Genomic DNA, 113,780 nt, shown 5'->3' with positions numbered 1-113,780 from the left:
GTCTCGAACCCGGTGGCGACGGCGGTGATCCTTTCGGCGGTGAACTTGCCGGTGGCGATCCTGCTGCTGCGCAGCTTCGCGCTGTCGATCCCCGCCGCGTTGGACGAGGCGGCCTATATGGAGGGCGCGGGCAACTGGCAGGTGTTCCGGCTGGTGATCCTGCCGCTGATGCGCCCCGGCCTTGTCACCGTGGCGATCCTCACCGGCTTTAACGCGTGGAACGAATATCTGATCACTCAGACCTTCCAGCAAAGCCAGTCGAGCTACACCGTCATGCTCGCCTTCCTGTCGATGAACAGCGAGATCGCTTCGGATAAATCGCTGATGATGGCGGGGGCGGTGATCGTCATTGCGCCGCTGCTCATCTTCTTCCTTCTCATGCAACGCCTGTTCGTCGACGGGGTCACCCGCGGCGCCGTCAAGGGATGACCCGCCCCATATGTCGCAGCTGACGCTCTCCGAGATCCGCAAATCCTATGGCGAGACGGAAGTGATCCGCGGCCTCGATCTCGCTGTCGAGGCGGGCGAATTCATCGTCTTCGTCGGCCCTTCGGGCTGCGGCAAGTCCACGCTGCTGCGCACCATCGCCGGGCTTGAGGGCATCGACACCGGCCGCATCGAGATCGCCGGGCGCGACGCCACGCGCCTGCCGCCGGTCGAGCGCAACGTGGCCATGGTGTTTCAGGGCTACGCGCTCTACCCGTATCTGACGGTGGCCGAGAACATCGCCTTCGGGCTGAAGATCCGCAATGTGCCGAAGCCGCAGCGCCGCGCCCGCGCCGAAGAGATCGCCCGCCTGCTGCGGCTCGAACCCTATCTCGACCGCCGCCCCGCCGCACTTTCGGGTGGGCAGCGCCAGCGCGTCGCCATCGGGCGCGCCTTGGCCCGCCGCCCCGAGATCTTCCTCTTTGACGAGCCGCTGTCGAACCTCGACGCGGAACTACGGGTCGAGATGCGCATCGAGATCGCCCGGCTGCACCGCGAGCTTGGCAATACGATGATCTATGTCACCCATGATCAGACCGAGGCGATGACGCTGGCCGACCGCATCGTGGTGCTGAACGGCGGGCGGATCGAGCAGGTGGGCCGTCCGCTCGAGCTTTACAACGATCCGGCCAATGCCTTTGTCGCGGGCTTCATCGGCTCGCCCAAGATCAACCTCGTGGAAGCTGGCCGCCTGCCGCTGCCGCAAGCGGCCGAGGCCGCCGCGCAGATCGGCATCCGCCCCGAACATCTGCGCATCGACCCCGAGGGGCCGATCGAGGCGGAGGTGCTCTTCACCGAGGATCTCGGCAACCTTGGCTTTTCCTATCTCGACGCGGGCGGCACCCGTCTTTGCGTCGAAACCCGTGGCGCGCGCCCCGCACCGGGCGACAGGCTGCGCCTCTCGGCAGAGGCAGCGCAGTGCCTTTACTTCGATGCCCAAGGTCAGCGCCTGCGGCACCCGCAATAACCTCCTCCCAACACCTAACCTCCCAACAGGACCCCTCCCATGACCCGCTCCACCCGTTTTGCCCTTCTGGCCACGACCGTCGCCCTGCTGCCGCTGCAAGCGGCGGCGCGCGAGACCGTCACGCTCTGGTTCTGGGGCGCGTCCCCCGAGTACCGCGAGGCGCTGGAAACCACGCTGGTCCAGCCCTTCCACGACGCGCAGGACACCTATGATCTGGTGATCGAATACAAGAACGACGTCGACAACGATGTGCGCGTTTCGGTCATGGCGGGCGAAGGGCCGGACATCGTCTACACCTCGGGTCCGTCGTGGGTCTCGCCGCTGGCCAAAGCCGGCAAGCTTGCCGACCTCAGCGACTACGCCGAGAAATACGGCTGGAACGACCGTATCGTCACGCCGTCGATGCAGGCCTGCACCCAGCAGGGCGGCCTTTACTGCATGACGCCCTCGCTGGTCTCGGACGGCATGTTCTACAACGCCAAAGTGCTCGAAGAGAACGGTTGGGAGGTTCCCAAGACCGGCGCAGAGCTGGAAGAGATCATGAAGGCCGCGCAGGAAAAGGGCATGTATGCCTCTGCCGTCGGCAACAATGGCTGGCAGCCGATCAACGAGAATTATTCCTCGACCTTCATCAACCAGTTCGTGCCGCCCGCCGAGCTTGAAAAGATGCTCACCGGCGAGGCCAGCTTTGACAGCCCCGAGATGCTGGCGGCGATGGAAGAGCTGAACCGCTACTACAAGGCGGGCTATCTGGGCGGCGATGACTATTTCTCGCTGAACTTCGACAGCTCGATCTCGGCACTGGCCGAAGAGAAGACGCCGTTCTTCTTCGCGCCTTCCTTCGCGTTCCAATGGGCGATGAGCTATTTTACCGGCGACAAGGCCGATGACATCGGTTGGGCCGCCTTCCCGCAGCTGTCGGATGCCGTGGCTTACCCGAACTACTCGGTCGGCGCGGCCTTCGCGCTGTCGGTGAACGCCAACTCGGATGTGATCGACGGCGCGGCAGAGGTGCTCGACATGATCATGTCGAAGCGTTTCGCCGCCGATATCGCCGCGGTCTGGCCGGGCTACTGGTCGATCCCGCTGCAGGACTTCCCCACCGATCCCGAGGCGACCGGCGTGGTGAAAGCCTACTTCGACGCGGCAACCGCCGTGTCGGGCGCCGTGGCCGACGGTCGTTTTGGCTATAAGGTGCAGACCTTCTTCCCCGCCAAGACCACCGATGTGCTGGTCAAGGATGTCGAGGCGATGTGGCTCGACAAAGAGACCCCCGAAGAGGTCGTCGCCACCACTGCCAAGACCTTCGGCCGCGAGCTTAAGCGCGGCCTCGTGCAGCAGATCCCGGCGCAGCAGTAACCCTGCATTTTCGCTCGACAGGAAAGGGCTCCGCCACGGCGGGGCCCTTTTCGCGTCAAGTGGCGGGATCTTCGATCAGCAAAAGCTCGGCGGTGATGCAGATGCGGTTCTCATGCGGGCGCAGCACGCCGCTCATTGGCGTGCCGTCAAACCCCACCGAAGCGGCATTGAGAATGACGCTCTCGCCGGTCAGCCGCCCGGCACGCAGCAGCATCTCGGTGGCGTAACTCTCCAGCGTGCCGGTCTCGAACCGTGTGTTCACCAGACTGCCGATCCCTTCGATCCGCGCCCGCTCCATCCCGCCCGCAAGTTGCGGAAGCAGGCTGTGCGGGTCTTCATTGGGGCGCAGGGTGCACAGCAGGGCCGGGTGCCCGCTGCCTGCCTCACCCACCGCGCGCGGGGCAAAGAGATCAAAGCCGGTTTCGGCGTCCGGCGTCACCTCCAGCGCAGCGCCGGTGATGCCCCAGCCGCTCATCGTCACCGCCTCGGCTAGCACCGACCCCGCCGCCAGAAGATGCCCCATGCGCAGCGGGCCTCCCGCGCCGGACCACAGCCCATGGCAATGCAGGAAAGGCGCGCCGTCCTTCATGCCCAGATGCAGCCCGGCCTCTGCGATCTCGGCGCGCTCCAGCACATAGGTTTTGCTGTACCACGCCGCCCGCCCGTCGCCGGGCGCGGGGGCGGGGATCACATAGGTCAGCCGCTCGAACGCGATGTCCGCAAGCCGCAGATAGCCCGCCGAGAACCCGGCCTCGGCAAAGCCCTGCACCACCGCCCGCTCAAAGCTCTGCCCTGCCGCGAGATGGATCTCCACCGGCTGCGCGCGACAGGGCAGCGCGGCAAAACGCGCCTCGGCGCGCGGGCCGGGATGGCTGAGAAGTTGCAGCGTGCTCATTGTGCCGAGGCCTTCCGGGGCTCAGGCTCGTGCCCAGGCTCGTGCTCGGGCAGATCGCCGCGCGCGAGCAGCTCTTCGCGGATCATCTTCTTGGTGATCTTGCCATAGGCGCTCTTCGGCATCTCGTCCCAGAACACCACATGGCGCGGCAGCTTGTAGCGGGCGATCTTCGGCCCCAGCCAGTCGAGCAGCGCCTCGGGTGCCACGCCCGAACCGCGCGCCACGCAGACCGCGACGCCGATCTCGCCCCACACCGGGTCGGGCATGCCCAGCACGGCGACCTCGGATATCTCGGGGTGCAGCAGGATCTTCTCTTCGATCTCGCGCGGATAGATGTTCGACCCGCCCGAGATATACATGTCCGAGGCGCGGCCGGTCAGATAGACGAAGCCCTCGGCATCCATATGGCCCAGATCGCCGGTGAGGAACCAGCCATTGCGGAAACTCTTGGCGTTGGCCTCGGGGTTGTCGAAATAGCCCGCAAACACTGCAGGGCCGATGACGGCGATCTCGCCGGTCTCGCCCGGTGCGACCTCATTCCCTTCGGCGTCCTGTATTTGCACCTGCATCCCGGTGCGGGCAAAGCCGCAGGATCCGATCCGCATCGCGGCATCGTCCACCGTGTGATGCGCGGGCGGCAGCACGGTGATATTGCCGGTGACCTCGCCGAGCCCGAAATATTGCACCAGCTTCGGCCCCAGCACCTCCAGCGCGCGGACCTGATCGGCGCGATACATGGGCGCGCCTGCGTAGATCATGTAGCGCAGGCTCGAATGATCATGGTCGCGCACCGACGGGTGCTCGACCAGCAGCTTGACGATGGTCGGCACGGTGAAGAGGTTGGTCACCTTCCATTTGGCGACCAGCCCCCAGATCTCATCGGGGTCGAACTTGGTCCCTGCGGGCAGGATGGTCTTCACCCCATGCGCCACCTGCGCGAGCTGGTGGATGCCCGCGCCATGCGATAGCGGCGCCACGACGATCGAGGCATCCTCGGGCCCGGTGCCGGGCATCAGGTCGCACAGGTGGTTGGTGACGACAAACGCCATCTGGCCGTGGGTCAGCACCGCCGCCTTGGGCCGCCCGGTGGTGCCGGAGGTGAAGAAGAACCAGCACGGATCGTCGCGCTGCACCTCCGCCTGCGGCGGGCGCTGGCCGAGGTGGTCGGCGACCAGCGTCTCATAATCCTCGCCCAGACCGTCCCCGATGCCGATGGTAAAGCCAAGGCCTTCGCAGGCCGCCGCATGCTCGGGGAAGGTGGCCTCGCAGAGCATCCCCTTGGCCTGCGAGCTTTGCGCGAGAAAGGCGATATCCTCGGGCGACTGGCGGAAGTTGGCGGGCACCCAGACCGCGCCGATGCGCCAGCAGGCGAACATCGCCTCGAACATCTGGTTGTTGTTGGCCGATTGCACCAGCAGCCGGTCGCCCTTCTTGAGCCCAAATTTGCCCGACAGCGCGGCGGCGAAGGCAGCCGAGCGCGCCTCCATCTCGGCCCATGTCCATGTCTGCGCGCCCCAGACAAAGCCCACGTCCTGCGGGTGCCGCCGGGCGCTTTCAGTGAGGAAATTCGCAAGGTTCATCACACGCGTCGAGACGGGGGGCAGTCCGCCGGAGAGGTCGATGGCGGCGGCGCTCATTTCACCCGCTCCAGAATCGACACGTAGTTGGTCACCGCCGCGCCGCCCATGTTGAACACGCCCGCGATCTCGGCGCCGGGGATCTGCATCTCGCCCGCGTCCCCGGCAAGCTGCATCGCCGCCATCACATGCAGCGACACGCCGGTGGCGCCGATCGGGTGGCCCTTGGACTTCAGCCCGCCCGAGGCGTTGACCGGCAGCTTGCCGTCCTTGGCGGTGATGCCCTCGCGGATCACCCGCCCGCCGTCGCCGCGCTCGGCAAGGCCCATGGCCTCATACTCCAGCATCTCGGCGATGGTGAAACAATCGTGGGTCTCGACCAGCGACAGATCGTCGAGCGTCAGCCCCGAGGTCTCGAAGGCCTGCGCCCACGCGCGGCGGGCACCGGCAAATTCCAGCACGTCGCGGCGCGACAGCGCCATGATCTCGTTGACGTGGCTGCGCGCGCGGAAGGCGATGGCGCGCGTCATCTCTGCCGCCGTGTCCGCATCGGCCAGCACCAGCACCGCCGCCCCGTCCGAGACCAGCGAGCAGTCGGTGCGCCGCAGCGGCCCCGCGACGATCGGGTTCTTGTCCGAGACCGTGTTGCAAAAGGCGGTGCCGAAATCCTTGCGCATATGCGCCAGCGGGTTGGCCATGCCGTTCGAATGGTTCTTGGCGGCGATCATCGCGAGCTCTTCGCTCTTGTCGCCGTAGCGCTGGAAATAGCTGCCCGCGATCTGCCCGAAGAGCCCGGCGAAACCGCCGCTGATGTCCGCCTCTTCCTTGCAATAGCTGGCGCCCAGAAGGATATCGCCGACCTCTGCCGTGGGGGTGGCGGTCATCTTCTCGGCGCCCACCACCAGCGCGATGCGACCGCGACCGGCGGCGATGAAATCCATCGCGCCATGCAGCGCCGCCGAGCCGGTGGCGCAGGCGTTCTCGTAGCGGGTGGCGGGGGTATGGGCGAACCGCGCGTCGCCCATGGCCACCAGCGCGCCCTGAAAATCCTGCTGCGAAAAGCCGTTGTTGAACACGCCGGTGAAGATGCCGTCGACGTCCTCGGGGGTGATCCCGGCGTGCTCCAGCGCCTCGCTCACGGCGGCGGCCATCAGGCTTTCGGTGTCGGGGTGCTCGGATTTGCCAAAGGGCGTGTGGCCCCAACCGACGATCTGTGGGTCTCGCATGTTGTCCTCCTCAAATGCGGGTGCGCGCGGCGTAAAGCTGCGCGAGCGTGCCTTCTATCTCCTGCGCCGCCACCTTCAGCTGCGCCACAAGCTCCTCCCGGCGCGGCTGCTGCATGCGGCTTTCGATGGCTGCCAGCGACAGCGCGCCAGCCAATGCGCCGTCCGGGCGACGCAGCGCGACGCCCATGCCCCATGAGTCGGGGAACACCAGACCGGGGTTCAGCGCGTAGCCCTTGGCCCGTGTCTCGGCGACTCGGGCGCGAATCTGGTCCGGCGGCAGGCCGGGGTAGTCTTCCTCGAGCCGCGCGGCATTGGCGGCCAGCGCCGCCTCGACCTCGGCATCGGGCAGCGAGGCCAGCATCGCCAGCGAGCCCGCGCCGACGCCCAAAGGGTGCAGCCGCCCGGTCATCAGCGCGTAGGTGCGGATCGGATAGGTGCCCTCTTCGCGGTGCAGGCAGAGAGAAGAAAAGCCGCGCCGGATCGACAGGAAGGCGGCGTCCCCGGTCTCTTGCGCCAGCCGCGCGAGGGTTTCGAACGACAGCTCCAGCAGCCCATGCCGATGCGCGGCGAAGGTCCCGAGAATATAGGATTCTTCGCCGAGGAAGTAGCGCCGGCTCTCCTCGTTCTGCTCGACCATGCCGTTGCGGATCAGCGCGAGCATCAGGCGGCGGACGGTGGGCTTGTTGAGCCCCGACTCCGCGACCAGCTCGCCAAGGCTCGCGCCATCGAGCGGGCGACGCCCGACCATGCCGAGCAGCGCCAGCGCCCGGTCGACGCTCTGGCTGCCTGCGAGTGCGCCAGTATCTGCCTTCACCTGTTCCATAATATGGACCTGTTTGGTCCGCCTCCTCCCACGAGACTTCGCAAAGTTGCCCCGCAATATTTTGTTCCTTTCACAATATTGCAAGTTCTTCTTGTCCGTGGCAATGAAACTGTTCCATGATGTGGATCGCAGCGCAGGGCAGGGAGGCCGTGCGGGGCGGGGGCCGGTGCCGGTCCGAACTCTGGGAGGACAGAATGACATTTGCGAAACTGGGCAGCACTGCCCTGGCAACCGTGCTTGCGGGCGCGATGATGGTCGGCGCGGCTGCCGCAGAAACCCTGCGCCTGTCGCACAACACCGGCGACACCACGACCTGGCACAAAGGGTCCGAGAAATTCGGCGAACTGCTCTCCGAGGCGACCGGCGGCGATCTGTCGGTGCGTGTCTTCCCCAATGCGCAGCTTGCCGGTGGCGACCAGATGCGTCAGGCCGAGATGGTCGGCCGCGGCGCGCTCGATCTCGTGGTGACCTCGGCGATCAACGTGACCCCGCTGGTGCCCGAGATGGCGGCCTTCTCGCTGCCCTATCTCTATGCCGATTACGCGCAAGTCGATGCCACCACGCAGGGCGAGCCCGGCGCGAAACTGGCCGAGATCCTCAAGGGCAAGGGCATCATCGTTCTGGCCTGGGGCGAGAACGGCTTCCGCGAGGTGACCAACAACACCCGCCCGATCCACGGCCCCGACGATATGAAGGGCCTCAACATGCGCGTCGCGGGGCCGATGTATATCGACGTGATGAACGCGCTCGGCGCCAACCCGCAGCAGATGCAGTGGGGCGAGACGATGACCGCGCTGCAGCAGGGCGTGGTCGACGGTCAGGAAAACCCGATCGGCGCGGTGATCATCCCGCAGCAGGTCTATGAGGTGCAGAAGTACCTGACCACATGGCATTATTCCTACGACCCGATCTTCATCGGCATCAGCCAGAAGAAATGGGACAGCTATGACGCCGACACGCAGGCCAAGCTGCAGGCCGCCGCGACCGAGGCGATGAGCTACCAGCGCGAGATCAGCCGCGAGGCCACCGCCTCGGGCATCGACTTCCTGCGCGAGAAGGGCATGGAGGTCTATGAGCCGTCGGCCGAGGAACTGGCCGCCTTCAAGGAGGCCACCCAGCCCGCCTTTGACGAATGGGCCGACAAGGTCGGCCCCGAGCTGGTGCAGAGCTTCCAGAGCGCCATCGACGGCGCGAAGTAACCCCCGAAAAACGGCGTGTCCCCGCGGGGACACGTCTTTCGTCCCCAAGACACTCGCCTGCTGATCCAAGGGAGGGGCAATGGCCTTCATCCTGCGCGAGGCCGAGAAGATCATCTGCGCGGTGCTCTTTTTGGCCATGACCTTTCTCGGCTTTGCCAATGTTGTGGTGCGCTACGGCACGCATTACTCGCTGGCCGCCACCGAAGAGTTGCTGACCAACGGCTTTCTGCTGCTGACCATCTTCGGCGCCGCCATCGCCGCGCGCCGCGGCGAGCATCTGGCGGTGGGGCTGGTGCATGACCTGCTGCCGCGCCCGGTGCGGCGGGTGGTCTTTGCGCTCTCGGTTCTGGCCTCGGCGCTGCTGCTGGTGCTCTCGGCGTGGTTTTCCTGGCAGGCGATGACCAACATGATGGGCAACGGCATGCGCTCTTACGGGCTGCAGATCCCCGCGTGGTATTATCAGGCCGCCGTGCCCTTCGGCTTTGCGCTGGTGCTGATCCGCTACCTGCAGCACGCATGGGTGGTTTGGCGCACCGGCGAGGATCACGAGGTCATCCCCGATGTATGACCTGATCCCCGGACTTCCCGCAGGCACCGAGATGGTGATCCTGTTCTTCATCCTGCTGGCGCTGCGCGTACCGGTGGCCTTCTCGCTGGGGCTCTCGGCGATCTACGCCATGTGGCAGATCGGCTTTGGCCTCGAACTGGCGGGCGATCTCATCGCCACCGGCATCACCAAATTCTCGCTGCTGGCCATCCCCTTCTTCATCCTCGCGGGCACGCTGATGGGCTCGCTGGGGATTGCCGAACGGATGATCCGCTTCTTCCGCGTGCTGATCGGCGGCACGCCCGGCGGTATGGGCGTGGTCGGCACCACCGTGTGCCTGTTCTGGGGCGCGGTGAGCGGCTCGGGCCCGGCCTCGGTCGCCGCCATCGGGCCGATGATCATCAAGGGCATGGAAGAAGACGGCTACCCCAAGCCCTATGCGGCGGGCCTCGTCTGCACCGGCGCGGCGCTGTCGATTGTCATCCCGCCGTCGATCGGGCTGGTGATCTACGGGGTGATCGCCGAGACCTCGATCTCGCATCTCTTCCTCGCCGCCATCCTGCCGGGGCTCTTCATGGGGGCGATGATGCTGCTGACGCTGCCCTTCGCCAAGCCGAAGGCCGGGCACGCGGCCTCGCTGGAAAAGCTGAGCCCCATGCCGCATGCCGAGAAATCCTATGGCGCGCGGCTGTGGCTGTCGTTCAAGGAAAGCTTCTGGGGGCTGATGACACCGGTGGTCATTCTGGGCGGCATCTACTCGGGCATCTTCACACCCACCGAGGCCGCTTTGGTCGCCACGGTCTACGCGCTGCTGGTCGGCGGGCTGATCTACCGCACGCTGACTTTGGATGGTCTTTACCATTCGCTGTCGAATGCGGCCGCGTCTTCGGCCACGGTGATGCTCGTCGTCGCCTATGCCAGCCTTTTCGGCTGGGTGGTGACGGTGGAGGATCTGGTCGGCAGCTACTCGGGCGCGCTGCTGGGGCTTTCCGGCAATGAGGGCGTGATCCTGCTGGTGATCATGCTGATCCTGCTGATCGCGGGCATGTTCATGGACGCGGTGACGGTGATGTTCATCTGCCTGCCGATCTTCATGCCGGTGGTGCGCGAATTGGGCTGGGATCCGGTCTGGTTCGGCGTGCTGGTCATGGTCAATCTCGCCATCGGGCTGATCACCCCGCCGGTGGGCATCAACCTTTACGTCGCCGCCAATGTCACCCGCCTGCCGATCGAACGCGTTGCGCGCGGCGCGCTGCCCTTCCTGCTGGTCTGCGGGGTCGGGCTGGCGGTGATCGGACTGGTGCCGCAGCTTTCCCTTGCCCTGCTCGGGCCCGCCAATTGAGGACTATGCCATGACCCAGAAGACAGCCCCCAAGACCGCGATTGTCACCGGCGCCGCGCGCGGCATCGGGCTTGCCACCACCAAGCAGTTCCTCGCCGAGGGCCGCAAAGTGGCGATGATCGACCGCGACGCCGAGGCGCTGATGGAAGAGGTCGGGCAGCTCGAGGGCGTGCTGCCGGTGGTCTGCGACGTCTCGCAGCCCGATCAGGTGGCGGCGATGATCGACGAGGTGGCCACGAAGTTCGGGCGGATCGACGCGCTGGTGAACAACGCCGGGGTCGCCGATTTCGGCCCCATCGAAGACACCACATTCGAGCGTTGGCGCACCGTGATGGCGACCAACCTCGACGGGGTGTTCCTGTGCTCGCAGGCGGCGGTGCCGCATCTGAAGCAGGTGCAGGGCGCCATCGTCAACATCGCCTCGATCTCGGGCCTGCGCGCCTCGACGCTGCGGGTGGCCTATGGCACCTCCAAGGCCGGGGTGATCCAGCTCACCCAGCAACAGGCGGCGGAGCTGGGCGAATACGGCATCCGCGCCAATTGCGTGGCGCCCGGCCCGGTGCGCACGAAACTGGCGATGGCGGTGCATTCGCCCGAGATCATCGCCGCCTATCACGATGCGATCCCGCTGAACCGCTATGGTTCGGAGGATGAGATCGCCTCGGTGATCGTCTTCCTGTGCTCGGACCGGGCGAGCTATGTGACCGGGCAGACCATCGCCTCGGATGGCGGCTTCCAGTCCACAGGGGTGGGGCTGCCGGCGCTGCGCGTCTGAGCGGCGCGGCGCGGGTGGCCGCGCCGGATATGCGTATTTTTGAAGAGAAGAAGCAGGGGGCGCATCTTTGCTACCTCTGTCAGGCGTCTAGGTGCCGGGCCGCGGGTTTTTGCGCAGTATGCCCGTGTGGGTCGGCCGCCGGGCAGGTGGACTTCGGAGCGCGCTTCTCTAAGCTTCGCCCTGCACTCGGTGGGGTTGGAATTTGGGGGGGAGATGGCACGGATCAGGCTTGGCATGGTCGGCGGCGGCAGAGGCGCCTTTATCGGCGAGGTGCATCGCATCGCGGCGCGGCTCGATGGGCAGTATGCACTTCTTGCCGGGGCGCTCTCGTCGACACTGGACGGATCGCGCGAGAGCGGTGCGGCGCTGGGGCTCGACCCGGCGCGCTGCTACGGCAGCTTCGAGGCGATGGCCGAGGACGAGGCGGCGCGCGAGAATGGAATCGAGGCGGTGGCCATCGTCACGCCGAACCACCTGCATGGCGCGGCGGCGGCGGCCTTCCTGCGGCGCGGCATCCATGTCCTTTGCGACAAGCCGCTGACCGCCACGATGGCGCAGGCCGAAGCGCTTGCGCAGGCGGTGCGGCAGAGCGATGCGCTGTTCATCCTGACGCATAATTACACCGCCTATCCGATGATCCGTCAGGCGCGCGAGATGGTCGCGCGCGGCGATCTGGGGGCGCTGCGGGTGGTGCAGGTGGAATATGCGCAGGACTGGCTGGCCGAGGAGAGCGCCAGCAAGCAGGCCGCGTGGCGCACCGACCCCGAGCGCTCGGGCCTTGGCGGTGCGGTGGGCGACATCGGCACCCATGCCCATAACCTTGCGTGTTTCGTGTCGGGCCAGAAGGTTGCGGCGCTGGCGGCGGATCTACAGAGTTTCGTTCCCGGGCGGCGGGTGGATGACAATGGCCATGTGATGCTGCGCTTCGACGGCGGCGCGCGCGGGATGCTTTGGTTCTCGCAGGTGGCGGTGGGCTGCGAGAACGGGCTGCAACTGCGGCTCTATGGCGAGACCGGCGGTCTGGAATGGCGGCAGGAGGATCCGAACCGCCTGTGGTTCACGCGCTTCGGCCAGCCCAAGCAGCTTCTCACCCGCGGCGGCGCCGGGGCGGGGGAGGCGGCCAATGCCGTGAGCCGCATTCCCGGCGGGCATCCTGAGGGCTATCTTGAGGGCTTTGCCAATCTCTACACCGAGGCCGCGGAGGTGATCCGCGCGGCGCAGGAAGGTCGGCGCTCCGAGGCGCTCGGGCTTTTGCCGGGACTTGAGGAAGGGCTCGCGGGCATGCGCTTCATCGCCGCCTGCGTCGAGTCGTCCTTTGCCGACTCGGCGTGGTGCCAGCTGGAGCCGTGAACGGGACTTCGCGGGGCGCTCCGGGGCGCCCTCAGCTCTGCGCCGCCTTTCGGGCGCGGATCAATGTAAAGATGCCCGCGCAGGTGATGATCGCGGCGCCGAGCGCCACATTGGGCCGCAGCGTCTCGCCGAAGACCAGCATGCCGAAGGCGGAGGCGAAGACCAACTGCAGGTAGGCGAAGGGTTGCACCGCCGAGGCTTCGGCCACCTCATAGCATTTGATCAAGGTGAAATGCCCCGCCGCGCCGGTGACACAGAGCGCTGCCATCATCGCCCAGTCGGGGGCGCTCATCGGCTCCCAGAACCACATGCCGATGAGCGTGGCGGTGGCGACGCCCACGGTGCCGGTCCAGAAGAACGAGGTGGCGGCGCTGTCGGTGCGCGCCACGCGGCGGGTCAGCAGCCCGTAAAGGGCAAACATCAGGGCCGCCAGCAGCGGGATGGCGGCGAGCGGCGAGAACACCCCGCCCGAGGGTTGCAGGATGATCAGGATGCCAAGAAAGCCGATGCCGATCGCGCTCCAGCGGCGCCAGCCGACCTTTTCGCCCAGCACCGGGCCCGAGAGCGCCGCGATGAGCAGCGGGTAGCAGGCAAAGACCGCGTGGCTTTCCACGAGGCCGAGATAGACGAAGGCCGAGACCATCACGCAGATCTCGAGCACCAAGAGCACGCCGCGGAAGGCCTGCAGCAGCGGCTGGCCGCTCTTGGCGGCGGCGCGCAGCCCGCCCTTGTGGCGCGCGGCCAGTGTCAGCACGAAAAGCGCGAAGAACCAGTAGCGCACCATCGTTACCATATAGACGTTGGTGGCCTCGGACAGATGCCGCGACAGACCGTCCTGCACCGAGAATATGAAGGTGGTCAGCACCATCAGCCAGATGCCGAGGCGGGTGTTCTGCTGGGCCATTCAGGGCGTCCTTGCGAGAGGCATGTTCGCGACGGTCATATGGCGTTTGCGGCCATGGCCGGGCTGGCGGGTCACCTCGAACCCGGCCTCGGCGAGCGCGCGGCGCACATGGCCTGCGGCGGTATAGGTGGCGGCGCTGCCGCCGGGGGCGGTGTGGCGGGCGACCTCGGCCATCAGATCGGCACCCCAAAGCTCGGGGTTCTTGGCCGGCGAGAAGCCGTCGAGGAACCACGCATCGGCCTGCTGGTCCCATGCGGCAAGGGTCTGCCGCGCGTCGCCCACGACCATCGTGAACTGCAGGTCTGGCAGCGAAAAGGCGCGGGCGTTCTGTTGCCAGAAGGGCGCAAGTTCCGCGGCGATATCCGAAAGCTCGGGAAAGGCGGCCTGCGCGCGCAGCATGTCCTCGGCGGCAAGGGGGAAGGCCTCGAAAGTGGTGAAACGCAGGGTGCCGGGGATACCCTCCGCGCGCCACAGCGCCAGCGTCGCCAGAAGGTTCAGCCCGGTGCCGAAGCCCAGTTCGGCCACATGAAACCCATCCACCAGCCGCGCTGGCAGATCATTGCCCGCGTGGAACGTGTGGCGGGTTTCGGCAAGGCCGTTCTCGAGCGAATAATAGGGATCGTCGAAGCGCGGTGAGACCGGCACGTCTCCGTCCCGCCACTCCGGCGCATCGGCGGGCAGCAGGGGATCGGGCCGGGGGGTGTCGGGCTGGCTCATTCTGCGCACCTGTCCTAGAACTGTGATCCTACATGAAGCGGAGTGGTCGGAATGGCAAGCGGGCAGAATGGCGTGGATGTGACGGTGCGCGGGGCGGGGATTTTCGGCCTGTCGATCGCATGGGCCTGCGTGCAGCGCGGCGCGCGGGTGCGGGTGGTCGATCCCTTCGGCGCAGGCAGCGGATCGAGCGGCGGGCAGGTGGGGGCGCTGGCGCCGCATGTGCCCGAGAACTGGAACCCCAAGAAGGCGTTCCAGCTGGAAAGCCTGCTGATGGCGGCGGGCTTCTGGGCCGCTGTGGAGGAGACCGGCGGCGTCTCGGCGGGTTATGGCCGTCTGGGGCGTTTGCAGCCGCTGGCCGACGACAAGGCGGTGGATCTGGCGCGCGGCCGCGAAGAGACGGCGCGGCAGCTTTGGGGCGATCACGCGGACTGGCGGGTGATCAAGGCAGGCGAGGCGGGGGATTGGGCGCCGGTCTCTCCCACCGGGCTGCTGGTGCATGACACGCTGACCGCGCGGATGAATCCGCGCCGTGCCTGTGCTGCGCTGGTCGCGGCCTTGGCGGTCCGCGGCGTGGAGGTGCAGCCAGAGGCCGAGGACGCCGGGCAGGTGCTTTGGGCTGCGGGCTGGCGCGGGCTCGAGGATCTGTCGCAGGCGCTTGGCAAGCGGGTCGGCACCGGGGTGAAGGGCCAGTCGGTGAGCCTGCGCTTCGATGCGGGCGACGTGCCACAGCTCTTTGCGGGCGGGCTGCATGTGGTGCCGCACAGCGACGGCACGGTGGCTATCGGCTCGACCTCGGAGCGTGAGTTTGACGATCCCACCACCACCGACGCGCAATGCGACGATCTGGTCGCCCGCGCCGCGCTGGCGGTGCCCGCGCTGCATGGCGCCGAGGTGATCGAACGCTGGGCCGGGGTGCGCCCGCGCGCGCGCAGCCGCGCGCCGATGCTGGGCGCTTGGCCGGGGCGCGAGGGTGTGTTCATCGCCAACGGCGGCTTCAAGATCGGCTTCGGCATGGCCCCCAAGGTGGCGCAGGTGATGGCCGATCTGCTGCTCGAAGGGCGCGACGAGATCCCCGAGGGCTTTCGCGTCGAAGATTCTCTCTGACCGTCTTGGCCTTCGCCTGCGCTTCTGCAAGCATGCGCGCGTGATCCGGCATGGCCGCGCCGCAATGCGCCTCGCGCCGCCGGATCGAGACAACAGGAGAGACCCGCGTGACCCACGCAGACGACATGGCCCGCATCGCCGAAACGGCGAAAAGTTGGCGCCGCAGCATCCACGAACAGCCCGAGCTTCTTTACGATCTGCCCATCACCGCCGCCTTCGTCGAAGAAAAGCTGAAGGGTTTTGGCGTCGATGAGATCGTTCCCGGCATCGCCAAGACCGGCATCGTGGCGCTGATCGAAGGGGCCAAGGGCGAGGGCCCGGTGATTGGCCTGCGCGCCGATATGGATGCGCTGCCGATGGACGAAAAGACCAACCTTCCCTACGCCTCGAAGATCCCCGGCATGATGCACGCCTGCGGCCATGACGGGCACACGGCGACGCTGCTCGCCGCCGCGCAATATCTGTGCGAGACGCGCGACTTCGCGGGCACCGTGGCGCTGATCTTCCAGCCGGCCGAAGAGGGTGGCGCGGGCGCACGCACGATGATCGAGGAGGGGCTGCTGGAGCGCTTCGGCATCGAAAGCGTCTATGCGATGCACAACAAGCCGGGCCTGCCGGTGGGTCAGTTCGCCACGCGCCCCGGCCCGCTGATGGCGGCGGGGGACCGCTTTGTGGTGACGGTGACCGGGCGCGGCGGCCATGCCTCGGCGCCCACCATGTCGATCGACCCGGTGGTCGCGGCGGCGCATCTCATCGCCTCGGCGCAGACGCTGGTGTCGCGGTTTTCCGATCCCTTCGATCAGGTGGTTGTCTCGATCACCTACCTCGAGGCCGGCTCGGGCAGGGCGCTCAACGTAATCCCCGACACAGCCACGTTCGGCGGCACGATCCGCACGATGAATTCTGAGACCCGGGCCGAGATCGAGGGCCATCTGCGCCGCCTTCTCAATGCCGGGGCCGAGCAGTTCGGCTGCGAGGCCGAGCTTGACTGGCGTCCGGGCTATCCGGTCACCGCCAACGATGCCGGCAAAGCCGCTGTGGCCGTCGGTGCGGCGGCGGCTGTGGCGGGGGCCGAAAATGTCGATGACAATTGCGACCGGATGATGGGCTCGGAGGATTTCTCCTACATGCTTGAGCAGCGCCCGGGTGCGATCGTCTGGTACGGCAATGGTGACAGCGCCGAGTTGCACAACCCCTCGTATAATTTCAACGACGAAGCGATCCTGCCCGGCATGCGTTATTGGGTCGAGCTGGTCGCCCGCGAGTTGGCCGCATGAGCGAGGTGAGACTTCCGTTTGGCGAGTTGGTCGGTCTGCTGACGCGGATCTTCGAAGGTCAGGGCCTGCCGCCGCGCGTGGCGCAGGTGCTGGCGACCAATTGCGCCACCTGCCAGCGTGACGGCGGGCTGAGCCACGGAGTGTTCCGCATTCCGGGCTATGTCTCGACGCTGCAGAGCGGCTGGGGCAATCCCAGCGCCATGCCGGTGATCGACGAGGACGGCGGCACGCTGATCCGGGTCGATGCGCAGGGCGGCTTTGCGCAGGTGGCGCTGGCCGAGGCGCGCGCGCGTCTGGTGGCGAAAGCGCGGGCCGAGGGCGTCGCGGCGCTGGCGATCCGCAACTCGCAGCACTTCAGCGCGCTCTGGCCGGACGTGGAGCCCTTCGCCGAAGAGGGGCTGGTGGCGCTGAGCGTGGTGAATTCCATGGCCGTGGTGGTGCCGCCGGGCGGCAAGACGCCGGTCTTCGGCACCAACCCGATGGCCTTTGCCGCGCCGCGCGCGGGGCAGGCGCCCTATGTCTGGGATCAGGCGGCGAGCGCTCTGGCGCATGGCGACGTGCAGATCGCCGCGCGCGAGGGGCATGAGCTGAGGCCCGGCACCGGCGTCGATGCCGAGGGCCAGCCGACCAATGATCCGAATGTCATCCTGAACGGTGGCGCGCTGCTGCCCTTCGGCGGGCACAAGGGCGCGTCGATTGCCATGACCATCGAGATCCTCGCCGCCGCCTTCACCGGCGGGGCCTTCTCGACCGAGGTGGACTGGTCGCAGCACGAAGGGGCGAAGATCCCGCTCACCGGTCAGTTCCTGCTGGTGATGGACCCCGAGCACGGCGGCAGCCACGGCTTTGCGACCCGTGTCGCCGCGCTGTCTGATACGGTGCGGGCGGCGGGGCAGGAGCGCCTGCCGGGCGACCGCCGCGCAGTGGTGCGCGCTGAGGCCGAGCAAAAGGGCGTCGCGCTGACCGAGGCCGATATGGAGATGCTGCAGAGCTATCTCTAATCCGCGAAAGGCTGCCGGGGATACGTTGTCACCGGCAGCGTGAACGCAGCGCGGAGTTCAGCGCTTTTTCTTCATCGCGTCCATCAGCGCCGCGCCAAGCGCGCCCTGACCACCGCCAGAGCCGCCTTTTGGTCCGCTGCTCATCGGCCCGCGGGGACCTTTGCCGGGGCCGCCCTTGCCGCGCGGTGCGCCGCCGCGCCCTTTGTCGGGCTGGGCGCGCCGGTCCTGCGCCGCCTCGCGACCGCTGCCATCCTTGCGCATCGAAAGCCCGATGCGCTTGCGCGGCACGTCCACCTCGGTGACGCGGACCTTCACCACGTCGCCCGCCTTCACCACCTCATGCGGATCCTTCACGAAGCGGTCGGCCAGCTGGCTCACATGCACCAGACCGTCCTGATGCACGCCGATGTCGACGAAGGCCCCAAAGGCCGCGACGTTGGTCACCGTCCCCTCGAGCATCATGCCGGGGCGCAGGTCGGTGATCTCTTCCACGCCATCGGTGAAACTGGCGGTGACAAAGTCGGGTCGCGGATCGCGACCGGGCTTTTCCAACTCCGAGAGAATGTCGCGCACCGTGGGCAGGCCGAAGGCGCCGTCGACGAACTCTTCGGCGCGCAGCCCCTTGAGCGCCTGCGGCTGGCCCATGATCTGGCGGATGTCGCGCCCGCAGGCGGCGACGATCTTGCGCGCCACGCCGTAGGCCTCGGGGTGCACCGAGGAGGCATCCAGCGGCTCGGCCCCGTCGCGGATACGCAGGAAGCCCGCGCATTGCTCGAAGGCTTTCGGCCCCAGCCCCGCCACCTTCAGCAGCGCCTTGCGCGAGGGGAAGGCCCCGGTGCTGTCGCGGTGGCTGACGATGGATTGCGCCAGCGACGGGCCAAGGCCCGCCACATGCGCCAAGAGCGGCGCAGAGGCGGTGTTGAGATCGACGCCCACGGCGTTCACCGCGTCCTCGACCACCGCCTCGAGCGTCTGCGCCAGTTTGCGCTGGTCGACGTCGTGCTGGTACTGGCCGACACCGATGCTCTGTGGGGTGATCTTCACCAGTTCGGCCAGCGGATCCTGCAGACGACGGGCGATGGACACCGCGCCGCGCAGCGAGACGTCGAGATCGGGGAATTCCTTGGCGGCCGTTTCCGAGGCCGAATAGACCGAGGCCCCGGCTTCGGAGACCACAACCTTGGTCGGCTTCGTCACGCTCGCGGGCAGCAGCTTCAGCACGTCGCCCACAAGCCGTTCGGTCTCGCGGCTGGCGGTGCCATTGCCGATGGCGATGAGCTCGATCTTATGGCGCGCAATCAACTCCATCAGCGTGGCGGTGGCGCCGCGCGTGTCGTTCTTGGGCTGGAACGGGTAGATCGTCGCCGTGTCGAGCACCTTGCCGGTGGCATCCACTACGGCGCATTTCACCCCGGTGCGGATGCCGGGATCGAGGCCCAGCGTCGCCTTGGACCCGGCGGGCGCGGCCAGCAGCAGGTCCTTGAGGTTGCGGGCAAAGACCGCGATGGCCTCTTCATGCGCGCGGCGGCGCAGCTCGGTCATCAGGTCCACATACATCGACAGGCTCAGCTTCACCCGCCACGTCCAATCGGCCACGCCGCGCAGCCATTTGTCGCCAGCGCCGTCGCCGCGGATGCCGATGGCCGCAGCCACGATGTCCTCGCCGCGGCGGGTCGAGACCTCGGGGTCGGGGGCGATATCGACGGTGACCACCTCTTCCTTCGAGGCGCGCAGGATCGCCAGCGCGCGGTGCGAGGGAATATCGGACCATTTCTCGCGGTGGTCGAAATAGTCCGAAAACTTGGCGCCTTCCTGCTCCTTGCCCGGGGCGAGTTTGGCGGTGATGAAGGCCTCGGCGCGCATGAACTCGCGCAGGGTGCCGAGCAGCGGCGCGTTCTCGGTCAGCTCTTCGCCAAGGATGTCGCGTGCACCGTCGAGCGCGGCCTTCACGTCGGCGACATTCTCGCCGAGGTAGCCCTCGGCCAGCTTGGCCGGATCGGCGTTGCGGTTCTCTTCGATGGCGCGCAGCAGCGGCTCGAGCCCGTTTTCGCGGGCGATCATCGCGCGGGTGCGGCGCTTGGGCTTATAGGGCAGGTAGATGTCTTCGAGCGCGGCCTTGGTCTCGGCGCCCGCGATGGATTTCTCCAGCGCGTCCGTCAGCTTGCCCTGTTCCTTGATCGAGTCGTGGATGGCGCGGCGGCGCGCTTCCATCTCGCGCAGATAGGTGAGCCGTTCCGACAGGTTGCGCAGCTGCGTGTCGTCGAGCCCGCCGGTGACTTCCTTGCGGTAGCGCGCCACGAAGGGCACCGTGGCGCCGCCGTCGAGCAGTTCGACCGCCGCCGTCACCTGCTTCGGGCTGGCCTGAATTTCACGCGCGATGGTGCTGGCGATGCGGGTCTGGGTGTCCACGGGGGAGGCCTCCTTGGGGTCTTTCGGCGGGGTCTTTCGGGAAGGCCGGTGTAGCCTTGCCACGCCGCTGCGCCAAGAGGCGCGTTGCGCGGCGGCTGATCCTTGCGCGAGGCCTACCCGTAAAGGCTAGGCTACGGGGCAGCGCGTCTACGGTGTTTGCGGTCGCTACGCGCCCTCAGGGGCTCAACACCCGCACGCCATCCATCTGCGAAATTTGCCAGACATCTTCGTCGTATAGCTCGGTGAGCATATCCACATAGGCCGCGTCCCAGCCGGGCATGTCGAGCTCTTCTTCCATCGCCTCGGGCAGCGCGTATTTTTCCAAGAAGGCCGCCATCACCCGGCGCTTCTGTGCCTCGCTCACCTGCGGGTTCTCACGCAGGAAGCCGCGGAACCGCTGCATCGCTTCGGGGCTGACAAGCTCGGAGAAGAGATCGAAGCTGCCGATGATCTTGCGCTCTGCCTCGATCCCCGCGGCCTCGCGCAGGATTTGCCCCCAGAGCAGCGGTGTATCCTCGTTGCACCACAGCAGCAGCGGCACGTCCGGCAGCGCCTGCCGGATCCGGGCGATAAGGTCGGACCAGCGCAGTTGCATCGGATCGGCCCCGGCCAGAAAGCTTTCGGGGGTCTCATGCGGCGTCGCGCGCAGCATCGCCGGGATCCACGTGGCGAAATCGCGCAGGCCAACGAGGATTTGCAGATCATCGCCGTCGAAAAGCTTGGCCACCGCCTGCAGGCGCCGCTCGACCTTGCGGTAAATCTCGCCGCCTTCGAGCGCCAGTTTGGGCACCGACAAAAGCGTCTCGTGGCTGAGGATCACCCGTTTCACCTGCGCCGGATCCTCGCTCAGGATCGCGTCGAGCATCACCTCGCGCGCCTCGGGCGCCGGAGTGCCCGCGCCAAGCTGGCTCACCACTTCCGAGAGCAACATGCGATAGCGCGAGGGGCCGGGAATGGAGATGCCCTCGCGGTGAAAATCGTCGGCGTTGCGCAGAAGTCCCTTGAGCAGCCGGTCCTCGTCCGTGCAATGGACGCCGATGTGAAGAATGACCTGCATGGCCCTGTGGTTCCGCCTGCTCTTTCGATTGCCTTTAGGGCGCACTATAAGCGCTTTGCGCCCGAGCGAAACCGCGCGCGAACCAGAAGGATCCACGAAGGAGCCGCCATGAGCCTTGCCGACAACAGCGCCCCCCGCCGCTTTCGCGCGCGCTGGCCGAGCCCGTGGTCGCTGGGGGCGGCGCTGATCGCGTCTGTGGTGGTGGCGCCGATCCTCGCGGTGCTCTGGATCGCGCTCTTTCCCAGCGAGAACATCTGGCCGCATCTCGTGTCGACGACGCTGCCGCGCTATTTCGGCAATACGCTGAAACTGATGGCTGGGGTTGGTCTGCTGGCCGGGGCTGCCGGATCCGGGGCCGCATGGCTGATCGCGCGCTACGAGTTCCCCGGGCGGCGCTGGCTCGAATGGCTGCTGCTGCTGCCATTGGCAATTCCGGCCTATGTGGGCGCTTATGCGCTGGTGGATTTTCTGGAATACGCCGGGCCGGTGCAGACCGGGCTGCGGCAGATCTTCGGCTGGCAGACTTCGCGCGACTATTGGTTCCCCGAGATCCGTTCGATGGGCGCGGCGATCCTCGTGCTCTCGGCGGCGCTTTACCCCTATGTCTACCTGCTCGCACGTAACGCCTTTCGCGAGCAGCCGGGCAGCGCCGACGAGGTGGCGCGCTCGCTGGGGCAGGGCGCCTTTGCCCGGTTCTGGCGGGTGGGCCTGCCGCTGGCGAGGCCAGCGATCGCCGCGGGCATGGCGATCGCGATGATGGAAGCGGTGAATGATTTCGGCACGGTCGATTACTTCTCGGTGCAGACGCTGACCACCGGCATCTTCAGCGTCTGGCTGCAGAGCAACAACGCGGGCGGCGCGGCACAGATCGCCGGGACCGTGCTGGCGCTGGTGATCTTGCTGGTGCTGCTGGAGAAGGGCTCGCGCCGGAAGATGCGGTTCTTCAACCTCTCGTCGCGTCACCGCCCGGTACCGCGCACGCGGCTCGCGGGGGGATGGGCATGGGGTGCCGCGCTGGCCTGCGCCATTCCCTTTGCCATGGGCTTTGTGCTGCCGGCATGGGTGATCCTCGGGCACGCGCTCGACAACGCGGGCGCTTGGTCGGACCCGGATCTCTGGCGTGCCGGAGCGAACACGCTCAGCGTTGGCGGCATCGCAGCAGTTCTGACCGTGTTGGGCGGGGTGTTTCTGGTCTATGGCGTGCGCCTGTCGGGGCGGCAACTGCCGCGGCTGCTGCTGCCGGTCTCGACCATCGGCTACGCGGCACCCGGGGCGGTGCTGGGCGTCGGCATTCTGATCCCGCTGGCGGCGGTGGATCATATGGTTGCCGACGGCGTCGAGGCGCTCACCGGCGTGGACATCGGCCTCGTGCTGACCGGTTCGGCCTTCGCGCTGGTGCTCTCTTACTTCGTGCGCTTCTTCGCCATCGCCCAAGGCGCGGCGGATGCCGCAATGGGCCGAGTCTCGCCCAACCTAGCCCGCGCGGCGCGCTCGCTGGGGCGCACACAAGGCCAGACCCTGCGCGAGGTCTACGTGCCGTTGATGCGCGGTTCGGTCGCCTCGGCGCTGCTGCTGGTCTTCGTCGATTGTGTGAAAGAGCTTCCCGCAACGCTGCTCCTGCGCCCGTTCAACTACGAGACGCTGGCAACCCGCGTGCATGATCAGGCGTCGCTGGAGAACCTCGGAGGCGCCGCCCCCGCCGCAGTGCTGGTGATCGGCGTCGGTCTGGCGGCGGTCGGGCTTCTGGCAAAGGCAAATCGGTGAAATCCCCCTTGCACCCGGTGGCCAAGCTGGCATATCCCTGCGCCCACGGTGCCCCTATAGCTCAGCTGGTAGAGCAACTGATTTGTAATCAGTAGGTCCGCGGTTCGAGTCCGTGTGGGGGCACCAGTTCAACCTTCATGCATTGGTTTCACAGCATTTTATCGCGGTTTTGTCCCACGGGTTTTGAGCGTGGGACACTTTGAGCTCATACCGATCGAGTTCACTCATGCTGAACAAGCGATCAGGTAAGTCCGGGTCCGGGCGTGCGGCAGCCGCGAGGCGGGCCAGCGTCAGTCGACCTCTGAGCGCAGGTAGCCGCTGCTCGCCCTGCTGCCCTGCTCAGGCAGGAATGCGCAAAAGCGGAAAAGACTATGTGAGGCTCTGAAGCCGCGTTTAAAGACGCAGCACGTCTCCTGCAGGCGGCTAAGTCCCGGTAGTCATAGTCGGCTCGGCATTCTCGACGAAGGATGGAAGGATGACCTTCGTTGCCGCAAGTTGGAACACCAAGAAATCGTACAGAAGGTAGACTAGATCGCACCTACATCATTGCCAAGAAATGGTGCCGATAACACGATCGGCACCATCACGGCAAAGCAAGTCACCAGTGGAAAGCGGAGCTAGCGATCACAAAATGAAATCGCTCCTGTCTAAATCAGCGAGTGAAACGCCAATGAGGGTCAAAGTGTTACCCTCAAGGTCATCGAGCACCGCATTCTCCCCCACCTGAGTTAGATGGTTCTTAGTGATATCCTTGTAGTTTCTGATCCACGTGGTTCCACTTAGATCAATATCCTCGTGCCTTGAGTAAGCATTAAAGTCGTGAACAGTATCACGCCCCTTAGAGAAGATGAAAATATCTCCCTTCTTGCCGCCAACTAGCGTGTCGTCCCCAGGGCCTCCATCTATGCGATCCGAGCCGCCACCCCCAGAAAGAGTATCATTATTTTTTTTTCCAAATATTTCATCATTATCCTTGTCGCCAAAAACTACATCCTCGCCGTCCCCCCCAAATATAGTATCATTACCTTTGCCGCCAAAAATTGCGTCTTTACCCTGGCCGCCAAAGATTTCATCCGCGCCATTCCTTCCATTGATGAAGTCCTTCTTCCCTCGGCCGAAGATTTTGTCGTCCCCTCCATATCCGTTGATGTCGTTCTCTTCGTTGTTTCCGATGAGAATCTCATCATAATCACCCTTGTCCCCATAAAATTCAAAGACATCACTCGGGGCTGCATACATGCGAGAAATAAATCCAGGGCGATAGCTATCGACATCAAGCACATCAACTGAAATTTTTGATTGATAGATGGCCTTGATGTTTTCTAGATACATACTCATGTTGTGCTCATGCGGGCCAAGAAAATTGTCCAAAAGAGACGACCCGTCGTCGACAGGTATAATAACTCGTTCTCCGGCCTTGTGAAATTTCCACAAGTAAGCCAAATTCTCATGTTCGGCGGGAAGCAATTCTTCAAGGCTAGATGCGGCAATGTCTCCAATCCAAGGTACAATATCCTGGCTGTGCTCGATGTGTAAAATCCTCGGGTCGGCGTCCTCCCCTGTCGGTGAGCCCGGGGAGGCAAATGTTACCGCGCGCGTATTTTCGTCTTTAAATTCCTCCATGAACATCTGGGCCAAAATTCCTCCCAGGCTGTGGCCAGTGACGATTATGTTTGACCCTCGTTCCTCAGAGAAGGAACGTAGTCCATCAAGTAAAGGATCAAATGCAGGCCAGTAATAATCTTCCACTTGGGGCCCCCAGCCGAATGCCGCGTCAACGGAGTCATCGGTACCTCGAAACGCGATAAAAATGGTGTGCTGACCATCTATCATTGCTTCCCCAATATGCGCTACGCCGGCGCCGTTTATTGCGCTGAATACTCCGTTAATCATGCTGTACGATGAATCGTCAGCATATACAGGAATTCCTAGTTCATTGGCGTGAACTGGGAGCCATTTACCCTCGAGACGGCCTTCTTGAAATGTGCTTTCATATGCCATTTTTGACAATTCGGCAAGCTCAAGAACAAAGTTCTGAATGCGGGTTCGCTCCGGACCGAAAATATCTCCCTCAAATTCTACTTTCTCAAATCCCCTTACAACGTCGATCTCGCCAGTTACTTCGTTTTTGAAGAGGCTTATTTTTCCGCTCTGTACTATAGAGTAGTCTGAGCGATTTCCGCTTAGAAAGAATGTGTCGAAGTCGTCAAGAGACCCGTCTGAGGCCTTGTTTCCACCTATAAGGATGTCTTTTTTTCCCCCGCCGCCGTCGATATAGTCATTTCCGTCGCCGCCCCGAATTGTATCATTCCTGCCTTCTCCGTGAATGGTATCCCCCTGGCTTCCGCCAGTCAGGTTGTCCGCGAAGTCCGTTCCTAAAATATCCGCCGAATTGGACAAAAGATAGGGGAATGGCATGTCTATAATCGATTCCTGATCGGAAAAGTCCCCTTGGGTCAAGTCATCTCTGGTGGCGGGATTTAGAAAGGTCAACTTCAGTGATAGACCTGTATCGGGGTCACGGTAGCGAAGCGCTTCTACGTTGGACTTTACTTCTCGAAACCATGTCTCTACCGCATCCAGGAACGTCGATATTGCCTGCTCCGCGGCTTCCCAGTTCGGATACAAGTCATCCACGATGTAGTCTGACACATCAGGCGCTGTGGGGAAATCTCCGTCAATAAAAATTGGGAATCTACGCCACACAAGGTCCCCCCCTCCCTTGGAGTATCCAGAAATTGTTGTCTTTGTCGGCTGAGGAAAGTCATCGCTATTCATCCCTTGTCCGGGTACATATGTAACTCCCTCGAATTCTTCGCCATCATATGAGTGCAAGAAGTTTACAGACAGAAGGGGCAATGTATCGGCTGGCCCTACCATCCTTAAAAAAAAGAGATCCTCTATAGCGAGTAGCTCTGGCATGCGAACCCCGGACAAACTACCGCTGAAATCCCACTTAATCGTATTGTTCATGTTGCTTTCGTGCTCCACTTAAATATCTTTAATCATAGGAAAATGTTATAGTACAATTTACCTTCCAGTACGGCTAAAATCTCAAATTCTTCTATCACGTGGTTTTGCTTCATTTTTAGCGCGCAAAGATGCTACCGTGAAACTTATATCCGATGCGCTACCCACGTGTCGTGGATTTTTATACTATGCGAACCACCTCCGAATTTCCGAGGTGGCTTAAGTGCTCCATGACATGCTGGGTGGACTTCAATGTATCCTCGCAGCATCAAGCTCTTCAATATAGACCTTTTGTACTCACTACTGCCGTCCAGGCTGGTTTTCAGCTTGCACCGAAAATTCCGAAAGACAACGCAAGATTCTTGCGGGACAGGGCTATCCGTAGGAAATCTCTCGACAGTGGCTACTTAATTCGCGTCGCTCACCACGAGGTTGATTGGGTCGTAAGCCCCAGCCAAGCTCGACAGACGCCTTCGCGAAGCCTACAACGCCTTTTCGTGGGCAGGTTCGTCCGCATTGCCTAGTTTCGCGACGTGTGCGGCGAATGCCGGCTTACTCCGCTCCAAGCTGTCATTCGTCACGCTTTATATGACGGTCCGTTGGGGGCAGCTCGGCTCCCTCCTATCAAGCCTTCGGTACAAGACAGACATGCGGCGGCACCGGCGAACGGCAGGAAGGTTCGCCGAGCGAACGCTCCATTTTCTTGACGTAAAAGTCCCCTTCTCCCGACGAGGTATCTCGAGGCAAAGGGCAAAATAGGGCTTACATCGGACGAGCGGGCCTGCCCAGGGCGCGGAGGCTGGCGGGGACCTCGTTCTCTGCATTTATGCCGATGCTTTAAATGCGCGATTCTCCACAGAGCGCCTTCATTTACCTGTGGGCGATCCAGCTGTCGGGAATTATGGGCAGATTTGGGTCACCATAGCTTTAGGCCGCCCACCATCTGCATCGCTTCGCGCGCCAACCGGCGCCGTTCAGCGCTCTTTGTGTAAATCGATGACGTGGTAGGTTCAGTGTGGCTGAGGATCGACATGATCTGCAGCTCCGAGCAGCCCAATTCCCCCAGCAGTCCACCCAGAGCCTTGCGCAGACCGTGCGATGAGCGGGCCGTGAGCCCGGCTTCCGAGGTCCATCTCTGCACGGTGTTCCCGAGCACCTCTGGGCTGCGGAAGGAGCGGCCGTGCTTGCTCAGTAGATACGTCTTTCCCTGCACGGTCATGCCGCGCGTGGCGGCGAGCAGCTGTGGCGCCATGGGAAGGCTGGCCGGCGCGCTGCCCTTCTTTCCTGGTTGCGAGTCAAGCCAGGAGACCCCGTCGCGCTGCACCTCGTGCCTGCGGCCGAGCAAATAGAGATCACCCCGGTGAGCCAGCCCCTTTGAAGTGGTCCACCCACGAAGCCTGAAATCCGGTAGGATTTCGGCGAACAGGAGGACTACGGAATGGCTGGAAAGCGTGAGAAGCCGGAAGACATTGTCACCAAGCTGCGTCAGGTCGAGGTGTTGCATGGCCAGGGCCTGTCGATGGCCGATGCGGTGCGGCAGATCGGGATATCGCAGCATACCTTTTACCGGTGGCGGAAGCAGTATGGTGGGATGAACCGGGCACAGTTGTCGCGGCTGAAGGAACTCGAGAAGGAGAACCTGAGGCTGCGGCGGGCGGTATCTGACCTGACGCTCGAGAAGCTGATCCTGACCGAGGCTGCCCAGGGAAACTTCTAAGCCCTTCGCGCCGCCGCGAATGCGTGGAGCATGTGCGCCAGACACTCGGCATCTCCGAACGCCGGGCCTGCCGGGTGCTCGGCCAACACCGCTCCACGCAGCGCAAGCCGCCCCAGGGCCGGGAAGACGAGGCGCGGCTGACCGCCGACGTCATCGAACTGGCCCGGGAATATGGCCGCTACGGTTACCGCCGGGTCGCCGTGCTGCTGCGGCGTGCCGGCTGGCAGGTGAACCACAAGCGGGTGGCGCGCATTTGGCGGCGCGAAGGGCTCAAGGTCCCACACAAGCAGAAGAAGCGCGGCAGGCTCTGGCTGAACGATGGCTCTTGCGTGCGGCTGAAGCCCGAGCACCCCAACCACGTCTGGTCCTACGACTTCGTGCAGGACCGGACCAGTGACGGCCGGACCTACCGGACGCTCAACATCCTCGATGAATATACGCGGGAGGCGTTAATGATCCGTGTCGACAGGCGACTGAACTCCACCGATGTCCTGGACGCCCTGACCGATCTCTTCATCCAGCGCGGCCCGCCGCGGTTCATCCGGTCCGACAACGGCCCGGAGTTCATCGCGCAGAAGGTGCGCGACTGGATCGAGCTGGTGGGGGCGAAGACCGCGTACATCGAGCCGGGGTCACCCTGGGAGAACGGTTATTGCGAGAGCTTCAACAGCAGGTTCAGGGACGAACTCCTCAATGGCGAGGTCTTCTACTCGTTGAGGGAGGCGCAAATCCTCATCGAACAATGGCGAAAGCACTACAACACCGCTCGGCCGCATAGCGCTCTTGGATATCGGACACCGGCACCGGAGACCTTCATCCCCATAGATCGAAGGTCGACCATGCATTAGCATTTAACCCGGACCACTCGATGGGGTCAGCTCAGGCGTTCTCCTATCGGGTGCGCCACCCTAGCGCTGATCGGAGTCGCGCGGGTTGTCGGGTCTGTTCCGCCGCCGTTGGTTTGTTCGCCCTCCCAAACGCGGCGGGCGCGCTCCTAGCATCGCCCATTCAGCCCTTATTAAGACTTTTCCCGCAGCCTTGAGGTGCAATCACAGGAGGTCAACATGCCGGAGGAAGTTCGACTGAGCGAAGTGCTGCTCGATTACATGATGCGTTATGGACTGACGGATAAAGCGCGTGAGTATTTGCGACAGAGGGCCGAGGAGGAGATCGGTTCGCCGGTTGGCGCGATAGAGGGACACCAGAGCAGGTGAGGGGGCTCAGCGCCAGCGTTTGCAGTAGCCCTCGGTGATCATGATCTTGCTCAAGCTTCTACCGTCTGCAAGGGAGCATTCGCCAATTTCCCTATCGTGACTCTTACGCCCGATCAGGGTGCACCTGAGCGATCGATTGGATGCGAGCTCTTTCATTTTCGCACTGGCCCGTTCGCCTTGAGGCGTACCCAGTTCGGCGCAGTCGAGCGACTCGAAGCGGATTGGAACGCCTTGGACCTCAATGGTGTCGCCGTCGCGTATATGAGTTGTTGTCCCAGACAATTCGGTAGCGCCCTTTGCGCCACCATGTCGATGTACTCGCACGGTGGAGGGGGGTACCTCATCAGGAAACATGTCCGATGCCTTAGTGTACGCGAAGATGGCTACGGCGATGCATGCGCTGAGGGCGAGCTCGGTGTTTGCGCTCAGTCCTCTCCGAAGCAAGCGTCTTCGAGTGGAACGCCTGTTCCTCCAAGGTGGCTGGGAAACCAACCATGGGTTTGCCCTTCGCCGCCTACGTCTTTCCATGCGATGTATTATGCCGTAAAGGGGTAGGCCTACAGCCAAAGCGACCGCTGTAAATATCGCAGCAAGTAGTGCAATCTCTGGGAGGGATAGTAGCCAATTTTTTAGGGTGCTTGCGGTGATAAAGAGCCAATCAAACATGTGAACTCACTAAACAATATAGGTCTCTGAACGTATGAAGTATAAATCAGGACGATAATCGCGAGTAGTGCAATTAAATGGTATTTGATTGTAGGGATAAGAGCAACGCCGCCAAGGGTCGCATGATGCCATCATAGCCTGTGTAGAACTGCGGCATGCAACAGATGAGCGCTTGGGCCCACCATGGCCGGCACGCTCGAGGAGCGTGGGACACTTTCTCTGTAACCCATTGATTTTATGTTTGCCGGATCGAACCGCATTTGGGACAGCCAGTCGCTGATTTTATTGAGAAATTTAATGTTCCTGTCGGCCCGTGTGGGGGCACCACTTTTCCTGCATAAGCGTTTGAAAAGACAGGAAGGTTGAGCTGACCCCATCGAGTGGTCCGGGTTAAATGCTAATGCATGGTCGGCCTTCGGTCTATGGGGATGAATGTCTCCGGTGCCGGTGTCCGATATCCAAGAGCGCTATGCGGCCGAGCGGTGTTGTAGTGCTTTCGCCATTGTTCGATGAGGATTTGCGCCTCCCTCAACGAGTAGAAGACCTCGCCATTGAGGAGTTCGTCCCTGAACCTGCTGTTGAAGCTCTCGCAATAACCGTTCTCCCAGGGTGACCCCGGCTCGATGTACGCGGTCTTCGCCCCCACCAGCTCGATCCAGTCGCGCACCTTCTGCGCGATGAACTCCGGGCCGTTGTCGGACCGGATGAACCGCGGCGGGCCGCGCTGGATGAAGAGATCGGTCAGGGCGTCCAGGACATCGGTGGAGTTCAGTCGCCTGTCGACACGGATCATTAACGCCTCCCGCGTATATTCATCGAGGATGTTGAGCGTCCGGTAGGTCCGGCCGTCACTGGTCCGGTCCTGCACGAAGTCGTAGGACCAGACGTGGTTGGGGTGCTCGGGCTTCAGCCGCACGCAAGAGCCATCGTTCAGCCAGAGCCTGCCGCGCTTCTTCTGCTTGTGTGGGACCTTGAGCCCTTCGCGCCGCCAAATGCGCGCCACCCGCTTGTGGTTCACCTGCCAGCCGGCACGCCGCAGCAGCACGGCGACCCGGCGGTAGCCGTAGCGGCCATACTCCCGGGCCAGATCGATGACGTCGGCGGTCAGCCGCGCCTCGTCTTCCCGGCCCTGTGGTGGCTTGCGCTGCGTGGAGCGGTGTTGGCCGAGCACCCGGCAGGCCCGGCGTTCGGAGATGCCGAGTGTCTCGCACACATGCTCCACGCATTCGCGGCGGCGCGAAGGGCTTAGAAGTTTCCCTGGGCAGCCTCGGTCAGGATCAGCTTCTCGAGCGTCAGGTCAGATACCGCCCGCCGCAGCCTCAGGTTCTCCTTCTCGAGTTCCTTCAGCCGCGACAACTGTGCCCGGTTCATCCCACCATACTGCTTCCGCCACCGGTAAAAGGTATGCTGCGATATCCCGATCTGCCGCACCGCATCGGCCATCGACAGGCCCTGGCCATGCAACACCTCGACCTGACGCAGCTTGGTGACAATGTCTTCCGGCTTCTCACGCTTTCCAGCCATTCCGTAGTCCTCCTGTTCGCCGAAATCCTATCGGATTTCAGGCTTCGTGGGTGGACCACTTCAAAGGGGCTGGCTCAGGGAAGAGATGGTGCTTCAGCGGAGAAAGCCAACGCCCACGTTCGCCATCGCCTCGTAGCCGCGCTTTGCGGGCCTCGAAGACGGACATGGTATATTGCTCGAAGGTCGGATCAACCCGGTGGATTTCTTCCACCACGATTTCGCGCTCGCGCTTCCTTTCATAGATTGGATCCTTACCCGACGCCAGCACCGCGGCCCATCGATCGCGCGCTTTACGAGCCTCCGAGAGAGGGGTTTCGTCCAGAGTGCCGAGCCCCATCTCGCGCCGGCGACCTTGGATGGAGTAGCGCCAAATCCACTTTGCCGCAGTAGCGGTCTTCTCCAGACGCAACCCACCCCCGTCCTCGTGTTTACCCGGACCCAACCGCTTTACGGCCAGCGCCGAGATTTTGTTCTTCGCCCGAGACATAAGGACTCCCCCACAACAACGCCAGCACACAGCCCCCCAAGCAGCCCCCCAAACGATCTCGCAAACAGGAGCAACCCGACACAACTGAGTGTTACATTCAAGGGGGTGAAAAGAGAGTTAAAACAAGTAACTAACGCAGCGGCAGGCAACTCGATGCAACACATTAGCGCGTCAGTGTGGGGGCACCATTAAGCACCTAGAATTTATGCGAAATTTCTATGCCTAGTTCCGAAGTATCATGCGGTTCAAGGTTCTCTGAACCGACCTTCCAGCACCGTAAGCTCTGCGACATGGAGGGCGGTATCGCGTGTTGGGCTAAAACGCTCGACAGCGGCTCAACTCCAGCCCATGGAGACGACGCTGCAGGCGTCGAAGCGAAATGGCAGCACGTCCGTTCGCCGCCGCCGTCGTCACGTGACACACAGCATCTCTTGCAGCGGAGTCGCGCGGGCGATACCAAGTAGAAAGTTTCCCGAGTAGAAATTCATTCTTGATCCTGCTGCGTGATAGCTGCGTTGGCTTGCTTGCTATTCTACATCGGCGGGGTCATCGCTGCGCCTCTCCATTCGGGATCTGCTTAGCGAGACGCGGCTGTGCGTGACCAAACTCTATTGACGGCTCCAAGGCGGCATTGACCTACCGATCCGCAGTGGATGATCCTGGTCGCTTCACATCCTCGAAAAAAGTTGGGCCGTGGGTCGGTTTGACGCCGTCTCGCAACCAGTCTGGCGAGCGCGACATCTCAGGCGGTATCACCAAGGCGGGCGACGTCAACCTGTGCCGCGCGCTGTGCCAGGCGCCACCGTCATGATGCATCGCGGACGAGCAACATGGCTGCAAACTTGGCCGGCGAAGCTCGCGCGCCACCGCGGCGCCAAGCGCGCAATGGTTGCGCTGGCCCGACGTATCGCCGTGATCCTTCATCGGATGTGGAGAGATGACACCGACTTCCGTTTTGACAGGCCGGTGCTTCATGCCGGTAGACGACACAGGTTACAGATTGCTGCTTGCCTGATCGCGAGCCTTCGAGGTCCCCACGGGACGCGGGGTTCCGGTGATGCGGTGCTCAGGACTGATACCGACCTTGTCGAGCACGCCAATGAGATGGGCACACCAGAATTGCATTGAACCAGCATCATGTTGGCGGCCACCGCGCCGACCACGGACCGAAGCATGCACCCGGGTCGATCTCAAAAGAAGGCCGCCGAACAGGGAAACCAATCAACAGCTATAAGGACAAAACCGCGGTTAGGCGGGGCGTTCGACGTGCGCGAAAACTCTTGACTGGGCCGCCCCCGTTGCCGAAGTCCTCAGCCTAAGCCATGCGGTCGAATATCCGCAAGCAAGGTGCATGCATTGGGCGTACAAACGCCTGATTAGCTATCACCAAGGAAGCGTAGGCCTCTTGAACATTCATGCAGGCTTCCTTGTAAAGTCGGGCGAGAAAAATTTGCTCTGAAATTGGGCTGGCTCAGTCCGTCCGGGGAGGGGGGGAACCTCGGCCATCACCCTATTTGTGCAACAGAGTCAATCCGGCCCCAACGCGACCAGCCAAGGTATGACGATGGCTCCCCCCTCGGAAACGAACGAAAAGGCTCAAGCGGTGCGTCCGGGGCTTGCATTTGAGGGGCCCTTGAGCGCTTACGAAAAGTGACAGACGCCCGCACAAAGGCGCCTTGTGTGAGGCCTGGGATGCCGGGGGCTCTTTCGCTCAAAAATTCGTTGCCAGAGCCCGCGGCTGAGGGCAGCATGACTCTCAGCGGGGCTCGCATTGGAACTCCGAGGGGAATTAATCCCTCTCCGGCGACCCCGGGGCTGCTTTGAAGGCTGACGGGCCTCACATTGCGCATACCTTTCGTTGCGGTCACCTGGCCGCTACGCCGCGGCTCAATTGCGATGGGGCTCAGCGGGAGAGTAGGGCGCATCGCGAGGCGTTGTGGCGATTTGTATTGAATTTTTTGAGGTCTGGTAAATGCGATTGACTGTAAGAGATAGACCGGTGAGTTGGCCTCGGATACGCCACCGCGCTTCGGTGGAAACACGGCGTGTATTCAAGAAGTTGAGACGGTTCGGCGAGCCGGCCGGTGAGCGGCGCATGTTGCTGATCCTTGGATGTCAGCGCTCCGGGACCACCATGTTGAGCGAGGTGCTGTCGCAGGATCCGCGAAGCGATGTGTTCCCGGAAAAGAGCGCGCTGAGCGATCCGCAGGATACGCATGGATTGCGCCTGCGTCCGCTTGAGGATGTGAAGGCGCGGTTGGAGAGGAACACGGCCGATCTGATCGTCCTGAAGCCTCTTGTCGAAAGCCAAAATGCCAAAGCGATGCTGGATGGTTTTCCACAGTGCCGGGCGGTTTGGATGTTTCGCGACTATCGCGATGTGGTGCGCTCGAACCTCCGGATGTTTGGCGAGGATAACGGGCGCCGGGACCTCTCGGCGCTTCTGAACGACCGAAGTGACTGGCGTGGGGAGAACCTCTCCGACGAGACGCTTCGGCGGGTGCGTGAGGCTGTCGAAGAGCCGACCGAAGCCGATGCCGCCGCGCTGTTCTGGTATGCGCGCAATACGCTCTTCTTCCAGCAGGCGCTTGAGGAAGACCCGCGGGTGCTTTTGGTCCCTTACGAGATTTTCGTGCAAAATCCCAAGGCGGAAACGGATGCCATCCGACGGTTCGCGGGTGATCAATCTCTAGCGACCGCCGATCGCTATCACGTCTCGTCGAAGTCTGTCGGAGCCGGGCGCGACGTCGCTATCGCCCCTGGGGTGGCGGCGTTGTGCGACGAGATGCTCGCTCGGCTCAATCAAGCGTGGGACACTCAATCGGCGCGTAGTGTGGTTCACTGACCCGAGCGCGGGGTCGGGGTTGGCGCGGAAAATCCACCTTCCTTGGGGGCTTTCGCGGCAGGGGGCAGCTCTGTCGCCTTCCGAGCAAAAGGCCGCGCCGGGGGGACCGGCGCGGCCAGGTGTCGCAAAGCGGTACGGAAGGGTTACGCCGCCTTGCGATCGTGTTGACCTTCTTCGATCTCTTCGACGATTTTCGAGACGAAGGCTTTCAGGTCGTCTGGTTTGCGGCTGGTGATGATGCCTTTGTCGCAGGCCACTTCTTCGTCGACCCAAGAGCCACCCGCGTTGATCACATCGGTCTTGATCGACGCATAGGAGGTGACTTCGCGGCCTTTCACGATGCCGGCTTCGACCAGAACCCAGGGGGCATGGCAGACGGCTGCGATGACCTTGCCCTCGTTGTGGAAGTCTTTCACGAGGTTGATGACACCCGGCTCCACCCGCAGCAGGTCGGGGTTGATCTGGCCGCCCGGGATCACCAGCGCGTCGTAGTCATGCGAATTGACGTCGGCGATCTTGGCGTCGGCCTCGGCCTCGCGGCCCCAGTCGGTGCCTTCCCAGCCCTTGATGGGTTTGCCGTCGAGCGTGGCCACATGGACCTCGGCGCCTTTCACGCGCAACTGGTCGCGCGGGAATTCCAGTTCCGACTGCTCGAATCCATTGGTGGCGATAATCAGGATCTTTGCGGTGCTGATGGCGGTCATGAGGGTCTCCTTCCATCTGTCTTGCAATTAAGGCGCCGTCTTGGGCGCGTCTGGATATGCAACGGGAAGGGCCCGCCCGCTGTTCCGACTTTTCCGGACACGGGTTTTTGAAGGCGGCGGCGGAACCGGAGGCGGGGGATCGCCTTCGGCGGGCGTATTTGAGGAACAATGAAAGGGCGGTCAGGCTCGGGTGCTGCGGGTCCAGGGCTCGGCGCCTTTCACGTCAACGAAGACGCGGTAGATCGAGCTTGTCGCGGTGATGTACATGCGCTGGCCGTCGGGCCCGCCGAAGCAGAGATTGGCGACCACCTCGGGCACGAGGATCTTGCCCAGCAGCGTGCCGTCCGGCGCGAAGCAATGCACCCCGTCACCCGCCGAGGACCAGAGGTTGCCCTCGATGTCGCAGCGCATGCCGTCGGGCAGGCCGCAGTCGAGCGTGGCGAAAGCGCCGAGCGGCGTCAGCGCAGCGCCTTCCACCGCGTATTTGCGGATCACCGAGGGCACGCTGTCGTCATGGCTCGAGCCGCTTTCGGCCACGTAGAGGAGGCTCTCATCCGGCGAGAAGCAAAGGCCATTGGGTTGCGCGAAGTCCGAGATCACCGGCACCGGCGCGCCGCCCTCGGGCGGGATGCGGAAGACATGGCGGGCGGCTTGTTCGGGCTCTGCGCGGTTGCCCTCGAAGTTCGAAATGATGCCGTAGGTCGGGTCGGTGAACCACACGGCACCATCAGAACTGACCACCACGTCATTGGGCGAGTTGAGACGTTTGCCCGCGTGCGCGGAAGCCAGCACGGTGAGCGATCCGTCGTGCTCGGTGCGCACCACGTCGCGCGTGCCATGGCGGCAGCCCACGAGCCGCCCCAAAGGATCGCGGGTGTTGCCATTGTTGAACTGGCTCTGCGCGCGGAAGGTGCTGAGCCCGCCGCTGGGCCCTTCGGTCCACTGGTACAGCGTCTGGGACGGGATCTCGGAGAAGATCAGCGCGTTTCGGTCGCCGAACCACACCGGCCCTTCGGTCCATGTGAAACCGGTGCAGAGCCGTTCGAGCTTGCCCATCGGATGGACGAGGCGGCGAAAGCGCGCGTCATGGATTTCCAGATGCTCGGGGTTGCGGATCATCGCTGAACCCTCCTCGTGCTGGCGGCAATCACGATGCCGATGATGATGAGACCGGTCAGCACCATGCGCACCCCGGCGCCCGCGCCGTAGGAGTTGAGCATGGAGACGACGAGGAACATGAAGAGCGAGGCGCCCCAGACGCCCGGCACATTGGAAAAGCCCCCGGCGATGGAGGTGCCGCCGATGACCACCACGGCGATCGACATCAGCAGGTACTCGGCCCCCATGTTGAGCGCCGCGCCGCCCGAGAAACTGGCCAGCAGGTAGCCCGCGATGGCGGCAAAGACGGTGACGGCCACATAGGTTGCGGCGCGGACCGCCTCGACCGGCACCCCGGCGAGCCGCGCGGCGCGCAGGTTCTGCCCCGAGGCCAGCAGCCAGCGGCCCCAGACCGAGCGTTCGAGCAGCAGCCAGATCAGCAGCGACAGGCCCAGTCCCACCAGAGCTACGTTGGGAATGCCCATGGTGCGTCCGGTCGCGAAGTCGGCGAGCCCGGCAGGAGGCTTGATCCGCAGCCCGCGGTTCGACCAGATCGCCAGCGACTGATAGACAAGCGAGGCGGCCAGCGTGGCAATAATCGGCGGCAGCCGCAGCAGGTAGATCAGCGCGAAATTGGCCAGACCTGTGCCGAAGCCGACGAGGATCGCCACGCCAAGCCCCATCCACGCCGTGCCCGGATCCGAGCCCATGGCCTTTAGCGCCAGCGTGCCCGAAAGCGTCATCGTGGCCGGGATCGACAGGTCCACATTGCCCGGCCCCAGCGTGATCACCAGCATCTGCCCGAGGCCGACGATGGCGGCGAAGGCCCCGAAGCTGAGCGCGGCATAGGCCAGTTCTCCGGCGCCGCGCCCCTCGGTCAGCACGACGGTCAGCGCGAAGGCGGCGGCGGCGGCGACCCAGGACCAGACCCAGGGTTTCGAGATGAGTTTCATGCGCGCCTCCTCATGCCTGCGCGTCGCGGCGGGTGAAGAGCAGCCGCGCCGTCAGGACAAGGATCAGGATCGCCCCCTGCGCGCCGATCTGCCAATCGGGCGAGAGCCGCAGGAAGCTCAGGAAAGACGCGGCGAGGGTCAGGGTGAGCGCGCCGATGACCGCGCCCACCGGGCTGACCTTGCCGCCGGTGAACTCGCCGCCGCCGAGGATCACCCCGGCAATGGACAGCAAGGTGTAGCGCAGCGCGATATTGGCATCGGCCGAGGTGGTGAGACCCACCAGCGCCATGCCCGCGAAGACCCCGAAAAGCCCGGCGAGGCCATAGGCCAGCGCCTTCAGACGGACCACCGGCCAGCCTGCGCGCTGCACCGAGCGGGCGTTGCCGCCGACCCCGCGCAGCACCGTACCGATGCCCGAGCGGATCACCAGCAGGTGGGTCACCACCGCGATGATCACCGAGGCGCAGACCGCCATGGGAATGTAGGGCGGCTTGACGGTCATCAACGTGCGCAGCCAGCCGGGGCTCGCGCCGCCGGGCGAGGGGAGGATGAACAGAGCCAGCCCGCCCCAGACGAAGGACATGCCCAAAGTCACCACGATGGCGGGCAGGTCAAGCGCGTGGATCACCGCGCCAAGCGCGGCATAGCTCAGCACGAGCGCCAGCAGGATCAGCACGCCCAGCATGGGGCTGTCATTGAGGAAGGTCGCGGTGACGCAGGCCACCAGCGACACGAAGGCACCAAGCGACAGGTCGATGTCGTTGACCATGATGATCATCATCTGCGCGATGGTCGCCAGCGCGATGGGCACCGCGAGGTTGAAGAGCAGGTTGAGCCCAAAATAGCTCATCGCCCGCGGCTGCATGTAGAAGGTCGCCGCCAGCAGCACTGCCAGCGAGACCACGGGCAAGAGGATCCGGTATTTCGCAAAGAGCTTCACGTCACGCCCCTTCCATCTCGAAAGAGGCCTCGAGGATGCGCTCCTCGGTGATCTCGTCACCGGTCAGTTCGGCAGAGATCTCGCCGTTGCGGAACACGAAGACGCGGTCGCATTGGCAGACCTCCTCGGTCTCGGTCGAATACCAAAGGAAGGTGCGGCCCTTGGCGGCCTCGGCGCGGATCATGGCGTAGACGTCCTGTTTGGTGCCCACGTCGACGCCGCGCATGGGATCGTCCATCACCACTACCGGGGCGGAGGAGGCGAGCGCGCGGGCGAAGAGCACCTTCTGCTGGTTGCCGCCCGAGAGCGACAGAATGGGGTTGGTCACATCATCGGTGCGGATGCCGATGCGCTTTTTCCACTCGGCGATGATCTCGGCCTCGCGGGGGCGGTCGACCATGCCGCGTTTGGCGATCTGCGGCAGGATCGAGATCGAGGCGTTGCGCAGGATCGACCAGAGCGGCAGCACGCCATCCCGGCCCCGATCCCCGGCGACAAAGACCATCCCCGCCCCGCGCGGGCTGCGCCACGAGGAGGTGGCCCCAAGATAGAGCCGCGCCAGCGCCTCGGCCTGCCCATGGCCCGCGAGCCCCGAAAGGCCGACGATCTCTCCTTCGCGCGCGCAGAGCCCTTCGGGCGTGTGCACGACTTCCGCGCCCTGCACCCGACCCGCCTGCGCGGCGGTGCCCTCGGCAGCCACATGGCCCATGGCATCGACCAGTCCCTGACGGGTGAAGCCCCCGGCGGGCTTCTCGGCGACGACCTTGCCGTCCTTCATCACGAGGATGCGGGTCGCGACCTCGAAAATCTCGCCCAGCATGTGAGAGATGAAGATCACCGCGCCGCCTTGCGCGCAGAAGGTCTTGATGTGCGCGAGCAACTGTTCGGCGATGCCCGCATCCAGCGACGAGGTGGGCTCGTCGAGGATGACCAGCCGCGCCTCGGTGCCGCGCGGGGCAAAACCGATGGCGATCTCGACCATCTGCCGCTCGGCGATGGTCAGCGTGTCGACCGGCGCGTCGGCGTCGATGCCATGGCCGGGAAACACCTGATCCAGCGCGGCGCGGATCTCGGCGCGCGCAGGGGGGCGCCAGTTCAGCCCCCGAAGCGCGGAATGCGAAATGCGCAGGTTCTCTGCCGCCGTCAGGTTCGGGCAGAGCGAAAGTTCCTGAAACACCGAGCGCACCCCGGCGGTCAGCGCGTTGGGCGCGCTGGAGGCGGGAAAGGTGACGGTGCCCGAGGAGGGCGCGAGCCCGCCATTGACCACGTTGACGAGCGTGGATTTCCCGGCGCCATTGTGGCCGACAAGGCCAAGGCAGTCTCCCGGAGAGATGGACAGGCTCACGCCGTCGAGCGCCCTGACCGGACCGAAATGCTTGGCGGCATCGGTCAGGGCGACGATCGGCGCAGCCGCTTGGGCTGCGGTACTCATGATGGCTTACATGGCCTCTTCGATAACAGCCTTGGCGTCGTCGAGCGTGTAGACCGTGTTGGCCACCGAACCTTCGGGCGTGGTCTCGAGAGCGTCGTCGAGCGTGTCCTGCGTCACCTTCAGGAAGGGCACGGTCAGATCCTTGGGCACCTCGGCGCCGTCCAGCACCTGCTGCGCCACCCAGAAGGCCAGCGAGGCCACGCCCGGCGCGATCGACAGCGACATGGTCTCATAGCCGTTGGCATCGCGCTGCTCGGCCCACCACTGCATCTCGTCCTGACGATTGCCAAGCACGATCAATGGCGTGTCGCGGCCCGCGGCCTTGAACGCCTGCGCCGCGCCGTAACCGTCGCCGCCCTGCGTCACCACGCCCACGACATCGGGCAGCGAGGGCAGCACGCCCGCCACGGCCTTTTGCGCAACGTCCTGTGCCCAGTCGCCATGCACCGAGCCGACGATCTCGAACTGGCTGTTCTCGCTGACGCCTTCCTCGATGCCCGCATGGATCTCGTCATCCACGAAAACCCCGGCAAGGCCGCGGATCTCCAGCAGGTTGCCGCCCTCGGGCAGACGCTGCGCGAGATACTCGACCTGCTCCTTGCCCATCGCCTTGAAGTCCACCGCGATGCGCCACGCGCAGGGCGCGGTGACGATACCGTCAAAGCTGACCACGGTAACGCCTGCGTTGCAGGCCTCTTCCACGGCGCCGTTCAGCGCGGTCGGCGAGGCGGCGTTGAGGATGATCGCGTCATAGCCCTGCAGGATCATGTTCTGGATCTGCGCGGCCTGTTCGGTCGCTTGGTTCTCGGAGGTGGTATAGGCGTCCGCCGCGGCGACAACTCCCTCCTCGACCGCCTTCGAGCCGACCTCCTGAAAGGTCTGCAGCATCGCCTGACGCCACGAATTGCCCGCGTAATTGTTCGACAGCGCGATGCGCTTGCCGGACGTGTCGGCCATTGCGCCGCCTACCACCATGGCAAGCCCCGCCGCGCCGAGCAGCATCCGGGTTCCGAATTGGAACTTGGTCATTCTCCCTCCCATCGCCCTTTGCGGGCGCTCACTGGTCGCCCGTCCTCCACGGGCACGCCCATGCTGCCCCTGCGGCAGCTGCCCGTAAAGTGAGCAGCCCGCAGATCGCTTGCGGAAAGCCGCAAGAACTCTGCGGGAAAAGGTGTTTTCTTCTGCGGCGTAACGCGCCATCTTGCGGAGACGCGCAAGAGGAGGCGCGTGGGGAGGCATCATGAATTCACCGCAAGCGGCTCGTGCAGCGCAAGGCAGGTCTGCGCCCGTAGCGCAGGCCGCCGCTGGGCTTGGCAGACAGACCGTGTTCGACGCGATCAGCGCGCGGCTGTCCGAAGAGGTCGAGATAAGCGCCGCGCTTGCGGCGATCGCGCCGCTCATCGCCGAGGTGATCCCCTTCACCCATGCCGACATCTGCCTGCACGACAGCCCCGGCTGGGTGGTCAGCTATGAGGCGGGGATCGAGACCCGCTGGTCGCACCGCCGTACGAGGGTGCATTACTCGCCGGTGCGCGATCTGCTGCAGGGCCGTTGCGAGATGATGATCAGCGCCAATGCCATGGAGGACCCGCGCTATACATTCCCCGGCGCCTGTTGCGAGCCGATCCTCAACCATCGCCTGCGCGCGCGTATCAATGTGCCGCTACGGGTCATGGGGAAGGTGACCGGCACGCTCAACATCTCGCATGAGACCGAAGGCTTTTACGACAAGGCAGATGCCGCGCGGCTTCAGCACCTCGGCAATCTGCTCGCGCCGTGGTTCCACGCGCTGCATGCGGCGCGCAAGGCGCGGCAGGCGGCGCATTTCCGTGCCGCCGCGCAGGACGAGGCAGAGGGGCTGCGGCAGGGGGCGCTGGAACTGACCCAGACGCTTGAGCAGGAGCGCCAGCGCATCGGCATGGATCTGCATGACCAGACGCTCGCCGACCTGACGCGGATCCTGCGGGATCTGACCGGGGACGCTCCGCTGGACCGCGATCTGCTTGCCGAGCGGGTCACCGACACGATCGACGATCTGCGCGCGCTCATCGACACCGCCGTGCCGACGCTGCTCGATCTTTTCGGCTACGCCCATGCGGTGCGCGTCCATCTGGAGCGCGCGGTGGGGGCCGAGCCGGTGGAAGTGGACGTCGAGGATGAGACCGATGGCGCGCCGGACCGGCTTGGCTCGACCGCGCGCACCGCGCTCTTTCGCATCACACAAGAGGCGATCAACAACGCCGCGCGCCATTCGGGCGCGCGCCGCATCCTCGTCTCGGTGAGTTCCGAACCCGCCCGGCGCCTGCGCGTCACGATCAGCGACGACGGCAGGGGCATCGGCCCCGAGGTCGGCCGCCGGTCCGGGCTCTCTCATTTGCGTACCCGCGCCCAGCTGATTGGCGCCGATCTTGAAATTGTGGCCGATCGCGGCACCCGCGTGACCGTCACCCTTCCGGAGAACGAAGAATGAAAGTCTTGCTTGTCGAGGACGACCAGTTTCACGCCTCCTATCTGCAGGACGCGCTTGCCGAGGCTCTGCCCGAGGTGACCGAGATGCTGCATGCCTCCGACGGTGCCGCTGGCGAGGCCGAGGCCCGTGATGGCCGGATCGAGGCGGTGGTGATGGATCTGCAGATGGACGGGCGGAACGGCATCGAAGCCGCCCGCGCGATCTGGGCCGAGCGCCCCGGCACGCGCATCCTGTTCTGGTCCAATTATTCCGACGAGGCCTATCTGCGGGGCATCTCGCGCATCGTGCCCGAGGACAGCGCCTATGGCTACGTGCTGAAGACCGCCACCCGCGAGCGTCTGAAGCTGGCGCTGCGCGCGGTGCTGATGGAGGGGCAGATCATGGTCGACCGCGAGGTGCATCGGCTGCAGCGTCGCACCGCCTCGCCGCGCAATGCGCTGGATGAAAGCGAATATGCGGTGCTGCTCGATCTTGCGCTTGGGTTGCAGGACAAGCTGATCGCCGAGCGTCGCGGCATGTCTCTGCGCACCGTCCAGAACCGGCTGCTGTCGCTTTACGACAAGCTTGGGGTCGAGGGCGAGGATATGGGCCCGGCGCTGAACAAGCGGGTCAAGGCGCTGTCCCGCGCCTTCACCACCCGTACGCTCAACGTCGAGACGCTGGAGAGCGCGCAGCGCGAGTACGAGCGCTGGCTCGCCGGTCGCGCGAGGGCAGTGCACTAGCCGCGGTCTGGCTCGGGGTCCTGATAGACGGGCAGGGCCGTAATTGTGACCATAGGGCGGCGGCGAAGGCGGGCGGAGGTCTGAGGCAGGCATGGTCGTTTGAAGGACGGAAACAGTTCTTCAGCACATTTTACCTTCGGGTTTCGCGCTCAGGCACAGTGCCCATCGAAACCCCGATATTGTCTCCGCTCCGTCCAAGTCCTGCCCCATTCCGGGACGATACCGATATCAGACGAGCGATTGTGAGGGTATGGGTATGGATCGACTGACCGAAATGGAGGCCTTTGCCATGGTCGTGGACCAAGGAGGGTTCACAGACGCGGCAAAGAAGATGGGGATCTCGAAGTCGGCCGTTTCGAAACATGTCTCCTCGCTGGAGGCCCGGCTGGGGGCGCGCCTGCTCAACCGCACGACGCGCCGCGTCTCGCCGACCGAGATCGGGCTTGCCTATTACGACCGCGCCCGCCGTGTGCTGAACGACGCAGGCGAAGCCGACGCGCTGGTCACCTCCATGCAATCGGCGCCTTCGGGACTGCTGCGCATCTCGGTCGCGACGGATTTCGGGGTGAACCATCTGAGCCCGGTTCTGGGCGAGTTCCTTGCCGAATTTCCCGACATCACCGTCAACATGGTGCTCAACAACCGCTACGTCGAATTGATCTCGGAAGGCTTCGACATGGCTGTGCGCATCGGCGAGTTGGAAGACAGTACGCTGCGCGCCCGCAAGCTCACCGATACCACCAAGCGGATGATCGCCTCGCCGTCGTACTTCCAGAAGTTCGGGCGTCCGATGCGGATCGACGATCTCAACGAGCACAAGCTGCTGCATTATTCCAACCAGTCGTCGGGCAACGTCTGGAAGGTGACCGCGCCGTCGGGCGAAAAGCGTCAGGTGCGCACCGCTGGCTGGCTTTCGGTCAACGACGGGCAGTCGCTGCTCAACGCCTGTATCGCGGGTCTCGGGATCGCCTATCTGCCGTCGTATCTTTACGCCGATGCGATGAAGCAGGGGCTTGTCGAAGATGCGATCCCGGATCTGCCGGTCGAGACGCAGGGCATCTATGCGGTTTATCCGCCGGGCCGTTTCACCCAACCGAAGGTCCGCGCCTTCATCGACTTCCTCGTCCATGCCTTCGCCGACAAAGGCCCGCAGGACTGGTAAACGTTTTTCCTCAGGCTGTTCGATCCAAGCCAACCTGCACCCCGGCGCGACCGGGGTGTTTTTTTGTCTGGGGGCAGGGTGCCTTCTAGATGGCGGCTGCGACGGCGCCTGCGCCGCTCGCGGGCTGAGACAATCCAGTAAAGAGCATCATGCTGCGGGAAACAATCCGGTCAGCGCAGTCTGCCGCGCTGGCCCCGGTATAGACCGCCGGGCGCAGACCGTGGCTGTAGATGCCGTAGAACGCCTCGACGGCATCGTCGATTTCCGCGTCGCTGCGGTGCGCAAAGCGGGGCTCATCGCGCAGCGCCTGCCAAAGCGGCGCAAGCGCCTGCCGCAGTTGCAGGCGATTCTCGGCTTCGGTCTCTGCGGGCCATTGCCAGAAATAAGCCTGCATCACGGCCATCAGTTGCGGGTCGGACAGGTCATCTTCGGCGAAGACGGTCACGATGTGGCGCAGCTTTTCCTCGAACGTCGCATATTCGTGCAATGAGCCCGAGAGCGTGTCGATCTGCGCCGCGTTGTTGTCGCGGATCAGCGCATAGAGCAGCCCGGCCTTGGAATGGAAGTAGACGTGAATCATCCCGTGGGTGACACCGGCGGCGCGGGCGATCTCGGTAACCGAGACATTGTGGTAACCGTGCTTATCAAAAAGGCGCCGGGCGGCGGAAATCAGCCGGGCGCGGGTGGCGGCACTCTTTTCCTCTTTGCTGCGATGGCGGGGAGATTTCTGGGTCATGTCACTGAGATTAAGGCACATTTGCGGAAAGTCCATGACATTGTCAGTAACAGTGTAATTAACAATGTTGAAAAACTGTCTTCTGGACTACATAAGCCGCGGCGGGGCACTACCCAGTAAGGTCTTTGGAGAGTCGGAATGGACAAGTTTGCCGAGTTGCGTGCGTTCACACATGTGATGGATCACGGCGGGTTCACCGCTGCGGCAGAAGCACTCGGAATGTCGAAAGCGGCGGTCTCAAAGAATGTTGCTGCGCTGGAACGACGGCTTGGTCTGAAGCTCTTTGAACGCACCACCCGGCAGGTCCGCCCGACCACCGAAGGCAATCACTACTACCGCTGGACCCGGCAGCTGCTGGCCGAGGCCGACTGGGCCGACACCTGTGCGCGCGCGCTGGCAGAGCCGCAGGAGGCCGCGCTGCGGATCGCCGCGCCGGCGGAACTGGTCGAGCATATGATCCTGCCGCGGCTCGGTCGCTTTCTGGCGTCGCATCCCGATGGGTCGGTGGTGTTCGAACCCGCCGGGACCGAGGGCTGCGATATGTCCATCTCGACCGAGGCAGGCGATGTGATGGACGGGCGCCCGCTGGCGGTGAGCACCCATGTGGTGGTGGCCTCCTCGCTCTATCTCGCGACGCAGGGCCGCCCCAACAGCGCCAGCGATCTGGCCTCGCATCGGTTGCTGCATCTGCCTTCGGAGCAAGAGAGCGTGATCTGGACGCTGACCGATCGGCGCGGCGCGGACACGCCGGTGACCACCGAACGGCGGATCGAGCTTTCCGACACCCGCACCGTGCTCGAAGCCTGCCTTGCCGGTCTGGGCATCGCTTGCCTGCCGGATTTCGTGGTGGCGCGGGATCTGGGGGTAGGGCGCCTGACCCGCGTGCTGCCCGACTACGACACCGAGCGGCGCGTGGTCGTCTCTCGCACCGAAGTGGGCGGCCCGGCGCGCGAGCTTGCGATGCAGTTCGAGGCCTATCTCGACACGGTGCTGCGCGAGCAGGGCGCTCCGATCTCGGGCCGCGTTGGCGATCTGGTCCCCTGAGGCATCAAAGCTAAGCTCGGTCGGCGGTCACTCCACCGCTGGCAGCAGCACGACCTCGACACGGCGGTTCTCTTCGCGGCCTTGCTCGACAAGATTGCTTGCCACAGGCGCGAGATAGCCCGCGCCATCGGCCTCCATCTGTGCTGCCGGGATATCGTGGCGCTGCCGCAGATAGCTGCGCGCGGCGTTGGCTCGCTTGCGCGAGATCGCCACATTGGCCTCGGCCGAGCCTGTCGCATCGGTGTGCCCCACGAAAAGCACGCGCCGCGCGGGATCCTCGCGCAGGAAGCTGGCCAGCCGGTCGAGCGAGTCAATCGGTCCCTCTCCAAGCTCATCTGCCCCGGAAGCGAAGGCGAGATCGCGCAGGATGGCATGGCCGTTCTCTTCCAGCGTATCGATCAGGTCGCGCTCGGCGCTGGCAACCACGGGCTCGGCGTTGGCGTCTTCGCTGCTTTCAGCCTCGGCGGCTCCGGGCACTGCAGGCGCGACAGTTGTGGGCGTATTTGGCGTGACGCGGATCACCTGCAGGAAACCCGCCGCGGGGCTGCGGCTGGCAAGAACGGTGAGGACCTCTCCGCCGGGTCCGCGCGCCGCAAGGAAACGGTAGGCGGTGAGGTCGACATACATCGCCGGCGCGCGCATCACCTCGGTGGCGAAGCGGAAGTCAAAGCCGCCGCAGCTGCGCGCTTCGCAGTCGAGCAAGATGTCCCAGCCGGCATCGACGAACTGCGCGCGCAGCGGGTCGATGATCTGCAAGACCGTCAGCCCCGAGGCGTCGAGCCGCCACGCCTGCCGCTGCACGCGGCCCTCAACGGCGGCGGTGGGCAGCCCCTCCATCTCGGTCCAGGGCGCGATCGGCACGGCGTAGCTGCCGGGATCGGTGATGCGCTCTTCCGCCAGCCGGGCGGTCGCGGGCAGCGAAAGGTCGAGCGCCGCAACTGGCGCTGCAAAGAGAAGCGACAGCGCGAGGGCAGGGAGGAGGCGTTTAGCGCGCCTGCGTGTGGTAGTCGTCATTCGGCCGCATATCGGTGGCGCTGGCCACCCGGTTGGTCATGTTGAAAAAGCCCGCCACATTGGCAATGTCCCAGATGTCGCGCTCAGAGAACCCCGCGTCGCGCAGGGCTTCGCGGTCATATTCGGCGATCTCGGCGCTGGCCTTGGTCATCTTCTCGGCAAAGCTCAGCATGGCGCGCTGGCGGTGCGGCAGGTCGGCGACGCGCCAGTTCATCACCAGCATCTCGCCAAGTTGCGGATCCCCCGACAAGTCGCGCACGGCGGCGCCATGGGCGGTCAGGCAGTAGAAGCAGCGGTTGATCGACGAGACCACCACGGCAATCATCTCGCGTTCCAGCTTGGACAGACCCGAGTCCGCCAGCATCAACTCGTTGTAGAGCCCGGTGAAGGCGTCGAGCTTGGCGATGTCGAAAGCATGCGCTTTCAGGACATTGGGCACCATCCCGAGCTTGTCCTCGCAGACGTCGAAATACTTCTGGGTGCGCTCTGGAAGCGGGTCGACCATCGGCAGATCGAGGGCGGTGGGTCTGTCCTTGGTCATGCGCTCAGGTCCCGGGTTTGATGCGGTAGTGGTACTGTCCCACAAGCACCATCCCGAGGGAAGCATAGAGGCCATTGGCCGCATCGTTGTCGCGCAGGCAGACCACCGACATCCATTTCGCGCCCCGGTCCTCGGCCCAGATCGCGGCGCGGCGCATCATGGCCTTGCCCACACCCTTGCCACGGTGCGCGCCCAGAACCTCCAGCGCGTGCACCATGGCGATGCCGTCGTGGATGCCGCAATAGCCCGCCCCGGCAGGCTTGTCGGAGACGCGCCCGAAGAGCGCCGTTTTGGGGCATTCGGCGCGCTCCATCACCCCCACGCGCGCCGGGCCGATGCCGCCCTTGGCCCAGATCTCGCGCATCACCGCCAGCGGCTCCCAGAGCGAGAAGGCGCTCATCCGGTGCGGCGGCGTCTGCGTCAGCCGGGCAATCGGGCAGGCCCAGAGGTTGACCTCGTCGATCAGTTCATAGCCGCGCGAGTCGAGCGCCACGTCCAGCGCCGTCTCTCCGGCGCGGATCATGAAGAGCGGCTGCTGCTGCATCATCCGCTGCGCCTGTTCGGCGGCCTGCAAATCGTCGGGGCTCCAGCCATCCTCGGCGGTGATGCACGACACCCGCTTGCCGCCGCCCGCGCCCTGTCGCAGCAGCCACGGACCCGCGGCCACCTTTGAGGCGGCGGGCCAAGTGGTGTCGATCGTGGCGTAGAGGCTTGGCAGGTCTGGCGTCATCTTGGCACTCTGCCGGCGGCGCGGCCGGTACGGGTTACATCCTTGCCATCATCTATGGCGGCTGTGGCGGGCGAGGGCAATCGGCCCGGTCAGCTTGCGGGAAAGAGCGCGGCGAGGCGCGTCATTGCCGCATCGACGCGCGCGCCTTCAGAGCCACGGATGACGATGTTCGCGCCGTAGATCCCATCTTTCTGGAATGGGTAGGATCCGATCGACAGGTCAGGGAAATCCGCCGCGAGCTGCGCCAGCGGTCCGGCGATCTCGCCTTCGCCGCGTTCGATCCGCAGGGATTGCGACAGCAGCGGCGCGCCGCCGGTCAGCTTCGGCAGCACCGAGGCCACCATCGCCTCGAACACCGACGGCACACCGGCCATCACATGCACATTGCCAAGGGTGAAGCCGGGCGCGATGGAGACCGGGTTGTCGATCAGCGTCGCGCCCTCGGGGATGCGTGCCATACGCTGGCGCGCCTCGTTGAACTCGCGTCCCGACCGCTCGTAATGCGCGGCCAACAGATCATAAGCGTCCTGACGCACGCCGATCGACGCGCCAAAGGCACCCGCCACCGCGTCGGCGGTGATGTCGTCATGGGTCGGGCCGATCCCGCCCGAGGTGAAGAGGTGATCATGGCCGTCTTTGAGCGTGGTCACCGCTGCGACGATGGCATCATGATCGTCCGCCACCATCCGCGCCTCGCGCAGGTCGATGCCGTGCTTCGTCAGTTCCTGCGCCAGATAGTGCATGTTCGAATCGCGCGTGCGACCGGCGAGGATTTCATCTCCGATGACCAGCATGGCGGCGGTGGGATTGGGCATGGTCCGGGCTCCTCGCAGGGCTTTGGGGGTAGGGCGCGCTGAGCGCGGCTTGCCCTTGGTATAGGCCCCGGCGCGTAGCTTTCAAACCCCTGCAGTCAAAGGGAATGCCGGCTGTCGTGACTATAAACAGGGCTGCTGGAGGCGAGGTTTGCTCGCGCTATGCGTGCGCAGCTTGCTGTCACAGGCAGCCGCATGCCTAAAATGCAGGCTGTGACGCAACGTCTGCCGGTGAGAAATCACTGGACAGTCACCAATTCTTCATGTGTTGTGTTCACGACACGACATTCCGGTCGACCCACTGGCGCAAGGCGCTCAGCAGATCGACCAGCATGATGGCGCTTTGGGAGGAGTAGCCATCTGCAACGATCCGGTCGCCCCTTCGGGAGGGTTTGGGGCGGCCGGATACCCCTTCAGATAAGCATCGTTCATCAGCGCGGAACCAGCGCATAGCAATTTTTGTATTGCTCAGGTCATTCCATGGCGCGCTCGGCGCATTTGCTCAATCAATGAGCAAATGTTTCGGGTCGCGCTTTCAAGCTGAAGCATTTCGTATCTCCGACAGCCGCCAAGCCCCTCCCAATGCTCACCTTTTGAGCAGAGCCACGGCGCGCCTGTTGCTATGACGCCACGGCAAGACAGGTCTGCAAAGCTGACCATTGTGCGGCGCTGCAGCATTGGCTAACTTCAAGACACGACGCAGCGATGCGTCATCGGGTTTCCTGGGGCTCTCTCCTCCTCCCTGAGCTCCGGAAATTGGCGGCGATCCCTCTCCTCCTCCCTGGGATCGCCGCTGTTCCCCTTACCCTTCCGAGCAGCGGCACACGGCCTGAAACACCCAGCGAGATATCTCTCGCCATGGGCCTTTGCTGTTTCTGGCAATGCCAATTTTGGTAAGGCCAAGTCGCGCGCATCACTCGCCTTTCCCACGTCTATTCGTTTTTCGAATTTTCGGCGGCTGAGTTATCATAGTCAGATATATTCTCAGGCCTCCGCATCTGACCTAGGGTCTCTCTCGAAACAACCAGAGGGACCGACATGGGCGCGCTTGATGGCATCCGAGTACTGAGCTTCAACCACTTCCTGTCCGGCCCGGCGGCCGCGCAGCACCTTGGCGACATCGGTGCCGATGTGATCACTGTCGAGCCGCTGAATGGCGCCTTCCAGCGCAATTGGGCGGTGGCCAACCGCTTTGTCGACGACACGTCGGTCAACCATATCACTACCGGCCGCAACAAGCGGTCCATCGCCGTGGACCTCAAGTCGCCCGAGGGCATCGCGGCGGTGAAGCGGCTGATCGAGACCGCCGACGTGGTGATGGAGAACTTCCGCCCCGGTACGCTCGACAAGCTGGGCCTGTCGGAGGCCGAGATGCGCAAGGTGAACCCGCGCATCATCTACGCCACCACCACCGGCTACGGCGCCGACGGCCCCTATGCCAAGCGCCCGGGGCAGGACGTGCTGCTGCAGGCCATGGCCGGGCTCGCCGCGCACACCGGCAGCATGGAAAGCGGCCCTGTCGCTGTCGGCTCGGTGCCGATTGACCACCATGCCGCCGCGCTGACGGTCGCAGGCATCGTTGCGGCGCTCTTCGAGCGCGAGCGCACCGGCACCGCCCGCCGCGTCGAGGTGAACATGCTGCAGGCCGCGATGGATCTGCAGGGCGAGTCGATCACCGCATGGATGAACGGCGCGGATCGCGCCGGGCCGCGCGGCTCGGACGGTATGGCCACATGGTTCAGCCCCGCGCCCTACGGCATCTACGCCACCAAAGATGGCCACGTGATGATCTCCATGTCGACGCCGCCGCAGCTTTCGGGCGCGCTCGGCCTGCCGCAACTGGCAGAGCTCTCCGCCGATGAAGGCTTTTCCAAGCGCGGCGAGATCTCCCGCATGGTGACCGAAGGCATGGCGGCGCTGAGCACCGAAGAGGCGGTTGCCAAGCTGACCGAGGCCGGGGTCTGGCACGAGGTCGTTCAGGATTACGACGGGCTCAAGAGCAACCCGCAGGTGCAGCACCTCAAGGCCTTCACCGAGGTCGAAAGCGGCAAGGGCACGCCCATGGTCATGCTCTCGCATCCGGTGCGCTACGACGGCGAGACCCCGCCCGTGCGCCGCGCGCCCCCGGCGCTTGGCGGGCAAACCCGCGAGGTGCTGGCCGAGGCAGGTCTCTCCGAAGACGAGATCGAGGCGCTGATCGCTTCGGGCGCCGTGGTCGAAACCGACAAGATGCGCAGCTGAGCCGCGCCACCCTCCCAAGCAAGATACCCAGCAGGACAAGACAGATGGATTTCACGATCTCCGACGAGATGAAGATGATCACCGACGCGGTGGGCCGTTTCGTGCGCGAAAAGGTGCAGCCGCTCGAGCAGGAGACGGAAGAGGCCGCGCAGATCCCGCCCGAGAAGCTGGCGGCGGTAAAGGCCGAGGCGCAGGAGCTGGGCCTTTACGCGATGAACATGTCCGAAGAGGTCGGCGGCGCGGGCCTTGGCGTGATGGACATGTGCCTTGTCGAAGAGCAGCTCGGCCAGACCTCCGACGCGCTGATCCGGCGCATCTTCGGGCAGGTCTACCCGATGCTCGAAGCCTTCGAGGGTGATCTGCGCGACAAATACCTCTATCCCACGGTAAAGGGCGAGAAGATCTGCGCCATGGCGATCACCGAGCCGGGCGCCGGCTCGGACGCGGCGGCGATCAAGACCAACGCCTATCTCGACGGCGATGAATGGGTGCTGAACGGCACCAAGCACTTCATCTCTGACGGCGATATCGCCGATTACGTGATCGTCATGGCGGTCACCGACGCCGAGAAACGCGCCCGCGGCGGCATCAGCCTGCTGATCGTCGACAAAGGCACCCCCGGCTTCACCGTGGCGCGGAACCAGAAGATGATGGGCCACCGCGGCTACGGCCACGCCGAGCTGAACTTCGACGATGTGCGCATCCCCAAGGGCAATGTGCTGGGCGAGGTCGGCAACGGCTTCAAGGTGATGATGGCCAATGTCGGCGGCATCCGCCTCGGCCACATCGGCGCGCGTGCGGTGGGCATGGCCAGCCGTGTGCTCGAGATGATGCGCGAGCATGCCGCCACCCGCCAGCAGTTCGGCCAGCCGATCGGCGATTTCCAGATGGTGCAGCAGATGATCGCCGACAGCGCCATGGAGATTTTCGCCACCCGTATGATGGTGCTCAACACCGCATGGGAAGTCGATCAGGGCCTCGACCCGCGCGACAAAGTGTCGATGGTCAAGGTGCAGGCTTCGGAAATGCTCGGCCGCGTCGCCGACCGCGGCATTCAGGTCTTTGGCGGCTACGGCTTCACCAAGGAGCTGCCGCTCGAGCGCATCTACCGCGATGCCCGCGTCACCCGCATCTACGACGGCACCTCCGAAGTGCACCGCATGCTGATCGCCCGCTCGGTGATCAAGCGCGGCCTGACGCTCTGAGTCGCCCGCCTTCATTGTTCCCCAAATACGCCGGGGGTCCGGGGGCTGGCCCCCGGCTCGGCGCAACAGACGAGACAGCGATGACACAGGATCTTCCCGAAACCGGGGCCGCCATCACCTTCCGCAAGACGATGACCGTGGCCGAGCAGGGCTTTTTCACCGGCATCACCGGCAATATGACCAAGACCCACGTCGACCGGGCCCATGCGAAGAGCGCGGGCCTTGCCGATATGTCGGTCTTTGAGCTGGCCGCCTCCGGCCTGCTGACCACTGCGCTTGGCCGCCTTGCAGGCCCGGCATGGCGCATCGGCGACTTCTCGGTCTCCTTCTCCCGCGCGTTCCCGGTGGGCAGCTCGCTTGCCGCCACCGCCACCGTGACCGAGGCCTCGCCCGAGGCCATCGCCTGCAGCCTGTCGGTTCTGGTCGAGGGTGACGAGGTGATCACCGGCAGCGCGCGCATGGTGCCGCTGGAGGCCTGAGCATGTATGACATCCGCAATATCGACGAGCTGGAGGTGGGCGACCGCGTCACCGTCTCCAAGACCGTCACCGAGGCCGATGGCGCCATGTATATCGCCGCCACCGGCGATTTCGGCCCGGTGCATGTGGACGAGGGCTATGCCTCGACCACCCGCTTCGGCGAACGGCTGGCGCCGGGCATTCTGGTGGCGGGCATCTGCACCTCAGTGTTGACCGCCGAGCTGGTGGGCACCGTGGGCGTGTCGATCCGCGACAGCTTTTGGTTCACCGGCGCGGTGCGCTACGGCGACACGATCACCTTCGACATCTGGATCTCCGGCAAGGACGAAGAGAACCGCACCGTCGACTGGCAGGCCAGCGCGAAAAACGAAGAGGGCGTCGAGGTACTGAAAGTCGACGCCACGCTGAAATTTCCGAGAAAGAGAGTAATCGCATGACCCTGACCGGTAAGGATCTTCGCGGCATCACCGTTGCCACCGTGCTGCCCTTCGACGAGGCGGGCGCGATCGACTGGGACGGCTATTCCGCCGTGCTCGACCATTGCGCCAAGTCCGAGACCACCGATTGCGTCTTCGTCAACGGCCACGCGGGCGAGGCCACCGCGCTCACCGACGCCGAGAAGGTCGAGGTGATCAAGCGCACCCGTGACCAGATCCACAAGGACCAGCCGCTGCTTGCGGGCATCGTGCCGACCGGCATCCCCGACGCGCTGCGTCAGGCCGAGATGCTGCGCGAGGCGGGTGCCGATGTGGCGGTGATCTTCCCGCCCGAGGCGCTTGGCGGCGGCAATGCCAACACGTCGGCGGCGGTGAAGATGTATGAGCTTCTGGCGCGCGAGATCCAGATGCCTTTGTCGCACTTCCAGTTCCCCATCGGCTCGGGCTTTGGCCTCGCGACCCCGGTGCTGGCCGAGATCGCGCAGATCCCCGAGGTCATCGCGATCAAGGAAGGCTCGGCGACGCTGCTGGCCTATGACGAGAACCGCCGCGCGGTGAAGGCCGCAGGCCCCGACACGGCGATCCTGCCGTCGAACTTCCACTGGTTCTTTGCGCAGGTCGCTCTGGGGGGGGACGGTATCCTCTCGGGCCTCGCCAGCCTCGTGCCCGGCTTGCTGGCCGATCTGTGGCAGGCGTCGGAAGAGATGGATCTGGCCAAGATGCGCGCTGCCAACGACCGGCTCTATCCGGTGGTGCGGGCGATCTACGGCCCCGCGCCGGTGATCGACATGCACACCCGCATGAAGGACGGGCTGCAGATGCTCGGCGTGATCAAGAACGCCGCGCCGCGTCTGCCGCTGCTGCCGCAGTCCGAGGCCGTGCGCGAGGGCGTGCGCAAGGCGCTGATCGCCGCCGAGGTGCTGTGATGAGTGCGGCGGCGCATGGCGGTCTCTACGCGGCGACGATCTGCCCGATGACCGAGGAGGGCGCGCTCGACCGCGCCAGCCTCGAGCGGCACTTCCAGACCGTGCTGTCCGATCCGGGGCAGGCGGGTCTGCTGCTCAACGGCCATGCGGGCGAGGGCATCCACATGACCCGCGCCGAGCAGGCCGAGGTGGTGCGCATCGCGCGCGAGGTGGCGGGCAAGCGCCGCATCCTCGCCGCGGTCAGCGCCGAGACCACCGCCACCGCCGCCGCCGATGCGCAGGCCGCGCTGCGCGCCGGGGCCGATGCGATCATGGTCTTCGCGCCGTTCTCTTGGGCGCTGGGGGCCGATCCGCGCGCCATCGTCGCGCATCACCGCGGCATCGCCGAGGCGACTGGCGCGCCGGTCTACCTGTTTCAGGGCTCGGTGGGCTCGTTCAAGCTGGCCTACACGCCGGACGTGCTGCGCCAGCTGCTCGAGATCGACAGCGTGGTGGGCATCAAGGAAGGCAGCTGGGAGACCAAAGCCTATGAGGTGACCCGCCGCATCGCCCGCGAGATGCGCGCCGATGTGGCCGTCATGGCCTCGGGCGACGAGCATCTCTTTCCCTGTTTCATGCTGGGCAGCGATGGCTCGGCGGTCAGCCTCGCGGCGCTGGTGCCGGAACTGATCACCGGGCTCGACGCCCATGTCCGCGCGGGCGAGATCGACGAGGCGCGGATGATCCACGAGGCGCTCTTTGGGCTGGCCAAGCTGGTTTATGCCGCGCCCGGCCATCTGGCCGCCGCGCGCCTCAAGGCTTGCCTTGCCGAACTGGGACGCATCGACAGCCCGGCCTGCCGTGCCCCCACGCCGCGCATCGAGCCTACGGAGCTTGCCGCGCTGATGACCGCCCTTCGTCCCTGTCTGGAGCTGATCCTGTGACCCAACTGCAAACCCATATCGTCTTTGTCGACATCGACCCCGAGGATGAGGCCGCCTTTGACGAGTGGTACGAAAAGACCCATCTGCCCGACATTCTTGCCTGTCCCGGCTGGCTGGACGCGCGCCGTGAGAAATGCATCGAGGGCGGGCCGCGCCATGTGGCGATCTACACGATCACCGGACCCGAGGCCTATGAAACGCCTGAATTCAATGCTATCAAAGGCTTCGGGCCGTTCACCGACAAGGTGCGCAACTTTCACCGCATCCGTCTGACGCAAAGCTGAGGCGGCCCGAATGGGACTGGGAAAGCCGGGACTGGCAAAGCCAGCACAAGGGAAACCGGCAAAGGCAAAGCAAGGACAGGGGTATCCCATCGGCGACATGCTGAACCTTCGTCAGCTCGAAATTCTCCGCGCCGTGGTGCAATATCGTACCACCGTCGGCGCCGCGGAGCGCCTCGGCATGTCCCAGCCCTCTATCTCGAACACCATCCGGCACATCGAAACCGTGCTGGGCTTTCCGCTCTTTGAGCGGGTCAGCAACCGCCTTTCGCCCACCGAAGAGGCGCTGATCCTGCTTGAGGAGTCCGAGCCGCTGTTTTTGCTACGCGACGCGGTGAACCAGCGCGCGGCGGATCTGCGGATGGGGCGGATCGGGCGCATCCGCATCGCCTCTACCGCCGAACTGAGCGAAGGCGTGCTGCCGCGGGTGATCGCCGATTATGCCCGTGACTACCCGCGCATTCAGGTCTCGCTCGAGACCCGGTTGCTCGATAGCGTGCTGCAGGTGGTCGAGAACGGGGTGGCCGACGTGGCCTTCATGCTCTCGCCCTACGAGCGGCAGGCGCTGACTTACGAAAAGGTCGACGAGTTGCGCGCAGTGGTGCTCTGCGACGAAAGCGATCCGCTGGCGAAGCTCGACGCGGTGAGCCCCAAAGATCTGGCCGAGCGCCCGATGGTCGGCCCGCAGGTGGCCAACCGCATCGGGCTCATGCTGGCCGACAGTTTCCGCGCGCAGGGGCTCGACTATCGTCCGACGATCGAGACCCGCTTCATGAACGCCGCCGCCCGTGTTGTCCGCGAGGGCTGGGGCGTGGCGCTGATCGACGAGCTGTCGGCCTATAGCGCCATGCGGCCCGGTCTGGTGGTCCGCCCCTATGCCGCTGAGCTGAGCTTTGGTCTTTCGGCGGCCATGCTGAAGACCAAGACCCCCTCGCGCCAGACCCAGCGCTTCATCAAGGCGTTCCGCGAGCGTGTGGCGCTGCGGCTTGCCGAGGTCAGGGCGGAAAGCCAGCGCCCGGCTCAGGTCTGAGCCGGGCTGGGCCTCCGACCTTAGCCGCGCATCTGGCGTAGCAGCGCGGCGCCTCCTTCTGCAATCAGATTGGTCTCATTGGTGGCGACGATATGGCTCGCCCCCAACTCCAGCGCGTGGCTCTTCAGCAGTGCCTGCGGCAGCCCCATCACACCAAAAGCGCAACCGTTGCCCGTTGCTGCCGCTGCGATCCTTGCGAAGGCTGCGGCCACATCCGGGTGATCCAGCTGACCGCGCCGCCCGATGCCGTCGGCCAGATCGTTGCTGCCGATCATCAGCATGTCGATGCCGGGCACGGCGGCGATGTCTTCGACCGCAGCCAGCGCTGCAGCGCTTTCGATCATTGCGATGACTTTGATCCCTTTTTCGGCCTTCTCGGTCAGCTCCGCCGCGGGCACCACACGATAGTCCAGCGCGGGCAGGGGGCCGGGCAGGGCGCGCGTGCCACGCGGTGCAAATCGGCAGGCCTCGGCGATGCGGCAGGCGTCCGAGGCGCTGTCCACATGCGGCACGATCACGCCGCTTGCGCCGCAGTCCAGCACCCGCGCGATATCCGGCGAGCCGGGGCCGGTGACGCGCCCGAACACTGGCAGACCCGCCGCGATGCCCGCCGCCGCGGCCTGCCCAAGCTCGCTCATGCCAAGCGGGCCGTGCTCCATGTCGATCACCGCAAAATCGAATCCCGCGCCGCGGGCCAGAAGAACCGCCTCGGCGCGGCCCAGAAGACAGAAGGCGAGGCCGAACTTCGGGGTTGCCATGTTTTCATCCTGCATCATATTTGATCTGAAACTCATATTTAGACCGATTTTTGATCTGCGCATTTTTGTGTCATCTGGAGGCTAGATCGAATTTCTGCGGAATATTAGAAAAAGCGGCGCGTTAAATACTTCCTATCACGATATTTATAGTCCGATAGCTTCCGTGCCGTCCGCTTGGCGGTAACCTCCTATGAAAACCGGCGACGGTGACGCTGGGTCCGCCCTTGGATACCCGCGGCACCACCGAGACAAAAGGAGGTGCGTCCATGCACGATCGGACGACCAGCAACGGCGGAACGGCAGGCGCGCAGCAAAGCGCGCCGACCCCGAACCTGATCAGATTTCTGCAATTTTGCCTGACCCTGCTGCGCCGGTTGGTCGATGGGGTGGCGCTGCTGCTGCTGGCCTATATGGCCTGCGCCATCGCCGCACAGATCATCGGCCGCTACTTCTTCAACTACTCGATCGCCTGGAGCGAGGAGACCGCGACCTTCGCGCAGGTCTGGCTGACGCTGCTCGGGGCCGGGATCGCCATGCGCTACAACCAACACGTCGGGGTCGACGTGCTGATCCGCAAGGCGCCGCTGCCGGTGCAGCGCCTGTGCAATGGCGCGAGCCTGCTGCTGGGGCTGTGGTTCCTTGGCGTGGTTGTCGTGGGCTCGCTGTCGATGCTGGCCATCGGCTTTGTGGTGAAATCCCCGGCGCTGCGCATTCCCATGGCGATCCCCTACATGGCGCTGCCGGTGGGCTTTGGCTACTTCCTGATCGAATTTGCCGTGACCTCGCTGCCCAAGGTGCTGCACCCGGGCCGTGCTGATCAGACCGCCGAACAGGCGCAGGACGCGGAGGCGGCGGCATGATCTGGGCAGGCGGCGGCTTCCTCGTACTTCTCATCTCGGGCACGCCCATCGTTCTGGCGCTCGGCATCGCGGCCCTGCTGGCGATCGAGCTGACCACCACCGCGCCGATCTCGATCGTGGCGCAGCGGGTCTACGGCGGCATCAGTTCATTCACCCTCATGGCGATCCCCTTCTTCGTGGCCTCGGGGCTGCTGATGGAGGCGGGCGGCATCGCGCGGCGCTTCGTCAACCTCGCCAGTGCGCTGGTGGGATGGATCACCGGCTCGCTCTACATGGTGTCGATCGTGACCGGCACCGGCCTCGCGGCGATCTCGGGCTCTGGCTCGGCGGACACCGCTGCGATCAGCGCGGTGATGACGCCGGAGATGCGCAAGCGGCGCTATGACATCGACCTTGCCTCGGCGGTGATCGCGGCCTCGGGCTCGCTCGCCTCGATCATCCCGCCGTCCATCGTGATGATCGTCATCGCCATCACGGCCAACCAGTCGATCGGGGCCATGTTCCTTGGCGGCATCGTGCCGGGCCTGCTGGTGATGATCGGGCTGATGGTCGGTTGCTGGCTTTACGCCAAGCGCGGCGGAGATGCCTACCGCGATCAGGAAGCGTTCACCTTCAAGCGCCTGCGCGCCGGGTTCATCGACGCGGCCCCCGGCCTGCTGGTGCCCATCGTGATCATCGGCGGCATCGTCGGCGGCATCTTTACCGCCACCGAGGCGGCCTGCGTGGCGCTCTTCACCACGCTGATCGTCACCATGTTCATCTACCGCGAGCTGAAGCCGCGCGATCTGCCGCGCATCTTCCTCAAGGCGATCAGTCTTTCGGCGACGGTGCTGATCATCATCTCCACCGCTTCGGTCTTTACGTGGATCATCGCGACGCAGGGCTTCCCGGCGATGCTCAAGGACTGGCTGACCGGGGTGACCGACAACCCAATCGTCTTTCTGCTGATCGTGAACCTGCTGCTGCTCGTTGTCGGCATGTTCATGGAGAGCATTTCGGCGGTGCTGATCCTGCTGCCGATCCTGCTCCCCATGGCGCAAAGCTACGGCATCAACCCGGTGCAGTTCGGGGTGATTACCGCGCTGAACCTCTCGATCGGGCTGATCACGCCGCCCTATGGCATCTGCCTTTACGTCGCCTCCACCGTTGCGGGACGGCGCATCGAGCAGGTCTCGCGCAAGGTCTGGCTGCCGCTTGGCTGCATGCTCATGGCGCTGCTGCTGGTCACTTTCGTGCCCGCCGTCTCCCTCTGGCTTCCCTCGGTCCTGCTGTGACCGAGGGGCGCTGCCCTACCACCACTCACCGACCAAAAAAGAAAGAGAAAACAGCAATGTCCAACAAGGTTCTCACCACAATCGCGGCACTGGCCGCATTCGCCGCGGCGCCTGCCTTTGCCGCCGATTACACCTTCAAGGTCGCCCACACCAACGCCGCGGGCGAGGTGCAGGACATGGGCCTGCAGAAGATGAAGGAACTGCTGGAAGAAAAGACCGACGGCGCCGCCACGCTGGAGATCTATGCCGGTGGCCAGCTTGGCGACGAGCAGCAGACCGTCGAGGGCGTCATGCTCGGCTCGCTCGACATGGGCATGACCTCGAACGCCATGCTGTCGAACTACGTCGAGGACTATAAGGTTTTCGATCTGCCGTTCCTCTTCCCCTCGATCCCCGCGCTTGGCGAGAAGGTCGATGCGAACTGGGACATGATGGAAACCTCGGCCAACGGCTCGGGCTTCCAGCTGCTCGCCGTCTTCTCTTCGGGCATCCGCCACCTGATGACCTCCAAGCCGATTGAGAGCATGGATGACCTCGCTGGCATGAAGATCCGCACCATGCAGAACCCGGTGCACGTCGAGGCCTTCCGCGCCTACGGCGCCAACCCCACGCCGATGTCCTATTCGGAGCTTTACGGCGCGCTGCAGTCGGGTGTGGTTGATGGGGCCGAAGGGGCCTCCACCGGCTATGATGGCATGAAGTTCTATGAAGTCGCACCCGATTTTGCGCTGGTCGGCTGGCTCAACATGACCGCGCCGGTCACCATGAAGAAAGACGCTTTCGACGCGCTTCCCGAGAACATCCAGACCGCGCTGATGGACGCCGGTTCGGAAGCCGCCACGTGGCAGCGCCAGTATGTCGTCGACCAAGAGCAGCCGCTGCTCGACAGCTTCAAAGAGCACGGGGTGACCATCACCAAGCCGGACACCGCGCCCTTCATCGAAGCGTCGCAGCCGCTTTACGAAAGCCAGCTTACCACCGAAGGTCAGAAGGCGCTGTTCGAAGCGCTGACCAAGTAAGCAGGCCCCTCGGGCCCGCGGCGTCTCCCTCCCTATCCGCCGCGGGCCCGATCCGAATTTGAGGAAAGACCGAAGCATGCTCGATACCGCCATCCGCAACGCCGAGATCGTCACTGCCGCCGACCGCATCAAAGCGGAGATCGGCATAAGGGACGGGCGCATCGTCACCATCGCCGAAGACGTCGGCCCCGCGCGCGAAGAGATCGACGCCGCGGGGCTTCTGGCGCTTCCGGGCGGGATCGACGCGCATGTGCATCTCGAGCAGCATCAGGGTGGCGGCGTGGTCATGGCTGACGGCTTTGAGAGCGGGACGCGCTCGGCGGCGGCGGGGGGCAACACCACCGTCATGCCCTTTGCCCTGCAGCAGAAGGGCCAGTCACTGCGCGAGGCGGTGCAGGCCTATCACGAGGCTGCCGAGGGCAAATGCTACGTCGACACCTCGTTCCATTTGATCATCACCGATCCGACGCCGCAGGTGCTGGGGCAGGAACTGCCGGCGCTGGTCAAGGCGGGCTATACCTCGTTCAAGGTCTTCATGACCTACGACGACATGGTGCTGAACGACGCGCAGCTGCTGGATGTCTTTGATGTGGCGCGGCGCGAGAAGGCCATGGTCATGGTCCATGCCGAGGGCTACGACGCGATCCGCTACATGGCCAAGCGGCTGGAGGAGGCAGGCAAGACCGCGCCCTATTACCACGCCGAAAGCCGTCCGCAGTCGGTCGAGCGCGAGGCCACCCATCGCGCGATCAGCCACGCCGAACTGACCGATGTGCCGATCACCATCGTCCACGTCTCTGGCCGCGATCCGATGGAGCAGATCCAATGGGCCAAGCGGCGCGGCATGAACATCTGGGCCGAGACCTGCCCGCAGTACATCACGCTCACCGCTGACGACCTCAAAGGGCTCAACATGGATTTCGAGGGGGCGAAATACGTCTGCTCGCCGCCGCCCCGCGACACCGACAGCCAAAAGGCGATCTGGGAAGGGCTGCGCGACGGCACCTTCGATATCTTCTCGTCCGATCATTGCCCGTTCCGCTTCGAGGATGACAAGGGCAAGGACGTAGAGGGCGCGCGCACCTCGTTCCGCTGGGTGCCCAACGGCATTCCCGGCATCGAGACGCGGCTGCCGATCCTCTTCTCCGAGGGGGTTTCGAAGGGCCGCATCCCGATCGAGCGTTTCGTGGCGCTGACCGCGACAAACCCTGCCAAGCTCTTTGGTCTTTACCCGCTCAAGGGCACCATCGCGGTGGGTGCGGACGCCGACATCACCCTGTGGGATCCGGCGCGCGAAGTGACCATCTCGCAGTCGCTGATGCACCATGACTGCGACTACACGCCCTTCGAAGGGCTCGAAGTGACGGGCTGGCCGGTGCGCACCATCCTGCGCGGCAAGACGATCTTTGAAGAGGGCGAGGTGACCGGCGCGCGCGACGCGGGCGTCTACCTCGAGCGCGGCACAAGCCAAGCCTTCGGTGCATGACGGGGTAGGGGTTGGCGTGGATCGCCCCCTTCTTCGTGCCTGTAGGTCTGGCACGGCTGAATGCCGCTCAAAGAGTACACCCATAGGCTGAATGCCGCCTGTGATCATGGCAAGAGGGCGAGAAAGCGTGCCTCTTGCGACACGGGCTGACGGTTTCCTTTTGAAACACGTATAGGGTGAATCTCGCGCCGGGCTTACTCTGCTCTCATGCCCCCCCCGGCGGGGCCTCAAAGACTTTTCGAATAATTTGAAATTGGAGCAGAGATCATGAAATTCGCAAGCACCGCGCTGCTGGCCGCACTGGCTGCCGCTCCCGCATTTGCAGGCAGCCTCGAGCCCGCGCCCGTCTACACCCCCGTTGCCGTTCCCGTGCCGGTGCCCATGACCCGCGATTGGACCGGCGGCTCTGTCGGCATTCAGCTTGGCTATGGTGCGTTTGACACAAGCAATGCCGACGACGATTACGAGGAAACCGGCGATTACGGGCTCAAGGCCTACTACGATTACGATCTGGGGTCGTGGGTGGTTGGCGGCGGTGTCCAGTATGACTGGATCGGCGCCGAATTTGGTGAGGCCGGAGAGCTGACCGGCATTCTGCGCGTCGGCGCCCGTGCAGGCTATGATGCTGGCAATACGATGATCTATGGCACCGGGGGCTATGCCCGTGCCTATCACGACGGCGGAGACCTGAAGGTGGGGGATTCCGACGGGTATTTCGTCGGTTTCGGGTCCGAGACCTTCCTGTCGGACACGTGGACCATCGGCGCAGAGATCGTCTACAGCGAGTTTGAAGACTTCGACAAAACGGACCTCAAGCTCGACACGACACAGCTGAATATCTCGCTGAACTACCGCTACTGATGCGCAAGAGCCCGGGCGACACCGCCCGGGCCAATTCCCTGCATCAAGAGGTGAAAGCGGTCAGCCTTCGGGGGCGATCCGCGAGACGAGGTCTTCCATCATCGCCGCGTTCTGCATCCGCAGGATCGCTTCGGCGGTGGTGGCATCCTGTCTGCGCAGTGCGTCGATCAGCAGTTGCATCTCTTCGGCCATGACCCGTCGCCGCCCGGTGCCGTAGCCATAGCCGCGGCGAAAGGCAAAGATCGTGTCCCAACCGCGCAGGAAGACCCGCAGCGCCTCGCGATTGCCGCCAAACTCCACCAACCGAGCGTTGAAGCGGCGGTTGGTGTCGATCGCCTCTATGTCCTCACCAGCCTCGAGATGCGCGCGATATTCGGCGGCCAGCGCCTCAAGCTCGCGGATCCGCTCCAAGGTGAGGGCCATCATGCCGCGCCGCACGGCGAAGATCCGCAGCTCGGTATTCAGCTCGAAAAGATCGGTGATATAGGCGCGGTCAAGCTGGCGCACGGTGGCGCCGCGATTGGGCTCGATCTCGACCAGCCCTTCGCCCTCGAGCTTGCGCAGCGCCTCGCGCAGCGGCATGGTCGAGAACCCCAGCCGCTTGGCCAGTTCCGCGGTCTTCAGCCGTTCGCCAGGAGCGATGCGCCCCGAAAGAATATCCTCGCGGATCAGGCGGGTGGCCTGATCCACGGAGTTCTGTGCGGTGTCGAGGGCAAGCGCTTCGTTGGGCATGGCGTGACCTTCTGTCAGGGCCTCTTGCGGATCAAGCTGATATGCTCGGCATCGATCAGCAACGTGCCGTCATCGCGCATCAGCCGCACCGCTTCGGTGATAATTCCGGCAGGGCGCGAGCCGCTCTCGCGTTTGGCGGTGAAATCCATCTCCACGTAGACCGTGTCGCCGGCCACGATGGGATGCTTGAAGCGTACGTCGTTCCAGCCAAGCGAGGCGATGGATGTCTCCTCATAAAGCTTGAGCTCGGTCTTCAGCCCTTCCATCAGCGCAAGACCATAGAGCCCATGCGCGATGATGCCGGGGAAGCCAGCTTCTCTGGCATAGGCCTCGTCGGTGTGCAGCGGGTGGTGGTCGCGCGTCAGGCGGCAGAAATCGGCGATATCCGCCACGGTGATCTCATGCGTGCCGGTGGTATAGGTCCGGCCGATCTCAACGTCTTCGTAGAAGAGGTTCATGCGTAAGCCTTCTGCACTTGCCGCGCGATGATCATGCGCTGGATCTGGTTGGTGCCCTCATAGATCTGGCTGAGCCGCACGTCGCGGAACAGGCGCTCGACCCGGAACTCGCGCGAGTAGCCGTTGCCGCCGTGGATCTGCAGCGCGTTCGAGATGTGCACCTGCGCCATGTCGGTGGTGAAGAGCTTGGCCTGCGCCGCTTCCAGCGCAATCGGCTTGCCCGCGTCATAGAGTTTCGCGGCATTGTGGATTAGCAGTCGGGCGGCGGCGATGTCCTTGGCCATGTCGGCGATCATGAACTGCACCGCCTGATGCTCGAAGATCGGCTTGCCGAACTGCTTGCGGTCACCGGCGTAGGCGATGGCATCCTCCATCGCCGCCTGCGCCATGCCAAGCGCCATGGACGACATCATCAGGCGCGAGAAATTAAAGTTCTCCATCGCCATCTTGAAGGCGCCATGCTCCGGCCCGATCAGATTTGTGACCGGCACGCGCACGTCGTCGAAACTGACCATGCATTCGGCGAGCCCGTGCATCCCGAGCAGTTCCTCGGATTTGCCGCGGATCACGCCGGGGCGGTCGGTTTCCACCAGAATGCACGAAATGCCCCGATGCCCGGCGTCGGGATCGGTCTTGGCAAAGACCATGATCACATCGGCGACCTGCCCGAAAGTGACCCACGCCTTGGTGCCTTTGATGACATATTCATCACCGTCGCGTCGAGCGGTGGTCTTCATCGCCGCCACATCCGAGCCGTGGTCGGGTTCGGTCACCGCGGTGGCCGGAATCACCTTGCCCTCGAGGATGCCGGGAATCAGCGCCTTGTGCTGCTCCGAGCCGTGGTGGTCGAGAAACAGCGCCGCTTCGACCGGGATCGCGAAGGCATTGCCGACCGCACCCGCGCCGCGCGCGATCTCTTCCATGACGATGCAGGCGGCCATGGCATCAAGCCCGACGCCGCCCGCTTCTTCGCGCAGGGCGACGCCGAAAAGCCCTTGCTCGGCCAGCGCTTCGTAGATCGGGCGGGGAAATTCGTCGTCGCGGTCGATGGCGGCAGCGGCGGGGGCGACCACGTCATCCGAGAGGCGGCGCGCGGTCTCGCGCACCATGCGCTGCTCTTCAGTATAGAACTGATCCAATGTGATCTCCGTTCGTGAATTTGAGATTTGATCTGATCATCAGCTACACAGCCGGATGCCGCCCGGTCAAGCCGAGGCTTTCCCGGCGTGGAAGGCATCGGTAGGGCTGCGATCAAAAAAGTAGACGATCACGTCCTTCGGGCTCGCCCCATAGGCACTCGCCACCGCCTCGGTGATCGCTTGGGCGGCGGTCTCCTTGGCCTCCTGGGGCCGCGGGAAGGCATGTACTTTTATGAAGATGCGGAAGTTTTCAGCATTTTTGCCATATTTTCCAGCATGTCCGTAGGAATAGTGAGGTGCTGAAAAATAATAGCAGGTGACGATTTCCGGCTTGATCCCGAAGGCCTGGCAGAGACCATCAGTCATGTCTTTCGTCGCAACCTCCCGTATTTCCTCGGTCGCGTCGCGGTCGATGATTTCGATGAAGGGCATGGTCAGTCTCCTTGGGGAAGCGGCGCCGAGGGGCGCGGTGTTGGCTCTGTGAGTTGACTCATTATCTGATCAGATCGAACGTGGCTGCAAGAGGTTTGGATCGGCGACCCGCTGCCGAGCCAAGGAAGTCGGAAAGGACCGCAATGACCTTCAAGGGCAGCTACACCGTCTGCGTCACACCGTTCGACTCGCAGGGCCGCGTCGATCTCGATGCGCTGCGCTCTTATGTCGACTGGCAGATCGAGGAAGGCGTGCACGGGCTCATCCCGCTGGGCAGCACCGGCGAGTTTCTGTCGCTCACCCGCGAAGAGCGTACCGCGGTCGCCGAGGCAGTGATCCAGCAGGCCGCGGGCCGGGTGCCGGTGCTGATCGGCACCGCCGCCGAATGGACCGACGAGGCGGTGTCGCTGAGTCGCGAGGCCGAACTGCTGGGCGCTGATGGCGTAATGCTGGTGCCACCCTATTACTCCTCGCCCACCGACGAGGAACTGGTTGTGCATTTCACCCGCGTCGCCGAGGCGCTGTCGATCCCGGTGATGCTCTACAACAACCCGTTCACCGCGAATGTCGATCTCAGCGCGGCGCTGGTCGGGCGGCTGTCGGAAGTCGACAACATCTCTTACATCAAGGACACGTCGAAGAACGTGCACCGGGTGACCGAGCTTCTGGAGGCCTGCAATGGCCGGATGACGGTGTTTGCCGGGTATTATCCTTGGGAAAGCTATCTGGCAGGCGCCGAGGGCTACAGCTCGGTGATGTCCAACATCGCACCGAAGCTTTCGGCGCAGACCTTCGAGCGGACGGTCGACGGCTCCGGAGAGGGCCGCGATCTCTATGTAAAAAGCCTGCCGCTGATCAACGCATTGGCAGGTGACCTCTATGTCTCGGCCACCAAGGCCGCGATGCAGATGATCGGCCGCCCCATGGGCGACCCGCGCCCGCCGCGCCTGCCTCTGCCGCAGGCCAAGCGCGCCGAGCTGGAAACCATCATGACCGATCTGGGGCTGCTGGCGGAGGCCTGATCCCGGCCCCGTGCCGGGGGAAAATTTCCGCCCCAACAGAGAGAAACCCATCAGGGAATAAACAGATGAAACTCACCAATCTTGCCCTCTGCGTCGCGCTTGGCGCAACGCTCGTCTCCGCCCCGGCCTTCGCGCAGGAGATCACCCTCAAGGCCAGCCACAACGCCAACGCCGACGAGCCCTATGGCGTCGGCATGCGCAAGATGGCCGAGATCCTCGAAGAGAAGTCGGGCGGCAAGGCGACCATCGAGGTCTATGACAACGCCACCCTCGGCGACGAGATGGAAAGCATCCAAGGCACCCAGATGGGCACCGTGGACATCGCCGTGACCGCCAACTCGACGCTGGCGAACTTCGTGCCCGACCTGTCGGTTTTCTCGCTGCCGTTCCTGTTTGACGATGCCGAGCAGATGGACCGCGCCCTGAGCGATCCCGAAGTGCTGGACGCCATTGGCTCGGCGCTGGACGCGCAGGGCTTCCACCTGCTGTCGGTCTTCTCGGCGGGCACCCGTCACATCATGACCAAAAAGCCGATCGAGTCGCTCGACGACATGGCAGGCCTGAAGATCCGCACCATGCAGAACCCGGCTCACGTGGACACGTTCAACGCCTTCGGTGCCAATGCCACCCCGATCGCCTACACCGAGCTTTACGGTGCCATCGAGACCGGCGTGGTCGACGGTGCGGAAGCGGCCAACACCAACTTCTACTCGCAGAAGTTCTATGAGGTCGCACCCGATTGGGCCGTGGTTGGCTGGCTGGAACTGGTCGCGCCGGTGATCATGGGCAAGGCTGCCTATGAGGCGCTGGACGCAGACACCCAAAAAGCCCTCGACGAAGCGGGCCTCGCAGCCGGCAAGGCCGAGCGCGCTGCCTATCTCGCCTCCGACAACGCCCGCTTCGGTGATCTCGAGAAAGTCGGCGTGAACATCACCCACCCCGACGTCGACGCCTTCCGCGAAGCGGCCGCTCCGGTGCAGCAAAAGTACCTCGAAAGCGACGCCCAGAAGAAGATCTTCGATCTGGTGAAATCGGTCGAGTAAGCTCCCCGAGCTCGACCCAACTGCCCGGCCACGTCCTTCCCGTGGCCGGGCCTCTCCTCTGACTGCCGCAAGAAAGCCCGCCCATGTTCGCAATTCTCGAACGCCTCTGCCTCGCCCTGCGCCGTGTCGTCTCGGGCGTGGTGATCCTGCTCTTCACGGTGATGATGATCTCGGTGCTGGTGCAGGTCGGCGGGCGCTATGTCTTCAACTACTCGATCGCGCAGGCCACCGAGATCGCCACCTTCAGCCAGATCTGGCTGGTGCTGATGGGGGCGGGCGTAGCCGTAGCCAAGGGCCAGCACGTGGCCATCGACATGCTGCCCGCGCAGCTGCCGCTGCCGATGGCGCGCGTGGCGCTGATCGCCATCGCACTGGTCATCACCGCCTTTCTGGCGGCGCTCGCATGGGGCAGCCTGCCGCTGCTGAAGATGGGCAGCTTCCAAAGCTCGCCGGCGCTGCGCATGCCGATGAAATACGTCTATCTCTGCCTGCCGTTCGGCGCGGGCTACATGGTGCTGGAACTGCTGCTTTCGGTCATCCAGCGTTGGGACAATCCCTTCCCGCCGCCCGAACCCGACGCCGAGGAGGCGCTCTGATGATCGTGATCGCTGCCGCCTTCGTTTTCCTTCTCGCCCTCGGTGTTCCGGTGGTCTTTGTGCTGGGCGCCTCTGCCGTGCTGGCGCTGGTCACCACCACCGATGTGCCCGTCGCCATCGTCAGCCAGCGCGTTTTTGCGGGGCTCAACTCCTTCACCCTGATGGCCATTCCCTTCTTCGTCTTTGCCGGGGTGATCATGGACGCGGGCGGCATCTCGCGCCGCATCGTGGATTTCGCCTCTGCGCTGATCGGCTGGGTGGTCGGCAGCCTCTATCAGGTGAGTTGCGTCGCCGCCGCCGGTCTTGCAGCGATCTCGGGGTCTGGCTCGGCGGACACCGCCGCGATCTCGGCGATCATGCAGCCGCAGCTGCGCCGCCGGGGCTATGACGTCGACTTCGGCGCGGCGCTGATCGCCTGCGCCGGATCCATCGCGCAGGTCATCCCGCCGAGCCTGACCATGGTGATCCTCGCCGTGGTGTCCAACGTGTCGATCGGCGCGCTCTTTGTGTCGGGCGTTCTGCCGGGGCTGATGTGCATCGTGATGCTGATGCTCATCGCTTACTTCCAAGCCAAGAAGGGCGGCGAGACCTACCGTGACGCCGAGCCTTTCACCATGGCGCGCCTAGGCCGCACCGGCTGGGCCGCGCTGCCCGCCGCCGGGATGCCGGTGCTGATCCTCGGCGGCATCCTCGGGGGTATCTTCACCCCGACCGAGGCTGCCGCGGTTTCCGGCTTCTACGGTCTGCTCGTCGGTGCCTTCGTCTATCGCGACCTGAAGCTCTCGGCGCTGCCGGGGCTGATCCTGCGCACCGCTTCTCTTTCTGCCGCAGTCATGCTGATCATCGGCACCGCCAGCGTCTTCTCGTGGCTCATCGCCAATGCCAATGTGCCGCAGATCCTCGGCGATTGGATTGCCAGCGTGTCCAGCAGCCAAGTGATCTTCCTGATCATCGCTAACCTGCTGTTCCTCTTTGTGGGCATGTTCCTCGAGACCATCGCGGCGATCCTGATTATCGTGCCGGTGCTCTCGCCGATCGCGGCGCAGATGGGCGTCGACCCGCTGCACTTCTCACTGTTGGTGATCCTCAACTGCGCCATCGGCACGGTGACGCCGCCCTACGGCGTGTCGCTCTTCGTGTCGTCCAGCGTCGCGGGCCGCACGGTGCTGCAGGTGTCGCGCCGCCTTGGCTGGCCGCTCGCCGGGCTCTTTGCCATGCTGATCGCGGTGACCTTCATTCCCGACCTGTCGCTGTTCCTGCCGCGGCTCTTCGGGCTCATCGACTGACTTCTTTCAAGGACCATCCCATGACCAAACTCAAAGTCACCATCGCGGGCATCGAATTCGACGCGCGCTTCGAGGAAGAGGCGGCGCCCAAGACCGTCGCCGCCTTCCGCGCGCAGATGCCCTATACCAGCAAGGTGGTGCACGTGCGTTGGAGCGGCGAGGGCGTGTGGATCCCGCTCGGCGAGACCGATTTCGGCGTCGAATATGAAAACCACACCAGCTATCCGGCACCGGGGCAGTTCATCCTCTATCCGGGCGGTATTTCGGAGACCGAGATCCTGCTGGCCTACGGCGGCGTGCATTTCGCCTCGAAGATGGGGCAGCTTGCGGGCAACCATTTCATCACCCTGACCTCGAACCTCGACAAGCTGGCCGAGATCGGCCCCAAGGTTCTGTGGGACGGGGCGCAGGACATCCACTTCGAGGAAGTCTGAGGCATCCATGACCCAAACCCCGATCAGCTATGGCGCGCGGCTGCGCCAACTGGCCGCCGAGCGCGGCGATGCCGAAGCGGTGTGCTTTCTGCCCGCGCGCGGAGAGGCGCAATCGCTGAGCTGGTCGGGGCTCAATGCCATGGCCGACGGGTTCGCCCGCGCGCTGATCGCGCGCGGCGTGGGGCAGGGCGATGTGGTCGCTTTCGCCCTTGGGAACATCCCCGCCCATCTGGCGCTGGCCGTCGCGGTCTGGCGGGTGGGTGCGACGACCATGGTGCTCGACCCCGGCATCCGGCCCGAGACCGCCGCCGCCATGAAAGTGCGTAGCGGTGCGGCGTTGGTGATCGGGCAGCCCGAGGGGCTGGGGGATATCTCGCTGGCCGACTTCGAGGCGCTGGCGGCAAGCCTGCCCGCCACGCCGGTCGAGGACCGTATCCCGCTGCCGGGCAAGATCGTGCTTTCGGGCGGCTCCACCGGCCTGCCCAAGATGATGTGCGACGACCGCCCCTTCACCCGCGTGCCCGGCGCAAGCTGGGGACGGGTGGCGCCGCGTCTGGGGTTCCGCTGCGATCAGACGCAGTTGGTCTGCGGGGCCATGTCCCACAACGCGCCCTTCACATGGGCGCAGAACGGCCTTTTCGAGGGCAACCGGCTGGTGCTCATGGAACGCTTCGACGCGGTTCGCGCCCTGCAGGCCATCGACGCCCATGAGGTGGGCTTTGCCATGCTGGTGCCGACGATGATGGTGCGCATGTATGACCGGCTGGAGGACAGCGGCGCGACCCTTGCCAGCCTGCACGCGCTCTATCACACCGGTGCGCCCTGCGCGGGCTGGCTCAAACAGGCGTGGATCGAGGTTCTGGGGCCGGAGCGCGTGACAGAGATGTACGGCTCGGGCGAGAACACCGGCCAGACCACCATCACCGGTGCCGAATGGCTGACCCATCAGGGCTCGGTCGGGCGCGGCTTCGAAACGGAAATCCGGATCTATGGCGCGGATGGGCAGCTGCAGCCTGTGGGCGCGCCGGGCGAGATCTTTATGCGCCCCGATGACCTGTCGGGACGCAGCCATTACACCGGCCCGGACGCCCCGGCCCCCGAACGCGACGCCGATGGCTTTCAGAGCATCGGCGATGTCGGCTGGCTGGATGAGGAGGGCTATCTCTACCTCGGCGGGCGGCGCGATGATGTGATCAACACCGGCGGCGTGAAGGTCCACCCCGAGACCGTCGAGGCCGTGCTGCTGCGCGCGCCTCAGGTGGGCGACGCGGTGGTCTTTGGCGTGGACGACCGGGAGTGGGGCCAGAAGGTTCTCGCCTGTGTCGTGCCGAAGGAGGGCAGCGTCCTCGACGAGGCGGCGCTGCGCGCTTTCTGCCACCAGCACCTCGGCCCGCAGGAAGTGCCGAAACGCTTCCACATCTGCGAGGTGCTACCCCGCGACGGCTTTGGCAAGATCCGCCGCAAGGCGCTGCGGGCTGAATACGCCGCCGCCTGAGACAGTGGCAGGCCCGTTTTCCCGGTTCCCCTGCGCCGTGCCGCGGGGTAGAGCGGTATGGATTTCGCCGGGATGTGGAGACGCCTCCCGGCGCCCATGACCTTGGACCGACGCATGAAACTCATCATCGATACCGACCCCGGCGTCGACGACGCCCTTGCCATCCTCTACGCCGCCGCGCAGCCGCAGATCGACCTGCTGGGGCTGACCACCGTCTTTGGCAATGTCACCGTCGCGCAGGCGACGCGCAATGCGCTCTATCTTGTCGAGCGCGCCGGGCTCGACATCCCGGTGGCCGAAGGCGCGGCCAAGGCGCTGGAATTGCCGCCTGCGACGCCGAGCCATCACGTGCACGGCCCCGAAGGCTTTGGCAGCCTGCCCGAGATGACGCCCAAGGGCGCAAAGCTGGACGAGACCGCGGCAGAGTTCCTCGTGCGTATGGCGCGCGAGCATAAGGGCGAGCTTGTGCTCTGCCCGATCGGCCCGATCACCAATATCGCCGACGCGATCCGCCTCGATCCCGAGTTTGCCCGGAACGTAAAGCGCATCGTCTTCATGGGCGGCGCGCTGGATGCGCCCGGCAATATCTCGCCCCACGCCGAGGCCAACACCTATCACGACCCGCATGCGCTCGACATCGTGCTGCAGAGCGGGGCGAACATCTGCATGGTCGGGCTCGATGTGACGATGCAGGTGCTGCTGCGGGCCGAGGACTTCGCCGAACTGGAACGGCGCGATCCCGAGCATGGTGCCTTCCTGCGCGAGATGAGCCATTTCTATCTGGATTTCTACCGCTCGGTCGGCGTCGAAGGCTGCGGGCTGCATGATCCGCTGGCGGTCATGGCCTGCATCATGCCGCAGATCGTCGGCATCGAACGCGCGCCGCTGCAGGTGACGCTGGACGGCCCCGAGATCGGCAACACGCTGCGCTGCACTGGGCGGCCCGAGGTCGAAATCGCGCTGTCCTGCGATCCGGTCGAGGTGAAGCGGCTGTTCATGGAGACCTTCGGCGGCTGACGCCTAAGGATCAGCGCTGCGACGCAAACGCCCGCCGAATTGAACCGGCGGGCGTTTCGTTTTTTGCTTTGTGGTGGCTCAGGACTGCGGGATGCCCTTGCTCGGCCCAAGGCGCTTTTGCGCGGCGATGCGGAAGGGGGCGTTGGGCCCGCCAAAGCCCTTGTAGCCCGGTCCGCGCTGCACGATCTCGAAGAACATGCCGCCCGCGAAGGCACGGCTGTAGACCTGGAAGAACTCGGCCTCGCCCTCACGGTCATAGAGGATGTTGCCCGCCCGCAGACGCTCGAGCAGCCCGTCGGGCATATCGAAGCGCGCTGCCAGATCGTCGTAATAGTTGCCGGGGATCGGCAGCGGCTGGAAGCCCAGCTTTTGCATCTGCGCGACCGAGGCGAAGATGTCGTCGGTCGAAAGCGCGATATGCTGCACCGAAGCCCCGAAGGTGGAGGCAAGGAAACGCCCGGCCAAGGTGCGATGGGTTTCGGCGCCATTGAGCGTGATCTTCAGCCGTCCTGCGGCGCTTTCCACCACCTGACTGCGCACCAGACCATCGGGGTCGATGACATCGACCATGGGGGATTTTTCCATGTCGAAGAGCGTGCTGTAGAACAAAGTCCAACTCAGCATGTCCTCGTAAGACATGGTCTGCGCGAGGTGATCCACATGGGTCAGGCCCGCGCCGGGCGCCTTGGCCTCGCCGGTGGCTTCGAACTCCACGTCCCAGACCTCGCCGAGGCCGCTGGTGCCGTCGATGAAATGCATCACCGAACCGCCCAGCCCGCGGATCGCCGGGATCGCCAGCTCACCCGGCCCGGTCGGCTGCGAGAAGGTCGGCGAGCCGAGCGCGGTGGCGCGCTCTACCGTGTCATGGGCCGAGGACACCTGCAGGCCGATGTCGCAGACCGACAGGCCGCGCGTGTTCCAGACATGCGCCGCATGGCCTTCCGTTTCCGAGTTCACCACGATCCGCACGTCGCCCTGTTGCCAGAGCGTGATCGCCTTGTTGCGGTGCTTGGCGGCGTTGCGGAAACCCAAGGTGCGCAGCATGTCGGTTAACGTCTCGACCTCGCCGTCGCGGGCGGCAAATTCGACAAAGCTCACATCCTCGGCGCGCACGCGCGGCGGGATGGCGGGCATGTCGATCTTGGTCTCGGGCTCGGCGCGGCGCACATCGTCCATCAGCGCGATGAGCGAGCGATAGCCGTCCTGCGCCGTGGCGCGGGCGTTGCTGCCGCGGAACTGGTCGTTGAAGATCTCGAGACTGATCGGTCCCTTGTAGCCCGCCGCCATCACCGCCTGCATGAAGCGTTTAACTTCCAGATCGCCCTCGCCGGGCATGTTGCGGAAGTGGCGCGACCAATAGAGAAGGTCCATCTCGATCGCCGGCGCATCGGCCAGCTGCACGAAGAAGATCTTCTCGCCGGGGATCGCGCGGATCGATTCCGGGTCAAGCTTGCGGCCCAGCGTGTGGAAACTGTCGAGGATGATGCCGACGTTGGAATGGTCGGCCTGCCGCACGATCTCCCATGCGTCGCGGTGATCGTTGATGTGGCGGCCCCACGCCAGCGCCTCATAGCCGAGACGGATGCCGCGCTCCTTGGCGATCTCGCCAAGCTCGGCAAGATCATTCGCCGCGCGCTGGATGCCGCCCAGCGAGCGCGGGTGCACGGAAGAGCAGATCAGGATCAGGTCGGTGCCCAGTTCCTGCATCACGTCGAACTTGCGCTTGGCACGGTCGAAGGCTTTCGAGCGCAGCGGCTCGGGCAGGCACTCGAAGTCGCGGAAGGGCTGGAACAGCGGGATCTCCAGCCCGTGGTCGCGGATCATCCGGCCGACCTCGCGGGCGCCGCCGTCATGGGCGATGAAATCCTGCTCGAAGATTTCCACCCCGTCGAACCCGGCGGCGGCGATGGCCTCGAGCTTCTCGGGCAGGGTGCCCGAGATCGAGACGGTGGCGATCGCGGTCTTCATGGGGCGTCCCTCCTTAATAGCCGAGCACGCGCGGCAGCCAGATCACCGTTTCGGGCACGAAGGTCAGGATGAACAAGACCAGCACCTCGACAAAGAAGAACGGCATGATCGAGCGGATAAGACGCGCCATGCCCACATTGGCGACCCCTTCGGCAACGAAGAGACACAATCCGAGCGGCGGGGTGATCAGGCCGATCATCAGGTTGAAGATGACCAGAATGCCGAAGTGGGTCGGATCGACGCCCATCGACACGGCGATCGGGTGCAGGATCGGCACCAGCACCAGCATCGCTGCGATGCCTTCGAGGAACAGGCCCACGAAGAGGAAGAGCACGATCACCGCCAGCAGGAAGGTGGTCTTGCTGTCGACATTGGTCAGCACCCAGTCGGTCAGCATGTTCGGCACGCGGTTGTAGGTGAGCAGCCAGTTGGCAGCCGAAACGGCGGCGATGATGATCAGGATCACCGCGCTGTCGCGCATGGCGCCCGAGAAGATCCGGGGCAGGGCCGAGAGGCGGATGTTGCGGTAGACGAAAAGGCCGAGGATCAGCGCGTAGCCCACGGCAAAGCTCGCGGCCTCGGTCGGGGTCACGATGCCCAGCAGGATCGAGCCCACCACCAGCACCGGCATCAAGAGCGGCAGGATGCCCTGCAGCAGCGCCTGTCCATTCGACGGCCCGCCCAGATCTCCGGTCTGGTCGCCCTTGTCGACCTTCACGGTCAGCATGACGTAGGCCGACAGGAACACCGCCAGCAGGATGCCGGGGATCACGCCCGCGAGGAACAGCGCCGGAACCGACACGCCCGACACGATCAGCGCATAGATGATCACCGGGATCGACGGCGGGATGATCGGGCCGATCACCGAAGAGGCGGCGGTCAGCGCGGCGGCGAAGCTGCGGTCATAGCCGTGCTTTTCCATCTCGGGGATGAACACCCGGCCAATCGCCGAGGTGTCGGCCACAGCCGAGCCAGAAAGGCCCGCGAAAATCACCGAGGCCCAGATGTTCACCAGTGCAAGACCGGCGCGCATGCGGCCCACCAGCACGTTGGCAAAAGCGATGATACGGCCAGTGATGCCGCTTTCGTTCATCAGCTCGCCCGCCAGAACGAACAGCGGAATGGCCAGCAGCGGGAAGGAGTTGAGACCCTTGTAGATCTCGGTCGGCACGATGCGGAGCGTGTAGGGCGCTTCGCCGGTGGCCATGAAATAAAGCAGCGCCGCGATGATCGCGATGGCGATAGGGGCACCGGCCAGCAGGCCGCCGATCAGGATGAGATAGACCATTGGCTCAGACCTCCGTGCGGCCGGTCAGCCGCTGGATCAGTTTCAGGGTGGCCGCGATGGCGAGGATCGCCCCGCCGAACGCAACGGCATATTGGTAAGGGCCGACCTTGCCGAGCCAGACCAGCGCGTCGATGCCGGTGCTTTGCGCCAGCGCGTCCGCGGTCGCTTTCAGCCCAGAGGAGTCGACGCCTCCGCGGCGCAGCGCAAAGACGTGGCCCGCATAGGCCAGCCCAATGCCCGCGGCGATGCCCATGACATCGGCAGCGGTAAACACCCAATGGCGCACGCGCTTCGGCAGCATGTCGGAAATCACGGTGAAGCGGATGTGGCTGTCGCTCAGATAGGCCAGCGCAAGGCCGAACATCACGCCGTAGATCGTCAGGTAGATCGGCAGCTCCTCGCCCCACGGGACGGAGCGGCCAACGGCGTAGCGCCGGATCGAGTTGACGAAAATGATGAGAAAGACCAGCGCCATGCTGAGGCCGGCGCCGAAGGCAAAAACCCATCGGGCGGCACGGGTGAGACGATCCATCGTGGCTCCTCCGAAGACAAGGCCCGAGCGGACGGGCCAAAAGGCGGACCTGCGGGGCAGGCCGTAAAGAAAAGCCGGGCCGCATTCATGCGGCCCGGCCAATGGGGTCGCAGATTACTGCGAGACTTCCGAGACGGCGGTCTGCAGACGGTCGATCCACTCGGCATCGTCGCCCAGTTCGCCGCGGAGGTATTCGACGACCGCAGGTTGCGCCTTTTCTGCAAAGGCTGCAATCTCGTCGGCGGTCGGCGCGTAGACTTCCATGCCTTCTTCCTGCACGGCACCGACGCCCTGCGCGGTGTTCCACTGCTGGATGGCGCGGCCCATGTTGCCGGCGATGCGCGCGGCCTTGGCGACCACTTCCTGCTGCGCCGGCTCGAGCATGTCGTAGAACTCGTCCGAGATCACGATGAAGTCGGCGGCGTAAACGTGACCGTCGAGGGTCATGTATTTCTGCAGCTTGTGCAGGCCGTTGTTGTAGATCACGCCAACCGGATTTTCCTGACCGTCGACCACGCCGGTCGACAGCGCGTTCGGCAGTTCGGTCCATGCGATCGGGGTCGGCTCACCGCCAAGACCCTTCACCATCTCCACGTAAAGCGGGATCGGCTGCACGCGGAACTTCAGACCTTCCATATCCGCGGGCGATTTGATCTCGCGGGTGTTGTTGGTGAAGTTGCGGAAGCCGGTCTCGCCGTAGGCCAGCGTGCGCAGGCCGGTCTCTTCGAGGCAGTGCTGCGCCAGCGCGTCGCCAAACTCGCCGTCCAGCACGTCCCATGCGACGGTGGCCGAGGAGAAGGTGTAGGGGATGTCCAGCACCGAAGCGGCCGGGCAGACCTTGGACATGGCGCCGGAAACCAGCGCGACCTGGGTCAGGTTGTCCTGCACCTGCGCGACCAGCTCGTCTTCGTTGCCGAGCGCACCCGCCGGGAACAGCTCGACGGTCATGTCCGACTCGCCCTCGACGATGTTCTTGAAGATCTGCGCCGCGGCGCCTTTCTTCGAGCCGGTCCACTCGTCCGGATCCACGTGCGCGACGCGCAGGGTCTGAGCGCCTGCGGTGGTTGCGGCGAGGCTGCCGCAGAGTGCAGTGACGGCAAGCAGAGACTTGGTGATAGAACGCATGAATTCCTCCCTCAGCGTTTCGTGTTGCCCGCGTCTTGCGCGGGCTGGTCGAAGGCGTCGAACGTCGCCTTCATGCGAACCGGATCGGCGGGCCGACCGGTAAAGAGTTCGAAGGCGCGCACCGCTTGGAACACCGCCATGCCCGAGCCGGGCAGGACGCGGCAGCCCTTGGCGCGCGCGGTCGCAATGAGCTGGGTCTCGAGCGGAAAATACACGATATCCGCGACCCACAGATCGGCTTCGATAAGGTCTTCGTCGATTGCCATGCCCGGCAGTTTGGCCATGCCCATGGGCGTGCAGTTGACCACACCGTTCGGACGGCCTTCGGCAAAGAGCGCGGCGATATCGCTGACCGCCTGCGTCTTGGTGCCGGGGCGGTTGCTGGCGACCAGCTTGGCAAGCCCTTCGGCCCGCGCCGGATCGGTGTCGAAGATCGACAGCGTCTCGACGCCGCAATCGGCCAGCGCATGGGCCACGGCCACACCTGCGCCACCTGCACCAAGCAGCAATGCGTGGCGCGTATCGGCGCCATCGAGGCCCCGGCGGAAGCTTTCGGCAAAGCCCCACATGTCGGTGTTGTGGCCGGTCCGCTTGCCGTTCTCGAAGACGACGGTGTTCACCGCGCCCACGGCGCGGGCGTTCTCCGACAACTCGTCGAGCAGGTCGATCACGTCGATCTTATAGGGATAGGTGATGTTCAGCCCGTCAAAGCCCGCGGCCTCGGCGGCAGAGACCATCTGCGCCAGCGTCATGTCCTTGCGCTGCGGCGCGTCCATGTCGAGCTTTTTATAGGTGGTGAAAAGACCTTGTGCGCGCGCTTCTTGCATCTGCATCAGCGGGGTGCGCGACAGCGCGATGCCCTGACCGATCAGGCCGGCAAGCAAACTGTCTTCTCTTGTTTGCGCGTTCTCCAAAGCGGCCTCCCCCCAACTTCGCGTGTCTGACAAGTTGTCGCAGCATTGTACTCAGCAGTTAAATTGTCAAGTGAATTGAACCGGCGGGTTAAAAATGTAGGATAGCGTTCAAGAGGACGTGAGGAGGACGCATGGGGAGGCCTGCGGAAAATCGAGCAAAGTCACGGGGCTGGAAACAGAATCCCGAAGCGGTGAAGGCCGATATCCTGCGCGTGGCGCGCAGCGAGTTCGCCCGCCGTGGGCTTACGGGGACACGAATCGAGGACATCGCCGCGCAGACGACGACCTCGAAGCGGATGATCTTCTACTATTTCGGGGACAAGGAATCGCTCTACGAGGCGGTGCTGGAAGAGTGCTATGCCGAGGTGCGCGGCGGCGAGGCAGAGCTTGATCTCGAAGGGCTGCCACCGGATGCGGCGCTGAAGGCGCTCTTGGAGTTCACCTTCGACCACCACCGCCGCAATCCCGAGTTCATTCGCCTCGTGATGATCGAGAACATTCACGAAGCGCGCCACATGAAGAAGATGCAGGCGCTGGCAGCAAAGAACGAACGGGCGATTGGCGTGGTCGAGAAGATCTGCCGCGCGGGCAGCGCGGCGGGGCTGTTCCTCCCGGACATCTCGCCGGTGGCGCTGCACTGGCAAATCAGCGCGATGAGCTTCTTCAACGTGGCGAACCAGGCGACTTTCTCGACCAACTTCGGTCCGGCGCTCTTCACCGACGAGGGGCAAGCGCTGCTGCGCCGCTCGGCGGTGCGCGGCATTCTGGCGGCGGTGCTGAAGGATCCCGCGCGGATCGACAGCCTATGTCCCGCGACGCCGGGTGGCTCGGAAAGCGCGGGCTGACCTCAGGCCGGCGCAGGCGCCACCAGCCGTGCCGCGTCGAGGATCGAGAACACTGGCCGCCCGGTGACGCGGCGGATCGCGTCCGCGTAGGGCGGCAGGTTTCCGCATTCCAGAACGATGGCCGCGATTTCCGGCGCGCGGCTGACCAGCGCCTCTGCCGCGGCGCAGACCTCGCTCTGCATCTGCGTCCGGTCGAAGCTGGCGTTCTGGCGGGCCTTCGCGGCAAGGAAGGTCCGGGCGAAAAGGGCGCTGTCCTGAAGGCCCCCGATCCGCACTTCATCGGGCGCGGCGCCAGCGGCGCGGATCGTCTCCGGCCCCAGCGCGGCGGCGGAGGCGGTCAGCACGCCGATGGGGCGCCCGCCGGTCATCTGCCGCGCCATCGGCAGCAGGCACAGCCCCGAGAGCACCACGGGCACGGGCAGGGCAGCGGCGATCTCACGCTGCACCGAGATCAGGAAGCCGCAGGTGGAGGTGATCAGGCAGGCGCCTTCCGCGGCCAACTCTTCGGCAGCCTCTCGGAAGGCATCCACCAGCTGCGGTGCCGGGCGTCCGTTGCGGACGATATCCGGGCTGCCCGCGCCCGGAACCACGCGCACGCGGGCGGGCAGATGGTAGCTGCCGGGATTGCCCGCGTCCCCAAGGATGCGCGGGAACTGCGTGTCGAGGCTGAGGATGCCGATGAAGGGCGTCATGCGCGAAGCCTGTCGGTTGGTCGGGGGCCGGCGCACCGGCCCCCGTGGGATCATTGCGCGGCCTGTACCGTCTCTGGCAGCCATGTGGCAAGGCCGGGGAAGGCCACCAGCACGCCGACCATCAGCACCATGATCAGGAACATCGGCAGCGCGGTGCGGGCGATGTAGCTCATGTCGTGGCGGGTCATCCCCTGCAGCACGAAGAGGTTGAAGCCCACCGGCGGGGTGACCTGCGCCATCTCGACCACCACCACGATGAAGATGCCGAACCAGATCAGGTCGATCCCTGCGGCGCGGATCATCGGCTCGATGATCGCCATGGTGAGCACCACCGCCGAGATCCCGTCAAGGAACATGCCGATGATGATGTAGAACACCGTCAGCGCCGCGATCAGTGCCACCGGCGAGAGATCCCACGCCGCGATCACTCCGGCCAGCGCGCGCGGCACGCCGGTAAAGCCCATGGCCAGCGTCAGGAAGCTCGCGCCCATCAGGATCAGAGCGATCATCGCCGAGGTGCGGGTGGCGCCAAAGAGGCTCTCGCGGAACGCCTGCCAGCTGAGCGAGCCCTGCAGCAGCGCCAGCACCAGCGCGCCGATCACCCCGAAGGCCGCGGCCTCGGTCGCCGTGGCGATGCCAAGGTACATGGAGCCGATGACGACCATGATCAGCGCGATCACCGGGATCAGCAGGGTCGAGGCGCGGAGTTTCTCGCCGAACGACATGGCGGGCTCGGGATCGGGTGCCTGATCGCGGCGGACCACTGACCAGATCGCGATATAGGCCATGAACATGGTCGCCAGCACCAGTCCCGGAAAGACGCCCGCCATGAAGAGGCCGGTGACGCTCTGCTTCACTGTCACGCCATAGACGATCAGCGTCAGCGAGGGCGGGATCATCAGACCCAGCGTCGCGGCACCCGCCAGCGTGCCGACGATCATGAACTCGGGATAGCCGCGCTTGCGCAGCTCGGGGATCGACATCTTGCCGACCGTTGTCAGCGTGGCCGCAGAGGAGCCCGAGACCGCCGCGAAGACCGTGCAGCCCACCACGTTGGAGTGCAGCAAGCCCCCCGGAAAGCGCGAAAGCCACGGCGCGAGCCCCTTGAACATATCCTCGGAAAGCCTCGTGCGGTAAAGGATTTCCCCCATCCAGATGAACAGCGGCAGCGAGGTCAGCGTCCAGCTCGAGGCCGAGGTCCAGACGGTTATGCTCATCGAACTGCCCGGGTTGCGCGGGGTGAAGCCGATCATCCCCATATAGGCGACCCCCATCAGCGCCAGCCCGACCCAGAGGCCCGAGCCCAGCAGGAAGAACAGCACGAAGAGGAAGACACCGATCTTGAGCCCCACCGCGTCGCGGTCGAAGCCGGTCATCAGGTGGACAGCGGCATAGAGCACCAGCGCGCAGGCCGCGAAAAGGATCAGCCGCGCTTTGACCGAGCCGAGCGCGTCGCGCAGAAGCGGCTCGCGCGGGTCGTCGACGCCCATGCTGGGGGTGAAGAGAAGGCCGATCAGACTGTCGATCACCGCAACGGCCAGCAGCACCGCGCCCACCGCCATGACGATCTGCGGGATCCACAGCGGCGTGCCATCCTGCCCTTGGCTGACGTCGTTGATCTTGTGGCTGAGGATCGGCGTCTGAACCGCGTACCACGCAAAGAAGAGCGCCACCACGGCGGCGGCGGTATAGCACCAGATCTCGATGCCGCGCCGCCAAGCGCCGCCGCGTTCGACCAGCATGCCGACGCGGATATGCTCGTTGCGGCGGAAGGTGTCGGCCAGCGCGAGGAAAGAGGCCGCGGCCATGGCGTAGCCCGCGTAATTGGCCCCGCCGGGCAGCAGGATGCCGAGCCAGCGGGTGACCATCTGCGCCACGACAAGGCAGAGGATGGCGATCAGCGCCAGCGCGGCGCCATAACCTGACGTGGTATAAATCCCGTCCAAGATGCGGCGCATGGGCTGCCCTCCTGTGGTCTCTTGGTCTTTTTCTAGGGTCTCTTGAGAGGTCATATCGGGGCCCGCAACACCGGCACCACACCGCGGGTGCGGATGGCGCAGGGGCGCCCCGGCAAGACCGGGACGCCCCGTATCAGCGTTGCCTTGTCCTTACTCGGCGTCGTAGGCGTCGATGATCGCGGCACCGTTCTCGCCGGCGTTCTCTTTCCACTCGGCGGTCATGGTCTTGCCGATCTCCTGCAGCTTGGTGGTGATCGCCTCGGCGGGCGGGTTCACGTCCATGCCGTTGTCGGCCAGCGTCTTGACGAAACCGCCTGCCAGTTCGGCTGCCTTCTCGGCGCCGCGGGTCTGGGCGGCTTCGGCCTCGTCCATCACGCAGGTCCGGGCTTCGTCCGACAGACCGTCAAGCGCGTCTTTGTTGGCAAAGACCGTGTTGCGCGGCAGCCAAGCCTTCACGTCGTAGAAGTTGGTCATGTCCTCCCAGACGCTTTCGTCCACGCCGGTGGCGCCCGAAGAGATCATCGCCGAGACGACGCCGGTGGCCAGTGCCTGCTTGAGATCGGCGGCTTCAACCTGCGTCGGCACCATGCCCGCCAGTTCAGCGACTTCCGCGGTGATCGAGTTGTAGGCGCGGAACTTCACGCCTTCCATCTCTTCGGGCGTGGTGACGGGCTTGGAGAAATACAGCCCCTGCGGCGGCCACGGCACCGAGTAGAGCGGCACGATGTTCTGCGCTTCGAGCACCTTGGCAAGCGTCGGCTCTGCGGCGGCGCGCAGCTTTTCGGACGCCTCGAAGGAGGTGGCGAGGAAGGGGATCGAGTCGTAGGCGAAAACCGGGTCTTCGTTGGCATGGGCCGACAGAAGGCGCTCGCCGATCTGGGCTTCGCCCAGTTGCACGGCGCGCTTGATCTCGTCACCCTTGAACAGCGAGCCGCCCGCGTGGATCACGATCTCCAACTCGCCGCCGGTGCACTCTTTGACGGCGTCGGCGAACATCTGGGCGTTCTCGGTGTGGTAGTTGCTGGCCGGGTAGGCCATCGGCATGTCCCAGGTCTCGGCCGAGGCGGCGCCTGCGAGCGCGGTGGTCAGCGTCAGGAACGCGGCTGCGGTGAACTTCATGGTGTACCTCTCTGTGGTTGCATTGGTTTTTATTGTTCTGTCCCGCCATCAATGTTGATCGGCGAGTCATTTGCAACGAGGTTTGCAGAAGTTTTTCGCCATTGGAACGCCGCATCGGGAGTTGCCGCATCGTTCCTATGCAAATGCTGCGCGCGGGCGGGTGCCTGTCAAAACCCGGCGAAACGGGTAAAAGCGCGCAAAGCCGTGACAGGCCAGAACGCAAGGAGAGCCGCCCATGTCGCCCATGTCCACACATCCCGCCATTTTCGAAGGGCTCACCACGCCGGCGCTGATCCTTGACGAGGCGAAGATGCTGCGCAATCTCGCGCGGCTTTCGCAGCACGCGGCGGATCTGGGCGTTACCCTGCGCCCGCATATGAAGACCGCGAAATCGCTGGAGGTGGCCGAGCGGATGAGCGGCGGCACTCCGGGGCCGATCACCGTCTCGACGCTGGCAGAGGCCGAGGTTTTTGCCGCCGCCGGGTACAATGACATTCTCTATGCGGTTGGGATCGCGCCCGGAAAGCTGCCGCGCGTGCAGGCGCTGCGCGGGCGCGGCTGTGATCTGGTGGTGATCCTCGACAGCGTCGGGCAGGCGCGGGCAGTGGCCGAGGCGGGCATCCCGGCGCTGATCGAGATCGACAGCGACGGCCATCGCGGCGGGCTCTCGGCGGAAGACCCGAGCCTGCTCGAGATTGCGCGCATTCTGACGGGTGCAGACGCGCTGCGCGGCGTGGTGACCCACGCGGGCGAAAGCTATGGCGTGTCGGGCGCAGAAGCGCATGCCGAATTTGCCGAACGCGAGCGCGCCGCCACCGTGGCGGCTGCAGAGGCGCTGCGCGCGGCGGGGATGGCTTGCCCGGTGGTCAGCGTCGGCTCGACGCCCACCGCCCACGCGGCACAAGACCTCACCGGGGTCACCGAACTGCGCGCCGGGGTCTATATGTTCTTCGATCTGGTGATGGCGGGCATCGGCGTGTGCACGACCGAGGATGTCGCGCTGTCGGTTCTGGCGTCGGTGATCGGCCATCAGCCCGACAAGGGCTGGGTGCTGATCGACGCGGGCTGGATGGCAATGTCACGCGATCGCGGCACGGCGGCGCAGGCGGTGGATCAGGGCTATGGCATTGTGTGCGACGCCGAGGGGCGGGTGATCCCCGATCTGATCGTCACCGCGGCCAATCAGGAACACGGCATCATCGCGCGTCGCGACGGCGCCGCCGGCCCCATGCCCGATCTGCCGGTGGGCACGCTGCTGCGCATCCTGCCCAACCATGCCTGTGCCACGGCGGCGCAGCACGGCGGCTATTCGGTGATCCCCGCGCGCCCTGGTCCGCTGCAAAGCTGGGCGCGCTTCGGCGGCTGGTAAGCAGGTCCGAGCGCCATTGGTCGAATGAAAAAGGCCCCCGCCGTGGCGGGGGCCTTGTCGTGCAAAGCGGGGTGAGGGGTCAGTCGCTCAGCACGCCTTCTTCGTCCCGGCGGCGGTGCATCTTGGCGCGCACCACGCGGCCCACGATCAGCGGCATGATGAAGCCGAGGATCGCGATGGCCCAGAGTGCGATCGACAGCGGACTGTCGATCAGGGTGAACCAATCGCCGTTGTCGATGGTGATCGCGCGGCGCAGGTTGTTCTCCATCGTGTTGCCAAGCAGCGTGCCGAGGATGATCGGCACCAGCGGCACGTCGAGCTTGCGCAGCACCCAGCCCATCACGCCAAAGCCGATCATGATCAGCAGATCGAAGCTCGAGCCCGAGATGCCGTAGATGCCGACAAAGCTGACCATGGCGACGATCGGCATCAGGATGCGCGGCGGCACCATCAGCACGCGGGTGAAGATGCCCACCATCGGGATGTTCAGCGCCAGCAGCATGATGTTGGCGATGAAGAGCGCGGCGATCAGGCCCCAGACCACATCGGGGTTCTGGGCAAAGAGCAGCGGGCCGGGGGTGATGTTGAGCGACAGCAGCACCGCCAGCAGAACCGCCGTGGTGCCCGAGCCCGGCACACCCAGCGCCAACATCGGCACCAGCGCGCCACCGGCGGCGGCGTTGTTGCCCGCCTCGGGGGCGGCCACGCCGCGCGGATCCCCGGTGCCGAAAGTGCCTTCCTTGTCCACCAGCCGCTTTTCCATCGAGTACGAGATGAACGAGCCCAGCGAAGCCCCCGCGCCGGGCAGAACGCCCGCGATGAAGCCCAGCACCGAGGTGCGCAGCATGGTGGGGGTGCATTTCTTGATCATCGACATCGGCGGGGTGAGGCGGCCCAGCTTCAGCTGGTTCGAGGACGCATCAGCGCTGCCGTGGCGATGCTCGAGGAAGATGAAGACTTCCGACAGAGCGAAGAGGCCAACGATAGCCACGAGGAAATCGAGACCGTCATAGAGGTGCACTTCGCCGAAGGTGAAGCGCGGCACGCCGGTCTGGGTGTCGACGCCGATCATCGCAAGGCCAAGGCCGAGCATGGCGGCGAAGGCCGATTTCGCCTGATTGGTCGACGACACGCCGCCAAGCGTGGCGAAGGCCAGCGCGAAGAGGGCGAAATATTCCGCCGGTCCGAACAGCAGCGCGATCTTCACCAGTTGTGGCGCGAGGAAGATCAGGCCCCATGTGGCTAAGAACGCACCGACGAAGGAAGCGATGCCCGACAGCGAGAGCGCCTCGCCGGCCATGCCCTTCTTGGCCATCGGGTGGCCGTCGAGCACGGTCATCATCGCCGGTTCGTCACCGGGAATGCCAAGCAGGATCGAACTGATCCGCCCGCCGTACATGGCGCCGTAATAGACCGAGGTCAGTAGGATCAGCGAGGGCGTCGGGCCAAGCCCGAGGGTGAAGGCGAGCGGGATCAGGATGGCGACGCCGTTCGACGGGCCAAGGCCCGGCAGCGCGCCCATGATGGTGCCCAGAAAGCAGCCCAGCAGCGCGAGGCCGAGGTTCTGCAGGGTGAAGGCAACGGCAAAACCGTCGCCGAGACTTGCGAATACGTCCATTTCGGCCCTCTCCTCAGAAGCCCAGCGGGCCGCGGGCGAGCGACAGCCCCAGCGCCAGATGGAAGACAACGTAGATGCCGACAGAGGTCAGCACGCCGATCAGCAGCGACTGCAGCGGCGCGCTGCCAAGGCGCCACGTCAGATAGGCGGCGGCAACGGCGGTGGCGATGACGAACCCTGCGATCGGCAGGAACTCGGCGTAGAGGATCATCACCACGACAGCGGCGAGAATCTCGACCAGACGGGGCAGGGCGGGCCACTGCGGTTCGGCGTCCGGTTTCAGCGCGATGAAGATGGACGAGATGCCGAGGATGGTGGCGATGATCAGCGGGAAGGCCTTGGGGCCGACTTCGTCAGAGAGGAAGCTCTCCTCGATCTGCAGCGCCGCCCAGGCAAAGAAGATGGCGAGCGCCAGGCCGAAGAGGCCGAAGATGCGGTCACTCATGGGATCCCCCTTGGTTTGCGTGAAAGGATATTAGGAGGCGGCGGGCCCTCTGGGAGGAAAGGGCCCGCCGCGCCGAGCGTGGGATCAGGTCACTTAATGATGCCGATCTCGCGCGAGATGTTCTGGATCTCGCTCACGCTGTCCGAGACGAACTGCTCGAACTCTTCGCCCTGCAGGTCGAGCGGGGCGAGGCCATTGGCCGACATGATCTCTTTCCACTCGTCGGAGGCATAGAGATCACCGATCTTCGAAACCCAAGCGTTGTAGGCTTCGTCGCTCATGCCCTCGGGGGCGTAGAAGCCGCGCCAGTTGGCACCGATGGCGTCGACACCCTGTTCCTTGGCGGTCGGGAAATCGGCGAAGTCGCCTTCCAGACGCTCGGGCGCGAGCACGGCGATGACCTTGATGTCGCCGGAGTCGACAAAGCCTTTGGCTTCGGATGCGTCACCGGTGAAGGCCTGCACCGAGCCTGCGAGCAGCTGGGTCACCGCCTCGCCGCCGCCGTCGAAGGCCACGTATTTCACCTTGCGCACGTCTTCGATGCCATAGGCGGATGCGGCGATCAGCACCTTCAGGTGGTCCCAGCCGCCAACGGCCGAGCCGCCCGCCACAGAGACCGACCGCGGGTCTGCCTTGATCATGTCGAGCAGTTGCGGAAGCGTCTCGATCTCGCTGTCAGCGGACACCGCAAGCACGCCGTAGTCCGCGCCGATCGACGCCAGCCAGCGCACCTGATCGGTGGTGTTGCCCGGATAGGCGCCTTGCGCCAGACGGGTCGCGGTGGCCGAGCTGGCCGCAACGATCAGATCGTTGTCGTCGCCGCGCTTGTTGACCACTTCGGCGAAGGCCACGCCGCCGCCGCCGCCTGCGAGGTTGACTACCTGCATGGTCTTCGAGATCAGCCCGAGATCCTGCATGGATTTGCCGACCTGACGGCAGGTGAAGTCCCAGCCACCGCCGGGGTTCGCCGGTGCGATGCACTCGGGGTTCTCGGGGGTATAGTCCTGCGCCTGAGCGGCAAGGGCGGAAACACCCAGAACGGTCGCGGCAATGAGGCCGCGGGTTGCATTGATAAACATGGTATCCTCCTCATGGTCGGCGCCGCGCATACCGAACGCGACCCCGTCAGTTCCCCGCAGAACCCGACTGCGCTTTGCAGCCTCCCCGGTTGCGGGTTAAGACGTGTCTCTAAGCCACGAAGCTGTCGCGAACCTGTCAGAGACCTGTTAGCGCGCCGGAACGCTTCGTCAGCGAAGAGGAGTACCAGTGCCATGCGTGTTCTGATGGTCGAGGATGCTAGCGATCTTGCCGAGGGGGTCAGTACGCGGCTCGCGCAGTCCGGCATCGTGTGCGACGTGGCCGATTGCCTTGAAGCGGCTGAAGATTTCCGCGCCGTGCAGAGCTATGACGCGATGGTGCTCGACATCAATCTGCCCGACGGATCGGGGCTGCGGTTGCTGCGCGACATGCGCGCCGCGGGCGACCGCACGCCGGTGCTGATGCTGACCGCGTTGGTCTCGGTGGACGACCGGGTGAGCGCGCTCGACCTTGGCGCGGACGACTATCTTGGCAAACCTTTCGACCAGCGCGAGCTTGAGGCGCGGCTGCGTGCCTTGGTTCGGCGCGAAGCGGACCAGAAGGGATCCGAGATCGTGCTTGGCCCGCTGGCCTTTTCCCCGGCAGGGCAGAGCGCCACGCTGGAGGGCAAGCGGCTCGATCTGACCGGACGCGAGGCCGCGCTGCTTGGCGTGCTGCTCCGGCATCAGGGAAATTATCTCGGGAAGAGCCGCCTTTACGATTCCCTCTATGGGTTCGGCGATGCCGACGTCGGGGTGAATGCGATCGAGCTTTACATCGCCCGTCTGCGCAAAAAGCTCGCGGGCAGCGGTGTCGGCATCGTCACGCAGCGCGGCGTAGGCTACCGGATCGGCCTCGATGGCTGAGGGCACGGCGCGGCTGCCGTCCAGCCTGTCGGCGCGGGTGCTGGGCGCGGTGGTGCTGATCCTGCTGGTCGGCGGCCTGCTGGTGGCCGCCTCGACGCTTTACAACGGGCGGCTGGCGGCGCGGCAATCCTACGACCGGATCTTGCTGGGCGCGGCGCAGGACATCGCCGCCTCGATCCGCATTCAGAGCGGCACGCCTTTGGTCGACCTGCCGGTCTCGGCCTTTGAATTGCTGGCGCAAGCGCCCGAGGACCGCATCCACTACTCGGTGCGCGGTCCGGGGGAGGAGCTGATCACCGGACTCGACGAGACGCTGATTGCGCCGCAGGGCCGGCGTAGCGGGGGCGGGGCACCCGAGTTCTTCGATGCCCGGCTGAATGGTGAGGAGGCGCGTTTCGTCCGTCTCACCCGGCGCTTTGCCGAGCGCGATTTTTCCGGCGGCATCTCGGTCACCGTGGGCCAGACCCTGCGCGCGCGGCAGGCGATGGCGCTTGACCTGACGCTCGACGCTTTGCTGCCTATGCTGCTGGCCGGGCTGGCGCTTTTGGTGATGTCTTGGGTGGTGACCCGCTCGGCGATGCGCCCGCTGGAGGCGCTGTCCGAGGATCTGCTGCAGCGCGATCCCTATGATCTGACCCCGGTGCCCACCGACCGGCTGCCGCGGGAACTGACGGTGATGCTGGACTCGATGAACCGCTTCATGGGACGGCTCGACCGGCAGATGGAGGGGATGCGCAACCTGATCTCGGACGCGGCGCATCAGCTTCGCACGCCGGTGGCGGCGATCCGTGTGCAGGCCGAATCGATACAGGATCTGGAGGATGAAGCCGCGCGGCAGCGGGCGCTGGCGCGGCTGCTGACCCGCACGCGGTCGCTGGGCGCATTGCTCGATCAGCTTCTGTCCCGCGCGCTGGTCATTCACCGCACCGAAAGCGCGCCGCGCACGCCGCTCGATCTGCGCGAGGTGGCGCTGGACCTGATGGAGCGTTCCGACCACGCGCTGCTCGCGCCGGGGGCGGACCTGCGGCTGGAGATCGGCGAAGAGCCGGTGATGGTGCGCGCCGATGCGTTTTCGGTGGGAGAGGCGGCCAAGAACCTTCTGGCCAATGCGCTCAAGCACGGCACCCCGCCCATCGCCGTTGGTGCTGAACTGCGCGGGGCCGAGGCCGCGCTTTGGGTGCAGGACAGCGGCGCCGGGCCCACCCCCGAGGTGGCCGCCCGGCTTGGCCAGCGTTTCGAGCGCAGCAGCAGTTCCCGCGAGGACAGCGCCGGGCTGGGGCTGGCGATCGTCAGCGCCGTGGCTGCGGCCTTTGGCGGGCGGATTGCGCTCGAGCATCCAGAGAACGGCTTTCGCATCTCTCTGCTGCTCCCGGCAGAGCCGCCCAGCGAGGAGGACGCCCCGTGATCGATTTGCTGTCTCGCGTCGCTCTGGCGCTGATCACGCTGGTGGCGCCCCTTGTCGTGCCACTGGCCGCCGCCGCACAGGAGCGGATCGACGTCATCGGCAGTGCCCCCACCGAGCTTGTCCTGCGCTCGACCACCGATCTGTCGATCATCCGCCCGGTGATCGAGCGCTTTACCGCGCGCAATCCGGATCTGTCGGTGCGCTATGAGCAATGGGGCTCGAACAATCTATTCGACAACAGCCGCGCGGCCTGCGAAGGAGCGGCCCCGGCGGCTGACGCCGTGTTTTCCTCGGGCGCCCATCAGATGACATGGCTGGTCAACGCCGCCTGCGCGCATCGCTACCAGTCGCCGCGCACGGATGCGCTGCCCGCCTCGCGCCGCTGGCGCGACGAGCTTTGGGGCATCACCGAAGAGCCCGCGGTGATCATCTACAACACCGGCGCCATTCGCGGATCAGATGTGCCGCGCAGCCGTTTCGAATTGCTCGACCTGATGCGCAACCGGCCCGACCTGCTGCGTGGAAAGATCGCCACCTATGACATCGAGGCCTCAGGGCTTGGTTATCTCTTTGCCCATGCCGACAGCCTTGAGGCGACCACGTTCGGCGCGATGCTCGAAGCCTTCTCTCGCGTCGGTGCCATCGCCACCTGCTGTTCGGCGGCAATCATCGACGGCGTGGCAAAAGGGCGGTATCTCATCGCTTACAATGTGCTGGGGTCCTATGCCGCCGCCGCCGCGCGCGACGGCGAAGGGGGCAGGGTGGGGGTGATCCTGCCCGAGGACTACACGCTGATCGTCTCGCGCAGTTACATGATCCCCAAGAATGCACCGCATGTGGAAGGCGGCGAGCGGCTGCTCGAGTTTTTGCTGACCACCGAGGCGCAGGCGATGCTGTCGGAGCTTGGGCTGATCACCCCGAGCGACCCGGATGAGACCAGCCTGCTTCCCAGCGCCCGGCGCCTGATCGCGCTGGCACCGCCGCTCTTGCTGGCATTGGACGGCAGCACGCGGGCACGGCTGTTTTCGCTGTGGGACGAAGCCTTTGCGCCCGACACCGAGGGGCCGGGATTTGGCCCCTGAGGGGCTTGGGCGCCGGACCGCATAGCCCCCTCCATATATATATTTTCTGCCCACCTATTCAGCGTAGCCGTGTTTGAGCTGTGCATTCTTGCACCAAGAAAGTGCAAAACTGCCCTTGCGTCCACTTGTCGCGGGTGGAATTAACGAAACAGTCCATTTGAGTCGCGCGTTGCCCAGGGGAGGAGGGGGCAAGGCGAAATTTCCGGCTCGAATGGTATTCCAACCCTCTGAACGGGAAAGAAAATGACACAATCCTCCTCCCTGTCACGGCCACTGGTGTGGCTGATGATCCTGCTGGGCGCGCTGGTTGCGCTCGCGGGTCTCGGACTGGCTGGCGGCGGCGTGATGCTCATCGCGCGCGGCGGCAGCTGGTATTACCTTCTCATGGGCCTTGCCCTGCTCGTCTCGGGCATCCAGATCGCGCGCGGCGCTCCTGCGGGCGCGGTGATCTACACCGTCGCATTCGTGCTCACGGTGATCTGGGCCTTCTGGGAAGCCGGTCTCGATTTCTGGGCTCTGCACGCCCGGATCTTCACCTTCCTCTGCGCCTTCGTCGCGATCATCGCGCTGCACCCGCTGACACTGAAGCGCGCGGGCCGCAAACCGATGACCGGCACATGGCTTGGCGTCGCCGCGGTGGCCCTGATTGCCGTGCTTGGCATGGGCTGGGGCATGTTCCAGCCGCACGGCCAGCTGAACAGCAAGGTTGCCGCTGGCGAGACGCCCGCGCCTGCCGATGCCGCGCAGGATTGGTCCAGCTATGGTGCCAACGGGGACGAGAACCGCTTTGCCGCGCTCGACCAGATCACCCCGGAGAACGTGAGCGAGCTTGAGGTCGCATGGACGTTCCAAACCGGTGACACGCCGGTCAGCCCCGGTGGCGGTGGCGCCGAAGATCAGGGCACCCCGCTGCAGGTGGGCGATGATCTGTTCTTCTGCACGCCGAACAACACGGTGATTTCGATCGATGCCACCTCGGGCACCGAGAACTGGCGCCACGACTTCCCGACCGAGACCCGCACTTGGGTGCGCTGCCGCGGTCTGGCCTATTTCGACGCCGCAGCCCCGCTGCCGCAGCCGACGTTGCCGAACGCGACCCCGGTCACCCCGGTGGACCTGTCTGATGACGCCGCCTGCCAGCGCCGCATCTTCATGAACACCATCGACGCAGTGCTCGTGGCGCTCGACGCCGAAACCGGCGAACTCTGCGCGGACTTTGGCGATGCCGGCATGGTCGACCTCAAGGAAGGCCTCGGCGCGGCGCAATCGCCGCTCTATTCGCTGACCTCGCCGCCGACGCTCGCGGGCTCGACCGTCGTCGTGGGGGGGCGCGTGGCCGACAACGTGGCGCTCGACATGCCGGGCGGCGTGATGCGCGGCTTTGATGTGATCACTGGCGAGATGAAATGGGCCTTCGATCCGGGCAACCCCGAGGATCGCGACGCCCCTGCGGACGGCAATGCCTACACCCGTTCGACCCCGAACGTCTGGGCGCCGATGACCTATGACGCGGCCTCCAACACCGTGTTCATGCCGGTCGGCAACGCCGCCATCGACCTCTGGGGCGTGGACCGCACCCCGGAAGACGAGAAATACGGCGCCTCGATCCTCGCGCTCGACGCCACCACCGGCGACGAGAAGTGGGTCTATCAGACGGTGCACCACGACCTGTGGGACTTTGACGTGCCGATGCAGCCGACGCTGATCGACTTCAAAGGCACGCCCGCGCTGGTCTTCGGCACCAAGGCGGGGCAGATCTTCGTGCTGGACCGGGTCACCGGCGAGCCGCTGACCGATGTCGAGGAAGTCCCGGTGAAACCCGCGACCATTCCCGGCGAGAAATACGCGCTGACCCAGCCGAAATCGGTGGGCATGCCGCAGATCGGTGCACCGCATCTGACCGAGGCCGACATGTGGGGCGCGACCCCCTTCGATCAGCTGATGTGCCGGGTGATCTTCAAAGGCTACCGCTATGAGGGCCTGTTCACCGCGCCGGACACCGATTACTCGCTGTCATTCCCCGGCTCGCTTGGTGGCATGAACTGGGGTGGTCTGTCGTATGACCCGACGGCCAACACCGTCTTCGTCAACGACATGCGTCTCGGCCTCTGGGTGCACATGATGGAGCAAGACCCCGAGGCGGCCGCCTCGAACGGCTCCGAAGCGGTCAACACCGTGATGGGCGGCGTGCCGCTCAAGGGCACACCCTATTCGGTGAACAAGAACCGCTTCCTGTCGCCGCTTGGCATCCCCTGCCAGGAGCCGCCGTTCGGCACGCTCACCGCGATCGACATGGACACCCAGCAGGTCGCATGGGAAGCGCCGCTCGGCACCGTTCAGGACACCGTGCTCTTTGGCATGAAGATGCATCTGCCGATGCCCGTGGGCATGCCCACCATCGGCGGCTCGCTGAGCACCCAAGGCGGGCTCGTGTTCTTCGCTGCGACCCAGGACTACTACCTGCGCGCCTTCGACAGCGCGACCGGCAAGGAGGTCTGGAAGGCCCGCATGCCCGTCGGCTCGCAGGGCACGCCGATCTCCTACGTCAGCCAGAAGGACGGGCGGCAGTACATCGTGATCTCGGCTGGCGGTGCCCGTCAGTCCCCGGATCGCGGCGACTATCTGATCGCCTACGCGCTGCCGCAGGGCTGATCTGCCTCAAAACCTGAACACGCGCCGGCCGGGGAGCCTCCTCGGCCGGCGTTTTCTTTTGCGGCAGGTTTTCTTGTGGCGGATCAGCGTGCCACCACCACCTCGCAGCCCCATCCGGCGCAAGCTTCGGCCAAGCTCGGCTCGAGCGACCTGTCGGTGACGAACATATCGATCTCGGACAGCGAGGCGATCCGCGCCGGGGCGCTGCGCTTGAATTTCGAGTGGTCCGCAACAAGGAAGGTCCGCCGCGACTGGCGCAGGATGGCGCGGCTCACGCCGACCTCCTGAATGTCGAAATCGAGGATGTCGCCCTCCAGATCCAGCGCCGAGCAGCCAATCACCGCAAGATCGAACTTGAACTGCCGGATGCTCTCGGTCGCCAGTGTGCCGATGAGCCCGCCATCGGTGCGGCGCAGGCTGCCGCCGGTGAGCAGCACGTCGCAATCGGGATTGGCGGCGAGGATCGTGGCGACGTTCATATTGTTGGTGACCACCATCAGCCCCTTGTGGTGCAACAGCTCGCGCGCCACCGCCTCGGTGCTGGTGCCGATGTTGAGAAACAGCGAGATGCCATGCGGGATGCGCTCGGCGCAGGCGCGGGCGATGCCGGTCTTGCCCTCCATATTGAGATGGCGCCGCTCCTCGTAGCCGATGTTCATCGTGCCCGAGGGCAGCACCGCGCCGCCATGCACGCGCTCGAGCCGCCCGGCGTCAGCCAGTTCGGTAAGGTCGCGGCGGATGGTCTGCAGCGTCACGCCGAAATGCTGCGCCAGCCCCTCGACGGTGACCTTGCCGTCGCGGCGGGCGATCTCGAGAATCTCGGGGTGGCGGAAGGATTGGGACATGCGTGTTCGGTTTCTTTCGCTTTGCGCGGATTGGCCCCATAGAAACGCGCAAACGCAGAGGTTTTCCAGCATAATTTATGCTGCACATGCAAAGGTGGGAGAAAAACTTCCATGAAAACATGGTGTCTTGCGGGTAAATCTAGAGTGCGCCGCAATCCGAACGAAAACGAAAACATTTGACTTGCGTCAATGCGCGCTCCGGGTTTAGCCTGCCGCCAACCAGCAGGAGACTCTCGTGACCGACGGCCAAAGCACATCCCCCAGCGATCTTTTCGTGATCGGCGGCGGCATCAACGGCTGCGGCATTGCGCGCGACGCTGCGGGGCGGGGCGCCTCGGTGGTGCTGGCGGAAATGGGCGATCTGGCGTCGGCCACCTCGTCCTCGTCGACCAAGCTGTTCCACGGCGGCCTGCGCTATCTTGAATATCTCGAGGTGCGGCTTGTCCGCGAGGCGCTGATCGAGCGCGAGGTGCTGCTGCGCGCCATGCCCCACATCAGCTGGCCCATGCGTTTCGTGCTGCCCTACCACCCCGACATGCGCTTCGAGAGCGAGACGCCGATCTCGAAGATGCTGAGCAAGGTCATGCCTTGGATGAAGGGGCGGCGCCCGGCGTGGCTGATCCGCATGGGTCTGTTCATGTACGACAACCTCGGCGGGCGAAAGATCCTGCCGGGCACCTCCACGTTGTCGCTCAAGGGCACGAAAGAGGGCGCACCACTGCAAGAGCGGTTCGAGCGCGCCTATGAGTACTCCGATTGCTGGGTCGAGGATTCCCGTCTGGTGGCGCTCAATGCCCGCGACGCCGAAGCGCGCGGCGCCAAGATCATGACCCGCACCAAGGTCACCCACGCGCAGCGCGAGGGCGATCTGTGGCGGGTCGAGACCGAAGACACCGAGACCGGCAAGACCGCCACGCATTATGCCAAGATGCTGATCAATGCGGGCGGGCCGTGGGTCGGCGACATCATCCATGACAAGATCGACCTGCCGTCGCGCGAAGGCGTGCGGCTGGTGCGCGGCAGCCATATCGTCACGCGCAAGCTCTATGATCATGACAAGTGCTATTTCTTTCAGGGCACCGACGGGCGGATCATCTTCGCCATCCCCTATGAACGCGATTTCACTCTGATCGGCACCACCGACTCCGAGCACAAGGACCCGGCGCAGCGCCCGGTCTGCACGCCGGAAGAGCGCGACTACCTGATCGACTTCGCCAACCGCTATTTCGCCAAGTCGATCTCGAAGGACGATGTGGTCTGGACCTATTCCGGCGTGCGCCCGCTCTATGACGACGGCGCCTCAAGTGCCACGGCGGCGACCCGCGACTATACGCTGAAGGTCGACGCCAAGGACGGCGCCCCGGTGCTCAACGTCTTCGGCGGCAAAATCACCACTTACCGCCGCCTGGCCGAAAGCGCGCTGGAAAAGATCGGCGAACATATCTCGCTGAGCAAGGGCGCATGGACCGCTGGCGTTCCGCTCGCAGGGGGCGATTTCCCGGTCGACGGCGTAGCGGCGCTGGTGCAAGGATTGCGCGGCAAATATCCATTCCTCAGTGACACTTGGGCGCTGCGTCTCGTGCGCGCCTATGGCACCGAGGCGGAGACCCTGCTGGGAGAGGCAAAAGGCGCGGAGGATCTTGGGAGGGATTTCGGCGCGACGCTCACAAAGGCGGAAGTGATCTGGCTGATGCGGCATGAGTTTGCCCGCACGGCCGAAGATGTGGTGTGGCGACGCACCAAGCTCGGGCTGCGCCTGAGCGAGGAGGAGATCTCGGCACTGGACGGCTGGATGACATCCCGCCGCGAAAGGGCCGACGCCGCCGAATAGCACGGCGGAGACATACGGCGCGGGGAGGAGGACCTTATGTCGCTGGAATTGAAGGGCGTTTCAAAGAACGTCGAGGGGCAGGTGCATATTGCCCCGACGGATCTGACGCTCGAGAACGGCACGATGAACGTGCTGCTTGGCCCGACGCTCTCGGGCAAGACGACGCTGATGCGATTGATGGCGGGGCTGGATGCGCCGACCACCGGGCGCATCTTCTGGGAGGGCAAGGACGTCACCGGGATGCGGGTTCAGGACCGCAAGGTGGCGATGGTCTACCAGCAGTTCATCAACTACCCGTCGATGACCGTCTACGACAACATCGCCTCGCCGATGAAGCTGATGGGCGTGGGCAAGGCCGAGATCGACCGGCGCGTGCGCGAAAGCGCCGAGCTGATGAAGCTGACGCCGATGCTGACGCGCAAGCCGCTGGAGCTTTCGGGCGGGCAGCAGCAGCGCTGCGCACTGGCGCGGGCGCTGGTAAAGAACGCGGGTCTGGTGCTGCTCGACGAGCCGCTGGCCAACCTCGATTATAAATTGCGCGAAGAGTTGAGGGTGGAAATTCCAAAGATTTTCGAGGCTTCCGGCTCGATCTTCGTCTACGCGACCACCGAACCCGAAGAGGCGCTGCTGCTCGGCGGCAATACTGCCACGCTGTGGGAAGGGCGCGTCACCCAGTTCGGCCCGACCCCCGAGGTCTACCGCCAGCCTGCCGATGCCACCACGGCACGCGTTTTCAGCGACCCGCCGATGAACTTCCTGCAGATCTCCAAGACCGGCGATCGGCTGATGTTCGGCGATGGCCAGAGCGCGCCCGCCGCTGGCAAACTTTCCGAGCTGCCCGACGGGCGCTACACCGCCGGGTTCCGTCCCAACCATCTGGAGATCCTGCAGCACGCGCCCGACGCCCTGCGCTTTACCACCACACTGCAGGTGACCGAGCTGACCGGGTCCGAGACCTTCGTGCATCTCGACCATCATGGCGCGCGCTGGGTGGGGCTGGTGCACGGCGTGCACGATCTGGACCTCGGCGCGCCGCTCGATGTCTGGCTCGACCCGCGCCACGTTTACGTCTTTGGCGAGGAGGGCGAGCTTGTCGCCCCCGCCGCCTACGCGCTGGCTGCCTGAGGAGGGACGGGAATGGCAAAAATCACGCTCGACAACCTCGCGCACAGCTACCTGCCGAACCCCGGCTCGGAGGCGGATTTTGCGCTGAAGGAGATGACCCACGATTGGGACGACGGCGGCGCCTATGCGCTTCTAGGATCCTCGGGCTGCGGCAAGTCCACGCTGCTCAACATCATCTCGGGTCTGCTGACACCGTCGCAGGGCAGGGTGCTGTTCGACGGTCAGGACATGACTCACGCCCCCACCGCAGAGCGCAACATCGCGCAGGTGTTCCAGTTTCCCGTCGTCTACGACACGATGACCGTGCGCGACAATCTCGCCTTCCCGCTGCGCAACCGTGGCCGCGATGAGAGCTATGTCGCCGAGCGCGTGCAGGAAATCGCCCGGATGATCGGTATGGAGGACCAGCTGCGCCGCAAGTGCAGCGGGCTCACCGCCGACGCCAAGCAGAAGATCAGCCTCGGGCGCGGCATGGTGCGCAAGGACGTCAACGCGCTGCTCTTCGACGAGCCGCTGACGGTGATCGACCCGCATATGAAGTGGGAATTGCGCACCCAGCTCAAGAAGCTGCACCGCGATTTCGGCCACACGATGATCTACGTCACCCATGACCAGACCGAGGCGCTGACCTTCGCCGACAAGGTGGTGGTGATGTACGACGGGCGCGTGGTGCAGATCGGCACGCCCGAGGAACTCTTCGAGCGGCCCGAGCACACCTTTGTCGGCTATTTCATCGGCTCGCCGGGGATGAATGTCATCCCGGCCAAGGTCGAGGGCAGCCGCGCCTATATCAACGGCTCGGATTTCGACCTCGGCGCGGGCTATCGCGCGATGGACGGCAAGGTCGAGATCGGCGTGCGCCCCGAATTCGCGCGGCTCAGCCAGACCGAGGGGCTGCCGGTCAAGGTGCGCCGGGTCGAGGATGCGGGCCGCCACAAGATCATCCGCGCCGAGTTTTTCGGCCATGACATCAACATCATCGCCGGCGAGGACGAGCGCGTCAGCCCCGACATGAACCGGGTCAGCTTTGATCCCGCGCATGTCAACGTCTACCGCGACGACTGGCGCGTGGCACCGCAGGGGGAGGCGGCCTGATGACCAAGACCTTCAACAACAAGGCGTGGCTGCTGGTGCTTCCGGTGCTGCTGCTGGTCGCCTTCTCGGCGGTGATCCCGCTGATGACCGTGGTGAACTATTCGGTGCAGGACACCTTCGGCAACAACCAGTTCTTCTGGGCCGGGCTCGAATGGTTCGAAGAGATGCTGCATTCCGAACGCATGTGGAATGCGCTCGGGCGGCAGCTGATGTTCTCGGGCATCATTCTCGCCATCGAGGTGCCTTTGGGCATTTTCGTCGCGCTCAACATGCCGAAGTCCGGCTTCTGGGCGTCCTTCTGCCTCGTGCTCATGTCGCTGCCGCTGCTGATCCCCTGGAACGTGGTCGGCACCATCTGGCAGGTCTTCGGCCGCGTCGATATCGGCCTTCTGGGCCGGACGCTGGAAAGCCTCGGGATCGACTACAACTACACGCAAAGCCCGCTGGCGGCATGGATCACCATCGTCGTCATGGACGTCTGGCACTGGACCTCCCTGGTGGCGCTGCTGGCTTACGCTGGTCTGAAATCCATCCCCGACGCCTATTATCAGGCGGCGAAGATCGATCAGGCCAGCCGCTGGAAGGTGTTCCGCTACATCGAGCTTCCGAAGATGGCAGGGGTGCTGATGATTGCCATCCTACTGCGCTTCATGGACAGTTTCATGATCTATACCGAGCCCTTCGTGGTCACCGGCGGCGGTCCGGGCAATGCCACCACGCTGCTGTCGATCGATCTGGTGAAAATGGCGCTGGGGCAGTTCGACCTTGGTCCCGCGGCGGCCTTCTCGATCATGTATTTCCTCGTGATCCTGCTGATTTCATGGGTGTTCTACACCGTGATGACCAACCTCGACAAAAAGGGGATGTGAGATGAGCCGACCTCTGACACAGGCCTCGACCCGCCCGGAATCAAGGCGAAGCCGCCGGGCGAGCGCCTGCCCGTCTCGGTGGGCTGGCGCTTGGACACCCGCGCACCCCAGTTCGATCTCGCTCGGACTTGGCTGGCATAAATCGCTGGGCTCGACTGTTGCAGCTCCAGCCCACGGGCAGGCGCTCGCCCGGCTCCCCTCTCATCTTCTTGAAGGGAGCCCCGCATGAGCGACGCAACCCTCACCCCCGCCGCCAGCCGCGCGCGCAGCCTGCCGCGCGTGAAGGGCAGCACCATCGTCATGGCGCTCTATCTGCTGTTCCTGCTGCTGCCGATCTACTGGCTGCTGAACATGAGCCTGAAGACCAACACCGAGATCCTCGGCGACTTCACGCTCTGGCCGCGCGATCTGACCTTCGCCAATTACGCCACGATCCTCACCGATCCGAGCTGGTACACCGGCTACATCAACTCGCTGATCTATGTGGTTATGAACACGGTGATCTCGCTCACCGTGGCGCTGCCGGCGGCCTATGCGTTCTCGCGCTATCACTTTATAGGCGACAAGCACCTGTTCTTCTGGCTGCTCACCAACCGGATGGCGCCGCCTGCGGTCTTTGCGCTGCCGTTCTTCCAACTCTACAGCTCGATTGGCCTGTTCGATACGCATATCGCCGTGGCGCTGGCGCATTGCCTCTTTAACGTGCCGCTGGCGGTCTGGATCCTCGAAGGCTTCATGCGCGGCGTGCCCAAGGAGATCGACGAGACTGCCTATATCGACGGCTACAGCTTTGGCGCCTTCTTCGTGAAGATCTTCATGCCGCTGATCTCGTCGGGCATCGGCGTCGCCGCCTTCTTCTGCTTCATGTTCTCCTGGGTCGAGCTGCTGCTCTCGCGCACGCTGACCACGGTGGACGCGAAACCCATCGCCGCCACCATGACCCGCACCGTTTCGGCCTCGGGTCTCGACTGGGGCGTGCTCGCGGCGGCGGGGGTGCTCACCATCATTCCGGGCGCGCTGGTGATCTGGTTCGTCCGCAACTACATCGCCAAGGGCTTTGCCCTGGGCCGCGTCTGAGAGGAGAGCGCAATGGACTGGATGGCATGGACATGGCCCACCGCGGCCTTCTTTCTGACCATCGCGGCGCTGCTGGTGATCTTCACCGTGCTGGCGATCCGCTTCCCCGAGACGCCGCGGCACGGCGTTCTGGGCATCGAGACCACGCGCGGCGATCGGCTCTTCATCACGCTGCTCGGCTCGGCCTTCATCAATCTCGCCTGGCTCGGCCTAGTCGGCCAGGCGCAGCCGGCGGCGCTTGTCCTGTGCCTAATCTATGCAACCGCGGTCTTCCGCTGGGTCTAAAGCCCGCTTTCGCCACGCTCACCGCCGAGTCTTCTGTCGGATAATGGAAATCTTTGGTATGAATAGTTCGGATTGCTTCGACAATATACTGAATTCAAAGAATTTTCATTTCCGGAAAGGGAAGTTCATGAAGAGATTCATTTACCATTCGGCTGCCGCAATGTTGTCGCGGGCCCCGATTTCCATGCAGACCAAATTCAAGGAAGCTGCCGAGCTGATGTACTGGAAGAAGATTCTACAGAAATCCAACGGCACCTTCTACAACGGCCATTTCGAGCGCAATTTCACCAGCCTCTTCGGGCTGGATCGCAGCTATTACGACGGCAAGCGTATGCTCGATATCGGCTGCGGCCCGCTCGGCAGCCTGGAATGGGCAGAAGGCGCGGCGCGGCGGGTGGGCCTTGACCCGCTTGCGGACAAGTATCTCGAGCTCAACCGGGGCACGCACAAGATGGAGTATGTCGCCGGCGGCTCCGAAAAGCTGCCCTTCGCGGAGTCCAGTTTCGACGTGGTCTCGATCTTCAATGCGCTCGATCACGTCGAAATGCTCGATGAAAGCATCTCCGAGAGCCAGCGTGTGCTGTCACCGGGTGGTGATTTGCTGATGATTGTCGAAATTAATCACGAACCTACGGTGACCGAGCCGCATCTGCTCGATGAAAACATATTGAGCAAATTCGACGCCTGCACCGTGGAGACAAGCCAGGTCTTTGCAATCCGGGACGATCACAACGTCTACAAAAGCATCGAAGAGGCCAACCCCCGCCTGAGCGCCGGGGATCCGGCGATCATATGCGCAAGATTGCGACGAAAATACTGACACCGACCCGCCAGGGCCGGTGTCGCGCTATCCCTTTCTGTGCCCGCACCGAGGGGCAGAAAGGGTTTGTACCAAAGGGAGGAAACCATGAACCTTAAGACAACGACAGCCATGGCGCTTGCGCTTGGCCTGCTGAGCGGGCCGGCCTTTGCCGACATGGAGGCGGCCACAGCCTTCCTCGATGCGGAGATCGGCGATCTGTCGGCGATCTCGCGTGAGGATCAGGAAGCCGAAATGCAGTGGTTCGTCGACGCGGCCCAGCCGTTCCAGGGCATGGAGATCAAGGTGGTCTCGGAGACGATCACCACGCATGAATACGAAAGCCAGGTGCTTGCCCCGGCCTTCGAGAAGATCACCGGCATCAAGATCACCCATGACCTCATCGGCGAGGGCGACGTGGTCGAGAAGCTGCAGACGCAGATGCAGTCGGGCGAGAACATCTATGACGCCTATGTCAACGACAGCGACCTGATCGGCACCCATTGGCGCTATCAGCAGGTGCGCAACCTCACCGACTGGATGGAGAACGAGGGCGCCGAGGTGACCAGCCCGACGCTCGATCTTGAGGATTTCATCGGCACCCAGTTCACCACCGCGCCGGACGGCAAGCTCTACCAACTGCCCGACCAGCAGTTCGCCAACCTCTATTGGTTCCGCTACGACTGGTTCACCGATCCCGTGATCATGGCCGAGTTCGAAGAGAAATACGGCTACGAGCTGGGTGTGCCGGTCAACTGGTCAGCCTATGAGGACATCGCCGAGTTCTTCACCGGCCGGAACATCGACGGGCAGGACATCTTCGGCTCGATGGATTACGGCAAGAAGGACCCCTCGCTTGGCTGGCGCTACACCGATGCGTGGATGTCGATGGCCGGCATGGGCGACAAGGGCGAGCCGAACGGCCTGCCGGTCGACGAATGGGGCATCCGGGTGAACGAGAACTCGCAGCCCGTGGGCGCCTGCATGTCGCGCGGCGGCGCGGCCAACAGCCCGGCGGCGGTCTATGCCGTCGACAAGGCGATCGAGTGGCTCAACAAATACTCGCCGCCCTCAGCCATGGGCATGACCTTCTCCGAGGCCGGCCCGGTTCCGGCGCAGGGCAACATCGCACAGCAGATGTTCATGTACACCACTTTCGTCGCGTCGCTGGTCGAGCCCGGCCTGCCGGTGATGAACGAGGATGGCACGCCCAAGTGGCGCCTCGCCCCGTCGCCGCATGGCGTCTACTGGGAAGACGGCATGAAGGTCGGCTATCAGGACGTGGGCTCGTGGACGTTGATGAAGTCCACCCCCGAGGACCGCGCCAAGGCCGCATGGCTCTATGCGCAGTTCGTCACCTCCAAGACCGTGGACGCGAAGAAGAGCCACGTTGGCCTGACCTTCATCCGCGAAAGCTCGATCCAGGACGAGAGCTTCACCGAGCGCGCGCCGAAGCTGGGCGGCCTCGTCGAGTTCTACCGCTCGCCGGACCGCGTGCGCTGGTCGCCTACGGGCACCAACGTGCCGGACTACCCCAAGCTGGCGCAGCTGTGGTGGCAGAACATCGGCGACGCGATGTCGGGCGCGAAGCCCGCACAGGAAGCCCTCGACAGCCTCTGCTCTGACATGGAGCGGGTGATGGAGCGCCTCGAGCGCGCCGGCATTCAGGGAGATCTGGGCCCGGTGATGAACGAGGAGAAAGATGCCGAAGAGTGGCTCTCGATGGAAGGCTCGCCGAAGCCGAAGATCGAGAACGAGCGTGAGGAGCCCAAGACGGTTTCTTACGACGAACTCGTCGCCTCGTGGCAGTGACCTAGATGTGAAGGGGGCGGGGCCTATGCCCGCCCCCTTCTTCTCGTCTTCGCCATGGCGCCGCGGCGCCATCGCCGATACGAGTTGGGTAAGAGACTGATTTGGATTGATAGAAGTCTGACGTGATGCGCCGTTTTTCAGCACAATCGCAGCAGGAGCCGAGCGAGCGCCGGCCCGTGGGATGGCGCCGCAACATTCGGGCTGAGCGCTTTATGCCAGCCAAACCCGGAGAGCCTTCGAACGGCGCGCACGGGTGGCAAAGCGCCATCCCGCCGGGACGGGACGGCGCTCGCCCGGCGGCTTCGCCTTGATTCCGGGCGGATCGCAACAGCACGCAATATCCGACAGGATAAGACAAACAAAAGGCCAGCAGACCCCATGACCCTCATCCTCGCCATCGACCAAGGCACCACCTCGACCCGCGCGATCCTCTTTGACGACAAGCTGCAGGTCACCGCCTCGGCGCAGGAGGAGTTCCCGCAGCATTTCCCGCAAAGCGGCTGGGTCGAACATGATCCGCTCGATCTGTGGTCCACCACCGCCGCCACCTGCCGCGCGGTGGTCGAGAAAGCGGGCGTCGGCGCGGATGACATCGCGGCCATCGGCATCACCAACCAGCGCGAGACCACGCTGGTGTGGGAGAAGGACACCGGCAAGCCGATCCACAACGCCATCGTCTGGCAGGATCGCCGCACCTCCGAGATGTGCCGCAAGCTGCGCGACGAGGGTTTCGAAGAGACGGTCACCGAAAAGACCGGCCTGCTGCTCGACCCCTATTTCTCGGCGACCAAACTGGCGTGGATCCTCGACCGGGTGGAGGGCGCGCGCGAACGGGCAGAGAAGGGCGAGCTGCTCTTTGGTACGGTCGACAGCTGGCTGGTGTGGAAACTGACCGGCGGCGCGGTGCATGCCACCGACGCCACCAATGCCGCCCGCACCATGCTCTACAACATCCGCGAGGGCCGCTGGTCCGAGGCGATCTGCAAGCGGCTGAACATTCCCACCAAGATGCTGCCCGAGGTGCGCGATTGCGACGCGAACTTCGGCGAGTGCCGCGCCGATCTCTTCGGGCGCCCGATCCCGATCCTCGGTATCGCGGGCGATCAGCAGGCGGCGACGATCGGGCAGGCGTGCTTTCAGCCCGGCATGGTCAAATCCACCTATGGCACCGGCTGTTTTGCCTTGCTCAACACCGGCGACACGCCCGTGGTCTCGCAAAACCGGCTGCTGACCACCATCGCCTATCGCATCGGCGGCAAGACCACCTATGCGCTCGAAGGCTCGATCTTCGTGGCAGGCGCGGTGATCCAATGGCTGCGCGACGGGCTGCAGGTGATCCGCCATGCCGCCGAAAGCCAGCCCTTGGCCGAAGCGGCAGACCCGGCGCAAGAGCTTGTGCTGGTGCCCGCCTTCACTGGCCTTGGCGCGCCCTATTGGAATGCCGACTGCCGGGGGGCGATCTATGGGCTCACCCGCAACTCCGGCCCCGCCGAGTTCGCCCGCGCCGCGCTGGAAAGCGTCGGTTATCAGACCCGCGACCTGATCGAGGCGATGAAGGCCGACTGGAGCGCGGCGCATGGCGATGTGGAGATGGCGGCGCTGCGCGTCGACGGCGGGCTCAGCGCGTCAGACTGGGGGATGCAGTATCTGTCGGATATTCTCGACGCGCCGGTCGAACGGCCCACGGTGCTTGAGACCACGGCCATGGGCGCCGCGTGGCTGGCCGGGCAAAAGGCGGGGCTGATGCCGGGTATGGAAGCCTTTGCGGAGGCATGGGCGCGCGAGGCGCGGTTCGAGCCGCAGATGGAGGCGGCGCTGCGCGAGCGCAAATACGCCGCATGGCGACGCGCGGTCGCGGCGACCATGGATTTCGGCGCACCGGGCGAGGGGACCGCGCCCGCCGAATAAGTCCGCCGACCAGTTCTGGTGTCCCGCCCCGGAGGCATTCTCTGGGGCGACTTTATGTTGCGTAATTGTAACATACCGTGGCGCCACCGCAGCGCCACGATTGAGGCTCTGCAAGGAACGTGGTTCTTCGCAGGGGCCAGCTAGCCGCGAGCAGTCCCCCTAAAATCCGCAACATCTCAACGCGTAGAGAGGATCGCTCATGGCATCCGCACGTGCGCGGCTGGCCTCTGGCACAGCCGTCTTTCTTCTGTCCGCCGTCCCGCTGACCCCGGTGCTGGCGCAGGATTTCACCCTCGGCGACGAGGCCGAGTATGAGCTCGGCACAATCGTTCTGACCGCCGAAGAACAGATCAAACAGGCCTTGGGCACCTCGACCATCACCGAGGAAGACCTGCAGAAGCAGCCGGTCGTCAACGATGTGGCCGAGATCATCCGCAAGATGCCCGGCGTCAACCTCAGCGGCACCTCGCCGTCGGGCCAGCGCGGCAACCAGCGGCAGGTCGACATCCGCGGCATGGGCCCTGAGAACGTGCTGATCCTGATCGACGGCAAGCCGGTGCTGTCGCGCACCTCGGTCAAGCAGGGCCGCTCGGGCGAGCGCGACACCCGCGGCGACACCAACTGGGTGCCCGCCGAAATGGTCGAAAGCATCGAGGTCATCCGCGGCCCGGCAGCGGCCCGCTATGGTTCGGGCGCGGCGGGCGGCGTGGTGAACATCATCACCAAGCAACCCGACGAAGATCTGCTGCAGCTCAGCACCTTCTTCGATGTGCCCGAAAGCAGCAGCGAGGGCATGACCCAGCGCTACAACGTGCTCTGGGCAAAGCGTCTGACCGACACACTCGGCCTGCGCTTCTCGGGCAGCTACAACAAGACCGATGGCGACGACACCGACATCAACGAGGCCGAAGCCGAGTGCTCGACGGATGAGGATACCGGCGAGGAAAGCTGTTATTCCGACTCCGGCAACGAGGGGGTGATCAACAAGGACGCCTCGCTGCGTCTCAGCTGGGAGCCCAGCGATATTAACCGTTTCGATGTCGATCTGGGCTGGTCGCGTCAGGGCAACATCTATGCGGGCGACACGCTGCTCGGCAATGGCATCGGCAACGACTCGCGCGAGGACGTGAACGAACTGGCCGAGGATGGCTCCGAGACCAACTCCATGGAGCGCTACACCTTCGGCGTCACTCACAACGGCAGCTACGGCTGGGGTGAGACGATGAGCTATCTGCAGTTCGAGCGCACGATCAACGAGCGCCTCTCCGAAGGCGGCGCGGGCGGCAGCGAAGGCGCGATCAACTCGCAGAGCGACTGGGACATCGTGACCCTGAACGCCCTCTCGGCGAAACATGAAAGCTACCTCAACCACAGCACGCTGGGCCGCCCGTCGGCGCTGACGCTGGGCGCCGAGGCGCGCTATGAGATGCTGGACCTCAGCGGTTACAACTCGTTCGCCACGGTGGAATCCGACGACTTCGATCCGGCCAGCGGCGATGAGCTCACCGAGCAGGCGACGCTTGGCCTCTACCTCGAAGACAACATCGAGTGGACCGACAAGCTGACGCTGACCCCCTCGGTCCGCCTCGATTACGCCGACACCTTTGGCTACAACTGGTCGGGCGGGCTCAATGCCTCCTACGCGATCAACTCCGCTTGGACGATCAAAGGCGGCGTGGCCAAAGCGTTCAAATCGCCGACGCTCTACCAGCTGGCCGACAACTACGTCTATGTGACCTCGGGCAATGGCTGCCCCTATCCCTATTACCGCGACGGGCCGTGCTACGTGCTGTCGAACCCGGACCTGAAGCCCGAGACCTCGATCAACAAGGAAATCGGCATTCAGTACACCGGCATGAACGGTATGAACGCCACGCTGACCTATTTCCACAACGACTACCGCGACAAGATCCAGTCGGGCACCGAACAGGTCGGCACGGCCTCGGTCTATCAGCGCGGCGCGTGGCGGGATGGGCGCCTGTACCAGTGGGAGAACATTCCCCAGTCGCGGGTGCAGGGTCTGGAGGGCAGCTTTGCCACCCCGATCGGCGAGGACTTCAACCTTCGCGTCAACGGCACCTATATGATCGAGTCGGTCCAGCAGCTCGAGCTTGAGGGTGGCGGCTCGGTCGAAGTGCCGCTGTCGCTGGTTCCCGAGTACACGATCAACGCCGCCTTGGACTGGCAGGCGAACGAGCGCATGACCGTGACGCCCTCGCTGACCCACTACGGCAAGATCGAGGCCACGAGCTACAGCGCCACCACGGGCTATGAAGAGGATGACACCGAGGACCGCGATCCCTACACGCTGGTCAATCTCGGCATGTCCTATCAGTTCGACAACGGCTTTAACCTGAAGGCCGGGGTGACCAACCTCTTCAACACCGAGATCCTGCGCTCGGGCGACGGGGCCAACACCTACAACGAGCCGGGGCGGGCCTATTACTTCGGCCTGACCAAGACGTTCTGAGGGCGTTTGCCACGGTCAAACCCGCTGCATGAAAAGGGCGGGCCGGATTTCCGGCCCGCCCTCCTTTTTGGGGACATACGTCTGGAACGTTCAGCGATCAGTGCGTCGCGTCAGCGCCGCGTACTGCGGCCACATCGCTGGCGCTTACCGCACCCGCGTCGTTGCCCCATGCCTTGCGCAGCCATGTCGCCAGCTCGGCCACTTCGCCATCCGACATTCGGTCGGCATAGCCCTGCATGCGCAGCGTCATCGGACGCTTGGCCGTGCCCGGCACCTCGGCACCATTCAGGATCACCGAGATCAGCGGCTTGGTTTCCGAGCCCGTCACCAGATGGTTGTCCTGCAGTTCCGGGAAGATGCCCGGAGCGCCCTTGCCGGTGGCAAAGTGGCAGCCGATGCAGTTGTCGGTGTAGAGACGCGCGCCCAGCGGCATTTCGGGATCCGCCGAGATCAGCATCTCTGCGGTTTCGCGGCCCGCATCGTCCGCTTCCGGATCCGGGGTCACGATCGGGCCTGCATCAGCGACAGTCTCGGGGGTCTCGACTTCTGCACCATCCATCCCCTTGAGGAAGGCGGCCATGGCGAGGTTGTCCTCATCGGTCAGATACTGCAGCGAGTGCTCGACCACGAGGCCCATCTCGCCGTTGGCGGCGGAATGCGCGTTGCGGCCGGTGGCAAGATAGTCCGCCAGCTCGCCCACGCTCCACGCCTGCGGAGCAGAGCCTTCGCCGCGCAGCGCCGGCGCGTTCCAGCCGTCGATGACGCCGCCGGTGAGGAAGCCGTCCTCATCCGCCGTCACACCGTCCTGCGCCATGAAGGGGGTGCGGGGGCTGTGGCACGCGGCGCAGTGGCCGGGGCCTTCGACGAGATACTGACCTCGGTCCTGCAGTTCGGACGCGCCCACCGGGTTGAACCCGGCGTCATGGGTCAGCGCCAGCCAGTTCCACGCGCGGATGCCGAAGCGCAGGTTGAAGGGGAACTTCAGCTGCGTTTCCTGCACCTCTTTCGACACCGGCTCGACCTCTGCCATGAGGTAGTCATAAAGGGCACGAATGTCCTCTTCCTTCATCAGGCGATAGTTCTCATAGGGCATCGCCGGATAAAGAAGGGTGCCGCCCTTGGCGATGCCGTCGACCATGGCCGCGCGGAAGTCGTCATAGGACCACTCGCCGATGCCGGTCTCGGCGTCGGGGGTGATGTTGGTCGACCAGATGGTGCCCATGGGCGAGGCGATGGCGCGGCCACCGGCAAGCGGCGCGCCACCCTCGGCGGTGTGGCAGGCCACACAGTCCGAGGCATGCATCACATATTCGCCCTGACCGGGCTCGGGCTCCCAGTTGGCAGCCAGTTCCTCAGCCGGTGCGCTACGCTGCACGGGCACGAAGATGAAGGCGAGCAGGCAGACGATGCCCAGAACCACGAGGCCGCCGACAATGCGGAGAAAGGTCTTCATTTACGTTCTCCTCAGACCAGCGGACGGGGGTTCGAGAGGTACTGCGTACGGATCGCATGCACCGTGTGATAGGCCAGACCGCCCACAAGCCCGGTCGGGTTGTACTGGGTGTTCTGCACGAAGTTGCCCGCGCCCATGGCGAAGACGTTGTGCGCCTTGAAGGTCTGGGAGTAGCGGTTGACCGCGCCTTCCTGCGCGTTCTCGGCCATGATGTGACCACCGGTGTTGTGCGTCGTCTGATAGGGACGCACGTCGTATTGCGCACCGATGTCCTTGAACCCGGCCTGCATGATGTCCGGGTTCATCGAAGCGGCCAGCGGCTCCATCTTCGACTTCATGAACTGGTTCATCTTCAGGTCGTTGTCCTGCCAGTTGAACGTCATGCGCATCAGCGGACGGCCGTGGCGGTCGGTGTAGGTGGGATCGAGGTCGAGGTGGTTGTTCGCATAGGCCATATGCGAGCCATGCGAGCCGATCGACATGGCGTGGCCGTACCACTCGCCGATGCCTTCCTTCCAGCCCGCGCCCCAGCTCGGCGTGCCCTTGGGCAGCGGCATGTTGCGGATCGGCTGGCCGTTGAACGTGCCCGAGCGCCAGTAAGAACCACCGATGAAGCCCTCGGCGCCGAAGTCGTTCTGGCTGATCGAGAAGTCGTCGATGACCATGCCGTTGGCACCGTGGCCGACGAAGGGGTTGAACTCGGCGTCCTTGAAGAACATCGAGACGCCGCCGTTCATCTGGTAGGCGTAGTTCTTGCCCAGCGTGCCCTCACCGGTCAGCGGGTTGTAGGCTTCGCCCAGACCCGAGAGCAGCATCAGGTGCACGTTGTTGAGCTGGTAGCTCGACAGGATCACGATGTCGGCGGGCTGGAAGACTTCTTCCTGCGCCGCTTCGTCCCAATAGGTGACGCCGGTCGCGGTCTTGCCGTCTTCGGCGAGTTCCACGCGCAGCACTTCCGAGCCGGTGCGGTACTCGAAGTTCGGCATGCGCTTCAGCGCGCCGAGGATCGCCGTTTGCGGCGAGGACTTGGAGTATTGGTAGCAGCCGTAGCGCTCGCAGAAGCCGCAGAAGTTACACGGCCCCATCTGCATCCCATAGGGGTTCACATAGGACGTGGACGCGATGCCTGCCGAGGCCGGGAACGGGTGGTAGCCCATCGCCTTGGCGGCTTCTTGGAATTTCGCGGAATCGTAGGTGGTCGGCAGCGGCGGCATCGGGAAGTCTTCCGAGCGCCAGCCTTCGAACGGGTTGCCGCCTTCGCGGATCTCGCCGTTGAGGTTGCCCGCATAGCCGGAGATGCCCGCGACCTTCTCGAACTGCGTGAAGAACGGTTCGAGCTCATCGTAGCTGACCGGGTAGTCCGCAAGGTTCATGCCCTCGGGAATGATCTGCTCGCCAAAGGTTTCCTCGACGTAGGAGCGCAGACGCATCTCGACTTCCTGCGGACGCCAGTTGAGGCCGTTCCAGTGCGTGCCGGCACCGCCAACGCCATTGCCGGGCAGGAACGATCCAAGCGAGCGGTAGGGCAGCGCGCGTTCGCCATCGTTGCGGCGCACGGTAACGGTCTGCTGGCTCGGCTTTTGCATCATCTTCAGACGCACGCCGTATTTCAGCTCGTCGATCTGCTGCGGGTATTCGAAGTTGGGGACGGTGCTCTGATCATGGCCGCGCTCCAGCGCGACGATGTCGAGGCCTTCCTGCGCCAGCTCGATGCCTGCGATCGAACCGGTCCAGCCGAGGCCGACAATGACCACGTCCTTCTTTTTTTCCTGACGTGCCATTGTTATGCCCTTTCGCCGCTGATCGAGACCGGACCAAGCGGGTATTTCACGTTGTGGCGCTCGGGCCATTCCCGATAGGCCGCGCGGGCACCGGGGAAGCCGATGTAGACCCAGGACTGCATGCCTTGGTTGCCGCCGTATTGCGGGTCGGCAAAATAGCCTTCCTTGGTGTTGCTCAGCAGCAGACCCCAAAACTCGCGCAGCTCGTTGGCCAGCGCGACGTCGCCGTTCTGCAGCGAGGTGAGCGAGGCGTCCTGCTGTTCGGGCGAGAGATCGGCAAAGGCCGCGCCATGGGTCTCTTGGCACCAGGCGTCAAAGGCGGGGATCGCCTGACGATAAACCTCGGCGGGGGTCAGCGGCGTCTGCCAGCCACGCGCGGGCTCGGCGGCGGCGTCATGCGGGCTTTCCATGTACCAATCGTCGGCGGTGCCGTAATCGCTGGCAAGCTGGCGGTCGATAAACACCGGCACACGCGCTTCGATCGCGCCGGGGCCATCGCCTTCGGAGGGGATGAGCCGCGCGGTCGCAGCCATCACAAAGGCCCATTCATCGGCGCTGAGATATTCGCGTTCGTATTGGTCGAGGGAGACGGGCGCCGGGGCTTCTTGCGCAGAGGCAGAGGCGGCGAGACCCGAGAGGGCGACACCAGCGGCGGAGGCTTTCAGAAAGCCCCGGCGGCTCGGGTATCCGGGTAGATCGGTCATAAAGGGGTGTCCTGCCGGTACTTAGGTGGAACAAACGTGCGCTCGCGCAGAGCGACACTTTGTCGCCCTACGCGGCGTCACCTTGCCGCGCAAGATGACCACGCCCGGATGCAACGCCGCTATGATCACAGATCATAAGCCCTTGAAGAGGCGACACGAAAACGTGACTTTGCGCATGATGACGGGAAAACCCCTCAAAATGAGGGCCGCCATGCATCGCGCATGACGGATTTGTTTAGCGTTAAACCACCCCTGTGAGCCCAGCCCGCACACTCACTGTGCATGAATGCAGAAGTCGCGTTTCCCTGCTGTGATCGCCGTGTTCTCGCATTTCGCACACAGCTGCATGCCAAAAAAAACGCCGCGGTCAGCAGGGCTGACCGCGGCGCGGAAATCTCTCACAATGAACGCTGGCGTCAGAAGTCCCAGTCTTCATCCTCGGTGGCCACGGCCTTGCCGATCACATAGCTCGAACCCGAGCCCGAGAAGAAGTCGTGGTTCTCGCTGTCAGGGCTCAGCGCGGCCAGAATAGCGGGGTTCACCTCGGCAGCTTCAGGCGGGAAAAGCGCTTCGAAACCAAGGTTCTGCAGCGCCTTGTTCGCGTTATAGTGGAGGAAGGCCTTGACCTCTTCCGTCAGCCCGATGCCGTCATACAGCTCTTCGGTGTAACGCGCCTCGATGTCGTAAAGCTCGAACAGCAGCGAGAAGGCGTATTCCTTCAGTTCGGCCTTGCGCTCCTCGCTCTCGCGCTCCAGCGCGCGCTGGAACTTGTAGCCGATGTAATAGCCATGCACCGCCTCGTCACGGATGATCAGGCGGATGAGGTCGGCGGTGTTGGTCAGCTTGGCGCGGCTCGACCAATACATCGGCAGGTAGAAGCCCGAGTAGAACATGAAGCTCTCGAGGAACACCGAGGCGACCTTGCGCTTCAGCGGATCGCTGCCCGCGGCATAGGTTTCCAGCACCGCGCGCGCCTTGGCCTGCAGATGCGGGTTCTCTTCCGACCAGCGGAAGGCCTCATCGACCTCACGGGTCGAGCAAAGCGTCGAGAAGATCGAGCTGTAGCTGCGCGCGTGCACCGCTTCCATGAAGGCGATATTGGTCAGCACCGACTCTTCATGCGGGGTCTGCGCATCGGGCATCATCGCCGGCGCGCCGACGCTGTTCTGGATGGTGTCCAGCAGCGTGAGCCCGGTGAACACCCGGATGGTCAGCCGCTGCTCGGCCTCGGTCAGCGTCGCCCAGCTTTGCACGTCGTTCGACAGCGGCACCTTCTCGGGCAGCCAGAAGTTGACGGTCAGACGGTTCCAGACCTCGAGGTCCTTCTCGTCCTGCAGCCGGTTCCAGTTGATCGCCCGCGGCACGGCGGGGGAGGTGACACTGTCCTTCATCGGATCATCCCATTCGCGGGCCATCGGCCCTCTATCATCCAGAGCGCCCCGCGCCCCTTTCATTGTTCCACAAATACGCCGGGGGTCCGGGGGCAGCGCCCCCGGTCCAGCGAAGGTCTCAGAGCGTGCAGGACACGCAGCCCTGCACCTCGGTGCCCTCCAGCGCGGTCTGGCGCAGGCGCACGTAGTAGATCGTCTTGATTCCCTTCTTCCATGCGTAGATCTGCGCGCGGTTGATGTCCCGCGTGGTCGCCTCGGCGGGGAAGAAAAGCGTCAGCGACAGGCCCTGATCCACGTGTTCGGTGGCGGCGGCATAGGTGTCGATGAGCTTCTCCGGACCGATCTCATAGGCGTCGCGGTAATACTCGAGGTTCTCGTTGTTCATGAAGGCGGCCGGGTAGTAGACGCGGCCGATCTTGCCTTCCTTGCGGATCTCGATCTTCGACACGATCGGGTGGATCGAGGAGGTCGAGTTGTTGATGTAGCTGATCGAACCGGTGGGCGGCACCGCCTGCAGGTTGCGGTTGTAAAGCCCGTGCTCCATCACGTCGGCCTTCAGTTGCTCCCAGTCGGCGCGCGTCGGCAGGGTGATGCCGTCGAACAGCGCCACGACGGTCTCGCTCTGCGGCAGCCAGTCGCGGGTCACATATTTCTCGAAGAAGCTGCCGTCGGCGTATTTCGACTTCTCGAAGCCCTTGAAGGTCATGCCTTTTTCCCGCGCCATGGCGCAGGAGGCGCGCAGCGCGTGATAGGCCACGGCGGCGAAATAGACCGAGGTGAACTCGACCCCCTCGTCCGAGCCGTAGTGCACATGCTCGCGGGCGAGATAGCCATGCAGGTTCATCTGGCCAAGGCCAATCGCGCGGCTCTCATCGTTGCCGCGGCGGATCGAAGGGACGCTGTCGATCGCCGACATTTCCGACACCGCGGTCAGCGCGCGGATCGCGGTCTCGATCGAGGTGCCGAAGTTGGGGCCGTCCATGGTCTTGGCGATGTTCATCGACCCGAGGTTGCACGAGATGTCGGTGCCCAGCTTCGAGTAGCTCAGGTCGTCGTTAAACTCCGACGCCTCGGCCACCTGCAGGATCTCCGAGCAGAGGTTCGACATGGTGATGCGCCCGTCCACCGGGTTCATCTCGTTCACCGTGTCCTCGAACATGATGTAGGGATAGCCGCTCTCGAACTGGATCTCGGCCAGCGTCTGGAAGAAGGCGCGGGCGTTGATCTTGGTCTTGCGGATACGCTTGTCCTCGACCATCTCCTCGTATTTCTCGGTGACCGAGATTTCCGAGAAGGGCACACCATAGACTTTCTGCACGTCATGCGGCGAGAAGAGGTACATCGGCTCGTTGCGCTTGGCGAGCTCGAAGGTCACGTCGGGGATCA

At 64.5% G+C, this 113,780-nt stretch carries 101 protein-coding genes, 1 tRNA gene and 2 pseudogenes (2 of these 104 cut by a window edge); 57 read left to right on the top strand and 47 right to left on the bottom strand.

Features of this window, described 5'->3' with window-relative positions:
• The 3 genes in view from AYJ57_RS20115 to AYJ57_RS20105 are tightly spaced (at most 39 nt apart) and all read left to right on the top strand, a layout consistent with a single transcriptional unit that may run on beyond the window.
• Positions 1-429 carry the 3' portion of a carbohydrate ABC transporter permease gene (locus AYJ57_RS20115; protein WP_066110209.1) on the top strand. The gene continues 417 nt to the left of window position 1, outside the view, so 429 of the gene's 846 nt are visible here — the last part of the coding sequence; its start codon lies off the left edge, out of view; its stop codon occupies positions 427-429.
• Positions 430-439: 10 nt separating this feature from the next.
• Complete coding sequence (locus tag AYJ57_RS20110; RefSeq protein ID WP_066110207.1) at positions 440-1,453, top strand: ABC transporter ATP-binding protein; 1,014 nt, start codon at positions 440-442, stop codon at positions 1,451-1,453.
• Positions 1,454-1,492: 39 nt separating this feature from the next.
• Positions 1,493-2,812, top strand: a complete 1,320-nt coding sequence (locus AYJ57_RS20105) for an ABC transporter substrate-binding protein (protein WP_066110205.1) — start codon at positions 1,493-1,495, stop codon at positions 2,810-2,812.
• A 55-nt stretch (positions 2,813-2,867) separates the two neighbouring features.
• Here the strand turns inward: AYJ57_RS20105 and AYJ57_RS20100 are convergent, their stop codons facing one another.
• From AYJ57_RS20100 to AYJ57_RS20085, 4 genes are read right to left on the bottom strand one after another with little or no spacing between them, the layout of a single operon-like run.
• Positions 2,868-3,707 carry a hypothetical protein gene (locus AYJ57_RS20100; protein ID WP_066110203.1) on the bottom strand — a complete coding sequence of 280 codons (840 nt, stop codon included), beginning with the start codon at positions 3,705-3,707 and terminating at the stop codon, positions 2,868-2,870.
• Complete coding sequence (locus tag AYJ57_RS20095) at positions 3,704-5,344, bottom strand: acyl-CoA synthetase (RefSeq protein WP_066110201.1); 1,641 nt, start codon at positions 5,342-5,344, stop codon at positions 3,704-3,706. The genes AYJ57_RS20100 and AYJ57_RS20095 overlap by 4 nt, the downstream gene beginning before the upstream one ends.
• Positions 5,341-6,510 carry an acetyl-CoA acetyltransferase gene (locus AYJ57_RS20090; RefSeq protein ID WP_066110199.1) on the bottom strand — a complete coding sequence of 390 codons (1,170 nt, stop codon included), beginning with the start codon at positions 6,508-6,510 and terminating at the stop codon, positions 5,341-5,343. The genes AYJ57_RS20095 and AYJ57_RS20090 overlap by 4 nt, the downstream gene beginning before the upstream one ends.
• Before the next feature lie 10 nt (positions 6,511-6,520).
• Positions 6,521-7,333 (bottom strand): IclR family transcriptional regulator, encoded by an 813-nt coding sequence (locus AYJ57_RS20085; protein WP_066110197.1) that lies wholly within the window; start codon positions 7,331-7,333, stop codon positions 6,521-6,523.
• A gap of 194 nt (positions 7,334-7,527) precedes the next feature.
• On the opposite strand from AYJ57_RS20085, the gene AYJ57_RS20080 reads away from it, so the two are divergent.
• The 5 genes from AYJ57_RS20080 to AYJ57_RS20060 all read left to right on the top strand — a co-directional run bounded on the left by AYJ57_RS20080 (position 7,528) and on the right by AYJ57_RS20060 (position 12,546).
• Positions 7,528-8,532 carry a DctP family TRAP transporter solute-binding subunit gene (locus AYJ57_RS20080; protein ID WP_066110195.1) on the top strand — a complete coding sequence of 335 codons (1,005 nt, stop codon included), beginning with the start codon at positions 7,528-7,530 and terminating at the stop codon, positions 8,530-8,532.
• A 79-nt stretch (positions 8,533-8,611) separates the two neighbouring features.
• On the top strand, positions 8,612-9,100 hold the full coding sequence (locus AYJ57_RS20075) for a TRAP transporter small permease (protein WP_066110193.1): 489 nt from the start codon (positions 8,612-8,614) through the stop codon (positions 9,098-9,100).
• The gene (locus AYJ57_RS20070; protein ID WP_066110191.1) at positions 9,093-10,421 is read left to right on the top strand and encodes a TRAP transporter large permease; all 1,329 of its coding nucleotides are present in this window, start codon (positions 9,093-9,095) and stop codon (positions 10,419-10,421) included. The genes AYJ57_RS20075 and AYJ57_RS20070 overlap by 8 nt, the downstream gene beginning before the upstream one ends.
• Before the next feature lie 10 nt (positions 10,422-10,431).
• A complete protein-coding gene (locus AYJ57_RS20065) occupies positions 10,432-11,196 on the top strand; it encodes an SDR family NAD(P)-dependent oxidoreductase (protein ID WP_066110189.1) in 765 nt (254 codons plus the stop codon).
• 213 nt (positions 11,197-11,409) lie between these two features.
• Positions 11,410-12,546, top strand: a complete 1,137-nt coding sequence (locus AYJ57_RS20060; RefSeq protein WP_217621125.1) for a Gfo/Idh/MocA family protein — start codon at positions 11,410-11,412, stop codon at positions 12,544-12,546.
• A gap of 31 nt (positions 12,547-12,577) precedes the next feature.
• On the opposite strand, the gene AYJ57_RS20055 is transcribed toward AYJ57_RS20060, so the two are convergent.
• Positions 12,578-13,450 carry a DMT family transporter gene (locus AYJ57_RS20055; RefSeq protein ID WP_066110185.1) on the bottom strand — a complete coding sequence of 291 codons (873 nt, stop codon included), beginning with the start codon at positions 13,448-13,450 and terminating at the stop codon, positions 12,578-12,580.
• A complete protein-coding gene (mnmD, locus tag AYJ57_RS20050) occupies positions 13,451-14,167 on the bottom strand; it encodes a tRNA (5-methylaminomethyl-2-thiouridine)(34)-methyltransferase MnmD (protein WP_066110183.1) in 717 nt (238 codons plus the stop codon).
• A 51-nt stretch (positions 14,168-14,218) separates the two neighbouring features.
• On the opposite strand from mnmD, the gene AYJ57_RS20045 reads away from it, so the two are divergent.
• The 3 genes from AYJ57_RS20045 to AYJ57_RS20035 all read left to right on the top strand — a co-directional run bounded on the left by AYJ57_RS20045 (position 14,219) and on the right by AYJ57_RS20035 (position 17,549).
• A complete protein-coding gene (locus AYJ57_RS20045; RefSeq protein WP_066110181.1) occupies positions 14,219-15,271 on the top strand; it encodes an NAD(P)/FAD-dependent oxidoreductase in 1,053 nt (350 codons plus the stop codon).
• A gap of 107 nt (positions 15,272-15,378) precedes the next feature.
• Positions 15,379-16,548 carry a M20 aminoacylase family protein gene (locus tag AYJ57_RS20040; RefSeq protein ID WP_237220237.1) on the top strand — a complete coding sequence of 390 codons (1,170 nt, stop codon included), beginning with the start codon at positions 15,379-15,381 and terminating at the stop codon, positions 16,546-16,548.
• Entirely contained in the window at positions 16,545-17,549 is a 1,005-nt protein-coding gene (locus AYJ57_RS20035; RefSeq protein ID WP_066110179.1) for an Ldh family oxidoreductase, read from the top strand. The genes AYJ57_RS20040 and AYJ57_RS20035 overlap by 4 nt, the downstream gene beginning before the upstream one ends.
• 57 nt (positions 17,550-17,606) lie before the next feature.
• Here AYJ57_RS20035 and AYJ57_RS20030 read toward each other — a convergent pair whose 3' ends face one another.
• Positions 17,607-19,958, bottom strand: a complete 2,352-nt coding sequence (locus AYJ57_RS20030) for a Tex family protein (RefSeq protein WP_066110177.1) — start codon at positions 19,956-19,958, stop codon at positions 17,607-17,609.
• 175 nt (positions 19,959-20,133) lie between these two features.
• Positions 20,134-21,015: a hypothetical protein gene (locus AYJ57_RS20025; RefSeq protein ID WP_066110176.1), complete on the bottom strand. Its 882-nt coding sequence runs from the start codon at positions 21,013-21,015 to the stop codon at positions 20,134-20,136.
• Between the two features lie 108 nt (positions 21,016-21,123).
• Between AYJ57_RS20025 and AYJ57_RS20020 the strand changes: the two genes are divergently transcribed.
• Together AYJ57_RS20020 and AYJ57_RS20015 are read left to right on the top strand one after the other, a co-directional pair.
• Entirely contained in the window at positions 21,124-22,779 is a 1,656-nt protein-coding gene (locus tag AYJ57_RS20020; RefSeq protein WP_066110174.1) for an ABC transporter permease, read from the top strand.
• Positions 22,780-22,829: 50 nt separating this feature from the next.
• Positions 22,830-22,905, top strand: a tRNA-Thr gene (locus AYJ57_RS20015).
• A 498-nt stretch (positions 22,906-23,403) separates the two neighbouring features.
• Here the strand turns inward: AYJ57_RS20015 and AYJ57_RS20010 are convergent.
• The gene (locus tag AYJ57_RS20010) at positions 23,404-25,752 is read right to left on the bottom strand and encodes a lipase family protein (RefSeq protein ID WP_157374287.1); all 2,349 of its coding nucleotides are present in this window, start codon (positions 25,750-25,752) and stop codon (positions 23,404-23,406) included.
• Between the two features lie 913 nt (positions 25,753-26,665).
• On the bottom strand, positions 26,666-27,253 hold the full coding sequence (locus tag AYJ57_RS25985; RefSeq protein ID WP_157374285.1) for a tyrosine-type recombinase/integrase: 588 nt from the start codon (positions 27,251-27,253) through the stop codon (positions 26,666-26,668).
• Between AYJ57_RS25985 and AYJ57_RS19995 the strand changes: the two genes are divergently transcribed.
• Positions 27,188-28,314 (top strand): IS3 family transposase gene (locus AYJ57_RS19995; RefSeq protein WP_157374283.1). Its coding sequence is split into 2 segments (ribosomal slippage): positions 27,188-27,452 and positions 27,452-28,314, totalling 1,128 coding nucleotides; the frame shifts between segments, so codons are not numbered across the junction. The genes AYJ57_RS25985 and AYJ57_RS19995 overlap by 66 nt on opposite strands.
• Positions 28,315-28,530: 216 nt before the next feature.
• Entirely contained in the window at positions 28,531-28,680 is a 150-nt protein-coding gene (locus AYJ57_RS25980; protein WP_157374281.1) for a hypothetical protein, read from the top strand.
• 901 nt (positions 28,681-29,581) lie between these two features.
• On the opposite strand, the gene AYJ57_RS26655 is transcribed toward AYJ57_RS25980, so the two are convergent.
• The 3 genes from AYJ57_RS26655 to AYJ57_RS19980 all read right to left on the bottom strand — a co-directional run bounded on the left by AYJ57_RS26655 (position 29,582) and on the right by AYJ57_RS19980 (position 31,357).
• Positions 29,582-29,671: a hypothetical protein gene (locus AYJ57_RS26655; protein ID WP_442974809.1), complete on the bottom strand. Its 90-nt coding sequence runs from the start codon at positions 29,669-29,671 to the stop codon at positions 29,582-29,584.
• 72 nt (positions 29,672-29,743) lie between these two features.
• Positions 29,744-30,870 (bottom strand): IS3 family transposase gene (locus tag AYJ57_RS19990; RefSeq protein WP_157374173.1). Its coding sequence is split into 2 segments (ribosomal slippage): positions 29,744-30,606 and positions 30,606-30,870, totalling 1,128 coding nucleotides; the frame shifts between segments, so codons are not numbered across the junction.
• Positions 30,871-30,907: 37 nt separating this feature from the next.
• Positions 30,908-31,357 carry an Arm DNA-binding domain-containing protein gene (locus AYJ57_RS19980; RefSeq protein ID WP_066110169.1) on the bottom strand — a complete coding sequence of 150 codons (450 nt, stop codon included), beginning with the start codon at positions 31,355-31,357 and terminating at the stop codon, positions 30,908-30,910.
• Between the two features lie 616 nt (positions 31,358-31,973).
• On the opposite strand from AYJ57_RS19980, the pseudogene AYJ57_RS25600 reads away from it, so the two are divergent.
• Both AYJ57_RS25600 and AYJ57_RS19975 read left to right on the top strand, forming a co-directional pair.
• Positions 31,974-32,332, top strand: a pseudogene (locus AYJ57_RS25600) (transposase); the annotation flags it as partial.
• Positions 32,333-33,452: 1,120 nt separating this feature from the next.
• Complete coding sequence (locus AYJ57_RS19975) at positions 33,453-34,202, top strand: sulfotransferase family protein (protein ID WP_193789542.1); 750 nt, start codon at positions 33,453-33,455, stop codon at positions 34,200-34,202.
• Between the two features lie 143 nt (positions 34,203-34,345).
• On the opposite strand, the gene AYJ57_RS19970 is transcribed toward AYJ57_RS19975, so the two are convergent.
• From AYJ57_RS19970 to AYJ57_RS19945, 6 genes are all read right to left on the bottom strand, one after another.
• On the bottom strand, positions 34,346-34,906 hold the full coding sequence (locus AYJ57_RS19970; protein ID WP_066110166.1) for a type 1 glutamine amidotransferase domain-containing protein: 561 nt from the start codon (positions 34,904-34,906) through the stop codon (positions 34,346-34,348).
• A 180-nt stretch (positions 34,907-35,086) separates the two neighbouring features.
• Positions 35,087-36,025: an SMP-30/gluconolactonase/LRE family protein gene (locus tag AYJ57_RS19965; RefSeq protein ID WP_066110164.1), complete on the bottom strand. Its 939-nt coding sequence runs from the start codon at positions 36,023-36,025 to the stop codon at positions 35,087-35,089.
• Positions 36,022-36,957, bottom strand: a complete 936-nt coding sequence (locus AYJ57_RS19960) for an ABC transporter permease (protein WP_066110162.1) — start codon at positions 36,955-36,957, stop codon at positions 36,022-36,024. Before AYJ57_RS19960 ends, AYJ57_RS19965 begins: the two co-directional genes overlap by 4 nt.
• A gap of 10 nt (positions 36,958-36,967) precedes the next feature.
• Positions 36,968-37,897, bottom strand: a complete 930-nt coding sequence (locus AYJ57_RS19955; RefSeq protein ID WP_066110160.1) for an ABC transporter permease — start codon at positions 37,895-37,897, stop codon at positions 36,968-36,970.
• Between the two features lies 1 nt (position 37,898).
• A complete protein-coding gene (locus AYJ57_RS19950) occupies positions 37,899-39,329 on the bottom strand; it encodes a sugar ABC transporter ATP-binding protein (protein ID WP_066110158.1) in 1,431 nt (476 codons plus the stop codon).
• 6 nt (positions 39,330-39,335) lie between these two features.
• The gene (locus AYJ57_RS19945) at positions 39,336-40,358 is read right to left on the bottom strand and encodes an ABC transporter substrate-binding protein (RefSeq protein WP_083191380.1); all 1,023 of its coding nucleotides are present in this window, start codon (positions 40,356-40,358) and stop codon (positions 39,336-39,338) included.
• 295 nt (positions 40,359-40,653) lie between these two features.
• On the opposite strand from AYJ57_RS19945, the gene AYJ57_RS19940 reads away from it, so the two are divergent.
• The 3 genes from AYJ57_RS19940 (at position 40,654) to AYJ57_RS19930 (ending at position 43,683) form a co-directional block, all read left to right on the top strand.
• Complete coding sequence (locus AYJ57_RS19940) at positions 40,654-41,799, top strand: GAF domain-containing sensor histidine kinase (RefSeq protein WP_066110154.1); 1,146 nt, start codon at positions 40,654-40,656, stop codon at positions 41,797-41,799.
• Entirely contained in the window at positions 41,796-42,521 is a 726-nt protein-coding gene (locus tag AYJ57_RS19935; protein ID WP_066110153.1) for a response regulator transcription factor, read from the top strand. Before AYJ57_RS19940 ends, AYJ57_RS19935 begins: the two co-directional genes overlap by 4 nt.
• A 256-nt stretch (positions 42,522-42,777) precedes the next feature.
• Complete coding sequence (locus tag AYJ57_RS19930; RefSeq protein WP_066110151.1) at positions 42,778-43,683, top strand: LysR family transcriptional regulator; 906 nt, start codon at positions 42,778-42,780, stop codon at positions 43,681-43,683.
• Positions 43,684-43,768: 85 nt separating this feature from the next.
• Here the strand turns inward: AYJ57_RS19930 and AYJ57_RS19925 are convergent, their stop codons facing one another.
• Positions 43,769-44,419, bottom strand: a complete 651-nt coding sequence (locus AYJ57_RS19925) for a TetR/AcrR family transcriptional regulator (protein WP_066110150.1) — start codon at positions 44,417-44,419, stop codon at positions 43,769-43,771.
• A gap of 138 nt (positions 44,420-44,557) precedes the next feature.
• Between AYJ57_RS19925 and AYJ57_RS19920 the strand changes: the two genes are divergently transcribed.
• Positions 44,558-45,463, top strand: coding sequence for a LysR family transcriptional regulator (locus AYJ57_RS19920; RefSeq protein WP_066110148.1), 906 nt, complete (start codon positions 44,558-44,560; stop codon positions 45,461-45,463).
• Positions 45,464-45,490: 27 nt separating this feature from the next.
• On the opposite strand, the gene AYJ57_RS19915 is transcribed toward AYJ57_RS19920, so the two are convergent.
• The 4 genes from AYJ57_RS19915 to AYJ57_RS19900 form a co-directional block, all read right to left on the bottom strand.
• Positions 45,491-46,477 (bottom strand): OmpA family protein, encoded by a 987-nt coding sequence (locus tag AYJ57_RS19915; protein ID WP_066110146.1) that lies wholly within the window; start codon positions 46,475-46,477, stop codon positions 45,491-45,493.
• Positions 46,449-47,018 (bottom strand): peroxidase-related enzyme, encoded by a 570-nt coding sequence (locus tag AYJ57_RS19910; RefSeq protein WP_066110144.1) that lies wholly within the window; start codon positions 47,016-47,018, stop codon positions 46,449-46,451. The genes AYJ57_RS19915 and AYJ57_RS19910 overlap by 29 nt, the downstream gene beginning before the upstream one ends.
• Positions 47,019-47,022: 4 nt before the next feature.
• Entirely contained in the window at positions 47,023-47,748 is a 726-nt protein-coding gene (locus tag AYJ57_RS19905) for a GNAT family N-acetyltransferase (protein WP_066110142.1), read from the bottom strand.
• A gap of 89 nt (positions 47,749-47,837) precedes the next feature.
• A complete protein-coding gene (locus AYJ57_RS19900) occupies positions 47,838-48,563 on the bottom strand; it encodes a competence/damage-inducible protein A (protein ID WP_066110139.1) in 726 nt (241 codons plus the stop codon).
• 1,035 nt (positions 48,564-49,598) lie between these two features.
• On the opposite strand from AYJ57_RS19900, the gene AYJ57_RS19895 reads away from it, so the two are divergent.
• The 8 genes from AYJ57_RS19895 (at position 49,599) to AYJ57_RS19860 (ending at position 56,082) form a co-directional block, all read left to right on the top strand.
• Positions 49,599-50,801, top strand: a complete 1,203-nt coding sequence (locus AYJ57_RS19895; RefSeq protein WP_066110137.1) for a CaiB/BaiF CoA transferase family protein — start codon at positions 49,599-49,601, stop codon at positions 50,799-50,801.
• A 44-nt stretch (positions 50,802-50,845) separates the two neighbouring features.
• Entirely contained in the window at positions 50,846-52,006 is a 1,161-nt protein-coding gene (locus AYJ57_RS19890) for an acyl-CoA dehydrogenase family protein (RefSeq protein WP_066110135.1), read from the top strand.
• An 80-nt stretch (positions 52,007-52,086) separates the two neighbouring features.
• Positions 52,087-52,485 (top strand): MaoC family dehydratase, encoded by a 399-nt coding sequence (locus tag AYJ57_RS19885; RefSeq protein ID WP_066110133.1) that lies wholly within the window; start codon positions 52,087-52,089, stop codon positions 52,483-52,485.
• Between the two features lie 2 nt (positions 52,486-52,487).
• Positions 52,488-52,922 (top strand): MaoC family dehydratase, encoded by a 435-nt coding sequence (locus AYJ57_RS19880; protein ID WP_066110130.1) that lies wholly within the window; start codon positions 52,488-52,490, stop codon positions 52,920-52,922.
• Positions 52,919-53,848: a dihydrodipicolinate synthase family protein gene (locus AYJ57_RS19875; protein ID WP_066110128.1), complete on the top strand. Its 930-nt coding sequence runs from the start codon at positions 52,919-52,921 to the stop codon at positions 53,846-53,848. The genes AYJ57_RS19880 and AYJ57_RS19875 overlap by 4 nt, the downstream gene beginning before the upstream one ends.
• Positions 53,848-54,771, top strand: coding sequence for a dihydrodipicolinate synthase family protein (locus AYJ57_RS19870; RefSeq protein ID WP_066110126.1), 924 nt, complete (start codon positions 53,848-53,850; stop codon positions 54,769-54,771). The genes AYJ57_RS19875 and AYJ57_RS19870 overlap by 1 nt, the downstream gene beginning before the upstream one ends.
• Positions 54,768-55,055 carry a DUF4286 family protein gene (locus tag AYJ57_RS19865; RefSeq protein ID WP_066110124.1) on the top strand — a complete coding sequence of 96 codons (288 nt, stop codon included), beginning with the start codon at positions 54,768-54,770 and terminating at the stop codon, positions 55,053-55,055. The genes AYJ57_RS19870 and AYJ57_RS19865 overlap by 4 nt, the downstream gene beginning before the upstream one ends.
• 97 nt (positions 55,056-55,152) lie before the next feature.
• Complete coding sequence (locus AYJ57_RS19860) at positions 55,153-56,082, top strand: LysR family transcriptional regulator (protein ID WP_237220236.1); 930 nt, start codon at positions 55,153-55,155, stop codon at positions 56,080-56,082.
• Between the two features lie 20 nt (positions 56,083-56,102).
• Here AYJ57_RS19860 and AYJ57_RS19855 read toward each other — a convergent pair whose 3' ends face one another.
• Positions 56,103-56,840, bottom strand: coding sequence for an HpcH/HpaI aldolase family protein (locus AYJ57_RS19855; RefSeq protein ID WP_083191411.1), 738 nt, complete (start codon positions 56,838-56,840; stop codon positions 56,103-56,105).
• 266 nt (positions 56,841-57,106) lie between these two features.
• On the opposite strand from AYJ57_RS19855, the gene AYJ57_RS19850 reads away from it, so the two are divergent.
• The 5 genes from AYJ57_RS19850 to AYJ57_RS19830 all read left to right on the top strand — a co-directional run bounded on the left by AYJ57_RS19850 (position 57,107) and on the right by AYJ57_RS19830 (position 62,340).
• The gene (locus tag AYJ57_RS19850) at positions 57,107-57,700 is read left to right on the top strand and encodes a TRAP transporter small permease (protein WP_083191378.1); all 594 of its coding nucleotides are present in this window, start codon (positions 57,107-57,109) and stop codon (positions 57,698-57,700) included.
• A complete protein-coding gene (locus AYJ57_RS19845; protein ID WP_066110122.1) occupies positions 57,697-58,974 on the top strand; it encodes a TRAP transporter large permease in 1,278 nt (425 codons plus the stop codon). The genes AYJ57_RS19850 and AYJ57_RS19845 overlap by 4 nt, the downstream gene beginning before the upstream one ends.
• A 56-nt stretch (positions 58,975-59,030) precedes the next feature.
• Entirely contained in the window at positions 59,031-59,993 is a 963-nt protein-coding gene (locus tag AYJ57_RS19840; protein ID WP_066110120.1) for a TRAP transporter substrate-binding protein, read from the top strand.
• Positions 59,994-60,069: 76 nt separating this feature from the next.
• Positions 60,070-61,479 carry a dihydropyrimidinase gene (hydA, locus tag AYJ57_RS19835; protein ID WP_066110118.1) on the top strand — a complete coding sequence of 470 codons (1,410 nt, stop codon included), beginning with the start codon at positions 60,070-60,072 and terminating at the stop codon, positions 61,477-61,479.
• A 267-nt stretch (positions 61,480-61,746) separates the two neighbouring features.
• Positions 61,747-62,340 carry an outer membrane protein gene (locus tag AYJ57_RS19830; RefSeq protein ID WP_066110116.1) on the top strand — a complete coding sequence of 198 codons (594 nt, stop codon included), beginning with the start codon at positions 61,747-61,749 and terminating at the stop codon, positions 62,338-62,340.
• A gap of 60 nt (positions 62,341-62,400) precedes the next feature.
• On the opposite strand, the gene AYJ57_RS19825 is transcribed toward AYJ57_RS19830, so the two are convergent.
• The 4 genes from AYJ57_RS19825 to AYJ57_RS19810 all read right to left on the bottom strand — a co-directional run bounded on the left by AYJ57_RS19825 (position 62,401) and on the right by AYJ57_RS19810 (position 65,101).
• Positions 62,401-63,072, bottom strand: coding sequence for a GntR family transcriptional regulator (locus AYJ57_RS19825; RefSeq protein ID WP_066110114.1), 672 nt, complete (start codon positions 63,070-63,072; stop codon positions 62,401-62,403).
• Between the two features lie 14 nt (positions 63,073-63,086).
• Positions 63,087-63,530, bottom strand: coding sequence for a MaoC family dehydratase (locus AYJ57_RS19820; protein ID WP_066110112.1), 444 nt, complete (start codon positions 63,528-63,530; stop codon positions 63,087-63,089).
• Positions 63,527-64,669, bottom strand: a complete 1,143-nt coding sequence (locus tag AYJ57_RS19815) for an acyl-CoA dehydrogenase family protein (protein WP_083191377.1) — start codon at positions 64,667-64,669, stop codon at positions 63,527-63,529. The genes AYJ57_RS19820 and AYJ57_RS19815 overlap by 4 nt, the downstream gene beginning before the upstream one ends.
• A 66-nt stretch (positions 64,670-64,735) precedes the next feature.
• Positions 64,736-65,101: a tautomerase family protein gene (locus AYJ57_RS19810; RefSeq protein WP_066110110.1), complete on the bottom strand. Its 366-nt coding sequence runs from the start codon at positions 65,099-65,101 to the stop codon at positions 64,736-64,738.
• Between the two features lie 143 nt (positions 65,102-65,244).
• Between AYJ57_RS19810 and AYJ57_RS19805 the strand changes: the two genes are divergently transcribed.
• From AYJ57_RS19805 to AYJ57_RS19775, 7 genes are all read left to right on the top strand, one after another.
• Positions 65,245-66,123 (top strand): dihydrodipicolinate synthase family protein, encoded by an 879-nt coding sequence (locus AYJ57_RS19805; protein ID WP_066110108.1) that lies wholly within the window; start codon positions 65,245-65,247, stop codon positions 66,121-66,123.
• Between the two features lie 65 nt (positions 66,124-66,188).
• Complete coding sequence (locus tag AYJ57_RS19800) at positions 66,189-67,166, top strand: TRAP transporter substrate-binding protein (protein WP_066110106.1); 978 nt, start codon at positions 66,189-66,191, stop codon at positions 67,164-67,166.
• Positions 67,167-67,249: 83 nt separating this feature from the next.
• On the top strand, positions 67,250-67,762 hold the full coding sequence (locus tag AYJ57_RS19795) for a TRAP transporter small permease (protein ID WP_066110104.1): 513 nt from the start codon (positions 67,250-67,252) through the stop codon (positions 67,760-67,762).
• Entirely contained in the window at positions 67,762-69,048 is a 1,287-nt protein-coding gene (locus tag AYJ57_RS19790; RefSeq protein WP_066110101.1) for a TRAP transporter large permease, read from the top strand. Before AYJ57_RS19795 ends, AYJ57_RS19790 begins: the two co-directional genes overlap by 1 nt.
• Before the next feature lie 20 nt (positions 69,049-69,068).
• Positions 69,069-69,482, top strand: a complete 414-nt coding sequence (locus AYJ57_RS19785) for a DUF3830 family protein (RefSeq protein WP_066110098.1) — start codon at positions 69,069-69,071, stop codon at positions 69,480-69,482.
• A gap of 7 nt (positions 69,483-69,489) precedes the next feature.
• A complete protein-coding gene (locus AYJ57_RS19780; RefSeq protein WP_066110096.1) occupies positions 69,490-70,977 on the top strand; it encodes a class I adenylate-forming enzyme family protein in 1,488 nt (495 codons plus the stop codon).
• Positions 70,978-71,091: 114 nt separating this feature from the next.
• The gene (locus AYJ57_RS19775) at positions 71,092-71,994 is read left to right on the top strand and encodes a nucleoside hydrolase (protein WP_066110095.1); all 903 of its coding nucleotides are present in this window, start codon (positions 71,092-71,094) and stop codon (positions 71,992-71,994) included.
• Positions 71,995-72,072: 78 nt separating this feature from the next.
• Here the strand turns inward: AYJ57_RS19775 and AYJ57_RS19770 are convergent, their stop codons facing one another.
• The 5 genes from AYJ57_RS19770 to AYJ57_RS19750 all read right to left on the bottom strand — a co-directional run bounded on the left by AYJ57_RS19770 (position 72,073) and on the right by AYJ57_RS19750 (position 77,791).
• Positions 72,073-73,962 carry a bifunctional sugar phosphate isomerase/epimerase/4-hydroxyphenylpyruvate dioxygenase family protein gene (locus AYJ57_RS19770; protein ID WP_066110093.1) on the bottom strand — a complete coding sequence of 630 codons (1,890 nt, stop codon included), beginning with the start codon at positions 73,960-73,962 and terminating at the stop codon, positions 72,073-72,075.
• Between the two features lie 13 nt (positions 73,963-73,975).
• Positions 73,976-75,250, bottom strand: a complete 1,275-nt coding sequence (locus AYJ57_RS19765; protein WP_066110091.1) for a TRAP transporter large permease — start codon at positions 75,248-75,250, stop codon at positions 73,976-73,978.
• A gap of 4 nt (positions 75,251-75,254) precedes the next feature.
• The gene (locus AYJ57_RS19760; protein WP_066110089.1) at positions 75,255-75,782 is read right to left on the bottom strand and encodes a TRAP transporter small permease; all 528 of its coding nucleotides are present in this window, start codon (positions 75,780-75,782) and stop codon (positions 75,255-75,257) included.
• Positions 75,783-75,896: 114 nt separating this feature from the next.
• On the bottom strand, positions 75,897-76,907 hold the full coding sequence (locus tag AYJ57_RS19755; protein ID WP_066110087.1) for a DctP family TRAP transporter solute-binding subunit: 1,011 nt from the start codon (positions 76,905-76,907) through the stop codon (positions 75,897-75,899).
• Between the two features lie 11 nt (positions 76,908-76,918).
• Positions 76,919-77,791, bottom strand: a complete 873-nt coding sequence (locus AYJ57_RS19750; protein ID WP_237220235.1) for a shikimate dehydrogenase — start codon at positions 77,789-77,791, stop codon at positions 76,919-76,921.
• A 221-nt stretch (positions 77,792-78,012) separates the two neighbouring features.
• Between AYJ57_RS19750 and AYJ57_RS19745 the strand changes: the two genes are divergently transcribed.
• Positions 78,013-78,666 (top strand): TetR/AcrR family transcriptional regulator, encoded by a 654-nt coding sequence (locus tag AYJ57_RS19745; protein ID WP_237220234.1) that lies wholly within the window; start codon positions 78,013-78,015, stop codon positions 78,664-78,666.
• Between the two features lie 2 nt (positions 78,667-78,668).
• Here the strand turns inward: AYJ57_RS19745 and AYJ57_RS19740 are convergent, their stop codons facing one another.
• The 4 genes and pseudogenes from AYJ57_RS19740 to AYJ57_RS19730 form a co-directional block, all read right to left on the bottom strand.
• Positions 78,669-79,358, bottom strand: coding sequence for an aspartate/glutamate racemase family protein (locus AYJ57_RS19740; protein WP_066110081.1), 690 nt, complete (start codon positions 79,356-79,358; stop codon positions 78,669-78,671).
• Positions 79,359-79,408: 50 nt separating this feature from the next.
• Positions 79,409-80,734 carry a TRAP transporter large permease gene (locus AYJ57_RS19735; protein WP_066110487.1) on the bottom strand — a complete coding sequence of 442 codons (1,326 nt, stop codon included), beginning with the start codon at positions 80,732-80,734 and terminating at the stop codon, positions 79,409-79,411.
• Positions 80,735-80,920: 186 nt separating this feature from the next.
• Positions 80,921-81,226 (bottom strand): annotated as a pseudogene (locus AYJ57_RS26380) (TRAP transporter small permease); the annotation flags it as partial.
• Between the two features lie 240 nt (positions 81,227-81,466).
• Positions 81,467-82,435 carry a TRAP transporter substrate-binding protein gene (locus AYJ57_RS19730; protein ID WP_066110079.1) on the bottom strand — a complete coding sequence of 323 codons (969 nt, stop codon included), beginning with the start codon at positions 82,433-82,435 and terminating at the stop codon, positions 81,467-81,469.
• 235 nt (positions 82,436-82,670) lie between these two features.
• Between AYJ57_RS19730 and AYJ57_RS19725 the strand changes: the two genes are divergently transcribed.
• Positions 82,671-83,804, top strand: coding sequence for an alanine racemase (locus tag AYJ57_RS19725; RefSeq protein ID WP_157374277.1), 1,134 nt, complete (start codon positions 82,671-82,673; stop codon positions 83,802-83,804).
• 79 nt (positions 83,805-83,883) lie between these two features.
• Here AYJ57_RS19725 and AYJ57_RS19720 read toward each other — a convergent pair whose 3' ends face one another.
• The 3 genes from AYJ57_RS19720 to AYJ57_RS19710 form a co-directional block, all read right to left on the bottom strand.
• Complete coding sequence (locus AYJ57_RS19720) at positions 83,884-85,422, bottom strand: tripartite tricarboxylate transporter permease (protein WP_066110077.1); 1,539 nt, start codon at positions 85,420-85,422, stop codon at positions 83,884-83,886.
• A 13-nt stretch (positions 85,423-85,435) separates the two neighbouring features.
• Positions 85,436-85,867: a tripartite tricarboxylate transporter TctB family protein gene (locus AYJ57_RS19715; protein WP_066110075.1), complete on the bottom strand. Its 432-nt coding sequence runs from the start codon at positions 85,865-85,867 to the stop codon at positions 85,436-85,438.
• A gap of 89 nt (positions 85,868-85,956) precedes the next feature.
• Complete coding sequence (locus AYJ57_RS19710; RefSeq protein WP_066110485.1) at positions 85,957-86,946, bottom strand: Bug family tripartite tricarboxylate transporter substrate binding protein; 990 nt, start codon at positions 86,944-86,946, stop codon at positions 85,957-85,959.
• 192 nt (positions 86,947-87,138) lie between these two features.
• On the opposite strand from AYJ57_RS19710, the gene AYJ57_RS19705 reads away from it, so the two are divergent.
• From AYJ57_RS19705 to AYJ57_RS19690, 4 genes are all read left to right on the top strand, one after another.
• Positions 87,139-87,810 carry a response regulator transcription factor gene (locus AYJ57_RS19705; protein WP_066110073.1) on the top strand — a complete coding sequence of 224 codons (672 nt, stop codon included), beginning with the start codon at positions 87,139-87,141 and terminating at the stop codon, positions 87,808-87,810.
• Positions 87,803-89,215 carry a sensor histidine kinase gene (locus AYJ57_RS19700; RefSeq protein WP_066110070.1) on the top strand — a complete coding sequence of 471 codons (1,413 nt, stop codon included), beginning with the start codon at positions 87,803-87,805 and terminating at the stop codon, positions 89,213-89,215. Before AYJ57_RS19705 ends, AYJ57_RS19700 begins: the two co-directional genes overlap by 8 nt.
• Positions 89,212-90,297, top strand: coding sequence for an ABC transporter substrate-binding protein (locus tag AYJ57_RS19695; protein WP_237220233.1), 1,086 nt, complete (start codon positions 89,212-89,214; stop codon positions 90,295-90,297). The genes AYJ57_RS19700 and AYJ57_RS19695 overlap by 4 nt, the downstream gene beginning before the upstream one ends.
• Positions 90,298-90,540: 243 nt before the next feature.
• The gene (locus tag AYJ57_RS19690; protein WP_066110068.1) at positions 90,541-92,949 is read left to right on the top strand and encodes a membrane-bound PQQ-dependent dehydrogenase, glucose/quinate/shikimate family; all 2,409 of its coding nucleotides are present in this window, start codon (positions 90,541-90,543) and stop codon (positions 92,947-92,949) included.
• 83 nt (positions 92,950-93,032) lie between these two features.
• On the opposite strand, the gene AYJ57_RS19685 is transcribed toward AYJ57_RS19690, so the two are convergent.
• Complete coding sequence (locus AYJ57_RS19685) at positions 93,033-93,794, bottom strand: DeoR/GlpR family DNA-binding transcription regulator (protein WP_066110066.1); 762 nt, start codon at positions 93,792-93,794, stop codon at positions 93,033-93,035.
• A gap of 235 nt (positions 93,795-94,029) precedes the next feature.
• On the opposite strand from AYJ57_RS19685, the gene glpD reads away from it, so the two are divergent.
• From glpD to AYJ57_RS19635, 10 genes are all read left to right on the top strand, one after another.
• The gene (glpD, locus tag AYJ57_RS19680; RefSeq protein WP_066110063.1) at positions 94,030-95,625 is read left to right on the top strand and encodes a glycerol-3-phosphate dehydrogenase; all 1,596 of its coding nucleotides are present in this window, start codon (positions 94,030-94,032) and stop codon (positions 95,623-95,625) included.
• 36 nt (positions 95,626-95,661) lie between these two features.
• Positions 95,662-96,750, top strand: a complete 1,089-nt coding sequence (locus AYJ57_RS19675) for an ABC transporter ATP-binding protein (protein WP_066110061.1) — start codon at positions 95,662-95,664, stop codon at positions 96,748-96,750.
• 12 nt (positions 96,751-96,762) lie between these two features.
• On the top strand, positions 96,763-97,845 hold the full coding sequence (locus AYJ57_RS19670; protein WP_066110059.1) for an ABC transporter ATP-binding protein: 1,083 nt from the start codon (positions 96,763-96,765) through the stop codon (positions 97,843-97,845).
• Positions 97,845-98,714, top strand: a complete 870-nt coding sequence (locus tag AYJ57_RS19665; RefSeq protein ID WP_066110057.1) for a carbohydrate ABC transporter permease — start codon at positions 97,845-97,847, stop codon at positions 98,712-98,714. Before AYJ57_RS19670 ends, AYJ57_RS19665 begins: the two co-directional genes overlap by 1 nt.
• Before the next feature lie 225 nt (positions 98,715-98,939).
• Positions 98,940-99,791 carry a carbohydrate ABC transporter permease gene (locus AYJ57_RS19660; protein WP_066110055.1) on the top strand — a complete coding sequence of 284 codons (852 nt, stop codon included), beginning with the start codon at positions 98,940-98,942 and terminating at the stop codon, positions 99,789-99,791.
• Positions 99,792-99,803: 12 nt separating this feature from the next.
• Positions 99,804-100,076, top strand: coding sequence for a DUF2160 domain-containing protein (locus tag AYJ57_RS19655; RefSeq protein WP_066110053.1), 273 nt, complete (start codon positions 99,804-99,806; stop codon positions 100,074-100,076).
• 127 nt (positions 100,077-100,203) lie between these two features.
• The gene (locus AYJ57_RS19650; RefSeq protein ID WP_193789539.1) at positions 100,204-100,896 is read left to right on the top strand and encodes a class I SAM-dependent methyltransferase; all 693 of its coding nucleotides are present in this window, start codon (positions 100,204-100,206) and stop codon (positions 100,894-100,896) included.
• Positions 100,897-100,983: 87 nt separating this feature from the next.
• A complete protein-coding gene (locus AYJ57_RS19645; protein ID WP_066110049.1) occupies positions 100,984-102,687 on the top strand; it encodes an ABC transporter substrate-binding protein in 1,704 nt (567 codons plus the stop codon).
• Between the two features lie 378 nt (positions 102,688-103,065).
• A complete protein-coding gene (gene glpK / locus AYJ57_RS19640; protein WP_066110047.1) occupies positions 103,066-104,595 on the top strand; it encodes a glycerol kinase GlpK in 1,530 nt (509 codons plus the stop codon).
• Between the two features lie 199 nt (positions 104,596-104,794).
• Positions 104,795-107,065, top strand: coding sequence for a FepA family TonB-dependent siderophore receptor (locus AYJ57_RS19635; protein WP_066110045.1), 2,271 nt, complete (start codon positions 104,795-104,797; stop codon positions 107,063-107,065).
• A gap of 97 nt (positions 107,066-107,162) precedes the next feature.
• Here AYJ57_RS19635 and AYJ57_RS19630 read toward each other — a convergent pair whose 3' ends face one another.
• The 5 genes from AYJ57_RS19630 to nrdE all read right to left on the bottom strand — a co-directional run.
• On the bottom strand, positions 107,163-108,518 hold the full coding sequence (locus AYJ57_RS19630) for a cytochrome c (protein WP_066110043.1): 1,356 nt from the start codon (positions 108,516-108,518) through the stop codon (positions 107,163-107,165).
• A gap of 11 nt (positions 108,519-108,529) precedes the next feature.
• Positions 108,530-110,299 (bottom strand): GMC family oxidoreductase, encoded by a 1,770-nt coding sequence (locus AYJ57_RS19625; RefSeq protein ID WP_066110041.1) that lies wholly within the window; start codon positions 110,297-110,299, stop codon positions 108,530-108,532.
• 2 nt (positions 110,300-110,301) lie between these two features.
• Positions 110,302-111,003, bottom strand: a complete 702-nt coding sequence (locus tag AYJ57_RS19620; RefSeq protein ID WP_066110038.1) for a gluconate 2-dehydrogenase subunit 3 family protein — start codon at positions 111,001-111,003, stop codon at positions 110,302-110,304.
• Between the two features lie 416 nt (positions 111,004-111,419).
• On the bottom strand, positions 111,420-112,394 hold the full coding sequence (gene nrdF / locus AYJ57_RS19615) for a class 1b ribonucleoside-diphosphate reductase subunit beta (protein ID WP_066110483.1): 975 nt from the start codon (positions 112,392-112,394) through the stop codon (positions 111,420-111,422).
• A 118-nt stretch (positions 112,395-112,512) separates the two neighbouring features.
• Positions 112,513-113,780, bottom strand: the 3' portion of a protein-coding gene (gene nrdE, locus AYJ57_RS19610) for a class 1b ribonucleoside-diphosphate reductase subunit alpha (protein WP_066110482.1). It continues 856 nt past the right edge of the window; the window shows 1,268 of its 2,124 coding nt (coding positions 857-2,124); its start codon lies off the right edge, out of view; its stop codon occupies positions 112,513-112,515.

This window comes from Salipiger sp. CCB-MM3, assembly GCF_001687105.1.
Lineage (GTDB): Bacteria > Pseudomonadota > Alphaproteobacteria > Rhodobacterales > Rhodobacteraceae > Salipiger.
The sequence above is the reverse complement of the archived record's forward strand: the minus strand, read 5'-3'. Positions and strand labels throughout refer to the sequence as shown.

Bases quoted from the DNA above. Each gene is read 5' to 3' on its own strand.
- AYJ57_RS19655 (WP_066110053.1), top strand. From the start codon at position 99,804: ATGGACTGGATGGCATGGACATGGCCCACCGCGGCCTTCTTTCTGACC.
- AYJ57_RS19635 (WP_066110045.1), top strand. From the start codon at position 104,795: ATGGCATCCGCACGTGCGCGGCTGGCCTCTGGCACAGCCGTCTTTCTT.
- glpK (WP_066110047.1), top strand. From the start codon at position 103,066: ATGACCCTCATCCTCGCCATCGACCAAGGCACCACCTCGACCCGCGCG.
- AYJ57_RS19960 (WP_066110162.1), bottom strand. From the start codon at position 36,957: ATGAAACTCATCTCGAAACCCTGGGTCTGGTCCTGGGTCGCCGCCGCC.
- AYJ57_RS19755 (WP_066110087.1), bottom strand. From the start codon at position 76,907: ATGCGTTCTATCACCAAGTCTCTGCTTGCCGTCACTGCACTCTGCGGC.
- AYJ57_RS20080 (WP_066110195.1), top strand. From the start codon at position 7,528: ATGACATTTGCGAAACTGGGCAGCACTGCCCTGGCAACCGTGCTTGCG.
- AYJ57_RS19855 (WP_083191411.1), bottom strand. From the start codon at position 56,840: ATGGCAACCCCGAAGTTCGGCCTCGCCTTCTGTCTTCTGGGCCGCGCC.
- mnmD (WP_066110183.1), bottom strand. From the start codon at position 14,167: ATGAGCCAGCCCGACACCCCCCGGCCCGATCCCCTGCTGCCCGCCGAT.
- AYJ57_RS20010 (WP_157374287.1), bottom strand. From the start codon at position 25,752: ATGAACAATACGATTAAGTGGGATTTCAGCGGTAGTTTGTCCGGGGTT.
- AYJ57_RS19685 (WP_066110066.1), bottom strand. From the start codon at position 93,794: ATGTCCCAATCCTTCCGCCACCCCGAGATTCTCGAGATCGCCCGCCGC.
- AYJ57_RS19845 (WP_066110122.1), top strand. From the start codon at position 57,697: ATGATCTGGGCAGGCGGCGGCTTCCTCGTACTTCTCATCTCGGGCACG.
- AYJ57_RS19770 (WP_066110093.1), bottom strand. From the start codon at position 73,962: ATGAAGACCGCGATCGCCACCGTCTCGATCTCGGGCACCCTGCCCGAG.
- AYJ57_RS19660 (WP_066110055.1), top strand. From the start codon at position 98,940: ATGAGCGACGCAACCCTCACCCCCGCCGCCAGCCGCGCGCGCAGCCTG.
- AYJ57_RS19980 (WP_066110169.1), bottom strand. From the start codon at position 31,357: ATGTCTCGGGCGAAGAACAAAATCTCGGCGCTGGCCGTAAAGCGGTTG.
- AYJ57_RS19870 (WP_066110126.1), top strand. From the start codon at position 53,848: ATGAGTGCGGCGGCGCATGGCGGTCTCTACGCGGCGACGATCTGCCCG.
- AYJ57_RS19970 (WP_066110166.1), bottom strand. From the start codon at position 34,906: ATGACCGCCATCAGCACCGCAAAGATCCTGATTATCGCCACCAATGGA.
- AYJ57_RS20055 (WP_066110185.1), bottom strand. From the start codon at position 13,450: ATGGCCCAGCAGAACACCCGCCTCGGCATCTGGCTGATGGTGCTGACC.
- AYJ57_RS19790 (WP_066110101.1), top strand. From the start codon at position 67,762: ATGATCGTGATCGCTGCCGCCTTCGTTTTCCTTCTCGCCCTCGGTGTT.
- AYJ57_RS19805 (WP_066110108.1), top strand. From the start codon at position 65,245: ATGACCTTCAAGGGCAGCTACACCGTCTGCGTCACACCGTTCGACTCG.
- AYJ57_RS20035 (WP_066110179.1), top strand. From the start codon at position 16,545: ATGAGCGAGGTGAGACTTCCGTTTGGCGAGTTGGTCGGTCTGCTGACG.
- AYJ57_RS19950 (WP_066110158.1), bottom strand. From the start codon at position 39,329: ATGAGTACCGCAGCCCAAGCGGCTGCGCCGATCGTCGCCCTGACCGAT.
- AYJ57_RS19670 (WP_066110059.1), top strand. From the start codon at position 96,763: ATGGCAAAAATCACGCTCGACAACCTCGCGCACAGCTACCTGCCGAAC.
- AYJ57_RS19885 (WP_066110133.1), top strand. From the start codon at position 52,087: ATGACACAGGATCTTCCCGAAACCGGGGCCGCCATCACCTTCCGCAAG.
- AYJ57_RS20070 (WP_066110191.1), top strand. From the start codon at position 9,093: ATGTATGACCTGATCCCCGGACTTCCCGCAGGCACCGAGATGGTGATC.
- AYJ57_RS19915 (WP_066110146.1), bottom strand. From the start codon at position 46,477: ATGACGACTACCACACGCAGGCGCGCTAAACGCCTCCTCCCTGCCCTC.
- AYJ57_RS19705 (WP_066110073.1), top strand. From the start codon at position 87,139: ATGCGTGTTCTGATGGTCGAGGATGCTAGCGATCTTGCCGAGGGGGTC.
- AYJ57_RS19880 (WP_066110130.1), top strand. From the start codon at position 52,488: ATGTATGACATCCGCAATATCGACGAGCTGGAGGTGGGCGACCGCGTC.
- AYJ57_RS20025 (WP_066110176.1), bottom strand. From the start codon at position 21,015: ATGCAGGTCATTCTTCACATCGGCGTCCATTGCACGGACGAGGACCGG.
- AYJ57_RS19935 (WP_066110153.1), top strand. From the start codon at position 41,796: ATGAAAGTCTTGCTTGTCGAGGACGACCAGTTTCACGCCTCCTATCTG.
- AYJ57_RS19875 (WP_066110128.1), top strand. From the start codon at position 52,919: ATGACCCTGACCGGTAAGGATCTTCGCGGCATCACCGTTGCCACCGTG.
- AYJ57_RS19665 (WP_066110057.1), top strand. From the start codon at position 97,845: ATGACCAAGACCTTCAACAACAAGGCGTGGCTGCTGGTGCTTCCGGTG.
- AYJ57_RS19795 (WP_066110104.1), top strand. From the start codon at position 67,250: ATGTTCGCAATTCTCGAACGCCTCTGCCTCGCCCTGCGCCGTGTCGTC.
- AYJ57_RS20085 (WP_066110197.1), bottom strand. From the start codon at position 7,333: ATGGAACAGGTGAAGGCAGATACTGGCGCACTCGCAGGCAGCCAGAGC.
- AYJ57_RS19740 (WP_066110081.1), bottom strand. From the start codon at position 79,358: ATGACGCCCTTCATCGGCATCCTCAGCCTCGACACGCAGTTCCCGCGC.
- AYJ57_RS19830 (WP_066110116.1), top strand. From the start codon at position 61,747: ATGAAATTCGCAAGCACCGCGCTGCTGGCCGCACTGGCTGCCGCTCCC.
- AYJ57_RS19760 (WP_066110089.1), bottom strand. From the start codon at position 75,782: ATGGATCGTCTCACCCGTGCCGCCCGATGGGTTTTTGCCTTCGGCGCC.
- AYJ57_RS19650 (WP_193789539.1), top strand. From the start codon at position 100,204: ATGAAGAGATTCATTTACCATTCGGCTGCCGCAATGTTGTCGCGGGCC.
- AYJ57_RS19945 (WP_083191380.1), bottom strand. From the start codon at position 40,358: ATGACCAAGTTCCAATTCGGAACCCGGATGCTGCTCGGCGCGGCGGGG.
- AYJ57_RS20095 (WP_066110201.1), bottom strand. From the start codon at position 5,344: ATGAGCGCCGCCGCCATCGACCTCTCCGGCGGACTGCCCCCCGTCTCG.
- AYJ57_RS19895 (WP_066110137.1), top strand. From the start codon at position 49,599: ATGGGCGCGCTTGATGGCATCCGAGTACTGAGCTTCAACCACTTCCTG.
- AYJ57_RS20060 (WP_217621125.1), top strand. From the start codon at position 11,410: ATGGCACGGATCAGGCTTGGCATGGTCGGCGGCGGCAGAGGCGCCTTT.
- AYJ57_RS19900 (WP_066110139.1), bottom strand. From the start codon at position 48,563: ATGCCCAATCCCACCGCCGCCATGCTGGTCATCGGAGATGAAATCCTC.
- AYJ57_RS20045 (WP_066110181.1), top strand. From the start codon at position 14,219: ATGGCAAGCGGGCAGAATGGCGTGGATGTGACGGTGCGCGGGGCGGGG.
- AYJ57_RS19780 (WP_066110096.1), top strand. From the start codon at position 69,490: ATGACCCAAACCCCGATCAGCTATGGCGCGCGGCTGCGCCAACTGGCC.
- AYJ57_RS19820 (WP_066110112.1), bottom strand. From the start codon at position 63,530: ATGAACCTCTTCTACGAAGACGTTGAGATCGGCCGGACCTATACCACC.
- AYJ57_RS19785 (WP_066110098.1), top strand. From the start codon at position 69,069: ATGACCAAACTCAAAGTCACCATCGCGGGCATCGAATTCGACGCGCGC.
- AYJ57_RS20100 (WP_066110203.1), bottom strand. From the start codon at position 3,707: ATGAGCACGCTGCAACTTCTCAGCCATCCCGGCCCGCGCGCCGAGGCG.
- AYJ57_RS19925 (WP_066110150.1), bottom strand. From the start codon at position 44,419: ATGACCCAGAAATCTCCCCGCCATCGCAGCAAAGAGGAAAAGAGTGCC.
- AYJ57_RS19850 (WP_083191378.1), top strand. From the start codon at position 57,107: ATGCACGATCGGACGACCAGCAACGGCGGAACGGCAGGCGCGCAGCAA.
- AYJ57_RS20090 (WP_066110199.1), bottom strand. From the start codon at position 6,510: ATGCGAGACCCACAGATCGTCGGTTGGGGCCACACGCCCTTTGGCAAA.
- AYJ57_RS19765 (WP_066110091.1), bottom strand. From the start codon at position 75,250: ATGGTCTATCTCATCCTGATCGGCGGCCTGCTGGCCGGTGCCCCTATC.
- AYJ57_RS20110 (WP_066110207.1), top strand. From the start codon at position 440: ATGTCGCAGCTGACGCTCTCCGAGATCCGCAAATCCTATGGCGAGACG.
- AYJ57_RS19890 (WP_066110135.1), top strand. From the start codon at position 50,846: ATGGATTTCACGATCTCCGACGAGATGAAGATGATCACCGACGCGGTG.
- AYJ57_RS19675 (WP_066110061.1), top strand. From the start codon at position 95,662: ATGTCGCTGGAATTGAAGGGCGTTTCAAAGAACGTCGAGGGGCAGGTG.
- AYJ57_RS20020 (WP_066110174.1), top strand. From the start codon at position 21,124: ATGAGCCTTGCCGACAACAGCGCCCCCCGCCGCTTTCGCGCGCGCTGG.
- AYJ57_RS19625 (WP_066110041.1), bottom strand. From the start codon at position 110,299: ATGGCACGTCAGGAAAAAAAGAAGGACGTGGTCATTGTCGGCCTCGGC.
- AYJ57_RS19840 (WP_066110120.1), top strand. From the start codon at position 59,031: ATGTCCAACAAGGTTCTCACCACAATCGCGGCACTGGCCGCATTCGCC.
- AYJ57_RS19620 (WP_066110038.1), bottom strand. From the start codon at position 111,003: ATGACCGATCTACCCGGATACCCGAGCCGCCGGGGCTTTCTGAAAGCC.
- AYJ57_RS19860 (WP_237220236.1), top strand. From the start codon at position 55,153: ATGCTGAACCTTCGTCAGCTCGAAATTCTCCGCGCCGTGGTGCAATAT.
- AYJ57_RS19920 (WP_066110148.1), top strand. From the start codon at position 44,558: ATGGACAAGTTTGCCGAGTTGCGTGCGTTCACACATGTGATGGATCAC.
- nrdF (WP_066110483.1), bottom strand. From the start codon at position 112,394: ATGAAGGACAGTGTCACCTCCCCCGCCGTGCCGCGGGCGATCAACTGG.
- AYJ57_RS20105 (WP_066110205.1), top strand. From the start codon at position 1,493: ATGACCCGCTCCACCCGTTTTGCCCTTCTGGCCACGACCGTCGCCCTG.
- AYJ57_RS20065 (WP_066110189.1), top strand. From the start codon at position 10,432: ATGACCCAGAAGACAGCCCCCAAGACCGCGATTGTCACCGGCGCCGCG.
- AYJ57_RS19965 (WP_066110164.1), bottom strand. From the start codon at position 36,025: ATGATCCGCAACCCCGAGCATCTGGAAATCCATGACGCGCGCTTTCGC.
- AYJ57_RS19645 (WP_066110049.1), top strand. From the start codon at position 100,984: ATGAACCTTAAGACAACGACAGCCATGGCGCTTGCGCTTGGCCTGCTG.
- AYJ57_RS19905 (WP_066110142.1), bottom strand. From the start codon at position 47,748: ATGACGCCAGACCTGCCAAGCCTCTACGCCACGATCGACACCACTTGG.
- AYJ57_RS19930 (WP_066110151.1), top strand. From the start codon at position 42,778: ATGGATCGACTGACCGAAATGGAGGCCTTTGCCATGGTCGTGGACCAA.
- AYJ57_RS19730 (WP_066110079.1), bottom strand. From the start codon at position 82,435: ATGAAGTTCACCGCAGCCGCGTTCCTGACGCTGACCACCGCGCTCGCA.
- AYJ57_RS25985 (WP_157374285.1), bottom strand. From the start codon at position 27,253: ATGCAACACCTCGACCTGACGCAGCTTGGTGACAATGTCTTCCGGCTT.
- AYJ57_RS19910 (WP_066110144.1), bottom strand. From the start codon at position 47,018: ATGACCAAGGACAGACCCACCGCCCTCGATCTGCCGATGGTCGACCCG.
- AYJ57_RS19775 (WP_066110095.1), top strand. From the start codon at position 71,092: ATGAAACTCATCATCGATACCGACCCCGGCGTCGACGACGCCCTTGCC.
- AYJ57_RS19720 (WP_066110077.1), bottom strand. From the start codon at position 85,422: ATGGACGTATTCGCAAGTCTCGGCGACGGTTTTGCCGTTGCCTTCACC.
- AYJ57_RS19700 (WP_066110070.1), top strand. From the start codon at position 87,803: ATGGCTGAGGGCACGGCGCGGCTGCCGTCCAGCCTGTCGGCGCGGGTG.
- AYJ57_RS19715 (WP_066110075.1), bottom strand. From the start codon at position 85,867: ATGAGTGACCGCATCTTCGGCCTCTTCGGCCTGGCGCTCGCCATCTTC.
- AYJ57_RS19825 (WP_066110114.1), bottom strand. From the start codon at position 63,072: ATGCCCAACGAAGCGCTTGCCCTCGACACCGCACAGAACTCCGTGGAT.
- AYJ57_RS20075 (WP_066110193.1), top strand. From the start codon at position 8,612: ATGGCCTTCATCCTGCGCGAGGCCGAGAAGATCATCTGCGCGGTGCTC.
- AYJ57_RS19725 (WP_157374277.1), top strand. From the start codon at position 82,671: ATGTCGCCCATGTCCACACATCCCGCCATTTTCGAAGGGCTCACCACG.
- AYJ57_RS19630 (WP_066110043.1), bottom strand. From the start codon at position 108,518: ATGAAGACCTTTCTCCGCATTGTCGGCGGCCTCGTGGTTCTGGGCATC.
- AYJ57_RS19800 (WP_066110106.1), top strand. From the start codon at position 66,189: ATGAAACTCACCAATCTTGCCCTCTGCGTCGCGCTTGGCGCAACGCTC.
- hydA (WP_066110118.1), top strand. From the start codon at position 60,070: ATGCTCGATACCGCCATCCGCAACGCCGAGATCGTCACTGCCGCCGAC.
- AYJ57_RS19735 (WP_066110487.1), bottom strand. From the start codon at position 80,734: ATGACCGGCTTCGACCGCGACGCGGTGGGGCTCAAGATCGGTGTCTTC.
- AYJ57_RS19690 (WP_066110068.1), top strand. From the start codon at position 90,541: ATGACACAATCCTCCTCCCTGTCACGGCCACTGGTGTGGCTGATGATC.
- AYJ57_RS19975 (WP_193789542.1), top strand. From the start codon at position 33,453: ATGTTGCTGATCCTTGGATGTCAGCGCTCCGGGACCACCATGTTGAGC.
- AYJ57_RS19810 (WP_066110110.1), bottom strand. From the start codon at position 65,101: ATGCCCTTCATCGAAATCATCGACCGCGACGCGACCGAGGAAATACGG.
- AYJ57_RS19710 (WP_066110485.1), bottom strand. From the start codon at position 86,946: ATGTTTATCAATGCAACCCGCGGCCTCATTGCCGCGACCGTTCTGGGT.
- AYJ57_RS25980 (WP_157374281.1), top strand. From the start codon at position 28,531: ATGCCGGAGGAAGTTCGACTGAGCGAAGTGCTGCTCGATTACATGATG.